This window comes from Nocardia sp. NPDC003183, assembly GCF_053590715.1.
In genome coordinates this window covers 113,052-225,005 of the sequence record NZ_JBSFTG010000004.1, presented here as the reverse complement: position 1 = coordinate 225,005, position 111,954 = coordinate 113,052, and the positions used below count along the sequence as shown (strand labels likewise).

Here is a 111,954-nt window from a genome sequence, read left to right as displayed (position 1 = left end):
AGGCGGCACGGCTGATGGAGTGGGGAGCCAGCACCCTCCAGCGACTGGAAAAGGGTCAGGCCGATCGCATTCGCACCATCGACATCCACGAGCTGTGCCGGATCTACGGCATTCCCGACGATCTCGCCGAAGGCTTCGCCGGTCTGGCGCAGCAGGCCGCCGTCAAGAGCTGGTGGCACGCCTACGGCGACTTGATTCCCGAAAACTTCGATATCTATGTGGGTTTGGAGGCATCGGCGCAACGGTTACGCGCCTACCAGTCCGAGCTGGTTCCCGGTCTGCTGCAGACCGCGGAATACGCTCGCGCGCTGAATCATCTGGGCTTCCCCCAGGATTCGGTCGACGAGCTCGATCGGCGGGTCGCACTGCGGCTGCAACGGCAGGTGTTGATCACCCGCAAGCATTCGCCCGCCGAGATCGACGTGGTTCTGCACGAATCGGTATTGCGTAGCATCGTCGGTGATGCAAAGGTGATGGCTGCGCAGTTGCGACACCTCGCCGACGCGAGTACCCGAAGTAATGTGGCATTGCGCATCCTGCCGTTTGCCGCCGGTGTTCCACTCGGAGTCTCTACCGGACCTTTCACGGTTCTCGAGTTCGGTACCGACAGCAAAGGGCAACCGGTCGAACCACCAGTGGTGTACGCCGAAGGCTTTACCGGTGACCTCTACCTGGAACGACGCGCGGATGTTCGAAGGTACGACCGGGCTCACGAATGCCTCCAGCGTCATGCGCTGGATATCCAACCGAGTAGACACCTGCTGCGGCAGGTCGCGAAGGAGTATGTGGCATGAGTTTCGATCTCGTCGACGCACACTGGTTCAAGAGCACCCGCAGTGGTGCGGGCAAGGATTGCGTCGAAGTTGCTTTCCTGTTCGGCGGGCACGTCGGGGTGCGCGACAGCAAGAATCCCGCCGGTCCCGCCCTGGTCTTCGACGGCGCGAGCTGGGACGCCTTCACCCGCGGCATCGACACCGGCGCGTTCGCGTGAACACCAAGCGCGACATCGACACCTCCGGTGCCACCTGGCTGCGCGCGGGCACCGACGACGGCAGCGTGGAGGTCGCCATGCTGGCAGACGGGTACGTCGCGCTACGCGACAGCAAGAATCCCGGCGGCCCCGTGCTGATCTTCACCCCGAGTGAATGGACCGCCTTCACCGCGGGCGTACACGACGGCGAGTTCGATCGTCCTTGATCACGGTAGATCACGGAACGATAGATTTTCGGCATAGGTCGAGGTTTGGTGCGGCGTCGGGTCGGGTAACCCAGGTATATGGACCGAGGGTTGAAGAAAATGCCACCCCGGTACCGGAGGCTAGCGCCTGAGGACGGTGTGGAACGCCTGATCGTGGTACTGCTGTTCGCGGTATCCGCGATCGGAATCTACGTACTCACCGCCTCTTTGCTGTCGGCGCTGTTCATCGGATTACTGGTCGGATTAGTCGCTGTAGGGACTGTCGCTGTCTTGTAGGCAGCCGTCGCTGCGGGGTTTCGCACCCCGCAGCGACAACAGTTTCCTACCGGCGGAACAATTTATTGCCGAGCCAGACAATCGGGTCATATCGCCTGTCCACGACCCGTTCTTTCAAGGGAATCAACGCGTTGTCGGTGATCTTGATGTGCTCGGGGCACACATCGGTGCAGCACTTGGTGATATTGCAATAGCCCAAACCTGCTTCCTCCTGGGCCATTTCGCGTCGGTCACGGGTGTCGAGCGGGTGCATCTCCAACTCCGTGATACGCATCAGATAACGCGGACCCGCGAAGGAGGTCTTGTTCTCCTCGTGATCACGCACCACATGGCAGGTGTCCTGACACAGGAAGCACTCGATGCACTTGCGGAACTCCTGTGAGCGCTCGACGTCGACCTGCTTCATTCGGTACTCGCCCGGAGCGAGACCGGCCGGTGGCGCGAACGACGGTATCTCCCTTGCCTTCTCGTAGTTGAACGAGACGTCGGTGACCAGATCCTTGATGATCGGGAACGTCCGCATCGGGGTGACGGTGATGACCTCGTCCGGGGTGAACGTCGACATCCGCGTCATGCACAGCAGGCGCGGGCGCCCGTTCACCTCCGCCGAACACGAACCACACTTGCCCGCTTTGCAATTCCAGCGCACAGCGAGGTCGGGGGTCTGGGTGGCCTGGAGCCGGTGGATGATGTCGAGCACCACTTCGCCCTCGTTCACCGCCACCGTGTAGTCCTCGAGGCTCCCGCCGTCGATGTCGCCGCGCCAGACCCGGAACCGGGCGTCGTATCCCATGGTTACGCCTTTCCCTCGGCTGCCGGGTGCGCAGCCAATTCTTGCTCGGTGTAGTACTTTTCGAGCTCGCTCAGTTCGAACAGGGCGAGTAGGTCGTCGCGCATCGGCGTCTGATCGGCCGGGGTGACGGTGACGTCGGGGATCTGCGCGTCCGACGCCGGATCGACGGCGCAGACCAGCAGTGTGTTGCGCCAGTCCGGGTTCATGCCGGGATGATCGTCGCGGGTGTGGCCACCGCGACTCTCGGTACGCAACAGCGCAGCCTGCGCGACACATTCGCTCACGATCAGCATGTTGGCCAGGTCCAGCGCCAGGTGCCAACCGGGATTGAACGGTCGCTTGCCCTCCACCGCCACATCGGCGTAGCGGACACGCAACTCGCCGAGTTTGTCGATCGCCGCGCGCACCTCGTGTTCCTTGCGGATGATGCCGACCAGGTCGTTCATCGTCTGCTGGAGTTCGGAGTGCAGGGTGTACGGGTTCTCGCCGGTGCCCTCCGCACGCGAATCGAACGGCGCCAGCGCGGCTTTCACAGCCGCTTCGATATCGGTTTCGGCGGGCGTCGGCTTGTCGGTGAGTTGCTGCACGTAGGCCGACGCGCCGAGCCCCGCCCGGCGGCCGAACACCAACAGGTCCGACAGCGAGTTGCCGCCGAGCCGGTTCGAGCCGTGCATGCCGCCGGAACACTCACCGGCAGCGAACAATCCGGGCACGACCGCCGCCCCGGAATCGGGGTTCACCTCGATCCCACCCATCACGTAGTGGCAGGTGGGGCCGACTTCCATCGGCTCGGCCGTGATGTCGACATCGGCCAGTTCCTTGAACTGATGGTGCATCGACGGCAGCCTGCGCACGATCTCGTCGGCGGGCATGCGGGAGGCGATGTCGAGATAGACGCCGCCGTGCTCGGTGCCGCGGCCCGCCTTCACCTCCTCGTTGATCGCCCGCGCGACCTCGTCGCGGGGGAGGAGATCAGGAGTGCGGCGCGCGGAATCGTTGTCGCGCAACCACTGATCGGCTTCCTCCTCGGTTTCGGCGTACTGGCCCTTGAAGACCGGCGGGATGTAGTCGAACATGAACCGCTTGCCGTCGGAGTTCTTCAGCACCCCGCCGTCGCCGCGCACGCCCTCGGTGACGAGGATGCCCTTCACACTCGGTGGCCAGACCATGCCGGTGGGGTGGAACTGCAGGAACTCCATATTGATCAGCGTCGCGCCGGAGCGCAGCGCCAGCGCGTGGCCGTCGCCGGTGTACTCCCAGGAGTTCGATGTCACCTTGTAGGACTTGCCGATTCCGCCGGTGGCCAACACGATGGCCGGCGCCTTGAACAGCACGAAGCCGCCGGATTCGCGCCAGTAGCCGAACGCACCCGCGACAGCGCCGGCGTCGGTGAGCAATTCGGTGATCGTGCACTCGGCGAAGACCTTGATCCTGGCCTCGTAGTCGCCCGTGGCCGCGTAGTCCTCCTGCTGCAACGAGACGATCTTCTGCTGCATCGTGCGGATCAGTTCGAGGCCGGTCCGGTCGCCGACATGGGCCAGGCGCGGATAGGTGTGGCCGCCGAAGTTGCGCTGGCTGATCCGGCCGTCGGGCGTCCGATCGAACAGCGCGCCATAGGTTTCCAGCTCCCACACCCGGTCGGCGGCCTCCTGGGCATGCAGTTCGGCCATGCGCCAGTTGTTGAGGAACTTGCCGCCGCGCATGGTGTCCTTGAAGTGCGTCTGCCAGTTGTCCTTCTCGTTGGCATTGCCCATCGAGGCCGCGCAGCCGCCCTCGGCCATCACGGTATGTGCCTTGCCGAACAACGACTTACACACCACCGCCACCGAAAGCCCTTGTTCGCGTGCCTCGATCACGGCTCGCAGACCCGCGCCGCCCGCCCCGATCACCACGACGTCGTAGTCGTGCCGTTCCACGTCTGGCATTGAAATACAAGCTCCTCGCGTTGTCGCAGCTCAGTTGACGAACCGCAGGTCCGAAATGGTGTGGCTCGCAACCAACATCACGTAGAAGTCGGTGAGCACGAGGGTGCCGAGGGTGGTCCAGGCCAGCGCCATGTGGCGGGTGTTGAGCTTGGAGATCTGGGTCCAGTACCAGTACCGCACCGGGTGGGCGGAGAAGTTCTTGAGCCGCCCGCCCGCGATGTGCCTGCACGAATGACACGACAGGGTGTAGGCCCACAGCAGGATCACGTTCACCAGCAGCACGATGTTGCCGAGGCCGAAACCGAAACCGCCACTGCTGCCATGGAACGCGGTGATCGCGTCGTAGGTGTTGACCAGCGAGACCACCAGCGCCACGTAGAAGAAGTAGCGGTGCGCGTTCTGGATGATCAACGGCAGCCGCGACTCTCCGGTGTAGCGCGCGTGCGGCTCGGCCACCGCGCAGGCCGGCGGCGAGAACCACACCGAGCGGTAGTAGGCCTTGCGGTAGTAGTAGCAGGTGAGCCGGAAGCCGAGCAGGAACGGCAGCACCACGAAACCGAGCGGAATCCACATCGGCAGCTCGGGGAACGGGGTGCCGAAGTGCGCCGATCCCGGTGCGCACGAGTCGCTCAGACACGGCGAGTAGAACGGCGTCAGATAGTGGAACTCGGGGACCCAGTAGGCCGTCCGCACAAAGGATCTGATCGTCGCGTAGATGACGAACGCGGCGAGCCCGAGCGCGGTGAACAGCGGTGGTAGCCACCAGCGGTCGGTGCGGAGGGTGCGCGCGGAGATGCGGGCACGCGTTCTGCTGAAGACGCCGGTGCCCGCGGAGTGTGACGCGGGGGAGGCGGTCGGTGCGGCACTCACGGTGGATGCCTCGCTGATCCTCGGGTCTGCGGCAGTGATCATTACCCACCGCGATGGATTGTGATGTGGAGCACCATACGCCTGTGTTCGCGCCGCTCGCGGTGGGTCTCACCCACTCGGTTGTCACACATGCCGGTGATCTCGATCACAGCCGTGACGTCCGTGACGACCCGTCATGCCCGTGCAACAAACCTGTGGTGCCCTGTGACAGGTATTCCCCGCACCGGGGAGAGGAGCGTGACGCGCAATGAGAAGAGCCGCGATCGTGGCACCCGTCCGCACGCCCAGTGGCGTCGAGGGTGGCGCGCTGTCGGGTATGCCCGCCGAGTGGCTGGCGACCACGGTGTTGTCCGCCGTGATCGAACGCTCGGGCATCGACCCGCTACGCATCGACGATGTGGCCATGGCCTGTATCGACGGCGGCCTCTCCGACAAACCCGCGGTGGGCTCGCTCGCCGCTCGTGGTGCCGGATTACCTTTCGCAGTACCCGGTTTCGTGACCGACAAACACGGCGGCAGCGGTCTGCAGGCGGTGATCACCGCGGCGATGATGGTGCAGACCGGCGCCGCCGACGTGGTGGTCGCGGGCGGGGTGGAGTGCGCGGCGACACCGGCCGGGCTGCCCGGCGGGACCGCGGGATTGCACAATGCCGAGCGGTTGGCGCACTACTACGGGATCGACCGCAGTGCCGCCGACGAATTCGCGGTGGCCAGTCATCGCAAGGCGGCCCGCGCCTGGCGCCAGGGTGCGTTCGCGGCCGAGGTCGTCGGGGTGGCCGCCGGTTACGGCGATCACCAGATCACCCGGGACGAGGGTGTGCGCGACGACCTGTCGACCCACACGCTGGCCGGTTTGCGCCCGTTGCTGCGCGAGGGCGTGGTGACGGTGGGGAACATGAGTTCGCATCGGCTCGGGGCGTCGGCGTGCCTGGTCGTGGCCGAGGATCGGCTCGGCGAGCTCGGGCTGACGCCGATGGCGTTTCTCGCGGGCTGGGCCGCGGCCGGTTGTGACAACGCGGGGCCAGGACTCGGGGCGGCACCGGCGGTGTCGAAGCTGCTCGGGCGTACCGGATGCTCGCTGGACGAGATCGATCTGCTCGAAATCAACGAGGGCTACGCGGTGGAGGTGCTCGCGTTGGCCACCGAGTGGGAACTCGACCCCCTCGACCGGCTCAACGTGAACGGCTCCGATATCGCACTCGGGCACCCGGTCGGCGCCACCGGCCTGCGAATCATGACCACGATGCTGCACGAACTGGGCCGCACCGGCGGCCGCTACGGCCTCGAGGCCATCGCCCTCGGCCACGACCACGGCATCGCCGCCCTGTTCGAATCCGCCGAAATCGACGAACCGACCGAAGTCCCCCGAGGCGCCCGCTTCCATGGCTCCCGAACCCGCAAATTGGGCCGACACCGAGCCGGGTAATCCTGAGACACCCGGACCGGGGCCGACAGACAGAGGTCGGCGCGACGACCCTGTCAGCAGGGCCGTCGCGCCGGTGATCAGGTCTTACTTTGTTCTAGGGCGCGAATGAAACCCGAGCCCTTCGTCCTGAGCGCCCATCCATGCCGCTTCGTCGGACTTGCTGTCGGGCACGTAGATCGGCTCCGACCTGCGGGGGACGGCGAGTTCCGGCGGTGGTGCCTGCTCGAAGTCCTCGGCGTCGATGACGAGCCGCTCGAGGTCGTTCTCCAGACGACGGATGGTGGCCGCGTCGCCGTAGTTGGAGCGCAGTGCGCCTATCGATTGCCGGAGTTGGCCGACCGCGTAGCGCAGTTCCGCGATATCGCTGCGTGTCATCGTTACCTCCTGTGTATATGGCGGGCATACCGACTCGCCGGATCACGGGCACGCCCGAAAAGCCTCGGGCCGCACTGCACCGAGCTGTGTGACTCACCACACAACGTGATCTCCACCACAATAACGGATCTTTTCGGTTTACGCCCGATGTTGTCGGGGATCACAGGATTGCCATCCGGTAACTGTTGCGTTCACCCGGCGACGGCGTAGCGCGTACGGGCGTCGATGCTCGCCCGCTCGACCAACGCGATGATCGACCGGGCCACCTCCTCCGCGCGTTCGAGGATGACGCTGTGACCCGCGCCCTCGACCCGCACCAGTTCGGCGCCCGCCAGCTGCGAGGCCAGCACCACCGAGTGCGCGAACGGCACCATGAGGTCGGCCGAGCCCGACAGGACGAGGGCGGGCAGATCGCCGAAGTGGGGCAGGGTGTGGGCCTCGTCGAAGTCGAGCAGCGAGCTCAGGAAGCCGGACATGGTCAGCAGCGCGGTCTCGTTGAGCACCGCCGTGGCGATGGCCGCGACGCGCGGATTCACCCGCCGGGTACCCGTGCTCGCCTCGCGGATCAGGGGCGCGAAGATCCAGCGGGACAAGCGCTTCGACGCCTGCATCACGCGCGGTGCGTGCACGACGGCGCGCTGCAGTGAGGCAACGGCGTGCCGGTTGAGCAGCCTGCCGAGGCCGGCCTCGGTGATGCCGCCCGCGGCGCCCGCGATCAGGCCGATCCCGGCGACCCGGTGACCGATGGCCGCCGGATAGAGGCGGGCGTAGGCGAGTACCACCATCGCGCCCATCGAATGACCGACGAGTACCAAGGGCCCGGTCGGGGCGACCGCGCGCAGCACCGCGTCGAGATCGGTGGCGAGCTGGTCGATCGTGTAGGTGGTGTGGTGAGCGTGCCCGGACTCGCCGTGGCCGCGGTGGTCGTAGAAGATCATGCGGGCGTCGGCGTCCCACTCCCGCAGCAGATGTTCGCGCAGGAACGACCAGGATTCGGTGTGCAGGCAGTGGCCGTGCACGAAAACCACGGTCAGGGCCGCGTCCGTGGCGCCGAAGCTGCGGACCGCGATCGGCACGCCGTCATCGGCGACGACGGTGCAGCGACGGCCGTCGGTGTCGGTGATAGGGAAGGTCTTCGACATTGGAGCCTCCTCCGCCTCCGGCGGGACGCACCTTCAGCGGCGGGTCCTGCTGGTGTTTCGGAGAAGGTTTCCAGCGTGTTAGCTGGTCAACCCTCGCGTTATCCACCCGATGCGCAACCGATTCCGGGCAGGCTCATACCGTTACCCAGGAAATTCTTCGGATATCTAGCCCTTGGACTAGAAAACTGTAGATAGTTGTCGAGGAGTCGTTCGGCAGAACTTTCTCAGACTATCTAGGTGATGCCCTAGAAGCCCGAAGATTTTCATACGCTCCGGAGGTAGCGGCCGAAGTGAGGGACGGTGAAGCCGATGGTGCCGCGTTCGGCCGAGTAGATGAGGCCCTTCTTGATCAGGCCGTCGCGCGCGGGGGACACCGAGGCGGGTTTGCGGCCGAGCTCGGCGGCCACCGCCGACGTGGCGACCGGGGCGTCGTCGCCGGCGAGGTCGGCCATGGCGCGCATGTACTCGCGTTCGGCGGGGGTCGCGCGTTCGTAGCGGGAGCCGAAGAAACCGACCGCGAGTTCCTCCTCGGCGGCGGGGGAGGCCACCGCGACGTCCTCGGCGGTGATCGGGCTCTCGGGTGCCTGATCCCAGGCCGCCTTGCCGTAGGCCTGCACGAAATACGGGTAGCCGTCGGCTCTTTGATAGAGCGAATCGAGTGCGGTTTCGGTGAACTTCACCTCTTCGCGTTCGGCGGGCGCGATGAGCGCGAGGTCGGCTGATTCGCGGTCGAGGCGATCTATGCGGTGGTAGCTGAACAGTCGCTCCGAGTAGCTTTTCGAGGCCGAGAGCACCGCGGGGAGGTGGGGTAGGCCCGCGCCGACGACGATCAGCGGGGCGCCGTCCTGGCTCAGTTCGTGGCAGGCACCGCAGATCGCGGACACGTCGGCGGGTCCGAGGTCTTGCATTTCGTCGATGAAGATGGCAATGCCGACACCGATGTCGGAGGCAAGGGCCGCAGCCTCTTTGAACAGTTCGATCAGATCGATCTCGATATCGCCCGAGTCGGCGCGGCCGGTCACCGCGGGTACATCGATACCGGGCTGCCACCGTTCGCGCATGCCCTTGTCCGCGGTGGCGCGCAACGCGAAGGCCTTGAGAATGCCGAGGAAATCGTCGACCTGTTCGGCGTTGCGGGCCGACATCGCGATCGCGCGCACCGCCATGTGCAGCGCCGAGGACAGCGGTCTGCGCAGATCCTGGTCGGGTCTCGCTTCGATCTTGCCGGTGCCCCAGCCGCGCGAGATGGCGGCCGAGCGAAGCTGGTTGAGCAGCACGGTCTTCCCGACACCGCGCAGGCCGGTGAGCATCACGCTGCGTTCGGGCCGACCGCGGGCAATGCGCTCGAGCACGATGTCGAACGCCGCGAGTTGTTTGTCGCGCCCGGCCAATTCGGGCGGACGCTGGCCGGCGCCGGGTGCATACGGATTGCGCACGGGGTCCATGCCGGACAACCGTAGCGCGTGTGCACGGGAGAATCTCGGTAACTCTGGGCTGTGTCCTAGATACTGCTAGCGAACACGAGACTGTCCTTGGGTCCGAGATGGAGGGTGATGTCCGAGCAACCTGTGTCCGCCGCCGAAATCGTCGCCGCATGGCCGCTGCCGCCGGAAGCGCACCTGGCCGACGCGGTCCGGCGCAACCTGCTGGCGACGCTCGAGGCGACGCTGGAGGGGGGCTACGGCGAAATACCGCCGGAGTCGCTCGCTCACCTGGCGCTCGGACCGATGATGATCGTGCTCGGCAGGCTCGAGGTCGACCTGGCCGACGCCCGAACGCGCATCGACGAACTCGAGCGCGCCCTGCGCGAGCGGCGCACTGGGTAACGCGCCGCGCGGCGCGGACGATGAAATCGTTACTCGCGCCGACACGCCGGTACCGTGGCCTCTGTTCTGGGCTTTTCCGGTCGTAGGAAAACAACTTGCGTGCTTCGCTGGACAGCGCTCATCACAGGCCGTAATCTTCTCGTGACTTAGTGGAGTCTGTCGGTTCGTCAGAGAAGCGGCGCCATTGGGTCACCGCCGAAAAGTCGTTGTCGCCAAGCGATTCGCGACCGAGCGGCGGGAGAGTAGCAAGATCGGAGACTCGTCTCGGTGGGTAAACACAGCTTGCAGCGGGATTCTCGACTGCCGAATTCCGTCAAGGGTGCCCTCGTCATGGGCGCGGTGGCCGCTACAACCGGTGCGATGCCCGCGATTTCGCAGGCCGCCACGATCAACATTCCCGGTCTCGGTAACTTCGATCTGCCGCCAGAGCTCGAGCAGCCGGCACAGCAGGTCGAGAAGCAGCTCCAGGCGATGGTCGCCCCGCAGGGCCAGGCCGCACCGCAGCTCCCGAGTGTCCAGTTCGAAAACCCGTTCCAGCAGCAGCAGACGGCGGGCAATATCGCCCTCGACGCCGCCCGCGGCAAGCTGGGCGCCCAGTACAACTGGGGTGCCGCAGGCCCGCAGAGCTTCGACTGCTCCGGCCTCGTGCAGTGGGCATACCGCCAGGCCGGTGTCGAACTGCCGCGCACCAGCTTCGAGCAGTCGCACGTCGGCGCTCCCGTCTCGTTCGACAACCTGCAGGCCGGTGACATCGTCATCACCAACGGTGGTGGCCACGTCGGTATCTACGCGGGCAACGGTCAGCTCCTCAACGCCGTGCAGTCGGGTACCCCGGTGTCCTACACCCACCTCAGCGCAGACGACGTCGTCACGGCTCGCCGTATCGTCTAAGGGGTGACCCCCCAGCACTCCGATAGCCAGGCCCGCGTCGACGCGTGGACCTGGTCGGTGCGCCTGTTCAAAACACGCTCGGCCGCGGCAGAAGCCTGTCGCGCCGGGCATGTGCGCGTTAATGGGGTTACCGCGAAACCGGCGCTGACCGTCCGCCCCGGTGACGAGATCAGGATCCGCCACGCAGGTCTCGAGCGGATCGTCGTGGTCGAGCGGATCATTCACAAGCGCGTCGGCCCGCCCGTCGCCGCCCAGTGCCTGATCGATCGCAGCCCCCCACCGCCGCCGAAGGAAGTCCTCGCCACCCTGCCGCAGCGCGAGCGTGGTGCCGGTCGGCCTACGAAACGTGAACGGCGCGAAACAGATCGGCTCATGGGTCGCGCCGACTAGCCGCTGGATGTAATCGGGCGTTAGCGATGAACAGCGGCGGCTCGACCGGGTCTGGTGGTCGCGGTGTGGGCGATCGCCTACGGTGGCACGTATGGGTGAGCGCACGACGATGTTATCGACTGTTCTCGCCTGCTGTATCGCTGTCGCCACCACGGGGCCGCGGCTGCTCTGGCCGCGCGGCGCCGATACCGCATTTCTCGACGGACTGGAGTGCGCTCCTGTCCCTCCCGCGCACAACACCGTCGCCCTGACCGCGCTCACCCAGGCGGAGCTGTCCGCGCCGACGACGATCGTCGCCGAGGGCGTGCGGACCCTGCGGTCGACGCCGCTGACCATGTCGACCTTCCTGATCCGCCACCCGGACGCCACCTTCCTGGTCGACCCGGCGATCTGCGCGGGCGTGCACCAGCGGGTGCTGCCCGAGCTGCCCTTCCCCGTGCCGCTGCTGGTCGGGCCCGACAGCCCGGTGCGCGGACTGAGCGAGGTACTGGCCGCCCACGACCTCACCGGCAACGACATCGACTTCGTGCTGCCGACACATCTGCACTGGGACCATGTCGCCGGGCTGTACGAACTACCCGGCCTGGTTCCGATCCGAGTGCCCACCGTCGAATACAGCTGGGCCATGACCGGTTCGCACGCCCCCCTCGGCGTGGCCCGCGGGCCGCTGCGCGGTCGCGCGTTCGATCTCTACGAACTCGACGGCCCGCCGGTGCTGACCTTCGCCCGCAGTCACGACCTGTTCGGCGACGGATCCGTGCTGATCGTCGACCTGGCGGGGCACACCCCCGGCAGCGTCGGGATCCTGCTCGCGGTCGACGACGGCTCCCGCGTCCTGCTCGCGGGCGACGCGGTCTGGAGCACCCTGCAGATCGACCTCCTGCGCGAGAAAGCGCCGCTGCTCGGGGAACTCCTCGACGCCGACCGCAACCGGGCGTTCGAGACCATCCACCGCCTGCACGCGCTTCCCGCCGAGATCGAAGTGATCCCCGGTCACGACCGTGCCGCCGTGACCGCCCGCACCGCACCCTGATCGCCGGATATCGGCGTGGTGCCCGACCGGAGGATCAGTCCGCGAGACCGGCGGCGACATCGGCGTACCTCGGACGCCAACCCAATTCATCGTGGGCGAGCTGACTCGAGATCCGCATCGAGGTGTCGGACATGAGGGCGCCGATATAGGGGACCGCCCATCGGATCATCCAGGCGGGCAGCCGGATCGGGCGTGGGGTCCGCTGAGCTCGGGAGACCTCCGTGAAGAACTCCCGCCAGGTGATCGGATGGTCATCGGCGATGTTGTAGGCGCGACCAGGTGTGCCGCGCTCGAGTGCGGCCACGGTCGCGGCGGCCGCGTCGTCGACATGGACCCAGGTATTCACCCCGCCGGAACCGAGCGGGCCGACCGGGCGGTGCTTGCGCATCATGTCCGCGAACAGGTCACTGAACGCGCCGGGACCGTAGAAGAGCCCGTACCGCAACGCGATGGCGTCGACACCGGGCGCGTCGAAGACCTGGCTCTCGCCGGCCACGCACGCGCGGACCACCTCGTCGGCCACCCCACCGTCGTACACCCCGAACTGATCGCGCTCGGTGACCAGCCGGTCACCGTGGTCGTGGTACCCGTAGCCGAGGATCAGCGACTGGGTGACGAACCGACCGGCGCCCACCACCGCCGCGGCGTCGAGCAGGTGGGCGGTGCCGACCGTGCGCAGCAGCCCGGTCGGATCGTCGGCCGGAATCCGGCGCTGCACCTTCGCGTCGCGCAGGGCGGTGGCCTGATGGATGACGGCCTCGGCGCGCAAACCCTCGACGGCGCGCAACAGGCCGTCGCGGTCGAGCACATCGGCGGTGACCGGGGTGGCGCCGAGCTCGCGCACGAGTGGGTGCGCACCCGGATTCCGGACGAGCGCCCACACTGTATGTCCGTTCGCGGTCAACGCGCGGATCAGAGGGCGGCCGATGGCGCCGGTGGCGCCCGCGAGCAGAACCTGCATGATCGTTCCTTCCGGCTGAGTGAGTGTTTCCCTACTTCCTGGACGGGGTATCGCCAGTGTTCGTGACGGCCTGTGATCGGCTTCACGGCACGCGGGACGGCCGTGCCGATTGAGTGATGTCACGGCGGGTCTGCGGCGTGTCGGTGTGTATCGTGCGGCTCATGCGAGTCGACGGTCGGGAGATCCCGGTCACGGGGAAACTCCTGCAGCCGATGATCCGTCGTACCAGCGATATCGTCCGGGTGGTGCTGGCGGGAATCGGCGTAGCCGTGGTGATCGCGGGCTCGCTGATCACCCGGCCGGAATGGCTGGCGCTGGAACGCTCGGTCGCCAAGATCGTGGACTTCCTCAGCCAGGACCAGGCGACCATGGTCTACCTGATCTACGGAATGCTCATCCTGGCACTGCCGTTCGCCATCTTCATCGAACTCGTGTTGCGCAGGCAATGGAAGCTCCTGTTCGGGTACGGGGCGGCGGGCCTGCTCGCGGTGCTGGCGCTGTCGATCACCGGGGCGGGCATCTTCACGCCGAAATGGCACATGCCGGTCCCGGACCGCTTCGACACCTTCCTCTCCCAATTCCTCGACGATCCACGCTGGATCGCGATGCTCGCGGCGATGCTCACCGTGTCGAGCCCGTGGCTGCCGGTGCGGCCGCGACGCTGGATGTGGTTCCTGCTGTTGATGTTCGCGCCGATCCACCTGGTGGTCAGCTCGGTGGTGCCCGCGCGGGCGATGCTCGGCCTGGTGGTCGGCTGGCTGGTCGGCGCGGTGATCGTCTGGGTGGTCGGCACGCCCGCGCTCGAGGTGCCGCTCGACGGCGCGGTCCGGGTGCTCGCGGGGCGCGGCCACACTGTGAAAGCCTTCCGGGTCGATCGACCGGCCGGGCGCGGACCGCTGTTGCTCGCCACCGAGGTCGACGGGCCCGAAGACGAGATCATGGTCGAGCTGTACGGCAAGAACCAGCGCAGCTTCGGCGCGATCCGGCAGGTGTGGCGCTGGATCACGTTCCGCACCAGTGAGACCGCGCCGCTGCACGGATCGATGCACCGGGCGGTGGAACATCGCGCGCTGCTCGGCATCGCGATCGGTGACCTCGGGATGGCCGACAGCCATCAGGTGGCGGTGGCCGGTCTGAGTCGCGGCTGGATGCTGTACGCGCACACCATGCCTCGCGGTACCCAGATCGCGACGTTGTCCGCGCAGGTGCTGCCCGGGGTGTGGCGGTCGCTGCTGCGGCTGCACGAGAACCAGATCAGCCTCGGCGATCTGCAACCCGACTTCGTGCGAGTCAGCCAGGGCGACACCCTGTTCGGCGGCTTTTCGGCCGCCGAATTCGGCGCGGCCGAGGCGCAACGGCAGACCGATATCGCCCAGCTGCTGGTGACCACCACCTCGCTCTACGGCAAACACGAGGCGGTCTCGGCGGCGATCGAGGTACTCGGCGAGGACAGGGTGGCCTACGCGGCCCGGCGCCTGACGAAATCGGCCATGTCGATCGGCATCCGGAAGTCGGTGCCGCAGTGGACCAAAGTGATGGCCACCGCCCGTGAGGAAGTGCGCAGGCAGACCGGCCACGACCGCATCCAGTCCGAACAGATCACGCGGTTCTCCCGCAACCAGATCATCCAGCTCGTCCTGCTGGTCGCGCTCGTCTATGTGGCGTATCCGTTCTTCAGCCAGGTGCCGACGTTCTTCAGTCAGCTGCGCACGCTCAACTGGTGGTGGGCGCTCGCGGGACTGGCCGTGTCGGGGCTGACCTATGTCGGCGCCGCCGCCGCGCTCGGCGCCTGCGCGGACGGGCTGGTCAAGATGCGCTATCTGCTCGTGGAGCAGCTGGCCAACACCTTCGTGGCGACGACCACCCCCGCCGGTGTCGGCGGGTTGGCGCTGAGTGTGCGGTTCCTGCAGAAGGCGGGCATGACGACCCTGCGCGCGACCGCCGCGGTGGCGATGCAGCAGTCGATGCAGGTGCTCACCCACCTGGTGCTGCTCGTGGTGTTCAGCGTGGTGGCGGGCACGTCGACCAACCTGGCCCACATCGTGCCCGACGCGACCGTGCTGTATCTGATCGCCGGCGTCGGCGTGGGGTTGATCGGCGCGTTCATGTTCGTGCCGACGCTGCGGCGCTGGGTCAATCACTCGGTGCGTCCGCAGGTCAAGGAAGTGCTGGGCGAACTCGCCGACCTCGCCAAGGATCCGATGCGATTCGTGGTCATCGTCGCCGGCTGCGGCGCGATCACGCTCGGCCAGGCGCTGGCCCTGTGGACCAGCGTCGAGGCTTTCGGCGGCGGCACGGACTTCGTGGCCGTCACCATCGTCACCATGATCGGCGGCACCCTGGCCTCGGCCGCGCCGACACCCGGTGGCGTCGGCGCGGTCGAGGCGGCCCTGATCGGTGGTCTCGCGGCGTTCGGCGTCCCGGCCGAGATCGCCGTCCCAGCCGTCCTGCTCTACCGCGTGCTGACCTGCTGGATCCCCGTAGGTTTGGGCTGGCCGGTCATGCGGTGGCTCGACAAGAAAGACATGATCTGAATTCTCGGAGGGCCGGCCCGAAGGCCGGCTCGCGCGGTTCCGCCCAAAATGTTTAGCTGCCCCGTTGCCTGCGTATTCAGTCACGGTGTCGCACAGCGCTGTCTGATCCAGCTCAACGGCACGCCAGAAGGAAAGTTCGCTGATCGGAGACAGGGCGGCGCATCGATAGCGATGTGATCGCTGAAAGTCTCGACTCGAGCGCACCAGCGCTCCAGGCATTCAGCGCCTAAACTGTCTGGGACGTAGCCGGATCATGACCGAGAGGTGTTGTTTCGATGGGATCCCGGACGGTGGTCGCCGACGTCGCCGATGAGTTGGCGCGCCGCGTAGCCACCGGCGAGTACCGGCCCGGCGAGCTGATGCCGTCGGTTCGCCAGGTCGCCGACGAGTTCGGGATGAACCGCGCTACCGCCCAGCTCATCCTCGGACGCCTCGAGTCCTACGGATTCGTCGAGGCAAGGCGAGGTAAGGGCTTCACCATCCGCGATGTCCGCGTCGAGGGCGGTATGGACGTCTACCGGCACCTGTTCCGGTTCTCGATCACCGCGCCCGCGGTCGCCGCCGAGATGTTCACCGACATCGTCGAGGTCGAACGCGGCATCGTGGGTGAGGCGCTGCTCGCCTATACGGCGGGAGAGAAGGTGCTCGATCCGGCCGAGCTCGCCGCCGCCGTCGACGAGCTGGAGGCGATGGCACGTCAGGCCGTGCCCGACCACGCGCGCATCATCGCCGCCGAGATCGCGCTGGTGCGCAAGCTACTCGGCGTGCTCGAGATGAGTATGCAACGCGCGGTACTGAATTCGATCGCCGATATGGTCGTCGAGGTGCCGGAGGCGGTCGCCGCCTATTTCGCCGTCGCGCCCGATCTGCACGTGCTCGTCTGGCGCGCGCTGCTCGCGGTGTGGGATGCCGAATCCGCCCCGAGCGAGGCGCAACTCGCGCTGTTCGGTGACTTGTTCGCGCTGTACCACGAGAAGGTGATCGCCCGCTTCGGGCAACTCGTCGGCGAGACTCCGGTCCACACCGTGCCGCTGAGCTCGGCCGTCTGAACCACCCCGGCTAGCTGTCTGAGTCGGATTTCTTCGTCGTCTCCGCGGTGTGCACCCACGGCAGATGGTGTGGCACCACCGTGTCGATGATGGTGCTCACGCGCGGCGTGTGCGCGGTGGCCAGACCGGAGCCGACCATCACGCCCAGCGCGATCGACATCACCGACAGCAGCGCCGAGACCAGCACCTCCAGCCCGCCGGTCGACACCCCCGACAGCGAATGCGTGACGAGGTCGGAGATCCCGGTGAGGCTGATCCCGCCGGGCACCAGCATCCAGAACGCGGGCAGGAACGCCACCTGGGTCGGTGGCGCGTGCTTGCGGCCCTGGATCAGATACGCGGCGTTCACGGCGACCAGCCCGCCGAGGAACGTGCCGGTCAGCGGACCGGACACATGCTTGCCGAGGACCTGCGCCGCGTAGGTGATGTAGAGGACGAGCAGCAGCCAGCCCACCGTGTTCTGCGGTGCGCTCGACCGCCACGAATGCCCGTACCCGATCAGCAGCACCCCGACTATCGGTGCCCACCACCCCAATTGGGCACTGCTCACCGGCGGATCCGACAGCGGCCCGAGCACACTGACCCCCACGTAGGAACCCAGCGCGAGCAGGAACAGCATGTTGATGCCGTAGACGACCCGGCTGGCACCGGCCACCATCGACCCGGTCGCCAACTCGATCGTGCCGTTGGTGAGCATCGCACCGGGCAGCAGCGTCGCGACCGCGGGAATCAGCAGTTGCTGCGGCTGCCCACCGGCGAGCGCGCCGGGAAAGCCGTACGCGAGCACCGCGACCACCGCCGACGCGACCACCGGCAACGCCATCGACAGCAGCCGCACCCGATCGGCGAGCTGAGTCAGCACACCGACGACCAGCCCGAGCACCACATAGCCGACCAGCGCCCGTGCGCCCGGGTTGAGCATCATGCCGATACCGACGGTCAGCACGACCTGCCCGAGCAGGATCAGCCACGGTGGGCTGCCGGGTTTCTGGGTCAGGATCGTGTCGAGATCCCTCGATGCCCGGCTCGGCGGCGGCGCGTCCTGCTCGATCTGGTCGATCAGCCGGTAGAGGCCGTCGATCTGGTCCAGCGGCAGGGTGCCGACGCGGGCATCGAGCATGTCGATGGCGGAGCTTTCGTCGGTGCGTACCCGGACGAAGACCGCGGTGGGCAGCACCATGAAATGGATATTGGCGGTGCCGTAGCGCCGCGACAGCTTGTCGAGGATGACCTGCACCCGTGCGGAGGTCTCGCCGGCGCCGACCAGCGCCACGCCGATGCGACACAGCAGATTCAGCAGATCGGCGGGTACGGGCGGGTCGACGGGTTCGTGCTCGGTGGGTCGCGGCGCGGCCTTCGCGTATTGCTCGCGGACCTTGGCGATGGCGTGCGTAACCCGGGTTCTGGCCACGTTCCAGGTCTTGCTCGCGTATTCCTCCGAACCCATGTCACCGCCGTCCGCAACCGCTGGGCAATGCTGCGGGACGGTGTCTTAACACCGCCCCGCAGGGTAGATACGCCGAGTGTAGTGCCTCTTCCGCGCAATGAATGGACCCAGCAAACGGATGGAATCGGACCGCATCCCGAGATCTCGCGACTACATGGGTAACTCACCGGGAACGGGCTCACCGGCGAGGCTGGGAGCTCGCCGCGTCGCCGACTACCCCGCACTCGAGTCTGGCTGGAAGTTCCCGGAGAGGCGGACCAGCTAGGAGTCCCCGGCGAGGCGGACCAGCCGGTCGTAGGCGGTGACGTATTCCTCGACGAGGCGGTTGACCACGTCGGCGCTGCGTTCGACCTTGTTCATCATGCCGACCACCTGGCCGACCGGGTTGAAGTTCACGTCCTTGGCGGCTTCGGGGTAGCGGTGGCCGCGCTTGACGCCGTCGAGGGCCACCATCATCTGCAGCGGCATCGGCAGCGGGTCGGGGGTGTCGGTGGACTCCCAGGCGTCGGTCCAGTCGTTCTTCAGCATGCGGCACGGCTTGCCGGTCCAGGAACGCGAGCGGACGGTGTCGTGGCTGGTCGCCTCGAGGTAGGTGTCCATCTGGGCGGGCGGCACATTGGCCTCCTCGACGGTGAGCCACAGCGACCCGGTCCACGCGCCCGCCGCGCCCATCGCCAGCGCCGCCGCGACCTGCGCGCCGTTGCCGATGCCACCGGCGGCCAGCACCGGTACGTCGCCGATCGCGTCGATCACCTGCGGCCACAGCACCAGCGAGGACACCTCGCCGCAGTGCCCGCCGCCCTCGGTGCCCTGGCACACCACGAAGTCGAGGCCTGCCGCCTTGTGGTTCATCGCGTGCTTGACCGAACCGCACAGCGCGCCGATCACCCGGCCGGAGTCCTGGATGCGCTTGACCACGTCGTCGGGCGGGGTGCCCAGCGCGTTGGCGACGAGCTTGGCCTTGGGGTGGTTCAGGATGACGTCGACCTGCGGTCCCGCGGTGGTCGCGGTCCAGCCGAGCAGCTCGTTGTGGTGCTCACCGTCGGGCAGCGCGGGCACGTTGTGGTCGGTGAGGATCTGCTGGGCGAAGTCGCGATGGCCCTGCGGAACCATCTGCGCCAGCTGCTTTTCCAGCTGTTCGGGGGTGAGCCCGTCGACGCCCTTGCCCTCGTACTTCGACGGGATCACCAGGTCGACGCCGTAGATCCCGGTGACGTGTTCGTCGAGCCAGGCCAGCTCCACCTCGAGCTGTTCGGCGGTGAAGCCGACCGCGCCGAGCACCCCCAATCCGCCCGCGTTGCTCACCGCCGCCACGACGTCGCGGCAGTGGGTGAAGGCGAAGATGGGGAACTCGATGCCGAGCTGTTCGCAGAATTCGGTACGCATACCGAACTGTAACACGTTCTAGTTTGGTCGAGAACGGTTAATTTCTACAGCGCGGCATCCTCCAGCGCGGCCAGCGAATCCTCGAGGTGATCGAGCAGTCGATGCAGGTCGGGCAGCGTGCGACGGCAGCCGACCAGACCGAAATCGAGGTTGTCACCGCTGGAGGTGAGCGTGATGTTCACGGCCTGCCCGTCGAGCGGGATCGACAGCGGATAGGTGGCGTCCAGACGCGAACCGTTCCAGTACAGCGACTCGCGCGCTCCGGGCACATTCGAGATGACGATATTGAACGGCGGCGTCGCCACCGAGGCGAACCCGGGCAGCAGCATCGCCGCCATCGGACTCAACATCACCCCGGCCATCGCCAGCGTCTGCGCCGGGGTGAGCGAGTGGTACACCTCCTTGTTGCGACGCGTCGACTCGCTCACCACCCGCAGGCGTTCCAGCGGGTCCGCGATATCGGTGCCCAGATTGCACAGCAGCGCCGCGACTTTCACGCCCTGGCTGTCGACGTCGTCTTCCTCGCGCAACGACATCGGCACCATCGCGATCATCGGCTTGTCCGGCAAGGCGTCGCGCTCGAGCAGGTAGGCCCGCAGCGCGCCCGCCGACATCGCCAGCACCACATCGTTCACGGTGGCCCCGGTCGCCTTCTTCACCTGCTTGACCCGATCCATCGACCAACTGCGCACCGCGCATTTGCGGGCACCGCCGATCGGCACGTTGAACAGCGTGCGCGGCGCCTCGAACGGCAAGGTGAGCTGCTGCTGCACCAGACCGGTGCGGGTGGCCTTCATCAACGCCGTGGTCGACGAACGCGCCGATGTGACGGTATCGATCAGGCTGCCGAGCCGGGATTTGCCGGGGCGCGGCGGGCCGAGCTTGCGCGGCAGGTTCCACGGCCGCCTGAGCTCGGTCGCGAACGGGTCGGTGGTCAGTGTGCGCCGCATGAGGCGCTGGGCCGACACGCCGTCGACCAGTGCGTGATGCATCTTCGAGTAGAGCGCGAAGCGCCCGTCGGCCAGGCCCTCCACGAAGTGCAGCTCCCACATCGGGCGGTGCCGGTCGAGCAGGGCGCTGTGCAAGGTCGACGCGTGGTCGAGCAGCTGGTCGATACGGCCCGGCCCGGGCAGGGCGCTGCGCTGCACGTGATAGTCCAGGTCGACGTCGTCGTCCTGGGTCCACGCCATCTGCGGTGCGCCCAGCCAGGTGGCGGGCCGCTTGCCGAACGTGGGCCGAACGGTCTTGTCGGCCAGCAAGGCCGCGCGGAACTCGCGCAGATAGTCGGGCCCGGCGTCCTCGGGCGGTTCGAATAATTGCAGTGAGCCGACGTGCATCGGGTGCTCACGAGATTCCGCGAGCAGGAACAGCGCATCCAACGGCGCGATGAGATCCATGAAAGATCGCCCCCTGACGAGAGTGGATCGGTGCAAAGTCTTCAGACGATCGACCACGCTGTCGGGTTCGGCACCCCTGCGTGCCGTATATCCAAGTTACCCGTCCGTCCGGGGTCGCGTCAGCTGAACGCCCGGACCATCACGAACTCCATGGTGTTCACCGGATGTTCAGCTCGCGGAAGAGTACTGGATGCTCGAGCTGAGCGAACACGGCGCGCCGCGGATGAGTAGAGCTCTACGAAAACAGGCCGCGACACCACATGTCGCGGCCCGATTTCTTGTTCGGGTCAGACTTTGACGGTCTGCGCTTCGCGCGGGTCGACGGCGTCGCGCGGATCGTCTTCCTGCGACGCCTCATTCGTGAGCTGCGCCTCGATGAGCTGCGGTGCCTCGGTGGGCTGTTGCGGCTCGGTCGACTGCTCGGGCTCGGCCGTCGGCTCGGGCTCGGTGGGCTTTTCGGCGGTGACTTCCTCGAATGCGACTTCTTCCGAACGGGTTTCGGCGACCACCGGCTGCGGCGCCGGAACCGGGTCCGCCCCGCCACCTTTCGAGGCGATCTCGATACCGAGCTCGATGCGCGTCGTCTCGACCAGCGCACGCTCCTGTTCGGCGGCATGGCGCATCGCCTTCTGCCACAGCGACGCCATCTGCTCCAGCTCCTCGACGGTCGCCTCCACGTCGATGTGCAGCTTCAGCCGCTGCATCGTGATGTGCTGGGCGGCGGTGAGGGTGCGCAGCAGGTCTTCGCACTTGTTGGGAATCCGGCGATGCGCCACCACCCGAAGACGAGTCAGCGTGCCGCCCGGGCGATCCCAGATCACCTTGTGGATCTGCGCGCTGACGCTGTCGATCTCGTCGGTGGTGACCAGATCCCATTCACCGCAGGTGGTCAGGTCGGCGCGCACCGAGGCCGACATCTCCAGGATCGAGGCGACCGCGGCGAGCACCGCCTCGCGGCGCCACGCCTCGTGATCGCGCTGGTCACCCACCATGTTCGACAGTTCGACATTGCGCTGCGCTGCGTCGAGTGCCTGCCTGCCGCGCTCGTCGGCGGCCGCGATTCCTTCCCGGTGGGTTCGGTTGTTGGCGATGACGCCGACCAGAACTGCGCCGGCGACGGGGAGCGAGCCGAGGAGTGGGAGCCACTGAGTCACCCAGCGATCATTGCACCGGTGCTCGCAACAGTCACCATGATCGGCGCGTTGGTATCGATGTCGCGTGTCAGCTCGGCGCCGGAACCCGGTGCAGAAAATCGACCAGGGGGGCGAGTTCGGGGATCTGCTCCGCGTCGGCGAGTGCCTTCTCGAGTGCTCGATCGTGGGTCGGTTTCGCCTTTTCGTAGGCGGCCCTGCCGGTTTCGGTGAGTTCGGTGTAGATGCCGCGGCGGTCGTCGGCGCACAGTACGCGCACCAGGAAGCCGCGGTCTTCCAGCCGGTTGACCAGCCGGGTGGTCGCGCTCGCCGACAGTGCGGCCGCGCGGGCCAGCTGGGAGATCCGCATGTGCCAGCCGTCCTGCCGGGCCAGTGCGTCGAGCACGGTGAACTCGACGATCGACAGCTCGTGTTCGCGCACCAGCTCGCGTTCGAGCGCGGTCTCGATGTGCCCGTGCAGCGCGGCCAGGGTGCGCCAGCCGGTCGCCCGTACCTCGACGGCGTCATCAGCAATACCCATGCGACGAGTATAGCTGGCGGTTGCAATATAGCGCGTGTGCAACTATCGTCGATCATCGTTAGTTGCACACGCGGGTAATCGGCCCCTGATGGAAAGAAGCGTTCACATGCCACTCGGTCTCATCGCTCTCGCGCTCGGGGGCTTCGGCATCGGACTCACCGAATTCGTCATCGCGGGGCTGCTCTCCCCGGTGGCGGCCGACCTCGGCGTCTCGGTGCCCACCGCCGGCTACCTCATCTCCGGGTACGCGCTGGCCGTCGTCATCGGCGCGCTCGCGCTGACCCCACTGGTCAACCGGTGGCAGCCCAAGCGGGCATTGCAGCTGCTCATGGTCCTGTTCACCGTCGGCAACGCGGCCTCGGCACTCGCTCCCGGCTACGCCGCGCTGCTCGGCGGGAGGGTGCTCGCGGCCCTCGCCCACGGTGCGTTCTTCGGCATCGGGGCCGTGCTGGCCTCCTCGCTCGTCGCGCCCGAGAAGAAGGCCGGCGCCATCTCGATCATGTTCGGCGGGCTCACCGTCGCCAATGTTCTCGGCGTTCCGCTGGGGACGTTCATCGGCCAGCAGTGGGGCTGGCGGGCCACGTTCGTGGTGATCACCGTGGTCGGGCTGGTCGCGCTGGCCGGCATCACCGCGCTCGTCCCCGACGCGCCCGCCACCCGCGAACGCCCGAACCTGCGGGCCGAGTTGTCGGTCTTCCGCAACACCCAGGTCTGGTACTCGCTGGTCATGACCGTGCTCGTGTTCGGCGGGATGTTCGGTGCCTTCATGTACATCGAACCGCTGCTCACGCGCGTCACCGGCTTCTCCGAAGCGATGGTGCCCTGGCTGCTGGTGCTGTTCGGGGTCGGCCTGTTCTTCGGCAATCTGCTCGGCGGCCGCTGGGCCGACCGCGCACTCACCCGCACTCTGCTCGCGCTCACGCTGGCCCTCGCGCTCTCGCTGGCGGCATTCGCACTGCTCGCCGACTACCGGATCGCAGCACTGCTGTTGCTCCCCGCCATGGGATTCTTCGGCTTCGGCGCCACCCCCGGTCTCCAGATGCGGGTGCTCGACAATGCCGGTGCCGCACCGACTCTCGCCTCGTCGGCCAATATCGCGGCCTTCAACGTGGGCAACTTCCTCGGCGTGTGGCTGTCCGGCCTGGCGATCAGCGCCGGGTTCGGCTGGGTGTCGCCGCTGTGGGTCGGAATGGGATTCGCGGTCACCGGGCTGCTGGTGTTGATCGCCGCGACTCGCGGTGAACGCGCCGTTCGGCCTTCGGTCCCCGAACCCGTCTCGGTCTAGACAGACGAAAATCCCCGGTGCGCAGCGGATAACGCTGCCCACCGGGGATTTCGTGGTTCGTGACTAGTTGGCCGACGGGGTGGTCGTCGGGGCAACGGTGGTGGTCGGCTCGACCGTCGTGGTGGGCGCCACCGTCGTGGTCGGGGCGACCGTCGTGGTGGGGGCCACGGTGGTCGTCGGGGCCGGAGCGGCCGCCTGGTTGGTCGCCGGTTCCGGTGTGGTCGTCGACGGTGTGGTCGTCGACGGGGCCACCGTCGTGGACGGTGCCGTGGTGCTGGTGCCCGTCTTGGACGTGGTGCTCGGCTTGGGGCTGGTCGTCGTCGACTTCGCGGAGGTCTTGGACGTGCTGGTCGGCGCGGTGGTGGTCGTCGCTGGCTTCGTCGGAGCCGCCAGTGCGGCGGTCACCGAGGCATCGTCCGGCGCGGCCTTCGTGTCGATGGTCTCGCCCGCCTGCGCCTGCTTGGCCAGGTGCGTCAGCCAGGCTGCCGCGTACTCCGCCGAGGTCAGCGGCTTGCCGTTCGCGGCGTCGGAATCACGCCAGTAGTCGAAGTGGTGACCGGTGCCGTTCGGGCCGAGAGTCAGCTGGTACGGATCGTTCATCACCACCGGGATCGTGTTCTGGTTCGTCACGATCAGCCCCACGATCTCGTTGAAGATCTTCTGCGGCAGGTACGCCAGCGGCGAGAGCTGCTCACCGGCGATCACGTCGGCCTTCGCGGGCGTGGTGGTCTGTCCCGGCTTGTAGTCCGGGTCCGACACCTTCAGCAGTACGTCGAGGAAGGTTTCGTCGCTGGCCATCCAGTTCGGGTTCGAGCCGATGTCGGAGAACGCGGCCATCGCGATCCGGCCCAGCGTGAACGCCATGTCCTGGCCCATCGCCGGGGTGATCGCGGTGATGCCGTTGCGTTCCAGGTCGGCGCGCTGCAGTTCGTCGATATTGATCTGACGACCCACATTGGCGGCCAGCTGCAGCAGGGAGATGTTGTCCGGTGCTGCGCAGGTGAGGTCGCCCTCGGAGCAGAAGGAGGCGATCTTGCCGTTGAGCGCGCCGAAATCAGCGCCCGTGGTGACGCCCTGACCCGAGATCGGGGTCTTGCCGTCCTGGTACTTCTGGTCGAAGTTGTCGGGGCGCGCGAACGGGTCGTCCGCACCGAGGAAGGTGCCGTCGCCTGCCTTGCGGCCCGGATCGGCGAACATCACCACACCGAGCACGTCGTCCGGGTTCACGGTCGCGTACCCGTCGGCGGGGTCGTCGTTGCCGATGCCCTCGGCCACCCGACGCACCACATCGGCGCCCTCGCTGTAGCCCACGATCGAGAATTTGGTGTCCGGGCAGGCCGCCGAGATCTCGCGCATCACCTGCTGGGTGTTCTCCACACCCCGGTTGACCGCGTCCTCATAGCTCGCCAGATCGGCCGGGTAGGCGATGTACACCGCCGCGTAGTCGCCCTCGGCCACGTCGTCACGCGGGGCGTTCACCACCGGATCCACCCACACACTGCTGTGGTCGCCCGACAGCGCGGCGGGCAGCGGATTCCCGTTGGCATCGAGCAGCATCGCCGTCGTGCCCTCGACCGGGGTGTCGTTGCGTCCGGCCACCGAGATGGTCACCATCTCGCGGCACTCCGTCACCGACGTCGTCAGCTCGTAGCTGGGTGATTTCGGCTGCGACGTCACCGCGAAGGACGCGGCGACAATCGCCGCGACACCCAACGCCGCAGGCGCGGCAACAGCTGAAGCAATGCGATGTTTCGCGAGAAACTCACGCAGATTCATATGTGATCCCGTTCGAATGACCTACAGGTGGGCAGGCCCCCCGACGGGCCGCATGTCACGAACAATGTCGCGCCCACCAGCAAGATCGTTACTGACGCAAACGGGAAGCCCTGCCCCCATTTCCTGGGTCATGCGCGATCGCTCTCACCGAGAAGGTCCGGCGGATGGCGTCGCGGAGCCACTGGTGGGCGCCGTCGGCGGTGTGACGGGGGTGCCAGGCCATGCCGATCGTGAGGGGCGGTAGGGCCAGGGGGATGTCGAGCAGGTGCAGGCCGAGGGCGGTCGCGTCGTCGGTGAGGGGCGACGGTTCGGCGCCGGGGAGCGCGGCGGGAACCAGGCAGACGATGTCGGAGCGGGCGGCGAGGGTCATGGCGGCCAGGTGGCTGGGCAGGACGACGCTGACCCGCCGCCGGAGGTGCTGCTCGGCCAGCGCCGCGTCGAGCGGGCCGGTGAATCGGCCACGGCGGCTGACCGCGACGTGCTGGGCGGCCGCGAGCCGGGCCGGGGTCAAGGATTCTTCGGTCAGGTGGTGGCCCGGTCGGACAGCCGCCACCATGCGCAGCGTCACCAATTCCTCGACCTGGGTTTCGGGATCGACGTGATCGATGGACCCGACCTCCAGATCGATCCGGCCGTCGCGCAGCGCGGATCCCGCCTCCCACTCTTCGGCCAGCAGCCGGAACGAGACCCCCGGCGCCTCCTGTGCGGCCAGCGCCAGCAGCCGGGGCGCCAGCGCCGCGCCGACCAGGTCGGCGGTTTGGAGGGTGAAGGTGCTGCTCAGACCGGCGGGATCGACGCCGGAACCGGGACTGAGCAGTGCTCCGAGACTCCGCACCACCGCGGCGGCTTCTTCGCGCAGGGCCTCGGCACGCGGGGTGGGGACCATGGTCTGTCCGGCCCGGACCAGGAGGGGATCTTGGAGGATGCGGCGCAACCGGGCGAGGGTGCGGCTCATCGCCGCGGGCGAGGTGTGCAGGCGGGCGGCGGCGCGGGTGACGCTGTTCTCGGCCAGCAAGGCGTCCAGCGCGAGGGCGAGATTGGCGTCGACGACCGGATCAGAGCTGTTCACCAGCATTATTCCATTTCAGTCAATAATTCAGTGCTGAAATTCCTATTGTGGCAATACGTGGTTCTCCGCAGGATGACGGGTGTCCCGATTCACCACTACCTGCGAGGCGAACATGATCGTCATCACTGCTCCCACGGGGAACATCGGCCGTCCCCTACTCGCCCAGCTCCTGGATTCGGAGGAGGAATTGCGGGTGATCGTGCGTGATCCCGCACGCCTGCCCGACACCCCACGCGGACGCGTCGAGGTGATCACCGGCTCGCACGCGGACGCCCACGTCCTCGATCGAGCCTTCGACGGCGCAGACGCCGTGTTCTGGCTCGTCCCCCCTGATTCCTCCCGACCCCCGCACGACGGCTGGAGCGGTTTCACCAGCCCCGCCGCACGGGCGCTCGCAGCCCACGGTGTCGGCTGGGTCGTCGCGGTGTCGGCACTGGGCCGCGGCACCCCACTCGCCGACCACGCCGGCTTGGTCACCGCGTCCCTCGCCATGGACGACCTCATCGCCGGGAGCGGCGTCGCCTACCGGGCATTGGCCAATCCGTCCTTCTTCGAGAACCTCCTGGAGGACATCGACTCGATCCGCGACGAGGGCGTGTTCGTCGATGTCGTCGACGCCGACCGCAAGGCCCCGATGGTCGCGGTCGCCGACATCGCGGCCGTCGCCGCCGAGCTGCTGCTCGACCGCTCATGGACCGGTACCGACAGCGTCCCCGTCCTCGGCCCGCAGGACCTGTCACCCAACGACCTGGCCCGCATCATGACCGAACAGCTCGACCGCCCCGTCCGTTACGAACGTCAGTCCCTCGACGAACTACACACCACTCTCGTGGGCTACGGCCTCGACGCGGCGTTCGCCCAGGGAGTCGTCGACATGAAGCGAGCCAAGGACCAGGGCCTCGACGCCGGTGTCACCCGCACTCCGGAAACGGCGTCTCCCACCAGCTTCGAGCAGTGGTGCGCCACCACCCTGAAGCCCGCTGTCTTCTCCTGAACCCACCCTCCGACCCGTACCACCAAGACCTTTGGAGACATTTTCATGCCCGCTGCGCACACCGAACCCCCGGTCACGGCATTCATGCTCGTCAAGACCACACCCGAATGGCTCGCCCTGACCGTCCCGGAACGTGTGGACGCCTTCACCACCCAGGTCCTGCCCGCCATCGAAGCCAAGACCACCGGTGTGCGGTCACGCTTCTACGACACCGAGTTCTACTCCGTCCGCGTCACCGATGTCTGGGTATGGGAAGCGGAAAGTCACCTCGCCTACCAACTGCTCATCGACGCCCTGCGCGAAACCCCTTTCTGGGACCGCTATTTCGAGGTCGTCGACCTCCTCGTGGGCACCGAGAACGGCTACGCGCGCACCTACGGTCTCGATACCGTTGCCACTATCAGCACCTGAAACCGATTGTCCGACTCAGTGTTCGGGTGCGCAATGCCGCCGATGCGGTGCCGCGCCACCCGTCCGGGGTGCTCTGGCGCGGCTCATGGGCTGCTCGCCGGCGCTTTCGCCGCGAGTCGTCCGGCCGCTACCGTCGCCGCCGCGATGGTGCACAGCGCCGCCAGCATGATCGCCGAGCCCTCACCCGGCACGAGCACCCCCAGCTGACTGCCGACGGTCACCGCCGCGACCGGCACCCCGATCTGTGCCGCGGCGAGTGTGCCGTAGGCGACCGGCTGGCCGAGCAGTCGCGCCGCACAGTGCACGCCGACAGCCCCGAGGCCGAGTACCGAGCCGAGCAGGATGAACTGCGGGTGTTCCCCGAACTCGCGCAGATCGAGCCGGGCGCCGAGCCAGACGAAGAACAGCGGAGCGAGCAGCCCATCGCTGATCGCGAACACCTGCTTGGCCACCCGACGTGGTTCGCCGACACCGGCCACCGCCAACCCCGCCGCGAACCCGCCGAGCATGATCGACACGTGCATCGCGCTGGCCACCCCGCACAGCGCGAACACCAGAACCAGACTCACCCGCAGTTCCAGCGTGAATTTCCGGTCCTCGGACACCTCGTGCACCTGACGCTGCGCACCCGATGTCTGGAGATAGCGCAGCACGAAGAACATCACGGTCGCGCAGAGCGCCACGACCACCGCGCCGATCGCGGCTCTGCCGGCGTTCGCCGGATCGATCACCAGCGGCAGCGCGACGATGCAGGCGGTGTCGGCGATGGCCACCTGCGCGGTGAGCGCGAGCACCGGCGGCCCACTCAACCGCATCGAGTCGATGATGGGCAACGCCATCGCCGCGGACGACGACGCCATCAGCACCGCGTAGACCGCCGCGTGCCCGACGTCGAACGCCTGCGCCACCGCCCAGCCCGCCACCGCCGCGACCACGCCGACCAGCACGGCACGCACCACGCCGATACCGAGCGCGGTCCGGACTCGCGGATCACGCACCGGAACATGGGTACCCGCGGCGAACATCACCAGCGCGAAGCCCATGTCGGCGAGGAAGACGAAGATCGGATCGGTGGGGTCGAGGATGCGTAGACCGGTGGTGCCGAAGATGATTCCCGCGACGAGTTCGCCGAGCAGCACCGGCAGATACAGCTGTCTCGGCAGGGCGAGCAGTGGCCCGATCAACCCGAGCGCCACCACCAGCGCCAGGGTTGCGAACGTCATGGCATCGCGGCGATCTTGGCGGGGATCTCGACGTTCTCGTCGGCCCAGTACAGCGCGCACACACGGTGATAACCGTCGGCGATCAGCATCGGCACATTCGCGCGGCAGTCACCCCGCACCAGCAGGATCGGCGAGAGCTTCTTGCCCTCGTTCACCTTGAGCAGGTCTCTGCGCACATGCGGATTGTCCGGCGTGAGGGCTTCGAGCTGGGACGCCCGCAGAATGTCCTTCGCCTTCTTGACCACCACCGGCGCGGCCCTGAGCTCGGCCACGATCGCGTCGACCGTCGCCTTGTCGCCCAGCAGATCGAGATAGTCGGCGGCAGCGGGATAGTCATGATCTTCCGGAGCGGACTTCCACTCCACCTGCAGAATCTGGTCAGCCATCGACCCATCATCCGCCGCACCCGACCGATTCCCCGGGAGGTCGCCGGATGTCGCCGATCGGTTTCGCGATCGGTATCGGCGTCAGCGAACTCGGGCGGGAAGGTCGGCTTCCGCGTTCACCAGAGGTCGACCCAGTGCGGGCGCAGCGACAGATCGAATCCCGCGGCGCGTCCGCGTACCAGCATCGGCAGCGTGGCGCCTTCCGGGAACCGGTGCCGAATCGTCCGCGACTCCCTTGACCTGAACCACTGTTGAGGGTCGAGAGTTTCTCTCATGAGCACGAACATGATTCAGCCCCCGGTCGTCGATGACGACACCGTGGACCACACCGCCGACATCGCCGCGATTCGCCGGATCATCACCGACACGCAGACCGCCTACAACACCAACGACGCCGAACTCATGACCGCACAGTTCACCGCGAACGCGGTGGTCGGCAATGCCGTCGGCATGCTGATCAGCGGACACGACGCGTTGCTCGACGCGAACCGCCGCGGGCTGGCCGGATTCCTGAAGGACGAATACGTCCGATACGACGTCGTCGACGTGACCTTTCTGCGCCCGGATGTGGCCATCGCCCACAAGACCGCACGCGCCACCACCGCCGACGGCACCCTGATCGACACCGAACCGGCGATGGTCGCGCTGTACGTACTGGTCGAGCAGAACGGGCAGTGGTGGACCGCCGCTCGGCAGAACACCCTGGTCCCGTCAGCGGGGTGATCCCACCGTGGCGCGGCGGCTGGTCAGCCGCGGGCCATATCGACGAAACGGCTGAGGTGCAGCTGGTGGGCGACGGTGATCGTGGCGGTCGGACCATTACGGTGTTTGCCGACGATGAGGTCGGCCTCGCCGCCTCGGGGGTCGTCGCGTTCGATGGCATCCGGCCGGTGGAGCAGGATGACCATGTCCGCATCCTGCTCGAGCGATCCAGATTCACGCAGATCGGACACCATTGGCCGCTTGTCGGTTCGCTGTTCCGGACCACGGTTCAGCTGCGAGATCGCGATCACCGGAACCTCGAGTTCCTTGGCGAGCAGTTTGAGGTGTCGCGAGAATTCCGAGACTTCCTGCTGACGTGATTCGACCTTCTTGCCCGAGCTCATCAGCTGCAGGTAGTCCACCACAACGAGTTTCAGGTCATGACGCTGCTTGAGCCGCCGCGCTTTCGCCCGAATCTCCATCATGGTCAAGTTCGGCGAATCATCGACGAACAGCGGCGCCTCACTGATCTCACTCATCCGCCGAGCCAACTTGGTCCAGTCGTCATCGCTCATCCGCCCGGACCGCATATCACCGAGCTTGATCTTCGCCTCGGCCGACAGCAGACGCATGACGATCTCGGTGCGGCTCATTTCCAGCGAGAAAATAACGCTCGCCATGCCGTGCTTGATCGAGCAACTCCGCATGAAATCCATACCGAGCGTGGAATTGTGCGTCGGCACCATCGAGCGACCGGCCAGGTAGAGATGATCGGCATTGTCGACTTCGACGCAGCGCACGGGCACTGACTCGACGCGCCGCACATCGACAATGTAGCGGGAGTTCGATCGAGCCGTGCTCACCGCGGCGCGACGTTCCTTGTGCAGCAGCGCCTTCCGGTACAGACCGAACACCTCGTCATCCGTGGCGAACGTCAGTGTGTAGCACGTCGACGACTGCTCCGAACGGCCGCGCACCCGCTTTGTCGACACACCACAGCGATAGCCGAGGCTGACGACCAGTTCCTGAACATCGCGGAACAGGCGTTCGCTGGTGACCGCGAACTGGGCAGACCCGCCGTGGGTGACGGTCCCGTCGGTGTCGAGCAGACCTGCCAGGAGTGCCCGACGCTGAGATTCGGACGAGCGCAGGTAGGCAGTAGGAATGTGCTTGTCACCGAGTACCCCGAGCGTGCGGAGCCGGGCCTGCACGCTGCCGACCGAATTCCGGCACGACTGGCACAGACGCAAACCGATCGATGGGCCGCCGCACTGCGAGCAGGTCGGCGCGGGAACGGGTTCGGATACGAATCGTGCCTTACCGCCGCAGGAACGGCCGCAGGTACGGACCTCACTGGTGAACGGAGTGAATTCGGTGCCGCACACCACGCAGGGGCGGGCCGCGACGGGTTCATCAGCGGGGAGCGTGAGCTGGAATCGCCACTGCGCCGATCGTGAAGGAACCGCCACGATGCCTTCGGCCTCGATACGCGCGATGATTTCCGGGTCGACACTGGTGATCTGAGCTGCCGCGGAGGTGCCGTCGCCCAACCAGGCGCCCAGTGTGTAGGGCGGGACGAGAAGCTCGCGCTCAGGTAGTTGCAGTGGCTCCGCGTTGGTGACGGAGTGGTTGATCCTCTTGTCCGCGGTATCGCAACGCACGGTGTCGGCAATCTGTGCCGTGGTGCGGACTTCGGCGAACACCTGCGCTGAACGGCGTGACGCGCGCGTCTCGGTCAACCACTGGTGTTGCTCGTCTGCGACGAGCACTGTCCCATCGGAGAACTCGACCTCGTAGCACGGCCGGTCGACCATGACCTCGGTCGCTGCGACGACGCGCGTCGGACGGCCCTGTGCATCGAGCAGCTCCTCACCGACACGAACCTCACCCATGGTGGTCCAACCACCAGGCGTCGGCAGCGGAGTGTCCAGCGCCAGCGCCTTACCCACACCGGGTCGGGCCGCCACGATGATCATCTGCCCGGGATGCAGCCCGTTGGTGAGTTCGTCGAGTTCGGTGAAGCCGGTGGGGACGCCGAGGGAGATGCCGCCACGGGAGGCGATGGAGTCGATTTCGTCCATGGTGGGCTGGAGGAGTTCTTCCAGCGGGGTGAAGTCCTCGGTGGTGCGGCGTTCGGTGACTTCGTAGATTTCGGCCTGGGCGCGGTCGACCACCTCGGCGACGTCTTGGCCGTCGGCGCCGGCGTAGCCGAACTGGACGATGCGGGTGCCCGCTTCGACGAGGCGGCGCAGGATGGCCTTTTCGGCGACGATCTCGGCGTAGAAGCCGGCGTTGGCCGCGGTGGGGACGGTCTGGGTGAGGGTGACCAGGTAGGGCGGGCCACCGATGCGCTTGAGTTCGCCGCGGCGGTCGAGGCCTGCCGAGACGGTGACGGGGTCGGCGGGTTCGCCGCGGCCGTAGAGGTCGAGGATGGTGTCGTAGATCGCCTGGTGCGCGGGGCGGTAGAAGTCGCCGGGGCGCAGCACCTCCACCACATCGGCGATGGCGTCCTTGCTCAGCAGCATGCCGCCGAGGACGGACTGCTCAGCGGCCATATCGTGCGGAGGCTGACGACCGAAGTCCTCGCCGGGGGGTTCAGGCGTGAACTCGGTTTGCGCGCGGTCACCGGTGGTTGTCACCAGGGGAGTCCTCTCTGCCCGCAGAACCGGGGTTTCACATCGATGTTCTCGTTGTACTCCCGGACACCGACACGGATGTCAGCAATCGGTTGCCTGCGTGATTCCCGGGGCCGCGCGCAGGGCAATGCGACGAACCTAGGCGACGTTTTCGGGACTCGCCAACCCGACATGTGCACACAACTGTGGATAACTTGGGGGTAGTTCACCCGTTGTTGTGCAGCGCCTGTGGAAAACATGGGGAAAACCCAGGTCAGTACGGTAAAACGCCCTGCTAGACCCCGGTTTGCCCAACTTCGTCCCTGTGGATGAAAGAAGTTCCGGCGTGTCGGTCGAGGTGAACAGCCGGGCGTGTTGGGTTAACAGCGATGGTGCAGGCTATGACTGGAGTCACAAATCTGCCGGTCGGTTTCCGCAGTCATCCACAGGGTGAATAACCGGAGGTCGAGCGATACCCGACCGTGAGCCGCGCAACACCACCCGTACCGGTCGCGTTATCGGCTACCTACCAGTTATCGCAAAATCGCCCTGAAAAAGGCAAGCAGAAACCACCCCTGCGCACGCACAGGGGTGGTTTCCGGCGAACTCAGTTCGCAGCAACCTCGAGGTTGAACTTCGCGGCCACATCGGGGTGCAGGTGCACCACGATGCCGTGCTTACCGGTCGCCTTGATGTGCGACTTCGGCAGCTCGATGCTGCGCTTGTCGACCACGGGGCCACCGGCCGCCTTGATGGCCGAAGCCACGTCGGTGGTGGTGACCGAACCGAACAGCTTGCCGCTGTCGGCGGTCTTCACGGTCAGCGAAACCGCGGCGAGGCCCTCGATGGCCTGCTTCAGCTCGTTGGCGTGATCCAGGTCGCGCACCTTGCGGGCGTCCTGGGCGCGACGGATACCGTCGACCTGCTTCTGGGCGCCACGGGTGGCCTGAATGGCCAGACCGCGGGGCAGCAGGAAGTTACGGCCGTAGCCGTCCTTGACCTCGACAAGGTCGCCGGGGGCGCCGAGGTTGTCGACATCAGCGGTGAGGATGAGCTTCATCTGTGTGACTCCCTTTCTCAGCGAGCGGTCGACACGTAAGGAAGCAGAGCCACCTCACGCGAGTTCTTGACGGCGACAGCGATGTCACGCTGGTGCTGCACGCAGTTGCCGGTGACGCGGCGAGCGCGGATCTTGCCGCGATCGCTGACGTACTTACGCAGCAGCGTGGTGTCCTTGTAATCGATATTGACGATTCCGGACTTTGCTTCCTTGCAGAAAGCGCAGGCCTTCTTCTTCAGTACCTTTTCGCGCGCGGGCGCTTTAGGCATGGGTTTCTCTCCGTACTATGAGTGCCGTTCGATCAGAACGGCGGTTCGTCATCCATGCGGCCGCCGCCCCCGAAGGAGCCGGCCGCGGGCGCGCTACCCCACGGATCGTCTTCGCCACCGGCATTGCTGCCGCCGGCCGGACGTCCGCCGCCGTTGTTGGCGTTGTAGCCGCCTGCGCTAGATCCACCACCGGCATTACCGGAACCACCACCGCTGAAGCCGCCACCGCCGCCTCCGCCACCGCGACCGGCCTTGGAGACCTTCGCCGTCGCGTAACGCAGCGAGGGACCGACTTCGTCGACCTCGAGCTCGACCACAGTGCGCTTCTCACCCTCGCGGGTTTCGTAGGAGCGCTGCTTGAGCCGGCCACTCACGATGACGCGAGCGCCTCGGGTCAGACTTTCGGCGACGTTCTCCGCTGCTTCACGCCAGATGTTGCAGCGCAGGAACAGAGCCTCGCCGTCTTTCCATTCGTTCGAATTGCGATCGAACACACGGGGAGTCGACGCGACGGTGAAATTTGCCACCGCCGCACCTGCGGGCGTGAAACGAAGCTCCGGGTCTGCCGTCAAGTTTCCGATGACGGTAATGACCGTGTCGCCTGCCATGGGGGTTCCTCCTGCTCGGGGTGCAGTCCGCATCTCGGGGATTTGCGCTCGAGCCTAAAGCCAGGCTCTGACAAATTCGAGGGTGCGGACTACTTGTCGTTGCGCAGAACCTTGGTGCGCAGCACCGTCTCGTTCAGGCCCAGCTGGCGGTCGAGTTCGCTCACGGTGGCCGGGGTCGCGGTCAGGTTGACGATCGCGTAAATGCCTTCGGCCTGCTTGGCGATTTCGTAGGCGAGCCGGCGGCGGCCCCAGATGTCGACCTTGTCGACGTTGCCGCCCTCGGTCTTGACGACCGTGAGCAGGGTATCCAGGGACTGCCCGACGATGCGCTCGTCCAGGCTCGGGTCGAGGATGACCATTACTTCATATTGACGCACGGACCAATCACCTCCTGTGGACTAGGAAACGGCCATGGACTTTCCATGGCAGGAGGGTTCGTTGCGTCAGCAACCCGCCAAGGCTACATGAGCGGGTGGTGACCAGCGAAATCGATGCCTGCCGCGGGTGTACCCGGGTGATCGGGACACCGCCGCATAATGTGGTCGCCATGACCACAGTCGGCCCGCGGCAGCGCGCAGCACGACGCGGCGCGACGTGGGCCGCTGCCTTGAGCATCTTCGTGATGCTGCTGTGTGGCCTCACTCTCGCGCTGGCCTATGCCAACAAGGCCCGGTGTGCGGGCGGCGCGATCGATGAATCCGGTCGCAGTCTGGTATTCGAGGAGCGCAAGGATTCGGATGTCTGCTATTCCGACATCCAATTCCTGTGGCTCGGCCGCGATATCGACAATCACGTCTTCCCGTACGTGGACGGCGCGATCACCGAAGACGGTGCGCTGACGGGCGGCGCGGTGGAATACCCGGTGCTCAGCGGCGTGCTGATGTGGGCGGGCGCCATCGGGGTGGACAACGACGCCGACTTCCTGTGGCACTCGGCGCTGCTGCTCGCGCCGTTCGCCCTGCTCACAGCGTGGATGCTGGCCAGGCTCGCCGGCCCGGCGGCGCTGCTGTGGGCGATCGGCCCGCCGCTGGTGTTCTATGCCTTCCACAACTGGGAACTGCCGGTGGTGTGCACGGCGGTGGCGGCGGTCTATGTGATGACGATGCTGACCGGCCTGTCGGTGCGCACCCGCGGAATCATCGCCGCGGTGCTGCTCGCGCTGGGTTTCTGTCTCAAGCTCTATCCGGGAATCTTCGTGCTGCCGCTCGCGGTGTTCGTGCTCACCGAGGGCGCACCGCGCGGTCGTCGCCCGATCGGTGAGCTGGATGTGGCGGGTGCCGCGCAGACTCTGCTGGCCGCGATGGGCACGGTGGCGGCCGTGAATCTGCCGTTCGTGCTGGCCGGGGTGGAGGGCTGGCGCGCCTCGATCACGTTCCAGCAGCTGCGTCAGGCCGACATCACCACCAACTCGATCTGGTACTGGGGTCACCAGCTGATCTTCGGCCGCTCGGCGGAAACGACGCAGACCTGGCACGACGCGGTCGCGATCGCCTCGCCCGTCTTGATCTTCGGCGGATTCGCGCTGGCCCTGTGGCTGGGCTGGCGGCGCTGGACCCCCACTTCGGCGTATCCGTGGGTCGGTGTCAGCGCGGCGATGCTGGCCGCTTTCATGCTGTTCCACAAGGTGCATTCACCCCAGTACACCCTGTGGATAATCCCGTTCCTGGTGTTGCTGGAGGTGCCGTGGTCGCTGGTCGCGGCCTACCTGGTGGCCGACGCGGCGGTGGGCGTCGGGGTGTTCCGGTACTTCGCCGCGCTGGGCGAGGGCGAGGGCGTGGAGTTGATGGAAGGGATCGTCCAGTTCGGCGTGTGGTTGCGCACCGCGCTGTTGATCACCCTGTTCTTCCTCTTCCTGCGGGCGAGGGTGCGCGGCCCGCGCGTCGAACCGAGCACCGCGCTCGGTCGCCAACTGCAACCCGCGTGAACGACAACGGCGGCGAATCCCCGAGGGGACTCGCCGCCGCTGTTGATCTTCGGCTGTGGATCAGCTGACCGGAGCGGACTCCTTGGCGTCCTCCACGGCGTCCGGCTCCGCCTTGCGGTTGCGCAGGACGCTGGAGACGAGCGCCGCGCCGATGAACGCCACGCCGATCAAGCCCGTGATGAGCTCGTTGACGTGCACGCCGATCGAGACGAGCAGGATCGCCGCCAGCGCACCGATCGCCCAGTGGGCGCCGTGCTCGAGGTACACGTAGTCCGACAGCGTGCCCTGGCGAACCAGGTACACCGTGATCGACCGGACGAACATCGCGCCGATCAGGCCGAGGCCGAGCGCGATGATGATCGGGTCGGAGGTGATGGCGAACGCGCCGATGACACCGTCGAAGGAGAACGACGCGTCGAGCACTTCCAGGTAGAGGAACAGGAAGAACGCGGCCTTACCGGTCGCCTTGACCAGCGTGGACGGGCCACCCTGCGGGCCCTCTTCGAACTCCTCGGTGTGGAACATCGAACCGAGGCCGTCGACCAGGATGTAGACGATCATGCCGAGCAGGCCGGAGACCAGCACGGTGGAGCGATCGTCGGCGTCGGCCAGGAACTCCGCGACCAGCACCAGACCGGTACCGGCGACGACCACCGACAGCATGTCGAGCTTGCCCGCCTTGGCCAGCGGCTTCTCGAGCCAGCTGAGCCAGGTGATGTCACGCTCTTCGAAGATGAAGTTCAGGAACAGCAGCGCCAGGAACATGCCACCGAACGCCGCGATCTGCGGGTGCGCGTCGGTGAGCAGGGTCTCGTAGCTCGGGCTGCCGTCAGGGAAGTAGGCGGCGTCGTCCACCGGCGGGTTCAGCGCCAGGTCGAAAGCCTCGACCGGGTTCAGTCCCGCGGTGACCCACACGATGGCCAACGGGAAGATCAGACGCATACCGAACACGGCGATCAGCACGCCGACAGTCAGGAAGATCCGCTGCCAGAATTCGCTCATCCGTTCCAGGACGGTGGCGTTGATGACGGCGTTGTCGAACGACAGCGACACCTCGAGAATGCCGAGGATGGCGCACAGTGCGAGAGCGGTCAAGCCACCGTAGAGGTAGGCCACGACCAGCGAGAACACCGTGATGACGATGGACAGGCCGAAGATGCGCGTTATCACGCGGAGGGACCTTTCTGTTTCGCACGAACAGGGGGCCCGATGTGTCGAGCCCCCTGTTCGCGAGGGTGACTAGACGTTGACGCCGTAGTCGCGAGCGATGCCGGACAGACCGGAGGCGTAGCCCTGACCGACGGCGCGGAACTTCCATTCGGCACCGTTGCGGTACAGCTCGCCGAAGACCATAGCGGTCTCGGTCGAGGCGTCCTCGGACAGGTCGTAGCGGGCGAGCTCGGTGCCGTTGGCCTTGTTGACCACGCGGATGTAGGCGTTGCGTACCTGACCGAACGACTGTGAGCGAGTCTCGGCATCGTAGATCGATACCGGGAAGAAGATGCTCTCGATGGTCGGCGGGGTGTTGGCGAGGTCGACGTCGATGACCTCGTCGTCGCCTTCGCCCTCACCCGTGGTGTTGTCGCCCTTGTGCTCGATGGCGCCCTCGGGGGACTTCAGGTTGTTGAAGAAGACGAAGTGCTTGTCGGAGACGACCTTCTTGTCGGCGCCGGTCGCGATGGCGCTCGCGTCGAGGTCGAAGTCAGTGCCGGTGGTAGTGCGCACGTCCCAGCCGAGGCCGACCGAGACCGCGGTCAAGCCCGGAGCCTCTTTGCTCAGCGAAACGTTGCCGCCCTTGGACAGACTGACACCCATGCGGGAATCCCTTCGATTAGTCCGGTGTGTCGTTTCCCAGCATGTCCGAATCGCCGGGTACCGCTACGACAGTAATAGGTTTCGTGGATCTTGCGTAGGAACCGTCTGCAGCCCAGGTTAACGGGGTGAATCTCCTACCATCGACGGCAGTGAGTGGGCGAACCGCGGCCGTGGTTCGGAAAGGGGATGTGCCGGTGACACCTCGCAGACGCGGATGGTTCAGATCGGGGGCGGATCATGAGTGGATCAGCGGGGCGCGGGCCGCGGCGTCGGCCGCCTTTCTGGATATGGATCGCAGGCAGACGGCGGCGGAGGCGGGCGTGGTGGCCAGTGAGCAGGTCTTCCCCGACCGCCGGATCGGCGCGGTCTGGGAGCCGGTGCGGGCGCGGTGCTACGCCGCGGCGGGCGCGTATCTGAGCTTCACCGAGGAACTCGACGCTGCCGAGGCCGCGGGCACCCCGATCGCGGACGGTCCGGCCAGGGCGGACGCGTTGGTTCGGCAGCTGAACGAGGCCGCGCGTGGGGTCGACGATTTCTACCACGCGCACCGCGCCGGCCTCGCCGAAGCCGCGACCGTGCGAGCGTCGGTGCCGCAGTTGCTGACACACGTGCGGGCCGAGGCCGAGCAGGTGCTGGCCGCCGCGGCGTCGTCCGGATTCGTGAATTACCCCTCGATCTCCGCGGGTGTAAGGAGGCTGAATGAGGCTCTGATCACAGCCTCTTCCAGCGATCCCGGCACGTCGGTCGCGGCCGCGCGCGAGGCTGCGAATACGGTGCAAGAGGCGACGGCGGAACTATCGAATGCGTTGGCGCAGGCCCCTTCTCGTGCCTCGGCTGCCGCGAACGCGATCGCGTCGGTGACCACCCGCCTTGCTGCCGTCGGCAACCGTGCCGGCGCGCTCGGACCGGCCTACTCCGCGCTGCTGCGTGAGTTCAGTGCTGCGAGTTCGGCGGACTTGACCAACAATGAGCGGGAAAGCCGTCGTGGCATGGACGCCGCCGACGAAGCGCTGGTCGGCGCGCGCGTCGCGGCAGCCGATCGTGATCCGGAGACCGCCCTTGATTTGACCGCCACCGCACGCGCGTACCTCGCCGAGGCCGAGCAGTTGGTCGACGCCGTCACCCGGCGCCTCGAATTGTTACGTGAGGTACGTACCGACCCCGAAGCTCAGGCCCGCACCGTACGATTCCGGCTGCGGGACGCGCAGATGCTGGCGGTCGACCGAGGACTGGTCGCCGAGTGGGGCTCGGTTCTCGATGCACAAGCAGAACGCCTCGATCGCATCACCGCTGGACTTACTGGTCGCCACCCGGACTACTGGGCGTATGTTACCGAGCTGGGTACCGTCGCAGAGTTCATCGCGGGCGTAGTCGAGCGCATCAGAAAACACGCTTCCGAAAAGTAAGAAATGACATGGGTCGACAGATGAGGTGGGGGGAATGACCGCGGGCTACGCCATCGCACCGGAAGTTTGCTTGCGTAAGCAGGTACCGCTGCGCCATTTCCAGCAGTTGCAGGGTCCCCGCCGCCGGGAGTTGTTCCTGGTCGAACCGGAGCCGATTCAAGGCCACGACGACCGGGAGCTGCTGGCGACCGCGCTCGGCGCGACCCTGTATGTGCCCGCGACCCGCCCCGATCTCGCCGCCACGATTCGCCGGCGGGCCGCGCGCGGGGTGTGCTCGATGGTGATCGACCTCGAGGACGCGGTCGCCGATCACCAGGTAGAAGCCGCCAAACAGCACGCGGTGGACACCCTGGATCTGCTCGCACGCGGCGAAGACGCGAACCCGATGCTGTTCATCCGGGTCCGCGACGCGGCCTCGGTCGGCGAACTGGTCGCCGCGCTCGGACCGGGCGCCGACGTGCTCACAGGATTCGTCTTCCCCAAGTTCGACGCCGTCAGCGGGCCCGCCTACCTGGCCGCGCTCGACGACGCCAACCGCAGCCTCGGCCGTCCGGTCTACGCGATGCCGGTGCTCGAATCGTCGAACCTGGTGCACCGCCAGACCCGTGACGAGCAGCTCTCGCGCATCGCCGATCTGCTCGCCGGACACCGTGAGCAGCTGCTGGCGGTGCGGATCGGCGCCACCGACATGTGCTCGACCTTCGGCATCCGCCGCGACCGCGACCTCACGATCTACGACGTGCGGGTGGTCGCCGACGTGATCGCCGACATCGTCAATTACCTCGGCCGCGTCGACGGCACCGGCTTCATCATCACCGGACCGGTGTGGGAGTACTTCGCCGATCACGAGCGGATGTTCCGGCCGCAGCTGCGCAGCGCGCCGTTCGAGGAATCCGACGCGGTGAAGTTCCGCCAGTACCTGGTGAGCCGCGACCTCGACGGCCTGCTGCGCGAGATCACCCTCGACCGCGCCAACGGCATCCAGGGCAAAACGGTGATCCACCCCTCGCACGTGGCCGTGGTGCACGCGCTGTCGGTGGTGACCCACGAGGAGTACGCCGACGCGCTCGACATCATGGCGGCCGATGTCGGTGGCGTCGCGGCCTCGGAATACCGCAACAAGATGAACGAGATGCGCCCGCACCGCAGTTGGGCCCGCCAGACGCTGGTCCGGGCCCGTGCGTTCGGGGTCGCGAACAAGGGAGTGTCTTTCGTGGACTTGCTGACAGCGATGATCGCCGAATGAGTACGTTCGAAACACCGTGGGCGACAGTGAATCTCGGCATCGAGCTGCACCACGGCGAGTCCTTCGCCGCGCGCTCGGCCGAGGACGACGTGCCGGGTGAGGTGCTCGCGGCGAGGTCGGCCGATGGCGTGACCGGTGAGAGCGTCGATGTCGCCGCGACCTCGGCCGAGAGGTTCGTGGCGTTGTCCGCCGAGAGCGTGCTGACGGGCGAGCTCGCGATCGGTGCGCTGGTGCAGCCGGGTCTGCGCCGCAATCCGCGGCGGGCCCATCTGCTGGTTTCCACGGTGCTGGGCAAGCACCTGCCGACCGATCCGCGCATCGTGATCGGTGCGGGTAACCGCTTGGCCGATCTGGTGCGCGAGGTGCTGGGTGATCGTGAAGCCGTGGTGCTCGGATTCGCCGAGACCGCTACCGGTCTCGGTCACTGCGTGGCCGCGCGGATCGACGCGGGCTGCTACCTGCACTCCACCCGCAGGCACGAGTCACGGGCCACCACACTGACCGGCTTCGAAGAGGGTCATTCGCACGCCACCTCGCACCTGCTCCAGCCCGCCCCCGCAGCGATCTTCGCCAACGATCTGCCGCTGGTGCTCGTCGACGACGAGATCTCCACCGGCGACACCGCCATCGACGCGGTCCGCGCACTGCACGCGTTCGCTCCCCGCTCGCATTACGTCCTCGCCTCACTGGTCGACATGCGCACACCTGCCGATCGGATCAAATTCGAAGCCGCCGCAGCCGAACTCGGTGCGCGCATCGACACGGTCTGCCTGGCATCCGGTCGCACCGAGCTACCGGCCGGGCTGATAGACACGGTGACCGCACTGCCCGAACCGCGGCTGAATCCGATCGCCACCGAGCGGGGTTCGTACGGACGCATCGAATTGACCTGGCCCGCCGACGTTCCCGAGGGCGGTCGGCACGGCACCCTTCGCTCGGACAACGCCGCCTTCGACGTCGCGGTGAAATCCATCGCCGACGAGGTGAACTCCCGCCTCGACGCCGAGTTCGCCGGCCGTCCGGTCATCGTCATCGGCCACGAAGAACTCATGTACCTCCCCTTGCGCCTGGCCGCCGACCTGGCCGACGCAGGCATCCCCGCCCGCTTCCAAACCACCACCCGTTCACCGGCATACGTCCTCGACGAACCCGGCTACCCCCTACGCCGCGGCTTCCGGTTCACCGCCCCGGAACCCGACCCCACCGCCCAGCGCTACCTCTACAACGCCCAGTGGCCCGACGCGGACCCGGTCCTGCTGGTCGTCATCGATCCGCCCGCCGATACGCCGGAACTCGTCGCCCCTGGCGGCCTGGTCGACGTCCTCACCGCGTCGGGCGCCGATATCCTGATCGCAGTCGTGCCAGGTGCGGATCCTCGTGCGCTGCACGCGGGCCGGACCGCTGAGCGAGTGGCTGGGACTGCGTCACTGTCGGTGTCGTACAACGATTCCGCCACCAGCGCGAACGCGCCGAGTCGCAAGGAATCGACCGTGGCGACCGATTCTGCGGACCGTGCGGGCCGCGCGGAACACGGTGGCGGCTCGAGCTCTGCCGCGGCCCCGAAGCAGCCGGGTGCGGGGCCGTTCCCCGAAGCCCTGCACGGCCCCGCGTTCGGTTCGTATGCGCCCGAGGATGTTTCGTGGCTGCTGAAAGATCTCTCGGACGCCGATCTGGAAGCCGATGTGACGGAACGCGAACGGCGCATCCAAGCCGGTGTGGCCCATTACGCCGAGTCGTTGCCCGTGGAGTTCCAGCCCGACGCCGAATATCGCGAGCTCTTCGATCGCGTGCTGGCCGACAGCGCCGAGCGACTGGCGCTGGCCGTCGCGACCGTGGCCGAACTCGTTGTCGCCGAACGTGGTGCGAACGTGGTCCTGGTGTCGCTGGCCAGGGCGGGCACGCCCGTCGGCGTGCTCATGCGGCGTTGGCTCGTCAGCGGGATCGGCCGCGAGCCCCTGACCGTGCCGCATTACGCGGTCTCGATCGTTCGTGATCGCGGTATCGACGCCGTGGCGCTGGACTACCTCGCCCGCCATCACGATCCGTCCTCGATCGTCTTCGTCGACGGCTGGACCGGCAAGGGCGCCATCACCCACGAACTCACCGCCGCCCTGGACGACTATCACGCCGCCGGTGGCGCCCGCTTCAACGACGAGCTCGTGGTCCTGGCCGATCCCGCCAACTGTGTGCGCACCTACGGCACCCGCGACGACTTCCTCATCGCCTCGGCCTGCCTCAATTCGACGGTGTCCGGCCTGGTTTCACGGACGGTCCTCAACGACAGCCTGATCGGCCCCGGCGAGTTCCACGGCGCCAAGTTCTACCGCGACCTGATCGACGCCGATGTCTCGAACCAGCTGATCGACACCGTCACAGCGGCTTTCGGCGCGATCAGCGCGAAGGTGCCTGCCGCCGTCGCCGCGATCCGGAATTCCGACCGCACCCCGGACTGGTCCGGGTGGGCGTCGGTGGAGAAGGTCCGCGCCGAATACGGCATCAGCACAGTCAATTACGTGAAGCCCGGCGTCGGCGAGACCACCCGGGTGCTGTTGCGCCGGGTACCGTGGCGAGTGCTGGTCCGTGAGGCAGACGCACCGGAGCACGCCCACATCCGCCTGCTCGCAGCGGCGCGCAATGTCCCGGTGGAAGTGGTCCCCGACCTGGCCTACTCCTGCATGGGCCTGATCAAGGAGCTACCCCGGTGACCGCCGAGTCCCTCTTCGCGACCGATCTGGATCGCACGATGATCTTCTCCCGCAACGGCTTCGGTGGTGCCGAGGCCGTCGCGAAGGAGTGCGTCGAGTACTACGAGGGTGAACCGCTCTCCTACATGACCATCAGCGCCATCGCGGCCCTGCGCGAGCTCGCGGCAGGCGCTCCGGTGATTCCGACGACCACCCGCACCATCGAACAGTTCCAGCGCATCGCCCTCCCCGGTGCCCCGTGGCGGTACGCGATCACCAGCAACGGCGGCAACATCCTGGTCGACGGCATCCCCGACCCCGCGTGGCGCGTGGCCATCGACGACCAGGTCAACGCGTCGGGCGCTACCCTCGCCGACGTGGGCGCCGAATTACGCTCCCGCATCGACGATTCCTGGGTCACCAAGTACCGCGAGGCCGACGAGCTGTTCTGCTACCTGGTGGTCCGCCCCGACCTGGTCCCCGCGGGTTTCCTCGCCGAATGGGACACCTGGTGCCGCGCCAACGGCTGGTCGGCGTCCCAGCAGGGTCGCAAGATCTACACGATGCCCGACGCCGTCTGCAAGAGTCTCGCTGTCGCCGAAGTCCGTCGCAGACTGACCGAATCCGGCGAATTATCCGACGGGGCAACGCTGTTCACCGCGGGCGACGGCGCACTGGACGCCGAGATGCTGAAAGCGGCCGATGCCGCGATCCGTCCCCGCCACGGCGAGCTGGAAGAACTGAACTTCACCGCCCCCAACCTCACGATCACCACGTCCTCGGGAATCCTGGCAGGCGAGGAGATCCTTGGGTGGTTCCACGCGGCGGCTGAGCGCGCCACGGTCCCCGCGTAGGCAACCGAAAACCCGGGCGCCGCAACGGCACCCGGGTTCGACGTGCTCAGTAGTGCTGCTGCTGACCGGCCAGCTGCTGGGCGATCACGCCCTGAATACGCTGGAGACCGCCCACCGTGACGCCGCTCTGGAGCTGGCCCTCGATGGTGCGGACCAGAGCGTTGTCGCTCATGATCTTCTCGGTCGACTGGATCAGCACCGTGCCTGCTCCGGTGAAGTCGAACTGCCGTTCCTCTCCGGAGTTGGCGCCCATCCTGGCCGCACCCGCCGCGAGGAAACTGCCGATCCAGCCCTGGTCGTAGTGGTGACTGGGCGACGGGCAATCGGCCCAGCCCACCAGGGATTCGGGGTCGACGCGCAGGGGCGGTTCGGCGAACATCACCGGCCCGTTCGACGACGCGAGGAACTTGCCGGTGCCGATCAGCGTGAGGAATCCGGGCACGATCGACTGCTTGAGCGCCAGTCCGGGCTCGAAGGCCAGCAGGTTCGCGCCGCGGATGGTGAGGTTGCCTTCTTCGAGGTCATAGGAATTGATGTCGTAACCGCGGTCGCCGATGATCAGCTTGCCGTGCCCCTGCGCCACCACGTAGTCGCCCGCGAACAGCGGCGCGGAGAACTGGCTGCTCACCATGTGCATCAGGCCGCCCTGCAGCCCGTGCGTGAGCATCTGGAACTCGATCTGCCCGTAGTAGGCGATCATCGCGCCCTTGCGCATGAACCAGGGTCCGGTCAGGTCGATGCAGTAGGCGTAGCTGTTGCCCGGAATGTTGTCGCTGGCACCGAGATTCATCGGCGAGAGGATTTCGCTCATCGGTTCACAACTTCTCTTCGGAGGCCTGCACGTACACCACACCCTGTCCGTGGCAATGCAATTGCATCGCCTCGCCCGCGCCGCGACCCACCGCGTCGCGCCAGCTCATCGCGGACTTCAGCTCGGTCTGCACGTTGCCGTACGCGGCGACGAACGCCTGCGGGTCGACAACGATCGGATTCGGTCCGCCCACTTGCAGTTCCAGGAAGCCGCCGTGCGCGAGCAGCACCGCCGAACCCTGTCCGCTGAGCTGGGTGGTGAACATGCCCTGCCCGGTCGCGACGCCCGCCGCGGCGCCGCGCAGCGCGCCCATCAGACCGCCGCCGCCACCACCGCTACCGCCCGAACTGGCGACCGACACCACCGAAGCCTGCAAACCGGCCGACTGCGCGAGCAGGCGTGAAGCCTCGGCCCGCAACACCGCGCCCGGTTGCATCTGCACCACGTGCACCTCGAGCCCGGCGAATCCGTAATGGACCTCACCGTTGCCCTGCGCCAGCATGGTCCGCTCGTGCTCACCGGCCATCATCTGCCCGGCCATCCGCATCAGACCGCCGCCGCCCATGCCCTGACCGGCGCCGGGAATCTGGTGCGGTGCGAACGCGACCTGACCCGTGTAGAACAGCATCGCGCCGGAACGGGCGACGACGCCACCCGCCTGACCGACGTTGACTTTGACTACCTTGCCGTTGACCTTCTCGAACATCGCCTGTCCCTACCGTTCCGCCGGCTGGATCAGCACGACACCCTGGCCGTCGAACCGCAGCGAGAACGCCTCGCCCGCATCCTGTCCGACCATCGACCGCCAGGAAACGTCGGTGATGAACGACTGGTTGAGATTGCCGCGCGAGGCGACGAACGCGTCGGGATCCACGATCAGCGGAAACTGCGGCGACACTTCGAGGTGGATCAGCGGCCCACCGGCCGACAGCAGCGCCACCTGGCCCTGCCCGCTGACCGTGGTGGTGAACAGCCCGCTGCCCGCCGACATCCCGCCGACCCCGGCGAACCGCACATCGGTACGCAGATTGCCCGCGAAGGCCAGCAGTTGCTGTGACTCGACCTGGAGCGTCTCGTTGTTCAGGTTCACCACGGTGACGTTCTGGCCGTTCACCGCCAGGAACACGCGCCCGTTGCCGGTGCACTCCATCAGTGACAGTTTCTCGCCGGTGGCGCGGCGTTTGAGGCCGTTGAGCACGCCCTCGCCGCCGCCGAACCCGGCCGATTTGAACTGGACATTGCCTTCGTAGGCCACCATCGAGCCGGAGATCGCGCGGATACTCGTCCCCGCGAGCTGCGCCTCGATCACCTTCTTCGACTGTTCGAACAATTGCGCCATGACAGGTGTGTGCCCGTCCCCTCTGCGAAGGCGGTTCTACCGCCCGTTCCGACTGCGACGTCACCCTAACCGATCAGGGGAAAGTACGCCCGGGCCACAGAGCACGGACGCGTGCGGCCGGTTTCTCGTAGAGTGGCAAGCACTGCCGTGGAACACCCACCAAACGACAAGCGAAGGGTCTAACTTGTCTGCAACACTCGCCAAGGGCCAGAACGGCCCGTTGGCCGTCAGTGACGTGGTGATCTCGCTCCAGGTCACCGCACCGGCCGACCTGTCCGCGCTGCTCGTGACCGAGCAGGGCAAGGTCCGCACCGACGCTGATTTCGTCTTCTACAACCAGCCGAGTGGGCCGGGTGTCGATCTGCGGCCCGGGCCGACGGGTCAGCCTGCCTCACTTGCTGTTTCGCTGTCCGCGGTGCCCGCCGACATCGATCAGATCCGCGCGGTGATCACCCTCGACGACGCGACCAGCAATTTCGGCCGCTTCGCGCCGCCCACCGCGCTGGTCTCCGATGCTTCGGGAAACCAGCTGTTCAGCTACCAGATCGAAGGCCTGAACGCCGAGTCGATCGTGATCGCGCTCGAGCTGTACCGCCGACAGGGCAGCTGGAAGGTGCGCGCGGTCGGCCAGGGCTACGCCGGTGGTTTCGCCGCGCTGGTCACCGATCACGGTGTGCAGGTGGATGATTCACCCGCCCAGGCCGCCCCGCAGCAGGCCGCGCCCCCGCCGCCTCCGCCGCAGCAGGCCCCGCCCGCCTACCCGCCGCAGTCCGCGCCCAGCTACCCGCAGCAGGCCGCGCCCGCCTACGCGCCGCCCGGCGGTGGCTACCCGCCGCCTCCCGGCCCGGCCCAGCAGCCGCCCGGTGGCGGCTACCCGCCGCCGCCCGGACAGGGTTACCCGCCGCCCGCGCAGGGTGCGCCGCAGCAGCCCACAGGCGAGATCAGTTTGAGCAAGGATCGCCCGGTCAGCTTGCAGAAGGGGCAGCGGGTCACGCTGCGCAAGGAGGGCGGCGCCGCGCTGACCTTCGTGAAGATGGGCCTCGGCTGGGACCCGGTGCGCACGCGCGGGATGTTCGGCAACCGCACCGTCGACATCGACCTCGACGCCTCGGTCTGCCTGTTCGCCGACCAGAACCTCGTCGACGTGGCCTACTACGGCCAGCTGTCGTCGAAGGACGGGTCGGTGCGCCACCAGGGTGACAACCTCACCGGTGAGGGTGACGGCGACGACGAGATGATCCTCGTCGACCTCACCAGGATCCCGGCGCACATCACCACGCTGCTGTTCATCGTCACCTCGTACAAGGGTCACTCCTTCGAACAGGTGCAGAACGCCTTCAGCCGCCTGATCGACGGCGCCACCAACGGCGAGCTGGCCCGCTACACCCTCGCGGGCGGAATGCCGTTCACCGCGATGGCGATGGCGAAGGTGTACCGCGTCGGCGGCGACTGGAAGATGCAGGCGCTCGGCGAGGGCTTCAATGCCAAGCACCCCGGTGAAGCGGTGCCGCAGCTGGGCCGATTCCTCGGCGGTAATTGAACCAAGACAGGGCAGACACCGTGATTCACCTGAAGGCAGGGCAGAACACTGCGCTGACCGCTGATTCCGTGCGCTTCACCGCGCAGACCACCGGCGCCGTCGAACTCGGGGCGCTGGTGGTCGGCGAGGATCTGCGGGTCCGCGACGTGCACGATCACGTGTGCGCGTCGCGGCCCTCGGCCTCCGGCGTGAGCTTCGCGGGGGCGGCGGTGGAGCTGACGCTGTCGCAGATCAGGTCCGACGCGCATGCTGTGCTGCTGTTCGTCACGGGCGGGCACGCGCTCGGTACGGTGACGGCGTCGCTGTACGAAAACGGTAGTCCCGCCGCGGAATTCGTCATCTCGCCGACCGCCGGTGAGAGTGCGCTGATCTGCCTCGAGGTGTATCGGCGCGGTGGTGGCTGGAAGTTGCGTGCGCTCGGTCAGGGGTACGCCGGCGGCTCGGCTCAGCTGCTCACCGCGCACGGCGTAACCCCTCCCGAGCCCGCCCCCGCGCAGGCCTGGCAGGCGGCGCCGCTCGCACCGCCGAGCGCTCCCACGGAGACGGTCGCGAGACCTGTTCCCGCATCGGGCATTCCGCTCGAAGTCGAGCACGGTCTGCAACGCATGTGGATGATCTTCGAAGACGCCGCTCGCTCGGCCGCCGCCCTGGTCTCGGCTCGCGACTACGCGACCAAACGCCTGGATCAGGAACTCTCCGAAGCGGTGTCGAATCCGGCGACCCGCAACACCCCCGCCGCCGACGCGGCCCGCGCGCAAGCGCAACGTCGCCACGACGACCTGGTTGCCCTCGCCGACGCCGATCATCGCCGCGACAGTGACCAACTCGGCCTCGAGATCGCCGAAGCCGACGCCGCCATGCCCGCCGCGCTGGCCTCCTGGCTCGCTCCCGCGTGGACCACCCGCGCCGCCCGCAGCGACGGCATCCGGCTCGGCGAGCTGTACGCGCTCGACCGCGGTGGCCTGCGGGTGCCGTATTGCGTTCCGGTGCCGCTGAACCGGCCGCTGTGGGTCGACACCGAATCCACCGCCGCGGCCGCGCGCGTGATCGGCGCCCTGGTGGCCCGGCTCGTCGCCGCGATCCCCGACAAGCCGACCAAGGTCGACCTGATCGACCTCACCGGCGGCCTGCGCACCTTGGCCGTCCCGCTCGCCCCGCTGTTGGCGGGCCCGGTGATCGCCGATCACGGCGACATCTCCGCCCGCCTCGCCGAGCTCGCCCACGCGGCCGAGCTGGCCGACATCGCCTACAACAGCGGACAAGCCGTACCCCCCACCGAACACCGCATCCTCGTCGCCGCCGACTTCCCCCACGGCTACCAGGGCAGCGACGTGGTGCGCCTGGGCCAACTGATGGTCCGCGGCGACCTGATCGGCCTGTCCCTGGTCATCGTCGGCAGCGGCGGCGGCGAATTCGGCGACGGCCCGGTAGATCTCCTCGCCCAGTCGTGCAGGCACCTCCCGACGATGCCCGGCACTCCCTTGTTCGACCCCTGGACCGGCAACGCCTGGGAGCTAGACCTCGACATGCTCCCCGCCGAACCCGAACTCCAGGCCCGCTACCTGCGGATGTAGACCCGCACCTCCGCCCGCTCGGATCAGTTCAGCACCGATATCGGTCGGGCGCTGATCGTGGCCAGTTTCGGGCGCAGGAATTCCGGGAGCCAGGGGAGTAGGGGGTCGAGGGCTCGGTCGAGGACCCCGCCCGCTGGGTCGTCGACGAAGTCGCGGCGGACCACGTCGTTCTGGGGGCGCAGGATCTCGTAGACGATCAGCGCGCACAGGCCGAGGACTGCCAGGTCGCGCAGGACGACGGTGCCGGTGAACCACTGTTCGGGCAGGCCCTTGTTGTCCTCGCCGAGGTAGTAGTACATGCGCGGCACCCAGACCAGTGCGTCGATCGTCATCCAGGCCAGCAGGATTCGGCGGTGTGGTAGCGCCAGTACGGCCAGCGGCACCAGCCAGAGCGAGTACTGCGGGCTCCACACCTTGTTGGTCAGCAGGAACGCCGCGACCACGAGGAAGCACAGCTGGGTCAGGCGCGGCCGTCGTGGCGCGGTGAGCGCCAGGTAGGCGATGCCCGCGCAGGCGGCGACGAAGGCCAGCAGCGAGACCGTGTTCAGGACGGTCGGGGGTACACCGTGTCCGATCGGCCCGTCGAAGCCGGTCCAGCCGGTGAACGAGGTGATCACGTTGTAGATCGAATCGGGGTCGGCGTGGCGAGTGGTGTTGAGCCGGAAGAACTCTCGCCAACCCTGCGGGTACAGCGCCGCGATCGGCAGATTCACGGCCGCCCAGGTGCCCACCGCGGCGATGACCGTGAGGGTTGCCGCGCCCAGTGGCCGCAATGCGAAAAGATGTGTCCTCGCGGGCGTTTCACGCAGCCAGGTGCGGGCGGAATCGAGACTGTCGACATCGCGCAACCGCAGCCCGGCCCGCGCGGCGGGCTGACGCTGCATCGGATCCACTCGCAGACACAGCACCACGATCGGCCCGAGTAGCAGCAGCGGATACAACTTCGCCGCCCCGCCCAGTCCGAGCAGGATGCCCGCGAGCACCGGCTTACGACGCGCCCACGCCAACAGCCCGGTAGCCGCGAAAGCCGTTGCCAGCGCATCGAAATTCGTGAACATGTGCACGATCACCAACGGCGACACCGCGATCAGCGCGGCATCCCACACCCGTCGCCCGGCTAATCGCGACGACGCCCAGACCGTGATCAGCCAGCCGACCGAAAGGCCGAGTGCGACCACGTTGAAATACACCACCACCGACATCGCGCCGGGCAACGGCAGGTGATCCCAGACGTTGCCGATCTGCATCGCCGCGTACTGGTACAGGCCCGACAGCACCGGATACTCCATGTATCTGGTCTCGGTGCCGCCGTCGGGCGTCGATTCGGTCCAGGACTTCTTGTACGGGAACGCGCCCTCGTTGAGCCGTTCGGCACCGTAGAGCGGAACGGTGTCGGAGTAGCACATGGCCACGTACTGGCGGCCGTTGTTCCAGTCCAGCATCAGACCGCCGTCGCCATCGCTGGTCTGCTGGATGCAGCCGGCCTTCGCCGACCAGCCCAGCGCCAGGAAGATCACCGTGAAGGCGAACATCACCCGCAGCGGCGTCCAGAACCGCACCCGCCCGATCAGCGCGTGATCGCCGACCGGGCCGCCGACCACGGTGGACAGCTGTGCGGTCAGCGAGTCGTTGCGGCTCGGCCGGTCGCGGGCATCGATCGAGCGGAGGTCGGGCGCCAGCCGGGCGGGCGCCACGTACCCCGCCTCGCGGCCCGGCCGGGTACCACTCGACGCCGGCTGGTCCGCGAGTTGCTGATCGGTCACGACATCCGAGGCTACCGGTGGTTACCGGGATCGGGTCGGCGTGGTTCCCGCGCCGCTGCTCTCGTTGTCGTTGCCGTTGGCGCCATTACCCGGTCTGTTCGACCCGCCGTTGCCGTTTCCGGGGGTCGCGGGCGCGCCGTCCGGCCCCGCCGTCGGCTGGCCGGGCAGCGGGCCCGCACCGGTCTCGGGCGTGGACTGCGACTGCGGCACCGCGGGCTGCTGCTGCACCCCGGGCACCGGAATCCGGATGCCGGGCAGGATCTCGACCTGCGAGGGCACGATCACCGGCGGCACGATCGCGGGCGCGGTGGTCGACGGCGCGGTGTAGGGCGCCGACCATTCCGGCACACCGGCCTGGCCCTTGATCGGGGCGGGCTTGGGGAACGACTCGTTCGACGTGCCCGACAGCGCGCCGTCCATCGTCGCCTTCCAGATGTCGGAAGGCAGACCGGAACCGTAGATGCTGCCGCCGCCGTAGTTCTTGAGCGCGTCGCCCTGCTCGGTACCGACCCACACCGCGGTCGACAGCGACGGGGTGTAGCCGACCATCCAGGCGTCCCGGTTGTTGCCGGTGTCGCCGAGCTGGTGGGTGCCGGTCTTGGCGGCGGATTCGCGGCCGCCGGCCAGGTTGTGGTTGCGCGAGTAGGCCGCGATCGGCTTCATCGCCGCGGTGACGTTGTCGGCCACGGCCGCGCTGATCCGCTGCTCACCGGCGGGCTCGCCACGATCGAGCAGCACCTCACCCTTGGCGGTGACGACCTTCTGCACGAAATGCGGTGCGTGGTAGACGCCCGAGGCCGCGAAGGTGGCGTACGCCGAGGCCATGTCGAGCGGGCGCGACTGGTACTGGCCGAGCACGATGCCGTTGTTGGGGCCGACGCCGCCGGGCTCGGTCAGCGTGGCGCCGACGCCGGGCAGTTCCGTCGCGATACCGAGCTTGTGGCCCATATCGGCGATCTTCTGCGGACCGTTCTGCATGTCCAGCTGCATGCGGTAGAAGCTGGTGTTCAGCGAACGCTTGAGCGCCTCGGCGATGGTGCACATGCCACAGCCCTCACCCTCGACGTTGCCGATCTTGATGCCGTTGACGGTGATCGGCGAGCTGTCGTAGAGCTGCGAAAGCGGGACGCCCTGTTCGAGATTCGCGGCCAGACCGATCGCCTTGAACGAGGAGCCCGTCGGCAGACCGGCATTGGCGAAGTCGTAGCCCTGCCCGTCGTTGCCGCCGTAGTAGGCGCGCACCGCACCGGTGCGCGGGTCGACGGAGACCACCGCGGTGCGCAGGTTCTCCGGCTCACCGTCGAGCTTGCCCTGTGCGGCCTTGATCGCGGCGTCCTGCGCCTTCTGATCGATCGTGGTGGTGATCTGCAAGCCCTCGGTGTTCAGCTGCTGCTCGCTGATGCCCGCGGTCGAGAGCTCCTGGAGCACCTGGTTCTTCACCAGACCGTTCGGGCCCTCGTCGTTGTTCTTGTCGCCGAGCGAAGCCAGCGACACCACCTGTGGGTACTGCATCCCCTGACGTTCCGTCGCGGGCAGGTTGTTCTCCGCGACCATGCCGTCGAGCACGTAGCTCCAGCGGGTCTTGGCGCCCTCGGGGTTCTTCTCCGGATCCAGCATCGAGGGCAGCTGGATGGTCGCGGCCAGGACAGCGCCCTCGGCCACGGTCAGCTCCTGCACCGGCTTGCCGAAGTAGGCCTTGGACGCGGCGTCGATGCCGTACGCGCCACGACCGAAGTAGATGGTGTTCAGGTAGGCGGCGAGGATGTCTTCCTTGCTCCACTGCCGCGCCATCTTGGCCGAGATCACCAGCTCGTGCATCTTGCGCGTCATCGACCGCTCGTCACCGACCAGCGCGTTCTTCACGTACTGCTGGGTGATCGTGGAACCACCACCGGCGCTTTCCTTGCCGAGGACGTTGTCGCGGGCGGCGCGGGCGAAGCCCGAGACCGAGAAGCCGGGGTTGGTGTAGAAGTCGCGGTCCTCGGCGGCGATCACGGCATTGCGCACGTGCGGCGGGATCTGATCGATCGAGACCTCGGTGCGGTTGCCCTGCGGCGGGACCACTTTGCTGATCTCGGTGGAGCCGTCGCTGGCGAAGATCGTCGCCACCTGGTTGGTCTCGAGATCGCCCGGCTTGGGCACCGACACCGCCGTGTAGGCGACCAGGAACACCGCGCTCGGCACGACGATGGCCAGGGCCATCAGGACATAGAGTGTCCGGCGCACGATCCGCCACGGCGATTTCTTCACCGCACCATCACTACCGGAGCCGTCGTCGCCCCCGCCACCGTCGCGGCGGTTGCGCGGACCGGTCGGCGGCGGGGTGCCGCCCACGCCGACGGCGCGACGTTCACCGGTGGTGGGACCACCCGGCGTGGTGGCTCGACGTTCACCGGTGGTGGGCCCACCGGGGCGCCGGCCAGCGCCGGCCCGGGTGGCCGCGGCGGCACCGCCCGCGCGAGCCGTCCTGGCTACGTCGTCGTTCGCGCCGCGCACGGTCCGCCCCGGCTGATTCGCCCGCACGGTCGACTCGTCGGGGCTGCCGGGACGCGGCAACTTCTGTGTGGCGCCCGCCGCGGGCGGCGCGGCGCGGCCCGGCTGCGGGGGCCTCCCCTGCGGCGGCCTGCCCTGACCGGGCACACCCTGCGGAGGCGGTCCGCCCTGCGGACCACCGGGACGCTGGGGCGGCTGACCCGGCCGACGCGGCGGCATCCCACCGGGCGGCGGCCCCTGCTGACGGTTCGGCGGCGGTCCCTGCGGACCACGTCCACCAGGCACCGGGCCGCCACCCTGCGGGCGCCCGCCCTGCGCGGGAGCGCCGGGCGCACCCTGCGGGCGCGGACCGGTGGGCGGCATCGGCCGACGCGGCGGGGGACCACCGGGCCGATCACCCGACTGCGGGGGGAGACCTGATTGCGCACCCCGAGCCGGACGGCCGCCGCGCGGATCATCGCCGTGGGGGGAGGACTCGTAGGGCGAACTCACTGACCAGATCTCCATAACTTGTAAGGTTCGGGCACACGACATCCGCGCCGGAGTACCGGCGCGGAGAGGGTGCACCCCGAACAGTGGCGCATCACGCGGTGGCCACCATCACTTGTTCGGGCCGCCCGTCACTGCGCAGCCGCGTCGCTCCACACGCCATCATTCGGCAGCAGAGCGCCGGGCTCGCGAACTCGTCCGTCGCCGGGCGGGGGCGGGCGCCGTGCCGAGCACGTACGACTGCACCAGGTGGTTCCAGCTGCACGAGCGACAGACCTCGACGACATGCACCGAGAATTCTTCGTTCGACTCGGCCATCCGAATCAGTTCCTCGGGCGTCCGCGCCGACCCGGCCGCTTGGCCGAGCCCATCGCCGAACACCCACGAAACCAACGTCAGCTGCTCTTTCCGGCAGATCGGGCAGGTCGCCTCACTACCCCGGCCGTGAAACTTCGCGGCCCGGAGCAGATACGGATTCGCGTCGCACACCTCGGCGACGCCGACCCGCCCCGCGTAGACATCGGCCAGCAGCGACCGGCGCCGGAGCGCATAGTCCACCACCTGCCGCTGAATTCGCACGATCACCAGAGTAGCGGGGTTCGGATACGCGTGCCCACGGCATCGTTTGATCCGATCTCCCGGACTGAACTCCCGATACCGGGGTTCATCCGGGTGTCTTCGCAGGTGAGGTGACCCACGGCCATGGCTGAATCCGGGCGGCGACGGGCAGCCGTCGATTCGGTGCTGCGCGCACGTGACATCGATCGCGCACAGGCGTCGACCGTGCTTGACGCGGCCTACGCCGAGGGGCCACTCGGCGCGCAGGAGACCACGACCGCGTCGCGTCAGGAGCACCGCCCGCACCGTCGGTGACCTCGCCCGCCTCACCGCCGACCTGCAATCACCTGCGGTTTTCGGCGAGAATCCGCCCTCCCGGCGCCCGCGTCGCCGGGCTCGCGCCGAGTACCCGGCCCACACGAGAGCCAGATCGAGCGACCGCACCGCGACGATCGAAGCGCTCGACACCGCCCGCGCCGACGGCCAACTCGACGCCGACGAACACGCCGCAATGGCCGAATTGGCCACAGAAGCACGAACATTGGGTGATTTGTCCACTTTGGTGGCAGAACTCCACCAGCGCCCCGACCTCGGTATCGGGTTCGCGCCGGGCGCGGAGGCGGATGCCGAGCCCCTGATTCCTGTCTCCGCGCTGACCTGCGTCGATGACGCATGCGTCACATTCGACTGTGCGTAGATGTATCGCTCCGATATAGTTGGAAGTCGCATCCACGGTTAGGTCTGTTCGGCCTTTCAGGTCGACATAGTCAGGGAGTGAGGTCGGCAGTGCTCGAATTGGCGATTCTCGGCCTGCTCCTCGACGCGCCCATGCACGGTTACGAGCTGCGCAAGCGGTTGACGGGCCTGCTCGGAGCGTTCCGGGCCTTCTCCTACGGTTCGCTCTACCCGACGCTGCGCAGAATGCAGGCCGACGGGTTGATCGCCGAGGAGCTTCCGGACGGCGCGCTCGCGCGCCGTGCGCGCCGCGTCTACCGGCTCACGCCGGTCGGCCGGGAACGGTTCTCCGAACTCCTTGCCGACACCGGTCCGCAGAACTACACCGATGACGGCTTCGGCGTTCACCTTGCCTTCTTCAGCCGCACTCCCGCCGAGGCGAGAATGCGGATTCTGGAGGGCAGACGTCGTCAGGTCGAGGAGCGCCGAGAGGGTCTGCGGGAAGCGATCAAGAAGGCCAGCGGGTCACTGGATCGCTACACCAAGCAGCTCCACCAGCTCGGATTGGAATCAAGCGAGCGCGAAGTGCGCTGGCTCAACGAGTTGATTGCGGCGGAGCAATCGACGAAGGCGGCACCACAGAAAGAGGGAAAGAGCGGCCATGAGTGATGTCAACAAGGTTGGATCCGGCGAAGTTCGCGTCGCGATCGTCGGTGTGGGCAACTGCGCATCGTCGCTGGTGCAGGGCGTGCAGTACTACAAGGATGCCGACGAGAACCAGGTCGTTCCCGGCCTCATGCACGTCAAGTTCGGTAGCTACCACGTCCGTGACGTGAAGTTCGTGGCCGCGTTCGATGTCGACGCCAAGAAGGTCGGCTTCGACCTGGCCGAGGCCATCTTCGCCAGCGAGAACAACACCATCAAGATCTCCGACGTGCCGCCGACCGACGTGACGGTCCTGCGTGGCCCGACCCTCGACGGCATCGGCAAGTACTACGCGCAGACCATCGAGCAGTCCGAGGCGCCCGCGGTCGACGTGGTCAAGGCGCTCAAAGACGCCGAGGTCGACGTGCTGGTCTCGTACCTGCCCGTCGGCTCCGAAGAGGCCGACAAGTTCTACGCGCAGTGCGCGATCGACGCGAACGTCGCCTTCGTCAACGCACTGCCGGTCTTCATCGCCTCCGACCCGGTCTGGGCGCAGAAGTTCGTCGACGCCGGTGTCCCGATCGTCGGCGACGACATCAAGTCGCAGGTCGGCGCGACCATCACCCACCGCGTGATGGCCAAGCTGTTCGAAGACCGCGGCGTGGTGCTCGATCGCACCTACCAGCTCAATGTCGGCGGCAACATGGACTTCAAGAACATGCTCGAGCGTGAGCGTCTGGAGTCGAAGAAGGTCTCCAAGACCCAGGCCGTCACCTCGAACCTCACCGGGGCGCTCGCGGGCAAGGTCCACGACCGCAACGTCCACATCGGTCCCTCGGACTACGTGGAGTGGCTCGACGACCGCAAGTGGGCCTACGTGCGCCTCGAGGGTCGTGCGTTCGGCGATGCTCCGCTGAACCTGGAGTACAAGCTCGAGGTGTGGGACTCGCCGAACTCGGCGGGCATCATCATCGACGCTGTCCGCGCGGCGAAGATCGCCAAGGACCGCGGCATCGGCGGACCCGTCATCCCGGCCTCGGCCTACCTGATGAAGTCCCCGCCGGTGCAGATCGCCGACGATGTGGCGCGCACTCAGCTCGAGGCGTTCATCATCGGTGCCGATTAGTCACTGAACGACAAGAGCCGGTGCGCACGAACTCTCGTGCACACCGGCTCTTGTCGTCTTCAGTCCAGGGAGACGTACACCTCGACCGAGGTCGGACCGGTGTAGCGCTCCAGCTCGGCCGTGTGCGAGCGGGTGATGGTGCCGGCGTTCTCGGCCTTGATCACCTGCGCCCACGCGGTGCGCAGCAGATCGTAGGGCTTGTCCGCGACCACGAACTTGGCGTAGCGACCCGCGGGAATGCGGGTGAGCACGTCGCCTTCGTCGATGTCGTCCAAGCCGCCGACCTCGTAGCCGAGCACGGCCACCGCATGATCGTTCTGACCGATATAGGCGGCCGCGCGAGGCACCGTCTTCTCCCGCGACAGGTACCGATCCCAGGTGAAGTTCACCAGGTCGAGATCGCGCGCGGTCACTTCACGCCCGGCCAACGGCACGGTGAGACCCGCGATCAAACCGTCGGCGAGGGTGACGATTTCGAAATCCACGGCCATCAGCTGTCCTTCTCCTCGGTCAGCGACACGAAGATCTCGACCGTGCGTTCGTCGGGATACTGCTCGCAATCGCCGGTATAGGCACGCACGAATTCACCTGCGGCCTCCGCGTCCCACACCTGGCGCCAGAGCCCGACGATGGTGTCGCCGAGGTTGTCGCCGCTGGCCACGAATCGCGCGTAGCGGCCGGCCGGAATCCGGCCGAGCACGTCGCCTACCTCCAGGTCGGCGAGAGTCTTGCACTCGTAGCCGACGATGTGGGTGAGGTAGGAATTGATCTCCGGCGCGAAATCGACATACCCCGTCGCGACCGGTCCCGGTAACGTTCTCGCCCGCAGGTTCGCCCACGCCTCGACCACTTTGGCGCGGCGCGGCCCCTCGACGGCGAGCGCCGGACTGCGAAGCACCGTGCCCGCGATCAGCGTCTCGGGACGGTCAACGACATTGAAATCCACCTGCGTAGCCCCTATGTCTAGTGTCGTCGCATGTCGGTACCGACCGCACATCCTCCCGTATCGGTCCGACAGGTTCCGCGCCGGGATCATTCGACCCCTGGTCGGGCGGTTCGCGCTCTGGGCAACGATGTTGCCATGTCCTCAGGGTAGTCGGGTCCGGCTGCGCCAACTCGTGATCTATCGCGGCCCTTCGCCGCCGAGTCCGGGGAACAGCTCACCGGGGACGACGGGCGTCGGTGCGGGCGGGATGATGATCAGCGGCGGCGGCGCGGGGCGCGGTGAGTTCGTCGGCGGACCGAAGATGTCGAAGCCGCCGCCCGGTGTCGGCGCCGGTCCGGTGCCCGGCGATGGCACCAGCGGCGGGCTCGGCACCGGCTGCACTTCGAACTGTTCGACCGGCGTTCCGGCCAGCGCGGCGTCCATCGACTGCTTCCAGATGTCGGCGGGCAGCCCTGAACCCCAGACGGCCCCACCGCGACCGGTGCGCAGCGGCTGGGGGTGCTCGGTGCCCACCCACACCGCGGTGGACAGGGAGGGCGTGTACCCCACCATCCACGCGTCCTTGTTGTCCTTGGTCTCGCCGAGCTGGGTGGTTCCGGTCTTGCTCGCCGACTGTCTGCCGTCGGCGAGGCCGTGGCCGTTGGAGTAGTTGGCGATCGGCAGCATCGCGGCGGTGGTGGCATCGGCGATCGCCGGGGTGATCCGCTGTTCGGGCTCCGAATGTCGCTTGCCTGTCGCGGTTTCCCAGCTGCGGTCGAGCAGCACCCGCCCGTCCCCGGTGCTCACCTTCTGCACGAAGTACGGCTGGTGATAGACCCCCGAGGCAGCCAGCGTCGCGTACGCCGACGCCATGTCGATGGGTCGCACCAGGTACTGGCCGAGCACGATCCCGTTGAGCGGGTATCCGTCCGGCTCCGACAGGCTCATGCCCTCGACGCCGGGAATGTACTCGGGGATGCCGGCCAGGTGCGCGGCCTCGGCGATCGAGCGCGGGCCGTCGGCCATCGTCATGGTGAGCCGGTAGAAGCTGGTGTTCAGCGAGCGTTTGAGCGCCTCGGCGAGCGAGCAGCGTCCGCACGAGTCACCCTCGACGTTGGTGATCTCGGTACCGCGGTCGGTGATGGGCGAGCTGTCCATCGCCCGCGTCACCGGGATGCCTTGCCGCTGGGCGGCGACGAGCGCGAAAACCTTGAACGCGGAACCGGTTTGGAGCGGCGCCTGCGCGAAATCGAACCCGGTCCCGTCCTCGCCGCCGTAGTAGGCCCGCACGGCCCCGCTGCGCGGATCGATCGACACCACGGCCGAGCGCAGCTCCGGTGGTTGCCACGACAGCCGCTCACGCACCGAATCGACCGCGCCTGCCTGGGCCGCGGCGTCGATGGTGGTGGTGATCTGCAGTGCGCCCGTGTTGATGTCGGCGTCGTCGAGGCCCGCGGCCCGCAGTTCGCGCAGCACCTGGGTGCGGATATGGCCTTCCGGTCCGAGCGCAGCCGACTCCGCGGGCACGTCGTCGAGCGGGATGATCGGCGGGAACACCGTCGCGTCCCGGTCGCCGGGCGCGAGCGCTTTCATCTCGACCATCCCGTCGAGCACGTACTGCCAGCGCGCCCGCAGCTGATCGAGATGGTTCTCCGGGTCCAGCACCGAGGGCGAGCGGATCACCGCCGCCAAGACGGCCCCCTCCGCGAGCGTCAGGTCCGGCACCGGCTTGTCGAAATAGGCCTTCGCCGCGGACGCGATCCCGTACGCCCCGCGCCCGAAGTAGATGGTGTTGAGGTAGGCGGACAGGATCTCGTCCTTGCTCCACTGCCGCGCCATCTTGGCCGCGATGATCAACTCCCGCATCTTGCGGGTGACGGTGCGCTCGGAGCTCAGGAAGGCGTTCTTCACGTACTGCTGGGTGATCGTCGAGCCGCCGCCCGCGTTGTCCTGACCCGTCACATTGTCGCGAGCGGCGCGCAGGAAGCCGCTCGTCGAGTAACCGGCGTTCGTATAGAAGGTGCGGTCTTCGGCCGCCAGCACGGCGTCCCGCACCGGGAACGGCACATCGGTGAGCGGGATGGGAATCCGATTGCCCTGTGGCGGAATGAATTTGGTCAGCACGGTGGTGCCGTCGGCAGCGAGGACGGTCGCGGGCTGTTCGACCGCGACCTCCGCCGGTTCGGGGATCTCCGAACTCCAGTACACCGCGACGAACAGCAGCGCGGGCACACACACGAAGATCACGAAGAGCGCGAGCAGCAACCGCCGGATGCGCTGACCCCTGGTGCGTGGCTTGCGTTCCGGGGGCGGGTCGCCGGACCCGTCGGTGGCGGCCAGTCGGGCGGCCTGTGCCCGTCGCGCCGCGCCCTTGGCCGGCTTCTGCTCTTTCGCCAGCGGATCGCGGAACCCGGCAATCGAGGTATACGGAACGTCCCCATCGGAACGCCCGCGCCCGCGCTGGGAGGCCACACCATCTCCTTTCGGAGCGAGCAGAAGAACTCACCTGCACCGACGTCGATATCGGTGCAGGCGACTCTACCCGGCGTGGGCGGCAGAACCCGGCAGGTCAGCTCTTGACGCCGCCCGCGGTGAGACCGGAGATGATGCGACGCTGGAAAATCAGCACCATGATCACCAGCGGCACGGTGACGATCACGCCCGCCGCCATGATGGCCGCATACGGCTGCACCAGCGGGTCGTTGCCCGAGAAGCTCGCGATGGCGACCGTCACCGGCTTGGTGTCGTCGCCCGAGAGCAACCGGGCCAGCAGGTACTCGTTGATCGAGGCGATGAACGCCAGGATCGCGGTGGTGAACACCGCGGGCGCGGCCAGCGGCAGCATGATCAACCGGAAGGCCTGGAACTTGCTCGCGCCGTCGATGCGCGCGGCCTCTTCGAGCTCCCACGGCAGTTCGGCGAAGAACGAGGCCAGGATGTAGACCGTCATCGGCAGCACGAAGGAGATGTTCGGGATGATCATCGCCTGGTACTGGCCGATCCAGCCGATATCGGTGAACAGCTGGAACAGCGGCGTCACCAGCACGACGGCCGGGAACATCGACGCCGACAGGATCAGTCCCGAGACCAGGTACTTGCCCGCGAAGGCCATCCGGGCCAGCGCGTAGGCCGCGAGCACACCGAGGATCAGCGCCACGGCGGTGGTCGCCGATCCGATGATCACACTGTTGAGCAGTGCCTTGCCGAAGTTGTTGCCGCGGCTGGTGTCGAAGGCGTTGCGGAAGTTCTCCAGCGTCACGTGGGTGGGCCACGGGGTGCTGTCGAAGGTGTGGGCCGGGTCGCGGAACGCCACCACGGCCATCCAGTAGAACGGGCCGAGGCCCCACACCAGCACGATGGCGACACCGAGATAGAGCCGCACCGTGCCGATCCGCTTGCGCCACGACACCGGCTGCACCGGCAGCGTCTTCGATTCCGCGACAGGTTCTTTCGTCATCGACATGCTCATCAGTTCGCCTTCCGCTGGTCTTCTTGCGTGCGAACAGCGTTGGCGCCCAGCACCTTCACCAGGATGAACGCGATCGCGAAGACGAGCAGGAAGGTGATCACCGACAGTGCCGCGGCGCTGTTGGGCCCTTGGCGCACCTGCTCGACCACCAGGATCGACAGCGTGTTCGTCGCCGGGTTGCCCAGCGTCATGATCGCGGGCAGGTCGTAGATGCGCAGCGTGTCCATGGTGCGGAACAGGACCGCGACCAGCAGCGCGGGCTTGAGCAACGGCAGCGTGATGTGGACGAACCGCTGCCAGGCAGTCGCGCCGTCGACTTTGGCCGCCTCGTACACGTCGGCCGGAATCACTTGCAGCCCAGCCAGAATCAGCAGGGCCATGAACGGCGTCGTCTTCCACACATCGGCCGCGACCACCGCGAACCGCGACGCCCACATGTCCGAGGTCCACAGGATGTGCGTGCCGAGCACCCGGTTCACCACGCCGTCGTACTGGAACATGAACTCCCACAGTCGCGCTGTGACCGCGGTGGGAATCGCCCACGGGATCAGCACGGCGGCGCGCAACAGCGCCCGGCCGCGGAAGGTCTTGCCCATCACCATGGCCATGCCGAGCCCGAGCAGGGCCTCGATCGACACCATCACCACGGTGAAGAACAGGGTGATCCCGACCGCCGACCAGAACTGCGAGCCGAGCGTGCCGGTGGGGCACGACACCGTGCCGTTCAGCGACCCACACTGCTGCAACAGCCAATGCGTGTAGTTGCTGAATCCGGCGCTGCCGCCCTCGACGAACATCCCGGTGGCCGGGTCGATGCCGGAGTCCTTCGAGAAGGACATCCAGATCGCCTCGACCACCGGATATCCGATGACCACGGCCAGCGCGACAAGCACGGGCGCGACGAACAGCCACGCCTTGCCGGATTGTCGCAGTTGCAGCGCTAGCCCGCGCTGCTTGGCTCCCGAAGGATCCGACACCGTTACTACTCTCCTACGGTCTGGTCGGGTCCGCTGCGCGTACCGCTACGAACCGGCGGTCTCGATGCCCTTTTGCATGCCGGCGACCGCGTCGTCGACGGACTTCGTGCCGTTGAGGGCAGCATAGGCGTTGTCCTGGATGGCCTTCGACACCGCGGGATAGAACGGGGTCACCGGACGCGGCACGGCGCTGGCGATGGATTCCTTCAGCGTGGGCAGGTACGGCATCTTCGCGATCAGGGCCGGGTCGTCGTAGAGCGAGGAGCGCACCGAGGGCAGCGAGCCCGAGGCGATGATCTGCTGCGCCTCTTCGCTGATCAGGTAGCGAACGAAGTCGGCGGCGGTGGCCTTGTTCTTGGAGAACGCGCTGATTGCGGCGTTGTAGCCGCCGAGGGTGGAGGCGCCGACGCCGGTGTTGCCCGGCAGCGGGGCGACGCCGAACTTGTCCTTCACCGCGGAGCCCTCGGCGGAGGCCTGGGCGAAGAGGTAGGGCCAGTTGCGCAGGAACAGCAGCTTGCCCGACTCGAACGCGCTGGCGCTCTCGCCTTCCTTGAAGGTGATGGCTTCCTTGGGGATGTCACCGTTCTTGTAGGCGTCGACGAGGACCTTCAGGCCCGCCTTCGACTCCGGGCTGTTCACGGTGGGGGTCTTGCCGTCGGCGCCGACGAAGCTGCCGCCGAAGGCGTTGATGACCTCGGAGGTGTTCACGGTCAGGCCCTCGTAGGGGGCGAGCTGACCGGCGTAGCAGCCGATGTTGTTGTCGCGGGCCACCTGGCACTGGCCGAGCATCTCGGTCCAGGTCTTGGGCGGGTTGGGCACCAGGTCCTTGCGGTAGTACAGCAGACCGCCGTTGGTGTTCTTCGGCGCCGCGTACAGCTTGCCGTTGTAGGTGGCGCTGGCCACGGTCGGCGCGAGCAGCGGCGCGGTGTCGATCGCGAAGCTGTCCTCGAGCGGCTGGATCCAGCCCTTGGCCGCGAATTCGGCGGTGTTCGGCACGTCGAGGGCGACCACGTCGTAGCCGTCCTGCTTGGCGCGGAAGTGCTCGGCTAGGTCGTCGTGCTGCTGGGTGCCGTCGGCCGACTGCTCCTTGAACGTCACCTGCTCGTTCGGGTGCGCGGCGTTCCAGCGGTCGATGAGCTGCTTGACCACACCGGTTTCGGTGGTGTCCTTGCCCTCGACGTAGGTGATCGGGCCGCGGCCCGTCAGGTTCTGGTCGAGTGCGTTGCCCCCGTCGTCACTGGAACAACCGCTGGCGAACGTCGCGGTGAGCAACGCGATCGAGGCAGCAGCCATCGTCGCTCTGGGGACAAACTTCAAGGCCATCGCAGACACTCCAGGGTCAAGACGTGAGCAGCAGCACACCGTGCGGTGCAACAGGCAACATACAGGATTCTCGGCGGCGCGGGCGCCGCGTGTTCTCGGCCTGGGAGGCCTCGATCTTCCCTTCCTACGGGCACTCCGTCGTCGCACCCTTCGGTCGGTCCGGATCGAGGCTGCCGAGAACGGGCCACAGACTTGCACAGTTTTTCTGTCAGTGTGGTGGCTTAGGGTCATTGCTTGTGACAAGTCCCTCGCCGGCCGCTACGCCCGATCGGATGCTCACCCGCATCGGCGGTTTGCTGCGCAAGGCCGAGTCCACCGACAACGCCCACGAGGCCGAGGCCTTCCTCGCCGCGGCGCAGCGACTGGCGACGAAATCCTCGATCGATCTCGCTGTGGCGCGCTCACATGTGGCCTCGCGCGAGCGCAGGTCGGCGCCGGTGCAGCGGATCATCCCGATCGGCGAACCGGGCCGAAAGGGTCTGCGTACCTATGTCCAGCTGTTCGTGGCGATCGCTACGGCCAACGACGTTCGCTGCGATGTCGCCCGTACTTCCGCCCAGGTCTACGCCTACGGTTTCGCCGCCGACATCGACACCTGCGAAGCGCTCTACGCGAGTCTGCTCATCCAGATGGTCCGCGCGTCGGACCACTACATCAAATCCGGCGCCTACCGCGAGGCGACAGTGGTCAAGGTCGTCACCGAGAAGCGTCTCGGCCGTTCTGTCCGCCGCAAGGTGGAGGCACCGGTCGCGGGCGTTACCGCGCGGCTCAACTTCCAGATGGCCTTCGCCGCCCGCATCGGTGCGCGGTTGGCCGAGGTGAAAGCCGAAGTCGTCGCCGAGGAATCGGTGTCCGAATCGACGGGGACCGCCCTGGCATTGCGGGACAAAGAAGTAGCCCTCACGGACTTCTACACGGCCACCTCCGAGGCGCGCGGAACCTGGCGTGGGCCGCAGACCTCCACCGGGCACTCCGCCGCGGCTCGTCGCGCGGGCGACCGAGCGGGCCGTACCGCCCGCCTCGGCACCTCACCGGAACTGCCTGCCGCACGCGGAAAGCTGTCGGGCCGATGAGCTCGACCGGGCTGTCGGCATTCCGCCGGGCCGTCGGCGGCCCGCTCGGCGGTGCGTTCCCGGTGGGGAGCGGCGGGCAGGGCTGTGGCGCCGGGTAGTTCGCCACGGCCGCCGCGCGACAGCCAGCGTGCCAAGGTCTATGACGGTGAGCAGTTGGTGCGTGGGGTATTCGATCGTGCCGACGAGTTCGGCCACCGGACGGTCGAGGTCTACGGTTCGCAACTGACGTTGCCGGTGGAGCGCCGCTTCGCCTCCGTGGAGTCGGTACAGAGCTACGCGGACAAGGTGCTGGCACTGAATTGGGTTCGCGCGCACTGGGAGCGAGCCGCGGTATCGATCAGGGTCCGGGCCCGGGGTGGTGCCGCGGCCGCTCACTACGAGCCGGAGAGCGCCGTCCTCGCCGTCCCGCTGCACACCGGCTCCACCGCATGGGCGCTTCGCGAACTGGTGGTCCTGCATGAACTCGCCCACCACCTGGCGCCCGATTCGGCGCAGGCACCACACGGACCCGAATTCTGTAGCCGCTATATCGAATTGGTGGACGGTGTGATCGGCCCGGAGGCCGCATTGCTGATCCGGGCCACTTTCGCCGGATGCGGTGTTCGGTTCGGCTAGGGATTTGCTCGCTCAGCGGTCCTCGAGCAAGGCGCTGACTCGCTCGTAGCGTCGCAGCCACCAGTCGGCACGGTCGGGATCGGGGTGTCGGTATTTGTCCAGCAATGTGGGGTCGGGCTCCGGTGGCGAGGCCGGGACCGGCAACCATCCGTCGACCGGCAGCAACGACGCTGTGACGAGATCGCCTTCGAACAGTGCGAGAGTGCCCAATCCACAGGCGAATTCGAGCTCGGGCAGCGCGCCCGCCAACGCCAGCTGTGCCGACAGGCCGACGCTGGTCTCGAGCGCCGACGAGACGACGGTCGGCAGCCCGGCCGCCCCGGCGACCGCCAATGCCCGCCGGACCCCACCCAGCGGCGTGCACTTGAGTACCGCCACGTCAGCGGCGCCGGCCACCGCCACCCGCATCGGGTCCTCGGCCCGGCGAATCGACTCGTCGGCCGCGATCGGCACCGAAACCCGCCGACGCACCTCGGCCAATTCCGCCACGGTTCGGCACGGCTGTTCTACGTATTCCAAACCCCCGGCGGCTTTGTCGATCTCTCCGATATGGCGGACGGCGGTTTCCACGTCCCACACCGCGTTCGCGTCGATCCGAACGGCCCCGGATTCCCCGATCGCTTCGCGCACCGCGGCCACCCGAGCCACATCCTCGCTCAGCGAGTCGGGGTGATCCGCCACTTTCACTTTCGCGGTCGCGCAACCGGATTCCCGAACAATTCGGCGGGCTCGGGTGGGATCCACCGCGGGCACAGTGCAATTCACCGGAATCCGATCACGCACCGGGGCCGGCCACCCCACTGTCACCTGTTCGACGGCCGTAGCCAACCACCCGGCCGCTTCGCGATCGTCGTATTCGGGAAACGGGCAGAACTCGCCCCACCCCAATTCGCCCCGGATCAACATCCCCTCGCGCACAGTGATCCCCCGAAACCGTGTCCGCAACGGAATCGCATAAACAAACAGTTCGGTGCTCACCCGACCGATCGTAGATCTCGCTACGCGGGTCGAGACGAACGGCGGCGCTCACGGTGAGCGCCGCCGTCCGGTGTCACAGGCGTTCGATGATGGTGGCGTTGGCCAGGCCACCCGCTTCGCACATGGTCTGCAGCCCATAGCGCGCTCCACGCTGCTGCATCGCGTGGACCAGCGTGGTCATCAATCGCGCCCCGGAAGCGCCCAGCGGATGCCCGAGCGCGATCGCCCCACCGTGCACGTTGACCCGGCTCATGTCCACCCCGGTCTCTTTCGCCCACGCCAGCACGACCGGCGAGAATGCCTCGTTGATCTCGAACAGGTCGATGTCGCCGATGTCCAGACCAGCCCGGCGCAGCACCTTCTCGGTGGCCGGAATGACCGCGGTGAGCATCAGCAACGGGTCGTCGCCCGCGACCGAGAAGCTGTGCAGGCGGGCCAGCGGCCGCAGGCCGAGCTGCTCGGCGCGTTCGCCGGACATGATCAGAACGGCGGAACTCCCGTCGCTGACCTGGCTGGCGGAGGCGGCGGTGATCTCCCAGCCGATCTGCGGGAACCGCGTCGCCATCGCGGGGTCGTAGTAGGCGGGCTTCAGTTTCGCGAGGGTGTCGATGGTGCTGCCGACCCGGATTCCCTCATCCGTGGTCAGCCCGTTGATCGGTGCGAGTTCCGCGGTGAAGAGTCCGTCTTTGGTTGCCCGAGCGGCCTTTTCATGACTGCCGAGAGCGAATTCGTCGAGCTGGGTTCGCGTCAGACCCCATTTCGCGGCGATGAGTTCGGCGCTGATTCCCTGTGGGACGAGGTCCTCGGGATAACGCTGCGAGAAGGCGATGCCCGACAGGTCGGTGGCGCCGACCAGGTTGGCGCCCATGGGAACTCGCCCCATCGATTCCACGCCGGCGGCGACCACGATGTCGTACGCGCCCGCGATAACCCCCTGTGCGGCAAAGTGAATCGCCTGCTGACTGCTGCCGCACTGCCGGTCCACTGTCGTGGCGGGCACGGATTCCGGATATCCGGCGGTCAGCGCGGCCCGCCGGGTCATATTCGATCCCTGCTCCCCGACCTGGGTGACGATGCCGCCGATCACATCGTCGATGAGCGCCGGATCGATCCCGCTGCGCTCGACCACCGCCCGCAGGCTGTGGGCCAGCAGATCGACCGGATGAACGTCGTGAAGTGCGCCGTTCGGCTTGCCCCGCCCGATCGGGGTGCGTACCGCTTCGACAATGACCGCGTCTCGCATGGAAGTCCTCTTTCGCCAACGCTGGCTCTATCTGACAATAGCCAGCTTAGATCCTAACTATCGTCGACTCAAGTCAGATTGGCTATGATGTCTCTCATGGCAGCCGTGATGGAAGGACCCCTGGCCGATCTCAGTAAATGGGAAACGGCGGGCTGTTCGATCGCCAGAGCCATGGACCTCATCGGCACCCGCTCCGCGATGCTCATCCTGCGCGAGGCCTACTACGGCACCCGCCGCTTCGACGGCTTCGCCCACCGAGTGGGCATCACCGACGCCGCCGCGGCAGCCCAACTCCGCAAACTCACCGCCGCCGGCCTCCTGGAAAAACGCCCCTACCAGGAGGAAGGCAAGCGCACCCGGCACGAATACGCCCTCACCCAGATGGGCCGGGACCTGCTCCCCGCGGTCGTGGCCCTCTGGCAATGGGGCGACGCCTACCTCCAGCCGGGCCCCCCACCCCTGCTGCGGGTCGACGCGGAAACCGGCGAACCGGTCCGCGTCGACCTGCGCACCTCCGACGGCACCGAGATCCCCCTGGAACGCCTGGCGGTCCGAGTCAACGAGGACTACCTCCGCGACCGCGCCGAACGCCGAAGGAAGAACCCGGACAGCTAGGCGCTGAACACGCCGATCGTCACGTCCTCCGTGCCGAGGGTCTGGAACAAGCTGACCCACAGCAGGACGACCGGTTCGGTGCTGCGGGCCGTGTTGAGCGCGCCGAGGTCGATCAGCTGTTCGTCGGCCCAGCCGAAGGAGTTCAGCAGCCGCGCCACCTGCGACTTGGCATCGGCGTCGTCACCGCTGAGAAAGATGGTGTGCTGTCCGGGAATTCGGGCCGGGTCGACCATCACCTGGTTGTTGGTGGTGTTGAGCGTCTTCACCACGCGGGTGGCCGGAAAGGCCCGCTGGATTTCCTCGGCGACGCTGCCCGCCTCGGGGACAACGAGTTTCGGCGGAAAGCCCTGTGAGAAGTCGAGTGCGTTGGAGACGTCGACGATGATCTTGCCCGCGAGATTGTCCGACCCGGCCGCGGTGAGCGCCGCTACCGACACCGTGCCCGATGTCGCATTCACGATCAGTTCGGCCGCTGCCGCCGCCTCGGCGAAAGTGCCGTGCGCCCCGCCGGTTTCGGCTGCCCACGCGGTGGCGTCGGCATTGTCGGCGGTCCGCGACCCCATCGTCACCGTGTGCCCGACCTCGACCAGCTTGCTCGCCAGCCGTCGACCGACCTGGCCGGTGCCGAGTACTGCTATGCGCATGTCACTACCCCATGTCGACAAAACCGCCCGGCGATCACCGGGTCCGAGCATCAGCATAGGGCCGCACCGGAATCGAGCCGAGCGTCTACGCGCACAGCGCAATCGTGCGCGGGCGACTCGAGCCACGAGCCGCCCGCGCATCCGAATCAGCGCAGGCGCTTGCCGTCCACGCTGAAGAAGTACACGTGTTCGGGGTCGGTGGTCAGGCAGAGGCGATCGCCCTTGGACGGCGGGTTGCGCCAATCCACGCGCGCCACAATCGTTTCCCCGGTCTGCCCGCCGGCGCCCGCCGAGAGGGCGCGACCGTAGACGTAGGCGTCGGAGCCCAGCTCCTCCACGACGTCGACCTCCAATTCGAGGCCGCCGTCGCCGACCTCGAGATGTTCGGGGCGGATGCCGAGGACCACGGAGCCCTCTCCCGCGTCGGCCACCGCGCGCGGCACCCGTACCGGGTAGCCACCGATGGTGACGGCCCCGTCGGTGACGGGGAGGGTGAACAGGTTCATCGCGGGCGAACCCATGAACCCGGCGACGAACATGTTCGCCGGATCGCGGTAGAGGTCGCGCGGCGAGGCGCACTGCTGGAGCAGGCCGTCCTTGAGGACCGCCACCCGGTCGCCCATCGTCATCGCCTCGACCTGGTCGTGCGTGACGTAGACGGTGGTGGTGCCGAGCCGGCGCTGCAACTGGGCGATCTGGGTACGGGTCTGCACGCGCAGCTTCGCGTCGAGGTTCGACAGCGGCTCGTCCATCAGGAACACCCGCGGCTGCCGCACGATCGCGCGCCCCATCGCCACGCGCTGCCGCTGTCCGCCTGAGAGTGCCTTCGGCTTACGGTCGAGGTACTGCTCGAGGTCGAGGAGCTTGGCTGCCTCGAGCACCCGCTCGTCGCGCTCGGCCTTGGACACCTTGGCCAGCTTCAGCGCGAAGCCCATGTTCTCCGCGACCGACATGTGTGGGTAGAGCGCGTAGTTCTGGAACACCATCGCGATATCGCGATCCTTGGGTTCGGCGTTGGTCACGTCTTTGTCGCCGATCCGGATGCACCCGGAGTTGACCTCTTCGAGGCCGGCCAGCATGCGCAGCGAGGTCGATTTGCCACACCCGGAGGGTCCGACGAGTACGAGGAATTCGCCGTCGGCGATCTCCAGGTCGAGTGCGTCGACCGCGGGTTTGGTGGCACCGGCGTAGAGCCGGGTAGCGCGGTCGAAAGTGACGGTAGCCATGCGTAGATCAACATCCCATCCCGGCAGGAACGTGCCGGACGATCCGAGTAGTGGGTCGCTGGGATCGTAGCGGCCCACAACGGTGCCGGGTAGCCTCGGTCGCGGTGCCAACCCGAGCCATCGAGGAGCCAGCGAGATGAGTCGTCCGGTCCGTATCGGAGTCCAGCTTCAACCGCAGCACGCGCCCGATTACGGTCTGATCCGCGACGCGGTGTTGCGGGCCGAGGACGCCGGAGTCGACATTGTCTTCAACTGGGATCACTTCTTCCCGCTCACCGGCGACCCGGCGGGCGCGCATTTCGAATGCTGGACGATGCTCGGCGCGTGGGCGGAGCAGACCGAGCGGGTCGAGCTCGGCGCGCTGGTCACCGGCGGCGGCTACCGCAATCCCGACCTGCTCGCGGATATGGCGCGCACGGTGGACAACATCAGCGGCGGCAGGCTGATCCTCGGCATCGGCGCGGGCTGGTTCGAGCGTGACTACGACGAGTACGGCTACGAGTTCGGTACGCCGGGCAGCAGGCTGACCTTGTTGAAGGAGAGCATGGCGCGCATCACCGCCAGGCTCGGGAAGCTGAACCCGCCGCCGGTCCGCGACATCCCGATCCTGATCGGCGGCGGTGGTGAGCGCAAGACGCTGCGCCTGGTCGCCGAGTACGCCGACATCTGGCACTCCTTCGCCGACGTGGCGACTCTCGGCCACAAGAACAAAGTGCTGGCCGAGCACGCGGCCGTCGTCGGTACCGACGAGTCGCGGATCGAGCGTTCGGTGCAGTGGCAGGGTCGCGACGAGGCGAAGGCGCTGCACGATGCGGGCGTCACCCTGTTCACCGTGGGTGTTTCCGGCCCCGGCTACGACCTCACCGAAGTCCGGCGCGCCATCGAATGGCGTGACGAGACGAACCCGGCCGTCCTGGAGGGCCTCGCGTAGTTTCGATCACGCTGCGGCGAACCCGCTTCCGGGCCTCGACCGGCTGTCGCCGTGGATCGACACCGTGAGCCGCAGCGCTGCGTAACCTTCGCTGTGCAAGGTTGCGGCTAGGGTCTATCGGCATGGCAGGTGTACGAACTCGGGCGCGGATCGCTGCCCTCTTGCTCCTCGTGGGCGTCGCGGCGACCGGTTGCGGCGGCTCCGAGAGCAGCTCCGCGCGCGACCTCTGTTCGCCACCGGGACCGAGCGCCGCCGCTGCCGCGCCGACCAATCTGGCCGCGGGCGAAACCGCGGGCGCCGATCGCTACACCACCGCGACAACGGCGCCGGTCGACTCGATCGACACCACGAAGCTCGGCCTGCTCAACCCGGGCACCCTGAGCGTCGGCACCCTGTCCGACGCGCCGCCCAGCATCTGTGTCAACAGCGAGGGCGCCTTCACCGGCTTCGACAACGAACTCCTGACCGCGATCGGCGCGAAACTCGGTCTGCGCGTCGAGTTCTCCGGCACCGAGTTCGCGGGCCTGCTCGCCCAGGTATCGGGCAAGCGTTTCGATGTCGGCTCGTCCAACATCACCACCACCGATGCCCGCCGCGAACTGGTCGGCTTCACCAACGGCTACGACTTCGGCTACTTCTCCCTGGTCGTTCCGCAGGGCAGCGCGGTGAAAGGCTTCGGTGACCTGAACCAGAGCTCGCGCATCGCCGTGGTGCAGGGGACCGTGCAGGACGAGTTCGTGGTGAACCAGCTGAAGCTGGATCCGGTGAAGTTCCCCGACTACAACACCGCCTACGCGAACCTGAAGTCCGGCCAGGTCGACGCCTGGGTCGCACCGTCGGCGCAGGCCGAGGGCGCGATCAAACCGGGCGACGGAATCGTGGTCTCGCAGAACACCTTCAGCCTCGACAACTTCGTCGGCTACGCGGTGGCCAAGAACAACCAGCCGCTGATCGACGCGCTCAACTCCGGCTTGGACGCGGTGATCGCGGACGGCACCTATGCCCGTCTGTACGCCGATTGGGTGCCCCGTGAACTCCCGCCGGGGTGGAAGCCGGGCTCCAAAGCGGCTCCCACACCCCAGCTTCCGGACTTCAAAGCGCTCGCGGCCGAGAACCAGCCGGGCGAGACCGAACAGGTCGCGCAGAAGTCGACGCTGCAACAGTTGAAGGACACGTTCTTCGACTGGTCGTTGTACCGCAAGGCTTTTCCCGATCTGATCAAGACCGGTCTGCCGAATACCCTGATCCTGGCCTTGGTCTCGGGTGTCCTCGGCACCGCGATCGGCATGTTGCTCGCGGTGATGGGCATTTCCCGCACCCGCTGGTTGCGCTGGCCCGCCCGCGTCTACACCGACATCTTCCGTGGCCTGCCCGCCGTGGTGATCATCCTGCTCATCGGTCTCGGCATCGGCCCGGTGGTCCGCAATATCACCGGCGGCAACCCGTACTGGCTCGGCGCGGTGGCGCTGGCGCTGCTCTCGTCGGCCTATATCGGCGAGATCTTCCGCTCCGGTATCCAGTCGGTGGAGCCCGGTCAGCTCGAAGCCGCGCGCGCGATCGGCTTCGGGTACCGCCAGTCGATGACGCTGGTGGTGATCCCGCAGGGTGTGCGCCGGGTGCTGCCCGCGCTGATGAACCAGTTCATCGCGCTGATCAAGGACTCGTCGCTGATCTATTTCCTCGGCCTGCTCGCCTCGCAGCGCGAACTGTTCGCCGTCGGCCGCGACCTCAACGCTCAGACCGGCAACCTGTCCCCGCTGGTCGCGGCGGGCCTGATGTATCTGGTGCTCACCATCCCGCTCACCCACCTGGTCAACTACATCGACCAGCGCATGCGCACCGGCAGACCCACTCCCGCCGACCCGATCGAGCAGGCAGTCATCACAGAAGGGCGAGGCGCATGAGCGAGCGTAGCGAGCGGCAGACCAGCACAGCTGCATATGCAGTCATGGCGGAACCGAGCGCCAGCGAGGTGGAGGCATGAGTGCATCGCTGACCGGCACCGGGCTCAATCTGACGCTCGGCAACAACCACATCCTGCGCGGTGTCGACATCCACGTCGAGGCGGGCCACGCCACCACCGTCATCGGCCCGTCCGGCTCGGGCAAGTCGACGCTGCTGCGTGTGCTCAACCGCCTGCACGAACCCGATTCCGGCGATGTGCTGCTCGACGGCAAGTCGGTGCTGAAGGACAACCCCGACAAGCTGCGCCAGCGCATCGGCATGGTCTTCCAGCAGTTCAACCTGTTCCCCCACAAGACGGTCGCCGACAACATCGTGCTCGGCCCCCGCAAACTGCGCGGCCTGTCCGCCGACGAGGCCCGCGCGCTGGCGATCGAACAGCTCGAGATCGTCGGCCTGGCCGACAAGGCCGACGCCCGGCCCGCTTCGCTGTCGGGCGGCCAGCAGCAGCGCGTCGCCATCGCCCGCGCGCTGGCCATGAAACCGGAGCTGATGTTCTTCGACGAGGCCACCTCGGCGCTGGACCCCGAGCTGGTGAAGGGCGTGCTGGCGCTGATGGCCGACCTCGCCTCGGGCGGCATGTCGATGATCGTGGTGACCCACGAGATGGGGTTCGCCCGTGAGGTCTCCGACAGCGTCGTGTTCATGGATCAGGGCGTCGTCGTGGAGACCGGCACCCCCGACGCTCTGTTCGACGACGCCAAGACCCCACGCCTGCGCCGCTTCCTCGATCAGGTCCTCTGACCAGGTAAGGGGCCTCGCAGCAACGCATGCGCAACTGCTAATGTCGGAAGTGCTTGGAGCTCCATTCGATCAGTACCGGACCGCGTTCCGGGAAACCGGAAAGAGAGAGCCGATGACCACCACGCACGCCGAACACCCGCAGCACACCCATGTCCACGGCCCCACCTGCGGCCACGTCGCCGTTCCGCACGAGGACCACGTCGACTACGTCCACGACGGCCACCTGCACCGCGAACACGACGGCCACTTCGACGAGTGCGAGACCACAGCACACGTCGAGCACACCGCCCACACCCACGAGCACGGCCCCGGCTGTGGTCATGTCGCCGTCCCGCACGGCGACCACGTCGACTACATCCACGACGGCCACCGCCACGCCGCCCACGCGGACCATTACGACGATCACTGACCACCAGGCCGACCCCGCCCCGGTGGGGTCGGCTGCCCGTATTACCTCTGGCTCGACGATCGATCGGTTCCCCGGATAATGTCTGTGCCTGCGGCCTGCGTCATGCCTGCCGATTCACGGATGGGGATTCTCGGTAGATGGGCAGAACAATCAGGCGCACAATGGCTTTCGGTGTCGTCGGCAGCGTGCTGGCCGCGTGCGCGGCCACCTTCGGCGCGGGCAACGGCCTGGCCGACGGGCGCGATCCGATCGTCGAAGCCAAGAAGCTCCTCGCGACGCCGACCACCGCGAACGGCTCGAACATCATCTCGAGCAGGGTCGATGATCGAAATCTGACCATGCTGGTCTTCTCCGCCGCGATGAACAAGGGCATCACCGTGAAGGTGCAGCGTCCGAAAGACGCCTCTGTGCCGCGCCCGGCGCTCTACCTCCTCAACGGCGCCGGGGGCGGCGAGGACCGCGCGACCTGGTGGCAGAACACCGATGTCGGCGATTTCCTCGCCACCAAGGACGTCAACGTGGTGATGCCGATCGGCGGCGCCTGGGCGTACTACACCGACTGGCAGCAAGACGACCCCGCGCTCGGCCGCAACAAATGGCGCACCTTCCTCCTCGACGAACTCCCGCCGCTGGTCGACGCGGCACTGGGCACCAACGGCGTCAACGCCATCGCCGCCAACTCGATGACCGCGACGGCCGTCCTGCAGTTGGCCGAGGCCAAACCGGGTTTCTACCAGTCCGTCGCCGGCTACAGCGGCTGCGCGCAGATCTCGGACCCGATCGGCAAGCAGTTCACCAAGCTGGTCGTGGAGACCTACGGCGGCGGTGACGTCGGCAATATGTACGGTGCCGACGACGACCCGGCCTGGGTCGCCAACGATCCGGTCGTCCACGCCGAGAAGTTGCGCGGCACCAGGCTGTTCGTCTCGGATGCCTCCGGCCTGCCGGGCCCGCACGACCGCATCGACGACCCGTACATGATGAATCCGACGCCGTTCGGCCTGGCGAACCAGCTCGTCGTCGGCGGGATCATCGAGGCCGCGGTCAACTGGTGCACCCGCAACCTCGAGTCCCGGCTGGACGAGTTGGGGATTCCCGCCACCTTCGACCGTTAGGCGAGCGGCACGCACTCCTGGGGCTATTGGCGTGATGCCTTCTATCGGTCGTGGCCGGTGCTGGCCGCGGGTTTGGGACTGCCCGAATAGCCGGTCAGTCGGTGACGGTGGCGAAGGCGGCCCAGAGCAGGGGCGAGTTCTCGGCCGCCGGAGCGTCTCGCCATGCGGACAACTGTGATCGCTGCCAGGTCAGCAGGGTGGGGACGGGTGTGGAGGAATCGTGAGCGGTGTCCACGGCGCAGACCGCGGCTTGCAGCGGGTGGCCCGTGGTGGGGGTGAGAGTGTGGAAGGCATGGTCGGTGGGCAGCGGCCAGCGGGTGGCGGTGACGAGTTCGGCGCCCGCCGAGAGGGCCGCGGTGGTGAGGCCGAGGGCCTCGGTGAAACGCAGATCGCCGCCGCTTTCGCAGGCGATGAGGGCGACGCGGCTCGGCATCGGCCACCGGTCACGTCCGGGGACGGGGGTGGAGTCGAGCGTATGGGTGCCGAGGAGGAGGTCTTTCGCCGAGAGCGGGCGATGGGTGCGGTTCGTCGCCGCGAAGCCCCGGGTGTCGGCGGTGCAGCTGAGGTGGAGCTCGGCGTGTTCGCTGCGTCCCGATTCCGGTGCGGGAGCGGTGACATGGCCGACGTAGACGAGTCGGCTCGCGCCCGCCCGCAGCGCCTCGGACAACCAGTCGCGGTCGGTGTCGGCGCGGCGGAACAGTTCCACCGCGTCGTCGACACGGGGAACCACGCGCTCTCCGTAGCGGCCGAAGTGTTGTGCCACCAGGGTTTCCGCCGACGGCCTGCCGAGTACCGAGCCGAGTTCGGAGTCGGCGCGAAACCCCGGCACGCGCGGATCGAGTACCGCGACCACGGGCAACTCGCGAGTGTCGTTCCAGCGGTGCGCGATTCGATCCGGCGCGTGCACCACCGAGACCGGTGCGAGCAGGCTGATATCGGCGATGTCCAGCAGCCGAATCCCCGCATCGGGGGCGAGGATCTCCCACGGCACCTGCGCCAGCCTGGGTGAAGGCTGGATCCGCAGATGTGGCCGAATCCCACGCTGCGACAGTTCGTACAGCTGCACGGCGAGCCCATAGGGCAGCAGGGTGCGTGACAAAGCCTGCGCCAGAGCACTTTCCGCCTCGGGATCGACCAGTGCCCCCGCGGTCATGACCCGCCGCAGATCGTCGGGTCGCGCGGGGTCGGGTACCGCGTCGGTCAGCAATCGCAGTGTCTCGCGCACGTGGTCTCGGGGCAGTACCGCTACGCCACGCGCCAACGCGTCGTCGGCCCATCGCCACGACACGTACACGTCACCCGCGTCGGCCAGCCTGATGAAAGCTGTCGGCACACTGCTGAGTTCGGCAGCCGAAGGTGTTCCCGTTGCCGGCTCGTTCACAGCGCGATCACCCGGCTGTCGCGGACGGGGCGTCCGTAGCGCTGCTCGGCGTGGGAGATGAAGTCCGCCAGGACGATGCGGCCGCGGTCGGTCAGCCGGGGTGGTGGCGCGACGGGGATGCCCGCGGCGGCGGCGACATCGGCGAGCGCGGCGCCGAGTTGCAGGGCCGGTGTGGTGATCTGCTCGGCGGGCTCGGGATCGAACAGCTGGAACTCGAGGGCAGGCGCCGTGACGTCGGAGTACACGATGGTATCGAGAGTCGTCCCAGCACACTGTGTCTCGATCAGATCGCTCACCAGTTGACCGTTTCCGGCGAGCGCGGCGCATCGGAAGGCAACGCGCATGGCGGGTTCGGCGACGGTGCGGTGCCAGTGTTCACGCTGGTTGCCGTTGGGGAGGGTGTGGCGAACCGCGTCGATGGCGAGGGCGGCCGGGACCGCCAGTGACACCGCGCGGGCCACCAGATCCGGATCCGGTTGTGCCGCTTGTTCGATCGAGGCGTGGAGGAGTTCGGCGTGCCAGTAGTCGAGCTGGGCGCAGTGCATCCCGAGTCCCTGGGCGGCGTAGGCCGCGAACGAGGTGTCCAGTAGCTGCTCGGCGGCAGCGAGATCGCCTTCCGCACAGGCGACGGTGGCCAGGCGCAGCCGCACGTCCGCCGCGTCCACCACCGCGCCGGTGGAGTCGAACCGACCCAGTGCCCGTTCGTAATACGCACGCGCCATGGCGAAGTCATCGCGGCGTTCGGCGAGAAAACCCATCGTCTTCGACCCGATCCCGGACCAGTGGCCCAGTTCACCGGCCTCGAAGAACTCCTGACTGGCCAGCAACGGCTCCTCGGCCTCGTCGAAATGCCCGGCCCGCACCAGCATCGTGGCCAGATTCTGCTGCGACTCCGCGACCGAGGCGGCCTCGCCCGCCGCGGCGAAGGCGGCTACCCCTTGCCGAGCGAAGTCGATAGCCAGTTCCCAGCGACCGGTCTCGAAGGAACAGGCCGCCAGGTTCATCAGCGGGTGACCGGCCAGCTCCGGCGCGAAACGCTCGGTCACACCGAGAGATTCGACCGCCAGCTCACCGGCGCGCGCCCACTGCTGCCGGTGCAGCGCGACCGCCGTCAGCGACAGCAGGCACGCCACCCGCAGCAGCCCCTGATCGGTGCTGTCGGCGAGCAGCACACGCGCCTGCTCGAGCACATCCTGCGCGGCATCGAACTCGCCCAGATGCTGGAAGGCCTGCGACAGATTCACCAATGCCGCAGGTCGCTGATGTGCGGCATCGTCGGGCATTTCCGCCAATGCCGTTCGGAACAGCACCACCGAGCGCCGATGCTCGCCGAGCTCGTCGGCCATACTCGCGGCGTTGATCAGCGCGGCGCTGCGCAATCGCGGCGCCGCACCGTCGGCCGCCCGCTCGAAGATCTCCAGTGCCGCGACCACATCGCCACGCTGATAGGCCGCGTACCCCGCGGTGAGCTGGGCGTCGTCGCGATCGGATGTCCTGCCCGTGGCCGCCATCAGAAGTCCTCGTCTGTTTCGGCGGCCGCTGTTTCGGCGCTCAGGCGCTGGTCGCCGGTGTGTTCGGTGAGCCGGGCGCGGGCGAATCGGCGGATCCGCTCCCGGGCGGCCGACTCGTCTTGCGGCGGATCGGCAGGACCGACACCGGGCACGAAAACGGTGATCTCCGGCAAGCTTTCCGGTGTGCCGGGGATTCGCGCCGAGCCGGTCCAGGCATCGCCCCGCAGGTGCAAGGGCATCTCGACATCGGGTCCCGGTCGGTCGTGCTCGGTGTCGGCGGGCAGCCGCACTCGAACCCGCGCGTGCGGCCGAAGGTGTTCGGGGACGAGTCGCCGGCAATCCGGCGCGGCGACCACGCTGACCCGCACCGTCGATACCCCGGCCGCGCGGGACACCTGCCACGACACGGCGTGCTCGCCCGCGTCGAGAATGCCGGGCGGGCACCGTCGCCAGTCCCAGCCACCACTGCCGCGCGCCACGATCAGCCCATCGGAGGAGTCGGCGCCGCCGGCCGCCAAGGCGTAGTCCTGCGCGCGGCCCCGTGATCCTGTCGACTCGCCCAGCGGCCGTCGCTCGTCGGTGGAGTCGGATAACCCGAAGTCTTCCTGCGTGCCCGACCCGCGATTCCCCGAGCCGGCGTCGCGCTCCGTGCCGTGCTCGCCGTCATCGCCGTCGACCGCCATCTCGCATTGCGCGGTGAGCATTCCGATTTCCTCGACCAGCAGCCGTGGATCCAGGGCGGGAATGCCGTCGATGGTCGACGCGGGCCACCACCGGCTCGCCCAGTGCGCGTAGGCGAGTCGTCGCAGGGCCGCCGCCGGCGCGCGTCGAGCGGGCGCGGCTGTCAGCGCCGCGGGCCGGTTGTCCGCGAGCGCCGAGGCGACCTCTTCGCCGTACACCGCCCACACCCAATCCTGTGCGGCATCGACGTCATCGAGTACCGCGGCGGGCACCGATTCGTCGTCGAACAGGCTCCAGCTCAGATGCCCGCCCACGACCTCGAGAATCAGCACATCGAGCCCTGGCGCGGCATCGGTGACCAGTGGCGTCCGCTCCGGAGCGATCACGAGCAAGCCCGGCTCCGCACGGCGCAGGTGGACGACTGTCATCAGCTGGCCCTCGCTTCCACATCGGCCACGGTGTCGGCGGTCAGCGCCTGTTTCACCCGGGTGCGGTGGTCCAGGATCACCGACCGGGCGACACCGTCGAGCAGATCCCACAGCTCACCGGGATCGAACACCGGCAGCTCGCGCACATCCCGACCGTGCAAACGCACCCACAACCTGCGCGAATACGGCCGCCACGGCGCGTGCAACTCGGCGGCCACCGCCGCGAGCGGTCCCGTCTGCCCGTCGACCGCGTGCACCGCGTACCGACGCGCCTGCAGCACATACCCTTCCCGCCGCCAGCGACCGTTGACCACGTCGTGCGCACGCGACGAAGGAGCCGGGTGGACCGCCGCCGGGGCACCGAACGGGGAGAGACCCAGCGCCAGTTCGGTACCCGCCGCCGCGGCGACCCGCAGCGATTCGTCGAGCAGTCCCCATGGCGAACAACTACGCGAGATCTCCCGCGTGACCAGCTCCGCAATCTCGGGGAGGTCGGTCCGATCGATGCTGCCCTGCAACACCGTGAAGACCCGCTCGTACACGGTCCGGTCGAAGGGCAGACCGAGACTCGCGGTCGACGCGGACGCGCCCAGCTCGGGGCGCTGTGGGCTGGCACAGCTGGTGAGCCCCAGGTCGTCGGCGCCCGCGTCGGGATGCGCGAGCCACAGGGCGATCCCGCGCCGGGTGCCGGCACCGCTGTCGACGATGTCGTCGAACAGCGGCCCCGCATCGGCCGGATCTCCCGAACGGGCGAGCGTGCAGGCTTCGAGCAGCTCGGTCAGTTCGGCTGCCAGATCCCTTGCGCCGTAAGGGGCGAGCGGGCGGCGGGCCCAGGCGATGTCCAGCAGTTGCGCCAGTTCGGCCGCGCGAGCCGGGTCGGTGACATGGTGTTTCAGCGCGGCGGTGGTGCGCCCGCCGGTGCTGTCGTGGACTTCGCGCAGCGTCGCCTCGGCCCTCGCGTGCGCGCGGTCGCCCGCAGGCGCACCGTCTACGGTCGCCAGCTCGAAGCAGCGCTGGAAGTACAGATCCTGGGCGTTGCCCTCGGTGATCCGCAGCCTGCGCCGCACCTGCTTCAGGACGACGAACCACGCCGCACACGCCCGCAGCGCATCGGATTGCGCGTGCAGCAGTGCCGTGAGCAGCGCGATCCCGTCCTCGTCGAGCATGCTCGACGACAGCCCGGGATGCTGCATCGGCCGCAGCACCAGCGGATCGAGAATCAACTTCACCGTCCGCCGCAACGGTCCGCCGTCGGCCCCGCTCAGCGCGTCGACTCCGTCGAGCCCCCGCCACACCTCATCGAGCACCATGGCGCGCGGTCTCCGCATCCGACCAGGTTATAGGTATTTTCGGCGGCTGGTGCGGCGGTTGCCGAGCGCGAAAGTTGGGATCGGTAGGCGGGGAAAGATTTCTACCTTTCTCTCAACGGGTTACCAGCCCGGTCACACCGAGAGAAACGGAAACCACCATGAACACCAAGCTGATCGCCGCCCTCGCCGCTTCCGCCGCCGCCACCGCGCTGTTCGTCACCGGTTGCAGCGACGATGCCGGCACCGCCTCCCCGAGCACCGCCGGATCGGCCGCTCCGGCCCCGGCCGCGGGCAAGTCCACCGCCACTGTCGACGGCAAGGAATTCACCGCGAAATTCGACACCACCTGTGCCAAGCAGGGGGGCACCCTCGCCCTGGCGCTCACCGACACGGCCAACGCCACCTACGGCAGCCTCTCGGTCAGCGCGTCGGTCGAAGGCGACAAGGTCCAGGCGGTCGCCATCGGCGGTAGCCAGGGCGGCGCCAACGGCCTGCCCTACGCCGTCGGCTACGGCAACGGCCAGCCCGGCGGTTCCGCGACCCTGGCCAAGGACGGCAACACCTACCGCATCACCGGCGAGGGCATCAGCGCCGACATGACCAACCCGCTGGCGGGCCCGTCGACGGCGAAGTTCGACATCACCTTCGCCTGCTCCACCATCGTCGGCGCCTGACCCTTCGCGACCCGGTCGCATCCATTCAAGGAGAAATCATGAAATCCAAGCTGCGTGCGGCCGCGGTCGCCTTCGGAATCCTCGCCATCGGCTACTACCTCTTCTACGGCCTCACCTACACCCCCGACGAATACACCGGCGCGATGCTCGGCTGGGTCGGTCCCCAGATGGCCCTGCCGATCATCGCGCTCACCATCGTCCCGATCGTCTTCGCCTTCACCGGCGACGGCATCCTCGAAGCCTTCACCGGCCGCAACAGCAGCGAGTTCCGCGACGGCGCGGTCGGTATCGGCACGATTACCTCGTTCCGGCAGACCGGCGTCTCGGTGAACGACCAACCGCAGGTCAAGATCGCTTTCCGGGTCGAGGGGTCCGACGGAAAGGTCTTCGACTCGCACGCCAAGATGATCGTGCCGCTCACCGAACTGGCCCTGCTGCAGCCGGGCGTCGTCCTGCCGGTCCGGTATCTGCCCGGTCGCACCGACAAGGTCGAGGTCGACCGCTCCGGCGACAACGGCGCCGCCCAGCGCGCGATGAACGAATCACTCATCCGCAAGGGCATCACCACCCGCGGCAAGCTCGACATCGCCGAACGCGGGCTGGCCGCCCAGGCCGTGGTCCGCAGCCTGGACGTCCCCGGCCGCATCCGCGGCGGCTACACCGAGATCGCGCTCGGTCTGGTGGTCACCCGCCCGGACGGCACCACCTTCGAGACCCGCGCCGAGAAGTACCTGCCGCCCACCGCGGTCGGGCACGTGCAGGTGGGCCGGATCGTGCAGGTGCACTATCTTCCGGGCAACGAGCAGGAAGTGGTGATCTCCCTTCCGGTCAACGCCTGATGACAACTCCCGCGCACTCGGCGCGCGCTGTGGCTGATCCATCCGTGATCGGTCACAGCGCGCCGAGTTTTGGTCGTCCGTTCATCTACGCGTTCCCGATGGCTCGCTTGGGCTGCTTACGGTGCCCGGAGTCCGTTCTACTCAGGAGTCACCGTGAGTCCGAAACCGCTCGCCCTGTTCGTCAAGCACGACGGTCAGTCGGCACGCGCCGCCCTGACCTGTGAATACAAGTGCGGCAACGCCTGCTTTCACGAGCCCCCGAACACCTCCGAGGGTGCCTACTTCGGTGACATCGTCAGCGGCCTCAACCGCCGTGGCCTGATCAAGGGCGGCGCGGCCGCGGTGCTGGCTGTCGGCGCCGCGAGCGCGCTGGCCGCCTGTGGTGACGACTCCGAGGCCGCGAAGACCCCGGCCCCGACTCCGGCCGGAACCCCGGGCACCGGAACGGCGTTCACCGCGGTGGCGCCGAACAAGGAAGACGCGCTGACCATTCCGGAGGGCTACGACCAGCAGGTCGTCATCCGCTGGGGTGACCCCCTCTTCGCCGACGCCCCCGCGTTCGACTTCGACAAGCAGACCGCCGCGGCGCAGCTGAAGCAGTTCGGCTACAACAACGACTTCGCCGCGCTGATGCCGATCGAGGGCCAGGCCAACAGCTACCTGCTCGTGGTCAACCACGAGTACACCACCGGTCCGATGATGTTCCGCGGGTACAACAAAGACGCCCCGACCGACGAGCAGATCGCGATCACCAAGGCCGCCCACGGCATGGCCGTGGTCGAGGTCAAGGGCGAAGCGGGCTCGGGCAAGCTCACCCCGGTTTTCGGCAAGTACAACCGCCGCATCACCGCCGACACCGAGTTCCTGCTCACCGGCCCCGCCGCGGGCAGCGCGTTCACCGTCACCGGTGCCGACCCCTCGGGCAAGAAGGTCCTCGGCACCTTCGCCAACTGCGCCGGTGGCGTGACTCCTTGGGGCACAGTGCTTTCCGGCGAGGAGAACTTCAACGGCTACTTCGCCAACGGCGACAAGGCCTCCGACCCGCAGGGGCGCGTCAAGCGCTACGGCTTCCCCAAGGGCGGCACGCCGAACCAGTGGGAGCGCACCGACAAGCGCTTCGATCTGAGCCAGGAACCCAACGAGGCCAACCGTTTCGGCTATGTCGTCGAGGTCAACCCGTGGGACGCCGCCGCCACGCCGATCAAGCACTCCGCGATGGGTCGCCTCAAGCACGAGGGCGCGTCGATCTATGTCACCGACTCCGGTGATGTCGTCTCCTACACCGGCGACGACGAGAAGTTCGACTACATGTACAAGTTCGTGTCCTCGCGCAAGATCCAGTCCGGCACCGGCGCTTCCGCGATGCGGCACAACCTGACCATCCTCGACGCGGGCACCCTCTACGTCGCCAAGCTCACCGGCGACCACGCCGACAAGATCGACGGCAGCGGCGCGGTCCCCTCCGACAAGGGCTTCACCGGCAAGGGCCAGTGGATTCCCCTGCTCGAGACCGGCGACGACGGCAAGGGCAAGTCCCTGGTCGACGGCATGTCCGCCGCCGAGGTGGCGGTGTTCACCCGCCTGGCCGCCGACAAGGTCGGCGCCACCAAGATGGACCGCCCCGAGGACTTCGAGGCCAACCCGTTCACCGGCAAGGTCTACGTGGCGCTGACCAACAACGACAATCGCGCCAAGGACGACAAGCCGGGCGTCGACGAGGCCAACCCGCGCAAGCTGAACAAGAACGGCCAGGTCCTCGAGCTCACCGACAACCACACCGGCACCGACTTCACCTGGTCGCTGCTGCTGGTCTGCGGTGACCCCGCCGCCGCCGACACCTACTTCGCCGGCTTCGACAAGACCAAGGTCAGCCCGATCTCCTGCCCGGACAACCTGGCCTTCGACCCGTACGGCAACCTGTGGATCTCCACCGACGGCAACGCCCTCAAGACCAACGACGGCCTGTTCTCGGTGATCCTCGACGGCCCCAACCGCGGTGAGACCAAGCAGTTCCTCACCGTGCCCAAGGGCGCTGAGACCTGCGGTCCGATCGTCACCGAATCCCACGTCATCGTGTCGGTCCAGCACCCCGGCGAGGCCGACGACGCCACCCCCGACAACCCGCAGTCCCACTGGCCCGACGGCGGCACCTCCCAGCCGCGTCCCGCCGTGGCGGTCGTCTGGAAGAAGAACGGCGGACGAATCGGCGTCTAGCCGGCTCCCGATCCGCTGACGAAACCGCTACTCGGCTGGGCGAGTGGCGGTTTTGTCATGTCTGTCCTCAGCTGCTGCCGAACATTCCCGACATGTTGGCGAAGCGGGCGAGGTCGCCTTGCGCGCCGCTGTAGATGTTGACGTCGGTGCCGCCGTGGATGCCGGGGACCGTGCCGCGGTCGGTGGTTTGCCAGAAGGTCCAGGCGGGCCAGTTGCCGGGGACCTCGGGCTGGTCGTTGCCGCTGTAGTCGGCGATCCAGAGCGGGTATCGGGTGAAGGCGCTGGTGTCGGCCATCGCGGTCTTCCAGAAGTGCGGGTAGGTATAGATGATGGGCGTGCGGCCGGTGAGGGTTTGCAGCGCGTTGAGGTAGCGGTGGGTCCAGTCGATGAGCGCGGCGGAAGCCAGACCGCCCGAGGTTTCCAGGTCGAGCACCGGGGGCAGGTCGAGGGGCCCGTTCTGGCCGAGGACCGTCGCCGCGTACATCGCGGCCTGCGGTTCGGGCGGCAGCTCGGGTCGCGCGAAATGGTACGTCCCGCGCGCCACCCCGGCGGTCCGCATGAGAATGCTGTCCTGCACGAAGAACGGATTGATGTAGTGCAGGCCCTCGGTGGCCTTCACCATCGCGAACTGGTGTCCGGCCGCGCGCACCGCGTGCCAGTCGATCATCCGGCCGTCCACATGCTGCCAGGACGACACATCCGGCCCGCTGGGCTCCGCCTGCGCGGTAGCGGGAAATGCGCAGACCAGGGCGATGAGCGCAACACAACCACGAACCGTCGAACTCCAGCGCTTGGTGTCCATGGCCGTCGACCGTAGTGACTTGTTGCCTGTGTGACCAGTGGTGTTGGTGTGTGTCTGTGAAAAGTTACCGAAAGCCTGTCGGCGCGTGCCCGTATCTTGGTGCGGACATCGGCTGACAGGGAGTGGTGGCATGGCGCGCAAGCGTGAGGTGCGGTTCGAACCGGCGGTGGCGAAGCCAGGGGCGCTGCGACCCGCGGTCTCGCCCGGCGACGATCCGATCGACGAACTGACCGTCACCGACGTCGAATATCGCGACGCGGATTTCGCCGAGCGTCACGTCTCCGGCATGAGCGTCGAGGCCTGCCTGTTCGACAGCGTTCGGTTTCCGAGCACCCTGCGCCACAGCACCATCGCCGAATCCACGCTGCGGGTCTGCGATCTGGCCAACGTTCAGGCCGATGATTCCTCGATGATCGAATCCCTGATCGAGCACGGTCGTCTCACCGGATTGTCGTGGACCGCAGGTGTTCTCCGCGACGTCCTGATCGACTCCACGCGCGCCGACCTGTCCTCCTTCGCCCAATCCCGCCTGCGCACAGTGGTGTTCCGGGACTGCGATCTACGTCAAGCCGACTTCCAGAGCGCCGAGTTCCGCAACGTCCGCTTCGAACGCTGCAACCTCGTCGGAGCCCGTTTCGCCGGTGCCCGCATCCAGCAGAACCTGCGCTTCGAAGACTGCGACCTCACCGGCATCTACGGCATCACCGCCCTGCGCGGCGCCACCATCAACGGCGGCGACCCGGAGGGACTGGCGTCGACTCTCGCGCGCGAACTCGGCATCACCGTCGAATGGCACACCGACATCGCGGAGAACTAGCCGAGCCAATCGAGCACCGAAGCGGCAGTCCAGGATTGCTGCATACTCCCCAGTGGAGCGCCGGTGAACGGCTCGTAGTACTCGGCGAAGCTGCCGTCACTGGCCTGGCGCAGGCCTTCGGCGCGGAGCATGTAGGAGCGCTCCGCCCAGCCACGGCGGGCGAAGGCCCAGGAGAACAGCCAGCTCATCACCGGCCAGACGGGGCCGCGCCAGTATTCGCGGGAGCGGAAGTCCTTGGCGACCGGCGAGGTGGACGGTGGCAGGGCGTAGCGCAGGTCGGGGTGGCCGCAGAAGCGTGGGCCCTCGAAGGTGTTGAGGAGGGCGCGCTCGGCGTGGCGGGGCAGGCCACCCGAGATCAGCGGGGCGAACATGGCGAGGGTCTCGGTACTGATCCAGCGTTGCAGGCGGACGTCGTAGTCCTTTGCGGCGCCGGTCCGTTCGTCGGTGGTGGCGACCACGCCCTTGCGGAAACGGTCGGCCCAGCCGTGCAGTTCGCGGACGTCGGCGTGCGGTTGTTTGTACTCCTCGCCGATATCGGCGAGCACCTCGCAGGCCAGTGCGAAGATCGCCGACACGAACACGTCCTCCACGGCGAAACTCATCACCGAGGTGAGCTGGAAATCGTCGTAGTTCGCGCGCCGCATCTGCTCGACCAGCCACAGGTAGCGGTCGTACTCACGGTCGCTCGGCCGCTGGGTGGGGTCGGAGATGATCGAGGTGTCCGCGCGCCGGTACGGCGGAAGATCCGTCCCCGGAACAACATTGGCGTACGCGCGGTCCCAGCGCGGCGAGTTGTCCATGCCGGATTCCCAGCCGTGATACAGCGTGATCCGCCCGGTTTCCTTCGGGTCGCGGGCATGCGCGAGCCAGCGGTGCCAGCGCACCAGATCAGGCCAGCGGCGGTTCAGGAATTCCTCGGCGACCGCGCGGGTGGAGCGGCCGTGCCTGCGGGAATGATCGAGGATGCGCTGCACGGCGATGGCGTGCACCGGTGGCTGGGTGATGCCGGAGGTGTCGGGGCCGTCGGGGGCGTTGCTGGCCAGCTTGCGACATTCCCACCGCGCGGGCCCGGGAAAGTATCCGTCGACACCGTTGGCGAACACGATGTGCGGGATCATCCCGTTCTTCCACTGCGCCGACAGCAGCGTGTCGAGCTCGACCACCGCCCGCTCCACGCTCAACGGCGCCAGCCCCACCGCCACGAACGCCGCGTCCCAGCTCCACATGTGCGGGTAGAGGCGGGGCGCGGCGCTGGTCATCGTGCCCAGGTCGTTGCCCCGCAGGAGGTAGGCGGCGCGGGCCGCGAGCTGCGTCGAGGTGAAACCTGGGTCGGTCATCTATCTATTCTGCGGTGGAGCAGGCCCGGTGGCATCTCGACGGCACTGTGACGATCAGTACCCGGCTTGACGCGACCCGTTCTGCGCCGCCGACCCGACCGAGCTGAGCATGGTGGTGATGCACAGCCCGACCAGCAGGTTGATCGCCGCGGTCGCGATCTTGGCGTCCAGGTCGGCGACCAGCGTGAACGGCAGAATCACCGCGACGGCCGTCAGGAGCAGGCAGATCCAGGTGAAGAAGGTGAGCGGGCTCGGCATCGCCAGCAACAGCACCATCAACAATGCCGTGGCCAGCAGCGCGGCGCCCGCGGCGGCGATGGCGTAGGAGGTGGTGGAGACGGTGCCGTACGCACCCGCGCCCTCGGGCGAGAGGATCGCGATGCCGAGCACACCGCGGATCAGCATGATCGCGACGACCACCAGCAACGCGGCCACGACGGCCGTGCCGATACCGCCTGCCCACAGCTTGCCCACATTGACCTTGGGCTCCGGCTCGCCCTGCGGATACTGGGGCTGGCCCTGGCCGTACTGGGGCTGGCCCTGGTGCTGGGGGTACTGCGGGTCCGCTGGTCCGTAGTTGTACCGGGGATCGGTCATAGTCCGACGGTACTAGTCGTCGCTGTCATCCGCGCGCGGAAACGGCCAGGGTGTCGAGATCTGCGTGCCCGCTAGCGTGGGATGTATGACGGTGACCAGTACTCCCGCCCAGACCGCTCTCATCACCGGCGCGAGCCGTGGACTCGGTGCCGCGATCGCCCGCGAACTCGCGCCCACCCACGACCTGCTGCTCGGTGCCAGATCCGCCGACGCGCTGAAGCCGATTCTCACCGAGCTGCCCGAGGCGACGGGCTGGCCGGTCGCGCTCACCGACTACCCCGCGGTGGCCGCGGCCGCCGAGCCGATCTCGCGACTCGACGTCCTCGTGCACAACGCGGGTATCGCCGACCTCGGAACGGTCGCCGAGTCCTCGGTCGAGCAGTGGCGCGAAACCCTCGAGGTCAACCTGATCGCGGTTGCCGAGCTGACAAGGGTGTTGCTGCCCGCACTGCGTGCCGCGAACGGGCACGTGGTGCTGATCAATTCGGGCGCGGGACTGCGCGCGCATCCCGGCTGGGGCTCCTATGCGGCCGGCAAGTTCGGGTTGCGGGCCTTCGCCGACGCGCTGCGTCAGGAGGAACCCTCGCTGCGGGTGACCTCGCTGTTCCCCGGTCGCATCGACACCGATATGCAGCGGGCGATCGTCGCCGACGAGGGTCGCGAGTACCGGCCGGAGGAGTTCCTCACCGCCGAAACGGTGGCCGGTGCCGTGCGAACAGCCGTCGACACCCCACGGGACGGGCATCCGACCGAGATCGTGCTGCGGCCGCGCTGACCGCGACGAGGCGATTCGGTATGGTCGCCGATAGCTGCGTCCAGGGGGTCGGCGCTGGAATTCGCACAGAGGTATCCGCTGGTTCAGGCGCTCGATGGATTCGGTGGGTACCGTGCCGCTGATTTGATCGTGCCCTGGCTCGTGGCGAGGTGCACCCGGTTCGAGTAGGGGTTCGGTAAGTGGATAGACGTCGAATGCTGGCGATGTTGGCCGCGGGTACCGCCGTGGCGCTGACCGGCTGCGCGACCGCCGAGGGCGAGACCGTCGCGGCGGGTTCCGGCGGCGAGATCCCCACGCCGCCGCCCGCTCCGACCCCCGTCCAGCCCCTGCTCCCGCCCCCGCCGGGCGGGCCGAAGTCGATCATTCCCCCGAAGCCCATCACCGCGCTGCCCGGCCAGGGGCTCACCATGGCACTGACGGTCGACGACGGCGCGAGTGCCGAAGTCGTCGGCGCGTACGTGAAATGGGCGAAGGACACCGGCGCCCGCTTCACCTTCTTCGTCACCGGCTACTACGACTCCTGGACCATCCACCGCGACGCGCTGCGCCCGCTGGTGGAATCGGGCCAGATCCAGCTCGGCAACCACACCTGGGACCACGCCGCCCTGACCAAGATCAGCACCACCGAGGTGGCCGACCAGCTCGGTCGCACGAAAACGTTCCTGCGCAACAACTTCGGCGTCGACGGTACCCCGTACTATCGACCGCCGTTCGGATACCACAACGCCACCGTCGACAAAGTGGCCGCCGACCTCGGCTACACCGTCCCCGCCATGTGGTACGGCTCCCTGTCCGACTCGGGTCTCATCACCGAGGAATACCTGATCGAGTGCGCGCACAAATACTTCGCCGCCCAGTCGATCGTCATCGGCCACGCCAACTTCCCACCGGTCACCCACTGCTACGGCCAGCTGGTCGACATCATCAGGTCACGCAACCTGGCGCTGGTCACGCTGAACGACGTCCTGGAAGTACGAAGCTGATCTCGCAAGAACATGGGTAACTCACCGGGCACGAGCTGACCCGCCCACCTCACAAAGCTTGCCGCGTCCCCAACTCTCCCCGTACCCGGGTCTGGCCGACAGACCCGGGGAGGCGGCTACGGCACGATGTTGACCATCTTTCCCGGCACCACGATGATCTTGCGGGGCGCCTGACCGTCGAGCAGGGCGATGACCTTCTCGTCGGCCAGGGCGGCGGCCTCGATCGACGCGGGGTCGGCGTCGGCGGGGACCTGGATTCGGCTGCGGACCTTGCCCTTCACCTGGATCGGGTATTCCACCGAGTCCGCCACCAGCAGTGCGGGGTCGGCGGCGGGGAAGGGGCCGTGGGCCAGGGAGGTGGTGTGGCCCAGGCGTTCCCACAGTTCCTCGGCGATGTGGGGAGCCAGCGGAGCGAGCATCAGCACCAGGGGTTCCACGGCGGCGCGGGGGGCGCCGGTGGGGTAGTTCTTGGTGAGATGGTTGGTCAGCTCGATCAGCTTGGCGCCCGCGGTGTTGTCGCGCAGCGCGGCCAGGTCCTCGTCGACGCCGGCGATGGTGCGGTGCACCAGGCGCAGGGTTTCATCCGAGGGTGCGGCGTCGGTGGCCTTCACCGTGCCGGTTTCCTCGTCGACCACCAGGCGCCAGACGCGCTGCAGGAAGCGGTGCGCGCCGACGACGTCCTTGGTCGCCCACGGGCGCGAGGTGTCGAGCGGACCCATCGACATCTCGTAGAAGCGGAAGGTATCGGCGCCGTAGAGGTCGCACATCTCGTCGGGCGAGATGGCGTTCTTCAGCGACTTGCCGATCTTGCCGTACTCCTGGGAGACCTCGATCTCGACGCCATCGGCCCCGGTCCAGAAGAACTTCGCGTCACGTTCGACGACCTCGGCGGCGGGCACATACGCACCGCGCTCGTCGGTGTACGCGTAACCCTGCACGTAACCCTGGTTGTACAGGCGGCGGTAGGGCTCGCTGCCCGACACATCGCCCAGGTCGAAGAGCACTTTCTGCCAGAACCGCGCGTACAGCAGGTGCAGCACCGCGTGCTCCACCCCGCCGACGTACAGGTCGACACCGCCCGGATCGTTCGGGCCGTGCTCGGCCGTGCGCGGGCCCAGCCAGTACTTCTCGTTCTCCTCGGCGCAGAACGTCTCGGCGTTGGTCGGGTCGGCGTAGCGCAGCTGGTACCACGACGATCCGGCCCAGTTGGGCATCACATTGGTGTCGCGTCGGTACTGCTTGGGCCCGTCGCCCAGATCCAGCTCCACGTTCACCCAATCGGTGGCCTTGGCCAGCGGCGGGGACGGCTCGGAGTCGGCGTCGTCGGCGTCGAAGGTGACCGGCGCGAAATCTTCCATCTCCGGAAGTTCCACGGGCAGCATGGATTCCGGCAGCGCGTGAGCCACGCCGTCGGCGTCGTAGACGATCGGGAACGGCTCGCCCCAGTACCGCTGACGCGCGAACAGCCAGTCGCGCAGCTTGTACTGGACGGTGCCGGTGCCGTGACCCTCGGCTTCGAGGTGGCCGATCATCGTCGCCTTGGCCTCGTCGACCGAAAGCCCGTTCAGGAAGCCGGAATTCACCAGCTTGCCCTCGCCGGAGTGGACCGCTTCGGCGACGTTCCCACCGTCGATCACCTCGATGATCGGCAGATTCAGCGCTGTCGCGAAATCCCAGTCACGGCTGTCGTGGCCGGGCACCGCCATGATGGCGCCGGTGCCGTAGCCGCTCAGCACGTAGTCGGCGATGAAGATCGGCACCTGCGAGCCGTCGGCCGGGTTGGTGGCGTAGGAGCCGAGGAAGACGCCGGTCTTCTCCTTGTTCTCCTGACGTTCCAGATCCGACTTCGCCGCGATCGACTTGCGGTATGCGGCAACGGCTTCCGCGGGGGTGGCGCTGTCGTTGGTCCAGCGGGCATCCGTATCGGCGGGCCAGGCGGCGGCCGTCAGTTTGTCGACCAGCTCGTGCTCGGGGGCCAGCACCACGTACGTCGCGCCGAACAGGGTGTCGGGGCGGGTGGTGAACACCTCGATGGTCTCGCCGTCGGCGTCGAACCGCACCTGGGCGCCACGCGAGCGCCCGATCCAGTTGCGCTGCATGGACTTCACATTGTCCGGCCAGTCCAGGGTGTCCAGGTCGTCGACCAGGCGGTCGGAGTAGGCGGTGATGCGCATCATCCACTGCCACATGCGCTTACGGAACACGGGGAAGTTCCCGCGCTCGCTGCGCCCGTCGGCGGTGACCTCTTCGTTCGACAGCACGGTGCCGAGTCCCGGGCACCAGTTGACGATCGAATCCGATTGGTACACCAGGCGGTACGAGTCGATCAGCGCGCCTCGCTCAGCCGCCGACATGGTGTTCCAGTCCCCTTCGGGGACCGGCCGCGCGCCGGTGGCGAACTGCTCTTCCAGCTCCGCGATCGGCCGGGCCCGACCGGCTTCCTGGTCGTACCAGGCGTTGTAGATGCGCAGGAAGATCCACTGCGTCCACCGGTAGTACTCGGGGTCGGTGGTGGCGAACGAACGCCGCGGGTCGTGGCCGAGGCCCAGCCGGTCCAGCTGACGCTGCATGGTCGCGATGTTGGCCTCGGTGGTCACCCGCGGGTGCGCGCCGGTCTGTACCGCGTACTGCTCGGCGGGCAGACCGAAGGCGTCGTAGCCGAGCGCGTGCAGCACGTTGCGCCCACGCATGCGGTGGTAGCGGCCGAAGACGTCGGTGGCGATATAGCCCAGCGGGTGGCCGACGTGCAGGCCCGCGCCCGAAGGGAACGGGAACATGTCCTGGATGAACAGCTTGTCGGCCGGCGTCTCCCCGGCGAGCGGCCCGACCGGGTTGGGCGCGTTGAAGGTGCCGCGCTCGGTCCAGTTCTGCTGCCAGCGGCGTTCGATCCGCCCAGCCAGCTCGGCGTTGTACCGGTGCTGAGGTACGTCAGTCTCGGTTGCACGAGTGTCCTGCACGGTCCTGCCTTCTTGTTCTCGCCGATCCCCGGTAAACATCGTCTAACAGAGTATCGGAGCAGTTATTGTCGGTACGTCCTGGCAGACTCCGGCGAATGGCACGCCACACGACGTTCCGATATCGCCTCGAACCGACGGTCGAGCAGCGATCGGTCCTGTCGCGGCATGCCGGCGCTGCGCGGTTTGCGTACAACCATTGCCTGGCCGGGGTGAAAACAGGCATGGACAAGCGCAGTCGAGATCCGGCTGTGAAAGTCCCGTGGTCAGGATTCGACCAGATCAACGCGTTCAATACGTTCAAGCGGTCTGAGCGGGCCGGACGGATGATCGCAGTGGATACGGCCGGTACAGCCGAGGTTGTAGAAATAGGATTGACCTGGCGAACGGCGGTTTGCCAGCAAGTGTTCGAGGAAGCCGCAGTAGACCTCGGCCATGGCCTGGCCGCATGGGCGACGGCCCAGTCCGGTACCGGCAACAAGGTCGGTTTTCCTCGGTTCAAGAAGAAGTTCGGGAAGCGATCGTTTCGTCTGCGCAACAAGTACACCAGCGCCAATCGGCCTCCGATCCGAGTCGGTGCGGACACCACACCGCGGTCGGTGCGGTTGCCCGGGATCGGGGTAGTGGGGGTATCCGAGGACACCAGGCCGTTGCGGCGAATGCTTGCGAAGAACCGGGCGAAGATCGTGTCCGCGACCGTCGTCGAGAAGGTCGGCCGGTGGTCGGTCTCACTGACTGTCGAAGCCTGCGACCGGCACGTCGCATTCAGGCATCCGGCTCGTGGCCACAACGATGCTGGTGGTTGGGTCGGGGTCGACCGGGGTTTGTCGGCATTGATCGTCGCGGCTACGGCCGACGGCAGCGAGGTGGCGCGGGTTGTCGGCCGGCCCGCTCGCCTTGCAGCCGGGACACGAAAGCAGCGGCAGCTGGCTCGGGATGTGAATCGCCGGGTGAAAGGATCACACCGCCGTCGAAAAGCTGTCGCGTGCCTTGCACAGCATCATCGCCGTGTCCGCAATACGCGCGTCCACGCGCTGCATCAGGTGTCACATGATCTGGTCAAAACCCACGACCGAATTGTGTTGGAGAACCTGAACATCGACGGGATGCGTCGCAACCGCCACCTCGCACGTGCGATCAGTGACGCTGGATGGGGTGAGTTCGCCCGCCAAGTCCAATACAAGCAACAGTGGTACGGCGGGCAGGTATTGATCGCCGACCGGTGGTTTGCCTCCAGTAAGACCTGCTCGGGCTGTGGATCTCGTGTAGCGGCATTGTCGCTGGCCCAGCGGGTTTTTACCTGCACCGATTGCAAGCACAGTCTTGATCGCGATCTCAACGCCGCGGTCAATCTCGCCGCCTGGGGCGAAAGACAACACCAGGCTCGGGAGCCCGAAGCGCGAGCCCCGGTTATCAATGTCCGTGGACGGGAAGGCTCTGGCCGACACTCTGGTGTCGGTGAAACCAGCCCGGAAGAAGCGGAAACCGACACTGACCCGGCATCAGCCGCGTAAGCGAGGACGTCCGAGAAGGACGGTGCCAGGAATCACCACCGTGATTCTCGGACACGCTGGAACAGCGTAGAACGTCGTAAGGATTGTGTGGGCCGTCACCCTGCCGGGGAGCTCTTGATCAGCCATTCGTACGGGTGCGCTAGCCTGCATGAATGGTCGTCGTCGCTCTCCTGTTGTTCGCGCTGGCCGCGGTCGCGATTGTGACCGGCGTGCTCGGACTGCTCGGCAAACTGCCCCGCAACCGCTTCCTCGGTGTCACCACCGAAGCCGCGCTGCACAGTGACGACAATTTCCGCATCGCCAACCGCATCGCCGCCCCCACCTCCGTCGGCGCGGGTGCTCTGCTGTTCGCCGGCGGACTGGTCGTGCTGGTCGCCGGTGGTCTCGCGAGCGTCGGCGTAGCCGCACTCGTCGCGGTCATCGCCATCTTCACCCTCGGCGCAGGCGCCAACGCCGCCGCCCGCACAGTAGAACCCCTCCTCCCGCCCGCCCCCGTCGGCGGCTGCGGCTCCTCCTGCGGCGGCTGCTCCCTCCGCGACACCTGCGCCCCCGCCAACTAACCCTCTAGCGGCAGGGTCCTGCGTTCCGGTACAACAGGAGGCAGGACCTTGATCGGGGGGAATTGTGAAGGTTGTTGGGGCTGGGCTTGTTCTTGCGCTGATCGGGGCGATCACTACCGGCTATTCGGCGACCGCGGGGATCGTGCTGATTGTCGTCGGGGCGGTCGCTGTGGTGGTCGGTGGCGTTCTCGCCTTTCGCGATCCCGGAGGTTCTCGGAAGTCGAAGCGGTGGTGGGCCGCGGGGTCGACCGCGGGCGGGGTCAGCTGGTTCGGTGACGGCGGCGGGCAGTCGCACGGCGGCGGTGGGGGAAACAGCGGCAGCGGCGGGCACGGTGGCGGCGGTTGTAGCGGTGGCTGCGGAGGCGGCGGGTGTGGGGGTGGCGGCGGCGAATGATCGCTGACCGCACCCTCGACAGTGGTTGAACCACAAGGGGATTGCAAGGACGCGCGGTTACGGTCGGCCTCGACATACCGAAGGTAGGGCTCGTGCGTCTCAGCAATGTCGCCGCCACTGTTCTCGCCTTCTTGTCGGAGGGCTCGGCGTGGTGGGAATCGTGGCCTAGGTAATTCGGTGTCGCCGGTCTGCGGCGGCGCTCATCTCGGGGGAGGAACCATGGTCTTTGTCGTGGCGTTCATCGTCGCTGTAGTCGGGCTGTTGCTCGGCGGTGGTATCGGAGCAGTGCTGCTGGCGACCACGATCGTGCTGGTGCTGTTCGGGCTCGTCATGCTCGGTGCCACACCGGAAGCCAGAACCGAACGCGACGCGGCCGCGGTTCGTCGGGCGCGTCGGCGTGCGACGTCGGGGCAGGTGCGGCGTGCGACGAGCCGGAGACGGTCGGCGTGGTCGAGTGGAGGTGGCCGCAGTGATTCGTCGAGCGGTGACTATTCGTCGACCAGTGGTGATTGACGGTCGCAGCTGCGACATCGTTTTGCACGGAAAGCATTCGGGTACAACGTAGTAACAACTGATCTGGGGGGAATCATGAAGGTATTCGGGCTCGGACTGGCACTGTTCTTCGTCGGATTGTTCATCGGCGCATTCGAACCGGTGCTCGGTGTGCTGGTCATCTTGGTCTCGGTGGGCTTCATCGCGACCGGTTGTGTCCAGCTCAACCGCGCGTCCGGACATCGACAGACGCACTCCGGCGGCCGCCGCGATCGGGGTTGGGCCGCGGGCGGAGCCGCTGCTGCGGGCACGTACGGCTCCGGCGACAGCGGTAGTAGCGGAAGCAGTTGCGGCGGCGGAGGCGGCGGCGGTTGTGGTGGGGGCGGCGGCGGGGGCTGCTGACCGAGCGTTCTCACCGCTGGTCGACCGCAAGGGGATTGCAAGAACGCGCGGTTACGGTCGGCCTCGACATACCGATCCAGGTAGGGGGTCCCCATGAACTTCATCGATGTGATCGCCACGTTGCTCGCGATCGTCGTAGTCGCGGTATTTGCCGTTCTGGTCATCGGAGGTCCGGTGGTGATCATCGGGATGATCATTCGGGCGACCGATACCCCGGCCGACAGGACCAGGCGCGCGCAGCGGGCCGCGAATCTACAGCGGGCGCGCACCCACTCGCGGGCACGGCGCTCGGGCTCGAGTGGCTGGAGCTCCACTGACAGCAGCTGGTCCAGCGGCAGCGCCTGGTCGGCGAGCAGCGACTCCGGATCCAGCAGCGGCAGCAGTTGCGGCGGCGGCAGTAGCAGCAGTTGCGGTGGGGGAAGTAGCTGCGGTGGGGGAAGTAGCAGTAGTTGCGGCGGCGGAAGTAGCTGCTGATATCTGAACGGACAATCTTCATGCTCTACGCTGCGGGAATTCTGGTAGCTCTGGTCGGGCTGATCGCCGCCGGCCATTCGCCGCTGGCCGGCCTCGGCCTGCTGGGCTTCGCGGTGACACTGCTGACGATCGGCGGTGTGCTGAGTTTCCGGAATTCGCGCCGCTTGCGGTCGAAATACCAGCGTCTGCGGATCGATACCGGCGGCAAGGCCGGTCGACGAGGGATCGACGACGCGGACTCGCTGAGCGCGACCTACGGCGGCGGCGACTGAGGACTGGTTGCCGCGTCGGGCTGCCTGAAAGCGAATTGCAAGGACCAGCGATTACGGTCGGTCCAGACATACCCGGTCGCACCACGCGATCGACATTCGCAGGAGGTTTCCGATGGCAGCTACGCGTTCTGACTTGCGGGGGAGCAGGGAGTACATGGCCGGGGCGCTGGTGCTGCTGATTGTCGGGCTGATCTCCGCGGCATACGGATGGATGTTCACGGCGGCGATCCTGTTCGGCTCGCTGGTGTTCTTCGTCATGGGCGTCACCCGGATCGTGCTGCGGCCGAAGCGGGGCACCGGTGGCGCTGCGCGCAGGTCGGGATGGCTTGCCGCGGGGAGTGCCGGTGCCGGGTTCGCCGGGACCGGTGATGGTGGCAGCGGGGGTAGTTGTGGTGGCGGGAGTGGGTGCGGCGGCGGGGGCGGCTGTGGTGGCGGCGGCGGGTGCTGAACCGCGGATGACCGGGACCTGGTGGAGGGGGCCGGGTCCCGGTCGTGGTGACCCGGCCGGTGGCCGGGTCGGGTTCCGTTGTCGAAGGGTTACCGCAGGTCGACGAGGGCGGCGTGGACGGCGTGCCCGGCGGCGGGATCGCCGACCGTGATGCGAGCGCTGCCGTCCGGGTAGGCCTTCGCTTTGATACCGGCGCGGCGCAGGGCGGTGGCCACGCCGGGTCCGGGTAGGTAGAGGAAGTTCGCGTGACTGGGCGGTACGTCGATTCCGCAGGCGCGCAGAGTGATTCGCAGGCTGTCGCGTTCGCGGTTGATGCGGTCGACCCGGTCGCGGAGTTCCGTGCCCGCCGCGTAGGCGGCGCGCACCGCGGCGATGGACGCGGTGGGAGTGCCGAAGGGCAACTGCTGGTGGCGGATTCGTTCGATCAGTTTTCCGCGGCCCACGCAGTAGCCGATCCGCAGCCCGGCCAGTCCGTACGCCTTCGAGAAGGTCCGCAGGATCAACAGATTCGGGTGACGGTGCAGCAGGGTGTGGATATCGAGACGGTCCGCCGGATCGAGGAATTCGACGTAGGCCTCGTCGAGGAGCACCGGTACGCGGTGCGGTATCGCGGCGAGGAAGGAGCGCACCGCCGTCGCGTCGAGGACGGTGCCGGTGGGATTGTGCGGGCGGCACAGCACGACCAGGCAGGTGCGCCGGTTCACCGAGCGGCGCATGGCGGTCAGATCCTGATTGCCGCCGGAGTCGAGGGGGATCGGGACAAGGGTCATCCCGGCCATCTCGGCCATGATCGGGTAGCCGTCGAAAGTGGGTGTGCCGGTGAGAAGTTCACCGGTGCCGAGCGCCCGCATCACCTGCATGGCGACACCGGTGGCCCCCGCGCCGACCACCACATCGTCGGGCGAGACCCCGAGGTGGTCGGCGATCACCCGCGGCAGTTCCTCCGGCAGGAACTCCGGATACCGGTTGGCCTGGGTGAGCGCGGCATTCACCGCTGCCAGCACGGAGGGCAGTGGGGGAAAGGGGTTCTCGCTGAGACCGAGGTCGAACAGCGTGGGTGTCGCCGTGGCATGGAACCGACGGGAGGGGATCGTCGGTTCCACCAGCCGCACAGTCATCGCGCCGCGCCCCAGCGAATAGCCGCCGCACCGGCGAAATCACCCGCGTGCGCGAACGCCGACAGCAGAACCACCGACCCGTTGCGCAACCGGCCTGCTCGGTTCTCCGCATCGAGAGTGACGGGAATGCCCGCGGCGAACAGGTTTCCGCACTGGTCGAAGGTATCGGGATGGCGTTCGGCGGGCAGCTCCAGCGCGTCGTGCCAGTTGCGCAGGAACAGCCGGTTCGGCTGATTGGTGACGAAGGTGTCGATATCGCTGCTCTTCACCCCGATCCGTTTGCAGACCTCCAGCGCCACCTCCGGCACCAGCCGATTGCCACGCGCGAACACCTTGGTGATCTTGGATTCGGAGAAGCTCACGCAGCCCTGGCCCTCGCCCGGCTCCCAGTACTTGCGCGGACCATTCGTGGAAAAGTCCATGTCACCGGCGAATTCAGGATAGGTGCGGGTTTCGATATCGAGGATCGGGCCCGAATCATCCTTGCGCAGCAGGCCGATTCCGCACCCGTCGCCCGGCACCGGCGCCTGCGCCAATTTCCGGATATCGGGCTGGGTGAACACCGGGCCCGCACAATTCTGCGCGGCGACGATCAGCGCGGTCTTCGCCTCGCTGGTGGCCATCATCATCCGGGCCATCGCCATCATCTGGACGAACGCGGCGCACCCGCTGTTGTGCACATCGAGTACCTGCGACGGACGAGCGCCGAGCCGGCGAGCCAGTTCGGGGCCCGCGCCGAGCACCGGATTGTCGGGCAGTTGGGTGTGGGTGATGATGATGTCGATCTCGGACGCGAGGTCGGCGCCGTGGCGTTCGCGCAGCTGGGCGAAAGCCTGCTCGGCCATGTCGACGGCGGTTTCGTCGCGGCCGATGTGATGACGGCCGGTCGGCGAACGGAACATCACGTTCTTCGCCATCCGCTCCGAGCGGGAGAACTGGGTGAAGTAGTCGGTCGGGACGGGGTCGCCGGGCAGATAGCTCGCGACGTCGATCAGACTCACCTGCGGCATGTTCACTGCATCCACTCCGGCTTGATCGGCAGCCCGTTGGCCGCGCGGTATTCACAAATGGCTTTGAGGTTGTCCAGCTCGAGCTGGTGTCCGGCGGAGAACATCTCCCAGAAGTCGCCCACCCAGACGGGCCGCTTCGGCGGCGCGGTTTCGGGGTAGCCGTTCTCGTCGTAGAAGGGGTGCTTGCAGTTGATCCACGTCACCACCGAGCCGGGTTTGTTGAACACCACCTGGGCGTCGACCACCCGCATCAGGTAGATCATCCAGAGGTGCTCGGACTGGTCCCACGCGCAGTGATAGTCGACGGTCATCGCGTCGGAATGGGCGACGGTGCGGGTGAAACACTTGGTCGCGTCACCGAGACGGTCGTAGGACAGCCACAGGCCGGGCTCCTCGGTTTCGGTGAATCCGCGCAGGCTGTAGGTCCATTCCTCGAGCGAGCGGGTGTCGGCGAGGTATTCGTAGACCTCACGCGGGGGAGCCGCGATGTAGGTCTGCACGGGGCAGTAGTCGCCGAAGATCTGGTCGTGCGGATACACCGATCTCAGCATGTCCATGATGATCGGCGTTGTGGTCTCGCGGTCGGAGTTCTCGATGCGGAGGACGCCGGGCACCACCTCCTCGGGGATGTCGGACAGGGCAGGCAGGGCGCTGGTGGTCACGGTGTGCTCCTGGATGATTCGAGGGCTGACAGAAAGGGGAGGAAAGGCGGGACTTCGTCGGGGTCGCAGAGGATTTCGAGGAACGACGGCCCGGTGGCGGCGAAGCTGAGATCCAGTGCGCCGGACAATCGGGGGGCGTCGGAGACGGTGCGGGCGGGCAGCCCGGGGAACATGGCGGCGATGCCCGCTCCCAGATGTGACGGCTGAAAACGGTTGAAGCTGTAGCGGTCCCGGTAGTAGAGCTGTTCACGGGTGACGCACATGGCGTGCGCGTTGTTGTTGAACACCACGAAGGTGATGGGCAGGTCGTGTTCGATCGCGGTGTGGATTTCCATGCCGTGCATGAAGAACGAGCCGTCACCGGCGATGACGACGGTGCGGTGCGGGCCGTCGGGCGCGTCGCGGCGGGCGAACGCGGATCCGATACCCGCACCGAACGCGTAGCCCATTCCGCCCATCCCGAGTGCGACCGTGAAACGTCCGCGCTCGGGTACCCGTAGGTAATGCACCACTGAAGCGCCGGTGTTACCCGCGTCGGCGAAAATGTCGGCGCCGTCGGGCAGCGCGCGCTGGATCGCCTCGACGACGGTGCGATAGCGCAGGCCGGGTCCCGCCGCTGCGGGGACGGGCATCGGCGTGAGCTCGGCGGAACCCCGGCTCGTTGTGGCCCCCGCTCCGATGTCGGCCAGCAGCGTCGCGATGGTTTGCGCGAGGTCCGCGCTGGTGGCGTGGGTGGCCGCGAGGTACGGCGCATGTGCGCCGATGCTGAGGACCGGCAGGTCGGCGAGGGCCGCGTCGAGCCCCGCGCGGGCAGTGACCGGGAGGCGGGTGCCGACGAGCAGGCAGGCGCTGGCCGCCGACAGGGCTTCGACCAGCTCGGCATGGCCCATGCTGCCCGCCACACCGCAGTAGCCGGGACCGGTGTTGGAGTACACGTCCTTGGCATCGGGGGCCACACCGATGGCGGCATCGAGTGTGGCGACCAGTTCGGCGAGTTCCGCACGGGCATCGTCGCGGGCGACCTGATCACCGGCGATGATCACCACTTTCCCGGTGCGCTGGGCGTTGGTGAGTTCGGTCGCGATCGTGTGCGGCGACGTCGCTGCCGGCGAAATCGGCGAGGCGCGATCTGGCCGTACTCCGTCGGATGGGGTCACAACGGCGTCGAACTGTCGCGCGACGATGACATCCGGCATCAGTTGCTGCTGAACATCTTTCGGTATCAGCAGCACCGCCGGTCCACCACTCTCCGCGGCTGTGATCGCCGCGGCGAGCTGTGCGGGCAGCTCGAGCGGATCGGTCACCCGAGCGCAGTACTTGCTGATCGTCGCGAACAACGCAGCCGCGTCGATGGATTCGGACAAGCCGCTCGAATCCTGAAACGCGCCGAGACCTTCCAGGCTGGTCGGCGGCTGTCCGATCAACGCCAGCACCGGCACCCGGGATGTGAACGATTCGGCAAGTCCGGCAACGAGATTCACCGCACCACCGCCGGACGTGGCGGCCACGACACCCAGCCCGCCGGTGCTGCGCGCATATCCGTCGGCCATGGTCGCCGCGGAGAACTCGTGCTTGGCGACGATGCCGGCCGGTGCGCCGTCCGCCTCGAAGATCGCGTCGTAGAGGTCCTCGATATTGGCGCCGTCGACGCCGAAGATCTGGGTGATTCCCCGGTCGGCTACCGTTCGTACCAGGTAGTCCACCACTCTGTCCGGCATCGGACCTCCTTCTCCGCGACGAAATGTGACGCTGTGGTGCACCGCGTCTGATGGGGTTACGAGGCGCGCCGAGGGGGAGTTCAGAGGGTGGGTGAAAACCACCCCTTGTGTGTACGTACACATATACGTATAGTGGGTTCATGCCCAACAAGACGATCTACGTAGCCGACGACGATCTCCCCGTGTTCCAGCGGGCGCAGGAGCTCGTCGGCGGAAACCTCTCCAGCACCGTGGTCAGCGCGCTGCGCAGGCTCATCGAACTGGAGGAAGGTCGTGAGGCCGGCTTCGAAGAGGTTGTCCTGCAGGTGGGTCGCGACGGTGTCCGGCAGGTGCGCTTCCAGGGCGTGCTGCTGGGTGAATGGCGCGATGTCGGCGACAAGCGGGTGCTGCACCAGCAGGTCTACCGCAGCCGCAAGGGCAAGCTCGTGCTCCACACGCACTCGGCGCTGTGGTCGGAATACCCGACCGGGGACGCCGCGGGCGACATGAAGGACTGGAAGTACTGGCGCCGTATGTTCGGCATCGGTGACCGGCCGTGGGACTGGGGCGACTACGAGTACGAGATCCTCGACGACCTGAAAGCCCTGAAGGATCGCGTGCCCGACAAGCTCTATCGCAAGGTCGAGGACATCACCGCGCACCCGCAGATCGAGGAACTCGACATCTAGCTCCGTCCTCGGACGAACAACCGCACACCGCACACATCAACCGCAGCCCCTGGGGGCTGTGTCGATAACTCATGCACTTATTCGCAGCAATGAATGTAATCCTGTGGAAAGGGACGATCATGGTCAACTCGGCCATCACCGCACGCGGTCTCCAAAAGGCCTACGGCGACAAAACAGTTCTCGACGGCATCGACATCACCGTCGCCGAGGGCACCGTGTTCTCGTTGCTCGGCCCCAACGGCGCGGGCAAGACCACCACCGTGCAGATCCTCACCACACTGATCGCCGCCGACGGCGGCGAGTGCACCGTGGGCGGCCATGATGTGGCGACCGACCGAGGCGGGGTGCGCGAGCTGATCGGCGTCACGGGGCAGTTCGCCGCGGTCGACGAGCTACTGACCGGCCGGGAGAACCTGCACATGATGGGGGATCTGAACCATCTGCCGCGCCGCGAGACCCGCACGCTCGCCGACGAATTGCTGCGACGTTTCGACCTGGTCGAGGCAGCCGACAAGCCCGCGAGCACCTACTCCGGCGGTATGACCCGCAGGCTCGATCTGGCGATGACGCTGGTCGGCAATCCGCGGGTGATCTTCCTCGACGAACCGACCACCGGCCTCGATCCGCGCAGCCGCCGCTCCATCTGGGAGATCATCCGCGGCCTGGTCGACGATCTCGGCGTTACCGTCTTCCTCACCACCCAGTACCTCGAGGAGGCCGACCAACTGGCCGATCGCATCGCGGTGCTCGACAACGGCCGGATCGTCGCGGAAGGCACTGCGGCAGAACTGAAGCGCCTGATCCCCGGCGGCCATATCCGCATCGACTTCACCGATCAGCCCGATGTGGACGCCGCTCAGCGCGCGTTCGGCTCGACGGCGAAGGTGGTCGAGGGCACCGACGGGCTGACCCTCGCCGTGCCCAGCGACGGCGGCGTGCGTTCCCTGCGTGCCGTCCTCGACCTCCTCGACGCCGAAAACATCGAAGCGGGCGGCATTTCCGTGCACACCCCCAACCTCGACGACGTCTTCCTCACCCTCACCGGCCGCGCCACCATCGAGCAGGAGTCTCTGCGATGACCACTCAGATCAAGTCCAAGTCCTACGCCGTCGCCGACACCATGACGATGCTGCGGCGCAACATGATTCACGTCAAGCGCTATCCCAGCATGACGTTCAGCATCATCATCATGCCGATCGTGCTGATGCTGGTGTTCAAATACGTCTTCGGCGGGGCGCTCGAGAAGTCCTCGGGCGGTAGCTATATCGACTATCTGGCGCCCGGCATGATGCTGCTGTTGCCCGCCTACCTGACGGTGTCGGTAGCGGTCTCGATCGCCACCGACGCGAGCAAGGGCATCGTGAATCGCTTTCGGGTGATGGCGATCTCGCAGTCGTCGGTGCTCACCGGGCATGTGCTCGGAGCGCTCATCCAGGCGATGGCGGGTGTTGTCGCGATGACCGCCGTCGCGATGCTGGTCGGCTTCCGGCCGAACGCGAACGTCGTGGAGTGGGTCGGCGCGTTCGGGCTGCTCGCCCTGGTGACCTTCGCCTTCACCTGGCTCGCCATCGCGCTCGGCCTGCTCTCGCCCACCCCCGAAAGTGCCAGCAACGCACCGTTTCCCATCGTGCTGCTGCCCTTCCTCGGCAGTGGTCTGGTCGCCACCGACACGATGCCGGTCGGCATGCGTCAGTTCGCCGAATACCAGCCCTTCACCCCGATCACCGAGACGCTGCGCGGACTGCTGATGGGTACCGAGATCGGCGCCAACGGCTGGGTCTCGCTGGTCTGGTGCGCGGTCATCGCCGGCGGCGGCTTCCTGTGGTCGAAGTCGATCTTCCGCAAGCAAGCGAAGTAGCCTGTCGCGCACACGGTCCGGTCTCCCCCGCGGAGACCGGACCGTGTCGCGTTCAGACCTGGGCGACCAAGACCGTCCGGCCGGAATCGACGGACGTGATCTCCACTGTGCTGATCGAATCCGGCGGGGCGTCGATGGTGCGATCCACCGTCAGCTCGGTGCCGGGGCCCGCGGGCCACCGGTCGAGTTCGAAGCGCTGCTCACCCGCGGTCACCACCAGCCCGTAGGTGCGGGTGTAGCCGGAGCCGTAGGCGCTCGGCGCGTAGCTGCAGGTCATCACCAGGCGTGTGCGGTCACCGTCGCGCACCAGCTTCACCTGCGCGCTCACCGGCGTCTGCTCCACGGCCTGCATCTGCTGCTCCGCGACGATCTGCTCGGTCGGCGTCTCCGAGCGCGCCACGGTGACGGTCACCGGAATCGCGATCGCCACCGCTGCCGCGGCAGCCGCCACCGCGCTGCCGATACTCGTCCAGCGCCGCCGCCGCCTGCGCCGTTCGGCCGCCGCGGCCAGCGACGGGAGCAGATCGGGGACCTGTGACGGAGCCGGCTCGGGCGAGGCGATCATCGACAGTGCGGTATCGCGGTCGACCAGGGCGAGCATGCCCGGCAGCCCGGACAGCTCGGCGACGGCCTGCTGGCAGGGCGCGCAACCGAGCAGATGCGCCTCGTATTCGCGCCGCTCGGCGGCGCCGAGCGAACCGAGGACATAGGCCGCGTCCCAGGTGCTGTACTCGTCGGCGAGGTCGGTCATCGGTTCGTCACCCCCATCTCCTGTAGCGCGAGTCGCATGGCGCGCATGCCGTAGTGCAAGCGCGATTTCACGGTCCCCGGCGGGATGCCCAGCTCGTCGGCGATCTGGGCCATGCCGAGGCCGCGATAGTAGGCCCGCACGATCACCTCGCGATGATCCGGGCTGAGCGTGCTGAGCGCGTCGGCGACCAGCCAGCCGTCGAGCGCCCGATCCGATTGGTCGGGGCTCACCTGCTCGGGTGGGTTGTCGGTGCCGAACTCGCGGCGGTGCCTGGCACTGCGATGCTCGTCGACCGCGAGATTACGAGCCACGGTGAACAACCAGGCGCGCGGTGAGGTCTCGGTCTGCTCCAGCACGGCCGGGCGTTGCCAGGCGCGCAGCAGAGTCTCCTGCACGATGTCCTCGGCTCGGCCGGGATCGCGTACCAAGCCGAGGGTGAAACGCCACAGCGCGGGTGCGTGCTCGGCATAGAGCGCGCGCATCAGTTCGTCGCGACCATCGTTCATCGGCGGCCCTGGTCACTGCTCGTCGAAATTCATATGTCACTCCTGCTCGTGTGAAGGAGTAACGGGATCAGTTGCGTTCGAGTTCAATCGGGTGTGTCGCCAGCAGGGCCAGCGGCAACGGCTGACGGCGCAAGACCGCGGACCACAGGTCGTGGCGGTCGGTGGCGATCGGATCCGACGGCAGCGCCGAGACCACGATCCAATCGTCGTTGTCGAGTTCGCCGTCGAGCTGGCCCATCGACCAGCCCGCGTAGCCGGCGAAGATCCGGATCCTGTCCAGGAGCGGTCCGATCTCGGCGGGATCGGCGTCCAGATCGACCAGCACCACCCGGCCGTCGACCCGGCGCAGGCCGCGGATGTCGGAGATGTCGACGCCGGCGCGCAGCACCCCCAGGCACAGCGCCGCATCGCGTTTGACCGGGCCGCCGATGTAGAGATCGGTCGGGGTGGCGGCCAGGTCCGCCCAGGCGGGCAGCACATCCACGACCGGGGTCTCACTCGGCCGGTTCAGCACCACGCCGAGGCTGCCCGCGTCGTTGTGCTCGATCACATACACGACGGTGCGCCGGAAAGTAGGTTCCACCAGGTCTGTCGCGGACACCAGCAGATTGCCCGCGCGGACGTTCACCGCCGGCTGACCGCGCCGCCGATCGTCGCCGTGCCCGTCGCGAGTCCGGCGCTCGTCCGGGTCGTCTCCGCCTGCCACCGAGCCATCATCGCATTGGAGCGGCGGTGCGCGCTTCCCGCGCAGCGGATCGGAACCGGAATTTCTTCGTGCGTGGACCCCGCGATCGACCGGTAGGGTCGCGCTATGCACTCGCCCGAAGTCCTGCTCGACGACAACGACGCTGTGTACGACTACTACCTGCGGCATCAGCAGAACAGGTGGAAGGCGCTTGCCTCGTACGCGGTGCTGGCCCGGCGGTTCCGGCCGCGCGTGACGTTCGCCGAAGGCGCGAAACAGCAGTTGAAGGCGCTGATCCGCAGCGGTCGGCCGGTGATCTACGCGATCAACCACCTCTCGACCAGCGACCCGTACACGGTCGCGGCGACGGCGTGGCGCTCACCGCTGCGCTCGAAGATCGGGCGGGTGCGGGTGCTGGCGAAGGACGAGCTCTTCCTCGATCCCGAGCAGCGGCGCAAGGTGGACATGATGGGCGGGATCCCGGTGTTCCGCGGCAAGGACCACGGCATTCGCGCGGTCAATGCCGCAGGTCAGCGGATGATGGATGTGTGCGCGCAGCGGTTGGCCGCCGGTGATCACCTCGCGATCTTCCCCGAGGGGACGTGCAATGAGGTAGATCACACCAAGGTGCAGGCGGTCGGCAGCGGAATCGGGCATATCGCGTTCCGCGCGGCCAAACTGGACGCCGCGCCCGCGCTGGTCGCCATGGGGATGAACTACGGGTCCTATGCGGCCGGTGTCGAACCGACCGCGGCCGAGGTGGTGTCGGGCAGCGCCTACTTCCGGGCGCCGATTCTCGAGTTGCCGCAGCGACCCGCCGACATCGCCAGGCTGGTCAAAGACGAGCTGCAACTGGCTGTCGACGGGGCCGTCGCGCGCTACTGAGGTAGACCGAACAACTCTCTGGCTCGTTGCGGGACGTAGGCGATGTAGTCGGGGCGGGTGGTGATGAAATGCAGGACGACCGGGCACATCGGCAGGACGCTGAAACCTTGGTCTCTGCTGGTGTCCAGCGCGGCTTTGACCAGGGTGTTCGCCAGGCCTCGGCCTTCGAATCGGGGGTAGATCTCGGTGTGCACGAGGGCGCGTTCGTCCCCGGTGTCCTGGTATTCGATGTAGCCGGCGGGTTGACCGTCGGCGGTGAGTTCGAACCGCTCGAGCGCGGTGTTGTTGCGGACCTCGGTCGCCATAGGTCGACGCTACCGTGTTCGGGAGGACAACCCACTGAGCAAATGAGAACATGGGTCACTCCCCGACCACCTCCGAGCCGTTGCGCGCCTGACGAAAGGCCGAGAGCGAACGGTCGAGCTCGGAAACGACACTATGAATACACGGAGAGGCGGAACAGATGGCCGGCGAACCGCTTGTCGTGCTCGCTCCCGACAAGTTCAAGGGGTCGTTGACCGCGCCGGAGGTGGCCAGGTCTCTGGCCAGGGGAATCGCTCGGCGTGCGCCGAAGGCGCAGGTGCGGTGTGTGCCGGTGGCTGACGGTGGTGACGGGATGGTCGACGCCTTCGTGGCGTCGGGGTGGAAGCGGGTGGAGGTAGCCGCGCCCGGGCCCACGGGGGAGCAATCGACGGCGGTGTACGCGGTGCGGGGGGATACCGCGGTGGTGGAGTTGGCGGCTGCCGTGGGGCTGGTGAAGTTGCCCGGTGGGCGGCTGGATCCGCTGCGGGCCGATACGTTCGGGCTGGGGGTTGCCATCGTGCACGCGCTCGACGGCGGGGCGCGGGAGATCGTGCTCGGGCTCGGCGGCAGCGCTTCGACCGACGGTGGGTCGGGGTTGTTGCGGGCGCTCGGGTTGCGGTTGCTCGATCAGGAGGGGCGGGAACTGGCGGGCCGCGGGGACGTGGCCGCGTTGCTCGAGCAGGTCGCCTCGGTGGATCGAGGTGGGTTGCATCCGGCGGTCGCGACGACGCTGTTCACGCTGGCCTGCGATGTGGACAATCCGTTGCTCGGGCCGGCTGGTGCGGTAGCGGTGTACGCGCCACAGAAGGGCGCCAGTGCTCGGCAGATGCTGAAACTCGAAGCGGGGCTTACCAACTGGGCGGCCGTGCTGGGCAGGGGCTATGCGGAGATCGGTGGGGCGGGCGCGGCGGGCGGCACCGGGTTCGGGGCGCTCGCGGTGCTGGGCGCGCAGGTGCGCAGCGGGATCGATGTACTGCTCGAGCTGCTGGAATTCCCGGCCCTCATCGACGGGGCCAGGCTGGTAGTCACCGGTGAGGGCTCACTGGATCACCAGAGCATGCACGGGAAGGCGCCGGTCGGGGTCGCGGCGGCGGCGAAGAAGGCGGGCGTGCCGGTGATCGCGGCGGTAGGGCGAACCCTGTTGTCGCCAGGGGAGATTCGAGCCGCGGGATTCGCCGCGTGTTATCCGCTCAGCGACCTCGAGCCCGATCCCGCGCGCTCGATCATCGCGGCGGCCGACCTACTCGAACGCATCGGCGAACGGATCGCCATGGAGCACTTGTGCCGGATGCGCTGACGGTTACAGCGCGATTCGGGAGGACGAAGGCTGCGGGGCAGTCGGCCGGGTAGTGGTGGCCAGCGCCTCGCGATTCTCGTCGCCCCAGGTCTCGAGCGGTTCCAGCGCGAGGCGAAGGGCCTCGCCGAGCGGGGTGAGCGAGTACTCCACCCGCGGCGGGATCTCGGGGAAGATCTCGCGGTGCACCACGCCGGTGCTCTCCAGGTGCCGCAGGTTCTCGGCGAGCACCTTCTCGCTCACACCCTCGAGCATCCGCCGGATCTGACCGAATCGCTGCGGCCCGGCGCCGAGCACCCACATCAGGTGCAGCTTCCATTTACCGCCGACGACGTCGATGGCCAGGCTCATACCGCACACATCGTGATCTGCGTCACTGCTCAATGTCGCCACACCCTTCTGACCGTATTTCGAACCTCTGGGTAAGCAACCACACCCGAACGTTCGGTCTTCCCGACGATACTCGCGCCGACCACCATGGAAAGCGGCGCCGAACCAACCAGTATCGAGAATCGAAGGGCCACACCATGTCCGAGCAGACCGCTCCCCGTTCCGTTTCCGTTCTCGGCCTCGGCCCGATGGGCCAGGCGATGACCAGGGCCTTCCTCGAAGCGGGCGTCGAGGTGACGGTGTGGAATCGCAGCACCGCCAAGGTCGATGCCATGGTGGCGCTGGGTGCCGAGCGCGCAGGCACCGTCGCCGAGGCGCTCGATGCCAACGAGGTCTCCGTGCTCAGCCTCACCCATTACGACGCCATGTACGACGTGCTCGGCCAGGCGATCGACCACCTGCCCGGCAAGGTGATCGCCAACCTGTCCTCCGACTCACCGGACAAGGCGCGGGCGGGCGCGCGGTGGGTTCGCGAGCGGGGCGCCGAATTCCTCTCCGGCGGCGTGATGTCGGCGGGCGACAACATCGTCCATCCCTCGTCCTACATCTTCTACAGCGGCCCGAAGACGGTCTTCGACGCGCACGCCGAGCTGCTGCGCCCGCTCAGCCCGCAGGAATACCTGGGCGCGGACGACGGCTTGGCCCAGATCTTCTACCAGGCCCTGCTGATCACCTTCCATCCGTGGTTGCTGGCGTTCGACCAGGCGTCGGCGATGATCGCGAACTCCGGCCACAGCATCGACCAGTTCGTACCGTTCGCCGTCCGCTCCGCCGGCGCCTACCCGTTCTTCATCGAACAGTTCGCCGAGGCGAACAAGGCAGGCGGGTTCGCGGAGCTCTCGCACCTGAAGATGATGGACGCGGGCGCCCAGCACATCATCGACGCCAGCGAAGAGGCAGGCGTCGACGCGAGCCTGTCCCACCTCGCCCAGTCGTTCTGGCGCAAGGCCGTCACCGCGTCCGAGGCGACAGGCAGGCAGATCTCGCCGTACGCGTTGTTCCGCGGCCAGGCGTCCTGATGTCGACTTCCGGCCGAGCGGCCGAGGCGGTCACCGTCATCGGCCTCGGCCCGATGGGGCAGCAGATCGTGCGCACCTACCTCGCCGCGGGTTTCACGGTGACGGTCTGGAACCGCACCCCCGGCAAGGCCGACGGTCTGGGTGCCCATCGCGCCGAGACGGTCGCCGACGCGGTGGCGGCGGCGGAGCTCATCGTGCTCAGCCTGACCCACTACGACGCGATGGACGAGATTCTCGGCGGCGCCGATCTGACCGGCAAGGTTGTGGTCAACCTGTCCTCGGATTCGCCGCAGCGGACTCGGCAGGGGGCGGCGTTCGTCCGGGCTCGCGGCGGCGAATTTCTCGTCGGTGGGGTGATGGCTCAGCCGCACGAGCAGGCGCTGGCGATCATCGACCGGTCCGGTTCCGAGATAGCCCGGTTCATGCCCTACGCCCAGCGGTCACTGGGCAGTGTCGGCGCGCTGTACGCCGCGTGGGCGGGAATCGCCGAGGACGGGGGTCCGCCCGATCCGGCGTACCTGCGAATGATGGCGGCCGGCGCGCGACATGTGGTGGCGACCGGTGCCGAGGTCGGCGTGGACACCGTTCTGGCCGAATCGGTTTCGTCATATTGGGAGCGAGCTGCCGGTACGCCCGAATCGACGTTCCAGGTATTTCGCGGATGACACGCTGAAACCGTTCGGCACGGTGGTGCCGAACGGTTTTCGGTGGTCACGCGGTCTCGGCGCCCGATCCCAATCTGGGGAACGGCTCGGTGGAGAACACCACTTCCACCGCTACCTCGAAGTAGGCCGCGAGCCGCAGGGCCAGGTGCAGGCTGGGGCTGTATTCGCCGCGTTCGAGGTAGCCGACGGTCTGGTAGTGCACACCGAGCGCTTCGGCCAGGTCCCGCCGCGAGATGCCGCGCTCGGCGCGCAACATCGCGATGCGGTTGTAGATGACCTCAGAAGGCACGCTGCATCGCTTTCTCGCGGCGCACGGCCACGCTGGATCCCGACTCATGGCGGGCCGCCCGCCGCAGCACGATCGGCGCGAGCAACAACCCGACGA

109 protein-coding genes and 1 pseudogene (2 of these 110 running past the window's edge) are annotated in these 111,954 nt (G+C 67.4%); 52 read left to right on the top strand and 58 right to left on the bottom strand.

Translation table 11 applies throughout. The features are described 5' to 3' along the window. The 3 genes in view from ACWDXS_RS16975 to ACWDXS_RS16965 are tightly spaced (each overlapping or abutting the next) and all read left to right on the top strand, a layout consistent with a single transcriptional unit that may run on beyond the window. Window positions 1–794: the 3' portion of a helix-turn-helix domain-containing protein gene (locus ACWDXS_RS16975; protein ID WP_378989294.1), read on the top strand. The gene continues 121 nt to the left of window position 1, outside the view; 794 of the gene's 915 nt are visible here — the last part of the coding sequence; the start codon falls outside the window, past its left edge; the stop codon is at window positions 792–794. Further along, entirely contained in the window at window positions 791–991 is a 201-nt protein-coding gene (locus tag ACWDXS_RS16970) for a DUF397 domain-containing protein (RefSeq protein ID WP_378634799.1), read from the top strand. Before ACWDXS_RS16975 ends, ACWDXS_RS16970 begins: the two co-directional genes overlap by 4 nt. Continuing rightward, the gene (locus ACWDXS_RS16965; protein ID WP_378634801.1) at window positions 988–1,197 is read left to right on the top strand and encodes a DUF397 domain-containing protein; all 210 of its coding nucleotides are present in this window, start codon (window positions 988–990) and stop codon (window positions 1,195–1,197) included. The genes ACWDXS_RS16970 and ACWDXS_RS16965 overlap by 4 nt, the downstream gene beginning before the upstream one ends. 322 nt (window positions 1,198–1,519) lie before the next feature. On the opposite strand, the gene ACWDXS_RS16960 is transcribed toward ACWDXS_RS16965, so the two are convergent. Genes ACWDXS_RS16960 through ACWDXS_RS16950 form a run of 3 tightly spaced genes read right to left on the bottom strand, consistent with a single transcriptional unit; the run spans window position 1,520 to window position 5,061 of the window. After that, entirely contained in the window at window positions 1,520–2,266 is a 747-nt protein-coding gene (locus ACWDXS_RS16960; RefSeq protein WP_378989293.1) for a succinate dehydrogenase/fumarate reductase iron-sulfur subunit, read from the bottom strand. 2 nt (window positions 2,267–2,268) lie between these two features. Beyond that, window positions 2,269–4,191 carry a fumarate reductase/succinate dehydrogenase flavoprotein subunit gene (locus tag ACWDXS_RS16955; RefSeq protein WP_449966612.1) on the bottom strand — a complete coding sequence of 641 codons (1,923 nt, stop codon included), beginning with the start codon at window positions 4,189–4,191 and terminating at the stop codon, window positions 2,269–2,271. 30 nt (window positions 4,192–4,221) lie between these two features. Then, window positions 4,222–5,061 (bottom strand): hypothetical protein, encoded by an 840-nt coding sequence (locus tag ACWDXS_RS16950; protein ID WP_378634809.1) that lies wholly within the window; start codon window positions 5,059–5,061, stop codon window positions 4,222–4,224. 247 nt (window positions 5,062–5,308) lie between these two features. On the opposite strand from ACWDXS_RS16950, the gene ACWDXS_RS16945 reads away from it, so the two are divergent. Beyond that, entirely contained in the window at window positions 5,309–6,487 is a 1,179-nt protein-coding gene (locus tag ACWDXS_RS16945; protein WP_378989291.1) for a thiolase family protein, read from the top strand. Window positions 6,488–6,571: 84 nt separating this feature from the next. Here ACWDXS_RS16945 and ACWDXS_RS16940 read toward each other — a convergent pair whose 3' ends face one another. The 3 genes from ACWDXS_RS16940 to ACWDXS_RS16930 all read right to left on the bottom strand — a co-directional run bounded on the left by ACWDXS_RS16940 (window position 6,572) and on the right by ACWDXS_RS16930 (window position 9,449). After that, window positions 6,572–6,862, bottom strand: coding sequence for a hypothetical protein (locus ACWDXS_RS16940; protein WP_056824003.1), 291 nt, complete (start codon window positions 6,860–6,862; stop codon window positions 6,572–6,574). Window positions 6,863–7,053: 191 nt separating this feature from the next. Further along, window positions 7,054–8,004 (bottom strand): alpha/beta fold hydrolase, encoded by a 951-nt coding sequence (locus ACWDXS_RS16935; RefSeq protein WP_449966607.1) that lies wholly within the window; start codon window positions 8,002–8,004, stop codon window positions 7,054–7,056. A 263-nt stretch (window positions 8,005–8,267) separates the two neighbouring features. Beyond that, complete coding sequence (locus tag ACWDXS_RS16930; protein ID WP_378989289.1) at window positions 8,268–9,449, bottom strand: AAA family ATPase; 1,182 nt, start codon at window positions 9,447–9,449, stop codon at window positions 8,268–8,270. A 108-nt stretch (window positions 9,450–9,557) separates the two neighbouring features. Here ACWDXS_RS16930 and ACWDXS_RS16925 point away from each other — a divergent pair, with 108 nt between their 5' ends. The 4 genes from ACWDXS_RS16925 to ACWDXS_RS16910 all read left to right on the top strand — a co-directional run bounded on the left by ACWDXS_RS16925 (window position 9,558) and on the right by ACWDXS_RS16910 (window position 12,144). Beyond that, window positions 9,558–9,830, top strand: coding sequence for a hypothetical protein (locus ACWDXS_RS16925; RefSeq protein ID WP_378989288.1), 273 nt, complete (start codon window positions 9,558–9,560; stop codon window positions 9,828–9,830). 330 nt (window positions 9,831–10,160) lie between these two features. After that, window positions 10,161–10,721 (top strand): C40 family peptidase, encoded by a 561-nt coding sequence (locus tag ACWDXS_RS16920; RefSeq protein WP_378989543.1) that lies wholly within the window; start codon window positions 10,161–10,163, stop codon window positions 10,719–10,721. A gap of 3 nt (window positions 10,722–10,724) precedes the next feature. Next, window positions 10,725–11,111 (top strand): RNA-binding S4 domain-containing protein, encoded by a 387-nt coding sequence (locus tag ACWDXS_RS16915; protein ID WP_449966603.1) that lies wholly within the window; start codon window positions 10,725–10,727, stop codon window positions 11,109–11,111. 91 nt (window positions 11,112–11,202) lie between these two features. Then, window positions 11,203–12,144, top strand: coding sequence for an MBL fold metallo-hydrolase (locus ACWDXS_RS16910; RefSeq protein WP_378989286.1), 942 nt, complete (start codon window positions 11,203–11,205; stop codon window positions 12,142–12,144). Window positions 12,145–12,178: 34 nt separating this feature from the next. Here the strand turns inward: ACWDXS_RS16910 and ACWDXS_RS16905 are convergent, their stop codons facing one another. Further along, on the bottom strand, window positions 12,179–13,105 hold the full coding sequence (locus ACWDXS_RS16905; RefSeq protein WP_449966600.1) for an NAD-dependent epimerase/dehydratase family protein: 927 nt from the start codon (window positions 13,103–13,105) through the stop codon (window positions 12,179–12,181). 161 nt (window positions 13,106–13,266) lie between these two features. Here ACWDXS_RS16905 and ACWDXS_RS16900 point away from each other — a divergent pair, with 161 nt between their 5' ends. After that, window positions 13,267–15,639 carry a lysylphosphatidylglycerol synthase domain-containing protein gene (locus ACWDXS_RS16900; RefSeq protein ID WP_449966597.1) on the top strand — a complete coding sequence of 791 codons (2,373 nt, stop codon included), beginning with the start codon at window positions 13,267–13,269 and terminating at the stop codon, window positions 15,637–15,639. Between the two features lie 275 nt (window positions 15,640–15,914). Continuing rightward, complete coding sequence (locus ACWDXS_RS16895; RefSeq protein WP_358185311.1) at window positions 15,915–16,688, top strand: GntR family transcriptional regulator; 774 nt, start codon at window positions 15,915–15,917, stop codon at window positions 16,686–16,688. A 10-nt stretch (window positions 16,689–16,698) separates the two neighbouring features. Here ACWDXS_RS16895 and ACWDXS_RS16890 read toward each other — a convergent pair whose 3' ends face one another. The 5 genes from ACWDXS_RS16890 to ACWDXS_RS16870 all read right to left on the bottom strand — a co-directional run bounded on the left by ACWDXS_RS16890 (window position 16,699) and on the right by ACWDXS_RS16870 (window position 22,589). Beyond that, on the bottom strand, window positions 16,699–18,135 hold the full coding sequence (locus ACWDXS_RS16890) for a threonine/serine ThrE exporter family protein (RefSeq protein ID WP_449966594.1): 1,437 nt from the start codon (window positions 18,133–18,135) through the stop codon (window positions 16,699–16,701). Window positions 18,136–18,396: 261 nt separating this feature from the next. Beyond that, window positions 18,397–19,521, bottom strand: coding sequence for an NAD(P)H-dependent flavin oxidoreductase (locus tag ACWDXS_RS16885; RefSeq protein WP_378989281.1), 1,125 nt, complete (start codon window positions 19,519–19,521; stop codon window positions 18,397–18,399). A gap of 44 nt (window positions 19,522–19,565) precedes the next feature. Beyond that, complete coding sequence (locus ACWDXS_RS16880) at window positions 19,566–20,918, bottom strand: WS/DGAT/MGAT family O-acyltransferase (protein WP_387446084.1); 1,353 nt, start codon at window positions 20,916–20,918, stop codon at window positions 19,566–19,568. A gap of 287 nt (window positions 20,919–21,205) precedes the next feature. Continuing rightward, the gene (locus ACWDXS_RS16875) at window positions 21,206–22,072 is read right to left on the bottom strand and encodes a hypothetical protein (protein WP_449966588.1); all 867 of its coding nucleotides are present in this window, start codon (window positions 22,070–22,072) and stop codon (window positions 21,206–21,208) included. A 67-nt stretch (window positions 22,073–22,139) separates the two neighbouring features. Then, the gene (locus ACWDXS_RS16870) at window positions 22,140–22,589 is read right to left on the bottom strand and encodes a MarR family winged helix-turn-helix transcriptional regulator (RefSeq protein ID WP_449966585.1); all 450 of its coding nucleotides are present in this window, start codon (window positions 22,587–22,589) and stop codon (window positions 22,140–22,142) included. A 106-nt stretch (window positions 22,590–22,695) separates the two neighbouring features. On the opposite strand from ACWDXS_RS16870, the gene ACWDXS_RS16865 reads away from it, so the two are divergent. Then, window positions 22,696–23,874 (top strand): MFS transporter, encoded by a 1,179-nt coding sequence (locus ACWDXS_RS16865; protein WP_449966582.1) that lies wholly within the window; start codon window positions 22,696–22,698, stop codon window positions 23,872–23,874. Between the two features lie 63 nt (window positions 23,875–23,937). Here ACWDXS_RS16865 and ACWDXS_RS16860 read toward each other — a convergent pair whose 3' ends face one another. Together ACWDXS_RS16860 and ACWDXS_RS16855 are read right to left on the bottom strand one after the other, a co-directional pair. Next, window positions 23,938–25,650 carry a cutinase family protein gene (locus ACWDXS_RS16860; protein ID WP_378989277.1) on the bottom strand — a complete coding sequence of 571 codons (1,713 nt, stop codon included), beginning with the start codon at window positions 25,648–25,650 and terminating at the stop codon, window positions 23,938–23,940. An 88-nt stretch (window positions 25,651–25,738) separates the two neighbouring features. Further along, entirely contained in the window at window positions 25,739–26,719 is a 981-nt protein-coding gene (locus ACWDXS_RS16855) for a LysR family transcriptional regulator (RefSeq protein ID WP_449966579.1), read from the bottom strand. A 79-nt stretch (window positions 26,720–26,798) separates the two neighbouring features. Between ACWDXS_RS16855 and ACWDXS_RS16850 the strand changes: the two genes are divergently transcribed. Both ACWDXS_RS16850 and ACWDXS_RS16845 read left to right on the top strand, forming a co-directional pair. Further along, window positions 26,799–27,713: an NAD(P)H-binding protein gene (locus tag ACWDXS_RS16850; RefSeq protein ID WP_449966576.1), complete on the top strand. Its 915-nt coding sequence runs from the start codon at window positions 26,799–26,801 to the stop codon at window positions 27,711–27,713. A 45-nt stretch (window positions 27,714–27,758) separates the two neighbouring features. After that, window positions 27,759–28,124: a darcynin family protein gene (locus tag ACWDXS_RS16845; RefSeq protein ID WP_378989274.1), complete on the top strand. Its 366-nt coding sequence runs from the start codon at window positions 27,759–27,761 to the stop codon at window positions 28,122–28,124. A gap of 83 nt (window positions 28,125–28,207) precedes the next feature. On the opposite strand, the gene ACWDXS_RS16840 is transcribed toward ACWDXS_RS16845, so the two are convergent. Both ACWDXS_RS16840 and ACWDXS_RS16835 read right to left on the bottom strand, forming a co-directional pair. After that, a complete protein-coding gene (locus tag ACWDXS_RS16840; RefSeq protein ID WP_379312112.1) occupies window positions 28,208–29,347 on the bottom strand; it encodes a cation:proton antiporter in 1,140 nt (379 codons plus the stop codon). Then, window positions 29,344–29,721 (bottom strand): hypothetical protein, encoded by a 378-nt coding sequence (locus tag ACWDXS_RS16835; protein WP_378989541.1) that lies wholly within the window; start codon window positions 29,719–29,721, stop codon window positions 29,344–29,346. Before ACWDXS_RS16835 ends, ACWDXS_RS16840 begins: the two co-directional genes overlap by 4 nt. A gap of 285 nt (window positions 29,722–30,006) precedes the next feature. On the opposite strand from ACWDXS_RS16835, the gene ACWDXS_RS16830 reads away from it, so the two are divergent. Further along, window positions 30,007–30,456 (top strand): SgcJ/EcaC family oxidoreductase, encoded by a 450-nt coding sequence (locus ACWDXS_RS16830; RefSeq protein WP_449966571.1) that lies wholly within the window; start codon window positions 30,007–30,009, stop codon window positions 30,454–30,456. Between the two features lie 23 nt (window positions 30,457–30,479). Here the strand turns inward: ACWDXS_RS16830 and dnaB are convergent, their stop codons facing one another. The 5 genes from dnaB to rpsF all read right to left on the bottom strand — a co-directional run bounded on the left by dnaB (window position 30,480) and on the right by rpsF (window position 35,364). Next, entirely contained in the window at window positions 30,480–33,074 is a 2,595-nt protein-coding gene (gene dnaB, locus ACWDXS_RS16825) for a replicative DNA helicase (protein ID WP_449966568.1), read from the bottom strand. 583 nt (window positions 33,075–33,657) lie between these two features. Further along, entirely contained in the window at window positions 33,658–34,110 is a 453-nt protein-coding gene (gene rplI, locus ACWDXS_RS16820; RefSeq protein ID WP_378634861.1) for a 50S ribosomal protein L9, read from the bottom strand. A 17-nt stretch (window positions 34,111–34,127) separates the two neighbouring features. Then, a complete protein-coding gene (gene rpsR / locus ACWDXS_RS16815; RefSeq protein WP_056823934.1) occupies window positions 34,128–34,379 on the bottom strand; it encodes a 30S ribosomal protein S18 in 252 nt (83 codons plus the stop codon). A gap of 32 nt (window positions 34,380–34,411) precedes the next feature. Then, complete coding sequence (locus tag ACWDXS_RS16810; protein WP_056823931.1) at window positions 34,412–34,987, bottom strand: single-stranded DNA-binding protein; 576 nt, start codon at window positions 34,985–34,987, stop codon at window positions 34,412–34,414. An 89-nt stretch (window positions 34,988–35,076) separates the two neighbouring features. Further along, window positions 35,077–35,364: a 30S ribosomal protein S6 gene (gene rpsF, locus ACWDXS_RS16805; RefSeq protein WP_056823926.1), complete on the bottom strand. Its 288-nt coding sequence runs from the start codon at window positions 35,362–35,364 to the stop codon at window positions 35,077–35,079. Window positions 35,365–35,534: 170 nt separating this feature from the next. Between rpsF and ACWDXS_RS16800 the strand changes: the two genes are divergently transcribed. Then, the gene (locus tag ACWDXS_RS16800; RefSeq protein WP_449966561.1) at window positions 35,535–36,911 is read left to right on the top strand and encodes a hypothetical protein; all 1,377 of its coding nucleotides are present in this window, start codon (window positions 35,535–35,537) and stop codon (window positions 36,909–36,911) included. 60 nt (window positions 36,912–36,971) lie between these two features. On the opposite strand, the gene ACWDXS_RS16795 is transcribed toward ACWDXS_RS16800, so the two are convergent. Both ACWDXS_RS16795 and ACWDXS_RS16790 read right to left on the bottom strand, forming a co-directional pair. Next, a complete protein-coding gene (locus ACWDXS_RS16795; RefSeq protein WP_378634866.1) occupies window positions 36,972–38,081 on the bottom strand; it encodes a DUF475 domain-containing protein in 1,110 nt (369 codons plus the stop codon). Between the two features lie 69 nt (window positions 38,082–38,150). Further along, the gene (locus ACWDXS_RS16790) at window positions 38,151–38,726 is read right to left on the bottom strand and encodes a TerD family protein (protein WP_062990541.1); all 576 of its coding nucleotides are present in this window, start codon (window positions 38,724–38,726) and stop codon (window positions 38,151–38,153) included. Window positions 38,727–39,013: 287 nt separating this feature from the next. Between ACWDXS_RS16790 and ACWDXS_RS16785 the strand changes: the two genes are divergently transcribed. From ACWDXS_RS16785 to ACWDXS_RS16770, 4 genes are read left to right on the top strand one after another with little or no spacing between them, the layout of a single operon-like run. Next, the gene (locus tag ACWDXS_RS16785) at window positions 39,014–40,132 is read left to right on the top strand and encodes a hypothetical protein (protein WP_449966556.1); all 1,119 of its coding nucleotides are present in this window, start codon (window positions 39,014–39,016) and stop codon (window positions 40,130–40,132) included. A 34-nt stretch (window positions 40,133–40,166) separates the two neighbouring features. Continuing rightward, window positions 40,167–41,378: an HpcH/HpaI aldolase/citrate lyase family protein gene (locus ACWDXS_RS16780; protein ID WP_378989268.1), complete on the top strand. Its 1,212-nt coding sequence runs from the start codon at window positions 40,167–40,169 to the stop codon at window positions 41,376–41,378. Then, window positions 41,375–44,083 carry a phosphoribosyltransferase gene (locus ACWDXS_RS16775; protein WP_449966552.1) on the top strand — a complete coding sequence of 903 codons (2,709 nt, stop codon included), beginning with the start codon at window positions 41,375–41,377 and terminating at the stop codon, window positions 44,081–44,083. Before ACWDXS_RS16780 ends, ACWDXS_RS16775 begins: the two co-directional genes overlap by 4 nt. Before the next feature lie 38 nt (window positions 44,084–44,121). Further along, the gene (locus ACWDXS_RS16770; RefSeq protein WP_387446178.1) at window positions 44,122–44,916 is read left to right on the top strand and encodes an HAD family hydrolase; all 795 of its coding nucleotides are present in this window, start codon (window positions 44,122–44,124) and stop codon (window positions 44,914–44,916) included. A 46-nt stretch (window positions 44,917–44,962) separates the two neighbouring features. Here the strand turns inward: ACWDXS_RS16770 and ACWDXS_RS16765 are convergent, their stop codons facing one another. From ACWDXS_RS16765 to ACWDXS_RS16755, 3 genes are read right to left on the bottom strand one after another with little or no spacing between them, the layout of a single operon-like run. Further along, complete coding sequence (locus tag ACWDXS_RS16765) at window positions 44,963–45,727, bottom strand: AIM24 family protein (protein ID WP_062990545.1); 765 nt, start codon at window positions 45,725–45,727, stop codon at window positions 44,963–44,965. Between the two features lie 4 nt (window positions 45,728–45,731). Then, window positions 45,732–46,433, bottom strand: coding sequence for an AIM24 family protein (locus ACWDXS_RS16760; protein ID WP_378989266.1), 702 nt, complete (start codon window positions 46,431–46,433; stop codon window positions 45,732–45,734). Between the two features lie 9 nt (window positions 46,434–46,442). Beyond that, on the bottom strand, window positions 46,443–47,066 hold the full coding sequence (locus tag ACWDXS_RS16755) for an AIM24 family protein (protein WP_378989265.1): 624 nt from the start codon (window positions 47,064–47,066) through the stop codon (window positions 46,443–46,445). A 184-nt stretch (window positions 47,067–47,250) separates the two neighbouring features. Here ACWDXS_RS16755 and ACWDXS_RS16750 point away from each other — a divergent pair, with 184 nt between their 5' ends. Next, entirely contained in the window at window positions 47,251–48,606 is a 1,356-nt protein-coding gene (locus tag ACWDXS_RS16750; protein ID WP_449966547.1) for a TerD family protein, read from the top strand. 20 nt (window positions 48,607–48,626) lie between these two features. Next, window positions 48,627–50,180 (top strand): TerD family protein, encoded by a 1,554-nt coding sequence (locus ACWDXS_RS16745; protein ID WP_449966544.1) that lies wholly within the window; start codon window positions 48,627–48,629, stop codon window positions 50,178–50,180. 23 nt (window positions 50,181–50,203) lie between these two features. Here the strand turns inward: ACWDXS_RS16745 and ACWDXS_RS16740 are convergent, their stop codons facing one another. From ACWDXS_RS16740 to ACWDXS_RS16730, 3 genes are all read right to left on the bottom strand, one after another. Then, window positions 50,204–51,943 carry a glycosyltransferase family 87 protein gene (locus ACWDXS_RS16740; protein ID WP_449966541.1) on the bottom strand — a complete coding sequence of 580 codons (1,740 nt, stop codon included), beginning with the start codon at window positions 51,941–51,943 and terminating at the stop codon, window positions 50,204–50,206. A gap of 21 nt (window positions 51,944–51,964) precedes the next feature. Continuing rightward, the gene (locus tag ACWDXS_RS16735) at window positions 51,965–54,145 is read right to left on the bottom strand and encodes a transglycosylase domain-containing protein (RefSeq protein ID WP_449967011.1); all 2,181 of its coding nucleotides are present in this window, start codon (window positions 54,143–54,145) and stop codon (window positions 51,965–51,967) included. A gap of 942 nt (window positions 54,146–55,087) precedes the next feature. Beyond that, entirely contained in the window at window positions 55,088–55,504 is a 417-nt protein-coding gene (locus tag ACWDXS_RS16730) for a DUF5318 domain-containing protein (protein WP_170112103.1), read from the bottom strand. 123 nt (window positions 55,505–55,627) lie between these two features. Between ACWDXS_RS16730 and ACWDXS_RS16725 the strand changes: the two genes are divergently transcribed. The 4 genes from ACWDXS_RS16725 to ACWDXS_RS16710 all read left to right on the top strand — a co-directional run bounded on the left by ACWDXS_RS16725 (window position 55,628) and on the right by ACWDXS_RS16710 (window position 57,929). Continuing rightward, entirely contained in the window at window positions 55,628–55,798 is a 171-nt protein-coding gene (locus tag ACWDXS_RS16725) for a hypothetical protein (protein ID WP_449967035.1), read from the top strand. A 22-nt stretch (window positions 55,799–55,820) separates the two neighbouring features. Continuing rightward, the gene (locus ACWDXS_RS16720) at window positions 55,821–56,180 is read left to right on the top strand and encodes a DUF1707 SHOCT-like domain-containing protein (RefSeq protein WP_449967008.1); all 360 of its coding nucleotides are present in this window, start codon (window positions 55,821–55,823) and stop codon (window positions 56,178–56,180) included. Between the two features lie 89 nt (window positions 56,181–56,269). After that, the gene (locus ACWDXS_RS16715; protein WP_056823890.1) at window positions 56,270–56,827 is read left to right on the top strand and encodes a PadR family transcriptional regulator; all 558 of its coding nucleotides are present in this window, start codon (window positions 56,270–56,272) and stop codon (window positions 56,825–56,827) included. Continuing rightward, window positions 56,820–57,929 (top strand): inositol-3-phosphate synthase, encoded by a 1,110-nt coding sequence (locus ACWDXS_RS16710; RefSeq protein WP_378989260.1) that lies wholly within the window; start codon window positions 56,820–56,822, stop codon window positions 57,927–57,929. Before ACWDXS_RS16715 ends, ACWDXS_RS16710 begins: the two co-directional genes overlap by 8 nt. 59 nt (window positions 57,930–57,988) lie before the next feature. On the opposite strand, the gene ACWDXS_RS16705 is transcribed toward ACWDXS_RS16710, so the two are convergent. The 6 genes from ACWDXS_RS16705 to ACWDXS_RS16680 form a co-directional block, all read right to left on the bottom strand. Next, window positions 57,989–58,420 (bottom strand): GyrI-like domain-containing protein, encoded by a 432-nt coding sequence (locus ACWDXS_RS16705; RefSeq protein ID WP_378989259.1) that lies wholly within the window; start codon window positions 58,418–58,420, stop codon window positions 57,989–57,991. Then, a complete protein-coding gene (locus tag ACWDXS_RS16700) occupies window positions 58,420–58,875 on the bottom strand; it encodes a GyrI-like domain-containing protein (RefSeq protein WP_358066940.1) in 456 nt (151 codons plus the stop codon). The genes ACWDXS_RS16705 and ACWDXS_RS16700 overlap by 1 nt, the downstream gene beginning before the upstream one ends. Window positions 58,876–59,052: 177 nt before the next feature. Beyond that, window positions 59,053–61,326 carry a transglycosylase domain-containing protein gene (locus ACWDXS_RS16695; protein ID WP_378989258.1) on the bottom strand — a complete coding sequence of 758 codons (2,274 nt, stop codon included), beginning with the start codon at window positions 61,324–61,326 and terminating at the stop codon, window positions 59,053–59,055. A gap of 97 nt (window positions 61,327–61,423) precedes the next feature. After that, window positions 61,424–62,311, bottom strand: coding sequence for a carbohydrate ABC transporter permease (locus ACWDXS_RS16690; protein WP_378989257.1), 888 nt, complete (start codon window positions 62,309–62,311; stop codon window positions 61,424–61,426). A gap of 11 nt (window positions 62,312–62,322) precedes the next feature. After that, window positions 62,323–63,300 (bottom strand): carbohydrate ABC transporter permease, encoded by a 978-nt coding sequence (locus tag ACWDXS_RS16685; protein WP_449966534.1) that lies wholly within the window; start codon window positions 63,298–63,300, stop codon window positions 62,323–62,325. 45 nt (window positions 63,301–63,345) lie between these two features. Then, entirely contained in the window at window positions 63,346–64,623 is a 1,278-nt protein-coding gene (locus tag ACWDXS_RS16680; RefSeq protein WP_056823877.1) for an ABC transporter substrate-binding protein, read from the bottom strand. A gap of 272 nt (window positions 64,624–64,895) precedes the next feature. On the opposite strand from ACWDXS_RS16680, the gene ACWDXS_RS16675 reads away from it, so the two are divergent. Both ACWDXS_RS16675 and ACWDXS_RS16670 read left to right on the top strand, forming a co-directional pair. Then, window positions 64,896–65,696 (top strand): DUF2786 domain-containing protein, encoded by an 801-nt coding sequence (locus ACWDXS_RS16675; RefSeq protein WP_378989538.1) that lies wholly within the window; start codon window positions 64,896–64,898, stop codon window positions 65,694–65,696. Between the two features lie 84 nt (window positions 65,697–65,780). Next, entirely contained in the window at window positions 65,781–66,311 is a 531-nt protein-coding gene (locus ACWDXS_RS16670; protein ID WP_449966530.1) for a TIGR04338 family metallohydrolase, read from the top strand. Between the two features lie 12 nt (window positions 66,312–66,323). On the opposite strand, the gene ACWDXS_RS16665 is transcribed toward ACWDXS_RS16670, so the two are convergent. Next, entirely contained in the window at window positions 66,324–67,289 is a 966-nt protein-coding gene (locus tag ACWDXS_RS16665; RefSeq protein WP_378989254.1) for an o-succinylbenzoate synthase, read from the bottom strand. Window positions 67,290–67,362: 73 nt separating this feature from the next. Next, complete coding sequence (locus ACWDXS_RS16660; protein ID WP_449966526.1) at window positions 67,363–68,532, bottom strand: thiolase family protein; 1,170 nt, start codon at window positions 68,530–68,532, stop codon at window positions 67,363–67,365. Between the two features lie 84 nt (window positions 68,533–68,616). Between ACWDXS_RS16660 and ACWDXS_RS16655 the strand changes: the two genes are divergently transcribed. Then, window positions 68,617–69,147, top strand: a complete 531-nt coding sequence (locus ACWDXS_RS16655) for a winged helix-turn-helix transcriptional regulator (RefSeq protein ID WP_378989252.1) — start codon at window positions 68,617–68,619, stop codon at window positions 69,145–69,147. Here the strand turns inward: ACWDXS_RS16655 and ACWDXS_RS16650 are convergent. Both ACWDXS_RS16650 and ACWDXS_RS16645 read right to left on the bottom strand, forming a co-directional pair. Then, entirely contained in the window at window positions 69,144–69,791 is a 648-nt protein-coding gene (locus tag ACWDXS_RS16650; protein WP_449966523.1) for an NADPH-dependent F420 reductase, read from the bottom strand. The two genes, ACWDXS_RS16655 and ACWDXS_RS16650, sit on opposite strands and share 4 nt — an antisense overlap. Window positions 69,792–69,937: 146 nt before the next feature. Next, window positions 69,938–71,017: an ABC transporter ATP-binding protein gene (locus ACWDXS_RS16645; protein WP_449966520.1), complete on the bottom strand. Its 1,080-nt coding sequence runs from the start codon at window positions 71,015–71,017 to the stop codon at window positions 69,938–69,940. A gap of 136 nt (window positions 71,018–71,153) precedes the next feature. Between ACWDXS_RS16645 and ACWDXS_RS16640 the strand changes: the two genes are divergently transcribed. The 5 genes and pseudogenes from ACWDXS_RS16640 to ACWDXS_RS16620 all read left to right on the top strand — a co-directional run bounded on the left by ACWDXS_RS16640 (window position 71,154) and on the right by ACWDXS_RS16620 (window position 76,268). Next, window positions 71,154–71,948, top strand: a complete 795-nt coding sequence (locus tag ACWDXS_RS16640; protein WP_387446101.1) for an LLM class F420-dependent oxidoreductase — start codon at window positions 71,154–71,156, stop codon at window positions 71,946–71,948. A gap of 122 nt (window positions 71,949–72,070) precedes the next feature. Further along, window positions 72,071–73,852: an ABC transporter substrate-binding protein/permease gene (locus ACWDXS_RS16635; RefSeq protein ID WP_378989248.1), complete on the top strand. Its 1,782-nt coding sequence runs from the start codon at window positions 72,071–72,073 to the stop codon at window positions 73,850–73,852. Window positions 73,853–73,928: 76 nt separating this feature from the next. After that, window positions 73,929–74,654: an amino acid ABC transporter ATP-binding protein gene (locus ACWDXS_RS16630; protein ID WP_301904090.1), complete on the top strand. Its 726-nt coding sequence runs from the start codon at window positions 73,929–73,931 to the stop codon at window positions 74,652–74,654. A gap of 112 nt (window positions 74,655–74,766) precedes the next feature. After that, window positions 74,767–75,063 carry a hypothetical protein gene (locus ACWDXS_RS16625; protein ID WP_378989247.1) on the top strand — a complete coding sequence of 99 codons (297 nt, stop codon included), beginning with the start codon at window positions 74,767–74,769 and terminating at the stop codon, window positions 75,061–75,063. 161 nt (window positions 75,064–75,224) lie between these two features. After that, window positions 75,225–76,268: pseudogene (locus tag ACWDXS_RS16620) on the top strand (alpha/beta hydrolase). 4 nt (window positions 76,269–76,272) lie between these two features. On the opposite strand, the gene ACWDXS_RS16615 reads toward ACWDXS_RS16620, so the two are convergent. Genes ACWDXS_RS16615 through ACWDXS_RS16600 form a run of 4 tightly spaced genes read right to left on the bottom strand, consistent with a single transcriptional unit; the run spans window position 76,273 to window position 81,489 of the window. After that, window positions 76,273–77,511 carry a CHAT domain-containing protein gene (locus ACWDXS_RS16615; protein WP_449966514.1) on the bottom strand — a complete coding sequence of 413 codons (1,239 nt, stop codon included), beginning with the start codon at window positions 77,509–77,511 and terminating at the stop codon, window positions 76,273–76,275. Between the two features lie 44 nt (window positions 77,512–77,555). Beyond that, window positions 77,556–79,070: a tetratricopeptide repeat protein gene (locus tag ACWDXS_RS16610; protein ID WP_449966511.1), complete on the bottom strand. Its 1,515-nt coding sequence runs from the start codon at window positions 79,068–79,070 to the stop codon at window positions 77,556–77,558. Continuing rightward, on the bottom strand, window positions 79,070–80,179 hold the full coding sequence (locus ACWDXS_RS16605) for a hypothetical protein (RefSeq protein ID WP_387446106.1): 1,110 nt from the start codon (window positions 80,177–80,179) through the stop codon (window positions 79,070–79,072). The genes ACWDXS_RS16610 and ACWDXS_RS16605 overlap by 1 nt, the downstream gene beginning before the upstream one ends. Beyond that, window positions 80,179–81,489, bottom strand: coding sequence for a hypothetical protein (locus ACWDXS_RS16600; protein WP_449967003.1), 1,311 nt, complete (start codon window positions 81,487–81,489; stop codon window positions 80,179–80,181). Before ACWDXS_RS16600 ends, ACWDXS_RS16605 begins: the two co-directional genes overlap by 1 nt. 158 nt (window positions 81,490–81,647) lie before the next feature. On the opposite strand from ACWDXS_RS16600, the gene ACWDXS_RS16595 reads away from it, so the two are divergent. The 3 genes from ACWDXS_RS16595 to ACWDXS_RS16585 all read left to right on the top strand — a co-directional run bounded on the left by ACWDXS_RS16595 (window position 81,648) and on the right by ACWDXS_RS16585 (window position 85,216). Beyond that, window positions 81,648–82,163, top strand: coding sequence for a lipoprotein LpqH (locus ACWDXS_RS16595; RefSeq protein WP_379315771.1), 516 nt, complete (start codon window positions 81,648–81,650; stop codon window positions 82,161–82,163). 38 nt (window positions 82,164–82,201) lie between these two features. Further along, entirely contained in the window at window positions 82,202–83,002 is an 801-nt protein-coding gene (locus tag ACWDXS_RS16590) for a hypothetical protein (protein WP_378989241.1), read from the top strand. Window positions 83,003–83,155: 153 nt separating this feature from the next. Beyond that, a complete protein-coding gene (locus ACWDXS_RS16585; RefSeq protein ID WP_449966506.1) occupies window positions 83,156–85,216 on the top strand; it encodes a PhoX family protein in 2,061 nt (686 codons plus the stop codon). A 67-nt stretch (window positions 85,217–85,283) separates the two neighbouring features. Here ACWDXS_RS16585 and ACWDXS_RS16580 read toward each other — a convergent pair whose 3' ends face one another. Further along, window positions 85,284–86,018: a glycoside hydrolase family 25 protein gene (locus ACWDXS_RS16580; RefSeq protein WP_378989239.1), complete on the bottom strand. Its 735-nt coding sequence runs from the start codon at window positions 86,016–86,018 to the stop codon at window positions 85,284–85,286. Window positions 86,019–86,148: 130 nt separating this feature from the next. Between ACWDXS_RS16580 and ACWDXS_RS16575 the strand changes: the two genes are divergently transcribed. Further along, entirely contained in the window at window positions 86,149–86,835 is a 687-nt protein-coding gene (locus tag ACWDXS_RS16575; protein ID WP_449966503.1) for a pentapeptide repeat-containing protein, read from the top strand. Here the strand turns inward: ACWDXS_RS16575 and ggh are convergent. Together ggh and ACWDXS_RS16565 are read right to left on the bottom strand one after the other, a co-directional pair. Continuing rightward, a complete protein-coding gene (gene ggh / locus ACWDXS_RS16570; RefSeq protein WP_378989237.1) occupies window positions 86,832–88,172 on the bottom strand; it encodes a glucosylglycerate hydrolase in 1,341 nt (446 codons plus the stop codon). The genes ACWDXS_RS16575 and ggh overlap by 4 nt on opposite strands. A gap of 54 nt (window positions 88,173–88,226) precedes the next feature. Further along, entirely contained in the window at window positions 88,227–88,769 is a 543-nt protein-coding gene (locus tag ACWDXS_RS16565; RefSeq protein WP_379318613.1) for a DUF6069 family protein, read from the bottom strand. An 85-nt stretch (window positions 88,770–88,854) separates the two neighbouring features. Here ACWDXS_RS16565 and ACWDXS_RS16560 point away from each other — a divergent pair, with 85 nt between their 5' ends. Both ACWDXS_RS16560 and ACWDXS_RS16555 read left to right on the top strand, forming a co-directional pair. Then, window positions 88,855–89,544: an SDR family oxidoreductase gene (locus tag ACWDXS_RS16560; protein WP_449966499.1), complete on the top strand. Its 690-nt coding sequence runs from the start codon at window positions 88,855–88,857 to the stop codon at window positions 89,542–89,544. A gap of 194 nt (window positions 89,545–89,738) precedes the next feature. Next, window positions 89,739–90,527 (top strand): polysaccharide deacetylase family protein, encoded by a 789-nt coding sequence (locus ACWDXS_RS16555; RefSeq protein WP_378989536.1) that lies wholly within the window; start codon window positions 89,739–89,741, stop codon window positions 90,525–90,527. A gap of 116 nt (window positions 90,528–90,643) precedes the next feature. Here ACWDXS_RS16555 and leuS read toward each other — a convergent pair whose 3' ends face one another. Beyond that, a complete protein-coding gene (gene leuS, locus ACWDXS_RS16550; RefSeq protein ID WP_449966496.1) occupies window positions 90,644–93,484 on the bottom strand; it encodes a leucine--tRNA ligase in 2,841 nt (946 codons plus the stop codon). A 95-nt stretch (window positions 93,485–93,579) separates the two neighbouring features. Between leuS and ACWDXS_RS16545 the strand changes: the two genes are divergently transcribed. The 6 genes from ACWDXS_RS16545 (at window position 93,580) to ACWDXS_RS16520 (ending at window position 98,037) form a co-directional block, all read left to right on the top strand. Further along, window positions 93,580–94,995 carry an RNA-guided endonuclease InsQ/TnpB family protein gene (locus ACWDXS_RS16545; RefSeq protein WP_449966493.1) on the top strand — a complete coding sequence of 472 codons (1,416 nt, stop codon included), beginning with the start codon at window positions 93,580–93,582 and terminating at the stop codon, window positions 94,993–94,995. A gap of 152 nt (window positions 94,996–95,147) precedes the next feature. After that, entirely contained in the window at window positions 95,148–95,555 is a 408-nt protein-coding gene (locus ACWDXS_RS16540; protein WP_378989233.1) for an SdpI family protein, read from the top strand. 613 nt (window positions 95,556–96,168) lie between these two features. After that, window positions 96,169–96,462 (top strand): hypothetical protein, encoded by a 294-nt coding sequence (locus ACWDXS_RS16535; RefSeq protein WP_378989232.1) that lies wholly within the window; start codon window positions 96,169–96,171, stop codon window positions 96,460–96,462. 75 nt (window positions 96,463–96,537) lie between these two features. Next, window positions 96,538–96,843, top strand: coding sequence for a hypothetical protein (locus tag ACWDXS_RS16530; RefSeq protein ID WP_449966488.1), 306 nt, complete (start codon window positions 96,538–96,540; stop codon window positions 96,841–96,843). 494 nt (window positions 96,844–97,337) lie between these two features. Continuing rightward, window positions 97,338–97,589: a hypothetical protein gene (locus ACWDXS_RS16525; RefSeq protein WP_378989230.1), complete on the top strand. Its 252-nt coding sequence runs from the start codon at window positions 97,338–97,340 to the stop codon at window positions 97,587–97,589. A gap of 112 nt (window positions 97,590–97,701) precedes the next feature. Next, complete coding sequence (locus ACWDXS_RS16520; protein ID WP_378989229.1) at window positions 97,702–98,037, top strand: hypothetical protein; 336 nt, start codon at window positions 97,702–97,704, stop codon at window positions 98,035–98,037. Between the two features lie 89 nt (window positions 98,038–98,126). On the opposite strand, the gene ACWDXS_RS16515 is transcribed toward ACWDXS_RS16520, so the two are convergent. The 4 genes from ACWDXS_RS16515 to ACWDXS_RS16500 are packed head-to-tail and all read right to left on the bottom strand — an operon-like array spanning window position 98,127 to window position 102,545. Then, the gene (locus tag ACWDXS_RS16515) at window positions 98,127–99,155 is read right to left on the bottom strand and encodes an aminotransferase class I/II-fold pyridoxal phosphate-dependent enzyme (protein WP_449966483.1); all 1,029 of its coding nucleotides are present in this window, start codon (window positions 99,153–99,155) and stop codon (window positions 98,127–98,129) included. Then, complete coding sequence (locus ACWDXS_RS16510; protein ID WP_387446181.1) at window positions 99,152–100,165, bottom strand: 3-oxoacyl-ACP synthase III family protein; 1,014 nt, start codon at window positions 100,163–100,165, stop codon at window positions 99,152–99,154. The genes ACWDXS_RS16515 and ACWDXS_RS16510 overlap by 4 nt, the downstream gene beginning before the upstream one ends. A gap of 2 nt (window positions 100,166–100,167) precedes the next feature. Beyond that, window positions 100,168–100,827, bottom strand: coding sequence for an SRPBCC family protein (locus ACWDXS_RS16505; RefSeq protein WP_449966480.1), 660 nt, complete (start codon window positions 100,825–100,827; stop codon window positions 100,168–100,170). After that, the gene (locus tag ACWDXS_RS16500; protein WP_449966477.1) at window positions 100,824–102,545 is read right to left on the bottom strand and encodes a thiamine pyrophosphate-binding protein; all 1,722 of its coding nucleotides are present in this window, start codon (window positions 102,543–102,545) and stop codon (window positions 100,824–100,826) included. Before ACWDXS_RS16500 ends, ACWDXS_RS16505 begins: the two co-directional genes overlap by 4 nt. 140 nt (window positions 102,546–102,685) lie before the next feature. On the opposite strand from ACWDXS_RS16500, the gene ACWDXS_RS16495 reads away from it, so the two are divergent. The 3 genes from ACWDXS_RS16495 to ACWDXS_RS16485 all read left to right on the top strand — a co-directional run bounded on the left by ACWDXS_RS16495 (window position 102,686) and on the right by ACWDXS_RS16485 (window position 105,071). Beyond that, complete coding sequence (locus ACWDXS_RS16495) at window positions 102,686–103,213, top strand: EXLDI protein (RefSeq protein ID WP_378989225.1); 528 nt, start codon at window positions 102,686–102,688, stop codon at window positions 103,211–103,213. A 119-nt stretch (window positions 103,214–103,332) separates the two neighbouring features. Next, on the top strand, window positions 103,333–104,292 hold the full coding sequence (locus ACWDXS_RS16490) for an ATP-binding cassette domain-containing protein (protein WP_378989224.1): 960 nt from the start codon (window positions 103,333–103,335) through the stop codon (window positions 104,290–104,292). Continuing rightward, window positions 104,289–105,071 (top strand): ABC transporter permease, encoded by a 783-nt coding sequence (locus ACWDXS_RS16485; protein ID WP_378989223.1) that lies wholly within the window; start codon window positions 104,289–104,291, stop codon window positions 105,069–105,071. The genes ACWDXS_RS16490 and ACWDXS_RS16485 overlap by 4 nt, the downstream gene beginning before the upstream one ends. A gap of 52 nt (window positions 105,072–105,123) precedes the next feature. Here ACWDXS_RS16485 and ACWDXS_RS16480 read toward each other — a convergent pair whose 3' ends face one another. The 3 genes from ACWDXS_RS16480 to ACWDXS_RS16470 form a co-directional block, all read right to left on the bottom strand. Continuing rightward, window positions 105,124–105,822, bottom strand: coding sequence for an anti-sigma factor family protein (locus ACWDXS_RS16480; protein WP_387446119.1), 699 nt, complete (start codon window positions 105,820–105,822; stop codon window positions 105,124–105,126). After that, the gene (locus ACWDXS_RS16475) at window positions 105,819–106,328 is read right to left on the bottom strand and encodes a sigma-70 family RNA polymerase sigma factor (protein WP_067455024.1); all 510 of its coding nucleotides are present in this window, start codon (window positions 106,326–106,328) and stop codon (window positions 105,819–105,821) included. Before ACWDXS_RS16475 ends, ACWDXS_RS16480 begins: the two co-directional genes overlap by 4 nt. Window positions 106,329–106,395: 67 nt before the next feature. Next, on the bottom strand, window positions 106,396–107,034 hold the full coding sequence (locus ACWDXS_RS16470) for a YqgE/AlgH family protein (RefSeq protein ID WP_449966470.1): 639 nt from the start codon (window positions 107,032–107,034) through the stop codon (window positions 106,396–106,398). A 105-nt stretch (window positions 107,035–107,139) separates the two neighbouring features. Between ACWDXS_RS16470 and ACWDXS_RS16465 the strand changes: the two genes are divergently transcribed. Continuing rightward, window positions 107,140–107,898, top strand: coding sequence for a lysophospholipid acyltransferase family protein (locus ACWDXS_RS16465; RefSeq protein WP_378634992.1), 759 nt, complete (start codon window positions 107,140–107,142; stop codon window positions 107,896–107,898). Here ACWDXS_RS16465 and ACWDXS_RS16460 read toward each other — a convergent pair. After that, window positions 107,892–108,203 carry a GNAT family N-acetyltransferase gene (locus ACWDXS_RS16460; protein WP_378634994.1) on the bottom strand — a complete coding sequence of 104 codons (312 nt, stop codon included), beginning with the start codon at window positions 108,201–108,203 and terminating at the stop codon, window positions 107,892–107,894. The genes ACWDXS_RS16465 and ACWDXS_RS16460 overlap by 7 nt on opposite strands. Before the next feature lie 158 nt (window positions 108,204–108,361). Between ACWDXS_RS16460 and ACWDXS_RS16455 the strand changes: the two genes are divergently transcribed. Next, on the top strand, window positions 108,362–109,498 hold the full coding sequence (locus ACWDXS_RS16455; protein ID WP_449966466.1) for a glycerate kinase: 1,137 nt from the start codon (window positions 108,362–108,364) through the stop codon (window positions 109,496–109,498). A 3-nt stretch (window positions 109,499–109,501) separates the two neighbouring features. Here the strand turns inward: ACWDXS_RS16455 and ACWDXS_RS16450 are convergent, their stop codons facing one another. After that, window positions 109,502–109,846, bottom strand: a complete 345-nt coding sequence (locus ACWDXS_RS16450) for a winged helix-turn-helix transcriptional regulator (RefSeq protein ID WP_378989533.1) — start codon at window positions 109,844–109,846, stop codon at window positions 109,502–109,504. A gap of 176 nt (window positions 109,847–110,022) precedes the next feature. Here ACWDXS_RS16450 and ACWDXS_RS16445 point away from each other — a divergent pair, with 176 nt between their 5' ends. Both ACWDXS_RS16445 and ACWDXS_RS16440 read left to right on the top strand, forming a co-directional pair. After that, window positions 110,023–110,904: an NAD(P)-dependent oxidoreductase gene (locus ACWDXS_RS16445; protein ID WP_449966463.1), complete on the top strand. Its 882-nt coding sequence runs from the start codon at window positions 110,023–110,025 to the stop codon at window positions 110,902–110,904. Next, the gene (locus tag ACWDXS_RS16440) at window positions 110,904–111,569 is read left to right on the top strand and encodes an NAD(P)-binding domain-containing protein (RefSeq protein WP_449966460.1); all 666 of its coding nucleotides are present in this window, start codon (window positions 110,904–110,906) and stop codon (window positions 111,567–111,569) included. Before ACWDXS_RS16445 ends, ACWDXS_RS16440 begins: the two co-directional genes overlap by 1 nt. Window positions 111,570–111,615: 46 nt before the next feature. Here the strand turns inward: ACWDXS_RS16440 and ACWDXS_RS16435 are convergent, their stop codons facing one another. Together ACWDXS_RS16435 and ACWDXS_RS16430 are read right to left on the bottom strand one after the other, a co-directional pair. Next, the gene (locus ACWDXS_RS16435) at window positions 111,616–111,858 is read right to left on the bottom strand and encodes a helix-turn-helix transcriptional regulator (RefSeq protein ID WP_056823747.1); all 243 of its coding nucleotides are present in this window, start codon (window positions 111,856–111,858) and stop codon (window positions 111,616–111,618) included. Then, window positions 111,848–111,954, bottom strand: the end of a protein-coding gene (locus ACWDXS_RS16430) for an ABC transporter permease (RefSeq protein WP_449966456.1). 742 nt of this gene lie beyond the right edge of the window; the window shows 107 of its 849 coding nt (coding positions 743–849); the start codon falls outside the window, past its right edge; its stop codon occupies window positions 111,848–111,850. Before ACWDXS_RS16430 ends, ACWDXS_RS16435 begins: the two co-directional genes overlap by 11 nt.

Bases quoted from the DNA above. Each gene is read 5' to 3' on its own strand.
- ACWDXS_RS16970 (WP_378634799.1), top strand. From the start codon at position 791: ATGAGTTTCGATCTCGTCGACGCACACTGGTTCAAGAGCACCCGCAGT.
- ACWDXS_RS16555 (WP_378989536.1), top strand. From the start codon at position 89,739: ATGCTGGCGATGTTGGCCGCGGGTACCGCCGTGGCGCTGACCGGCTGC.
- ACWDXS_RS16500 (WP_449966477.1), bottom strand. From the start codon at position 102,545: ATGCCGGACAGAGTGGTGGACTACCTGGTACGAACGGTAGCCGACCGG.
- ACWDXS_RS16960 (WP_378989293.1), bottom strand. From the start codon at position 2,266: ATGGGATACGACGCCCGGTTCCGGGTCTGGCGCGGCGACATCGACGGC.
- ACWDXS_RS16755 (WP_378989265.1), bottom strand. From the start codon at position 47,066: ATGGCGCAATTGTTCGAACAGTCGAAGAAGGTGATCGAGGCGCAGCTC.
- ACWDXS_RS16445 (WP_449966463.1), top strand. From the start codon at position 110,023: ATGTCCGAGCAGACCGCTCCCCGTTCCGTTTCCGTTCTCGGCCTCGGC.
- ACWDXS_RS16800 (WP_449966561.1), top strand. From the start codon at position 35,535: ATGACCACAGTCGGCCCGCGGCAGCGCGCAGCACGACGCGGCGCGACG.
- ACWDXS_RS16935 (WP_449966607.1), bottom strand. From the start codon at position 8,004: ATGTCGAAGACCTTCCCTATCACCGACACCGACGGCCGTCGCTGCACC.
- ACWDXS_RS16765 (WP_062990545.1), bottom strand. From the start codon at position 45,727: ATGAGCGAAATCCTCTCGCCGATGAATCTCGGTGCCAGCGACAACATT.
- ACWDXS_RS16655 (WP_378989252.1), top strand. From the start codon at position 68,617: ATGATGTCTCTCATGGCAGCCGTGATGGAAGGACCCCTGGCCGATCTC.
- ACWDXS_RS16725 (WP_449967035.1), top strand. From the start codon at position 55,628: ATGGCTGAATCCGGGCGGCGACGGGCAGCCGTCGATTCGGTGCTGCGC.
- ACWDXS_RS16735 (WP_449967011.1), bottom strand. From the start codon at position 54,145: ATGGCCCTGGCCATCGTCGTGCCGAGCGCGGTGTTCCTGGTCGCCTAC.
- ACWDXS_RS16530 (WP_449966488.1), top strand. From the start codon at position 96,538: ATGAAGGTATTCGGGCTCGGACTGGCACTGTTCTTCGTCGGATTGTTC.
- ggh (WP_378989237.1), bottom strand. From the start codon at position 88,172: ATGACCGACCCAGGTTTCACCTCGACGCAGCTCGCGGCCCGCGCCGCC.
- ACWDXS_RS16525 (WP_378989230.1), top strand. From the start codon at position 97,338: ATGCTCTACGCTGCGGGAATTCTGGTAGCTCTGGTCGGGCTGATCGCC.
- ACWDXS_RS16790 (WP_062990541.1), bottom strand. From the start codon at position 38,726: ATGGGTGTCAGTCTGTCCAAGGGCGGCAACGTTTCGCTGAGCAAAGAG.
- ACWDXS_RS16625 (WP_378989247.1), top strand. From the start codon at position 74,767: ATGACCACCACGCACGCCGAACACCCGCAGCACACCCATGTCCACGGC.
- ACWDXS_RS16475 (WP_067455024.1), bottom strand. From the start codon at position 106,328: ATGAACGATGGTCGCGACGAACTGATGCGCGCGCTCTATGCCGAGCAC.
- ACWDXS_RS16905 (WP_449966600.1), bottom strand. From the start codon at position 13,105: ATGCAGGTTCTGCTCGCGGGCGCCACCGGCGCCATCGGCCGCCCTCTG.
- ACWDXS_RS16650 (WP_449966523.1), bottom strand. From the start codon at position 69,791: ATGCGCATAGCAGTACTCGGCACCGGCCAGGTCGGTCGACGGCTGGCG.
- ACWDXS_RS16885 (WP_378989281.1), bottom strand. From the start codon at position 19,521: ATGCGTACCGAATTCTGCGAACAGCTCGGCATCGAGTTCCCCATCTTC.
- ACWDXS_RS16955 (WP_449966612.1), bottom strand. From the start codon at position 4,191: ATGCCAGACGTGGAACGGCACGACTACGACGTCGTGGTGATCGGGGCG.
- ACWDXS_RS16910 (WP_378989286.1), top strand. From the start codon at position 11,203: ATGGGTGAGCGCACGACGATGTTATCGACTGTTCTCGCCTGCTGTATC.
- ACWDXS_RS16465 (WP_378634992.1), top strand. From the start codon at position 107,140: ATGCACTCGCCCGAAGTCCTGCTCGACGACAACGACGCTGTGTACGAC.
- ACWDXS_RS16590 (WP_378989241.1), top strand. From the start codon at position 82,202: ATGAAATCCAAGCTGCGTGCGGCCGCGGTCGCCTTCGGAATCCTCGCC.
- ACWDXS_RS16460 (WP_378634994.1), bottom strand. From the start codon at position 108,203: ATGGCGACCGAGGTCCGCAACAACACCGCGCTCGAGCGGTTCGAACTC.
- ACWDXS_RS16645 (WP_449966520.1), bottom strand. From the start codon at position 71,017: ATGGCTACCGTCACTTTCGACCGCGCTACCCGGCTCTACGCCGGTGCC.
- ACWDXS_RS16485 (WP_378989223.1), top strand. From the start codon at position 104,289: ATGACCACTCAGATCAAGTCCAAGTCCTACGCCGTCGCCGACACCATG.
- ACWDXS_RS16780 (WP_378989268.1), top strand. From the start codon at position 40,167: ATGACCGCGGGCTACGCCATCGCACCGGAAGTTTGCTTGCGTAAGCAG.
- ACWDXS_RS16605 (WP_387446106.1), bottom strand. From the start codon at position 80,179: ATGACAGTCGTCCACCTGCGCCGTGCGGAGCCGGGCTTGCTCGTGATC.
- ACWDXS_RS16535 (WP_378989232.1), top strand. From the start codon at position 96,169: ATGGTCTTTGTCGTGGCGTTCATCGTCGCTGTAGTCGGGCTGTTGCTC.
- ACWDXS_RS16660 (WP_449966526.1), bottom strand. From the start codon at position 68,532: ATGCGAGACGCGGTCATTGTCGAAGCGGTACGCACCCCGATCGGGCGG.
- ACWDXS_RS16895 (WP_358185311.1), top strand. From the start codon at position 15,915: ATGGGATCCCGGACGGTGGTCGCCGACGTCGCCGATGAGTTGGCGCGC.
- ACWDXS_RS16890 (WP_449966594.1), bottom strand. From the start codon at position 18,135: ATGGGTTCGGAGGAATACGCGAGCAAGACCTGGAACGTGGCCAGAACC.
- ACWDXS_RS16560 (WP_449966499.1), top strand. From the start codon at position 88,855: ATGACGGTGACCAGTACTCCCGCCCAGACCGCTCTCATCACCGGCGCG.
- ACWDXS_RS16575 (WP_449966503.1), top strand. From the start codon at position 86,149: ATGGCGCGCAAGCGTGAGGTGCGGTTCGAACCGGCGGTGGCGAAGCCA.
- ACWDXS_RS16770 (WP_387446178.1), top strand. From the start codon at position 44,122: ATGATCTTCTCCCGCAACGGCTTCGGTGGTGCCGAGGCCGTCGCGAAG.
- rpsR (WP_056823934.1), bottom strand. From the start codon at position 34,379: ATGCCTAAAGCGCCCGCGCGCGAAAAGGTACTGAAGAAGAAGGCCTGC.
- ACWDXS_RS16785 (WP_449966556.1), top strand. From the start codon at position 39,014: ATGGATCGCAGGCAGACGGCGGCGGAGGCGGGCGTGGTGGCCAGTGAG.
- ACWDXS_RS16450 (WP_378989533.1), bottom strand. From the start codon at position 109,846: ATGAGCCTGGCCATCGACGTCGTCGGCGGTAAATGGAAGCTGCACCTG.
- ACWDXS_RS16515 (WP_449966483.1), bottom strand. From the start codon at position 99,155: ATGACTGTGCGGCTGGTGGAACCGACGATCCCCTCCCGTCGGTTCCAT.
- ACWDXS_RS16705 (WP_378989259.1), bottom strand. From the start codon at position 58,420: ATGGCCGTGGATTTCGAAATCGTCACCCTCGCCGACGGTTTGATCGCG.
- ACWDXS_RS16710 (WP_378989260.1), top strand. From the start codon at position 56,820: ATGAGTGATGTCAACAAGGTTGGATCCGGCGAAGTTCGCGTCGCGATC.
- ACWDXS_RS16540 (WP_378989233.1), top strand. From the start codon at position 95,148: ATGGTCGTCGTCGCTCTCCTGTTGTTCGCGCTGGCCGCGGTCGCGATT.
- ACWDXS_RS16680 (WP_056823877.1), bottom strand. From the start codon at position 64,623: ATGGCCTTGAAGTTTGTCCCCAGAGCGACGATGGCTGCTGCCTCGATC.
- ACWDXS_RS16760 (WP_378989266.1), bottom strand. From the start codon at position 46,433: ATGTTCGAGAAGGTCAACGGCAAGGTAGTCAAAGTCAACGTCGGTCAG.
- ACWDXS_RS16455 (WP_449966466.1), top strand. From the start codon at position 108,362: ATGGCCGGCGAACCGCTTGTCGTGCTCGCTCCCGACAAGTTCAAGGGG.
- ACWDXS_RS16870 (WP_449966585.1), bottom strand. From the start codon at position 22,589: ATGGGTATTGCTGATGACGCCGTCGAGGTACGGGCGACCGGCTGGCGC.
- ACWDXS_RS16840 (WP_379312112.1), bottom strand. From the start codon at position 29,347: ATGACGTTCGCAACCCTGGCGCTGGTGGTGGCGCTCGGGTTGATCGGG.
- ACWDXS_RS16845 (WP_378989274.1), top strand. From the start codon at position 27,759: ATGCCCGCTGCGCACACCGAACCCCCGGTCACGGCATTCATGCTCGTC.
- ACWDXS_RS16880 (WP_387446084.1), bottom strand. From the start codon at position 20,918: ATGGATCTCATCGCGCCGTTGGATGCGCTGTTCCTGCTCGCGGAATCT.
- rplI (WP_378634861.1), bottom strand. From the start codon at position 34,110: ATGAAGCTCATCCTCACCGCTGATGTCGACAACCTCGGCGCCCCCGGC.
- ACWDXS_RS16865 (WP_449966582.1), top strand. From the start codon at position 22,696: ATGCCACTCGGTCTCATCGCTCTCGCGCTCGGGGGCTTCGGCATCGGA.
- ACWDXS_RS16860 (WP_378989277.1), bottom strand. From the start codon at position 25,650: ATGAATCTGCGTGAGTTTCTCGCGAAACATCGCATTGCTTCAGCTGTT.
- ACWDXS_RS16810 (WP_056823931.1), bottom strand. From the start codon at position 34,987: ATGGCAGGCGACACGGTCATTACCGTCATCGGAAACTTGACGGCAGAC.
- ACWDXS_RS16920 (WP_378989543.1), top strand. From the start codon at position 10,161: ATGGGCGCGGTGGCCGCTACAACCGGTGCGATGCCCGCGATTTCGCAG.
- ACWDXS_RS16520 (WP_378989229.1), top strand. From the start codon at position 97,702: ATGGCAGCTACGCGTTCTGACTTGCGGGGGAGCAGGGAGTACATGGCC.
- ACWDXS_RS16600 (WP_449967003.1), bottom strand. From the start codon at position 81,489: ATGGTGCTCGATGAGGTGTGGCGGGGGCTCGACGGAGTCGACGCGCTG.
- ACWDXS_RS16490 (WP_378989224.1), top strand. From the start codon at position 103,333: ATGGTCAACTCGGCCATCACCGCACGCGGTCTCCAAAAGGCCTACGGC.
- ACWDXS_RS16630 (WP_301904090.1), top strand. From the start codon at position 73,929: ATGAGTGCATCGCTGACCGGCACCGGGCTCAATCTGACGCTCGGCAAC.
- ACWDXS_RS16690 (WP_378989257.1), bottom strand. From the start codon at position 62,311: ATGACGAAAGAACCTGTCGCGGAATCGAAGACGCTGCCGGTGCAGCCG.
- ACWDXS_RS16830 (WP_449966571.1), top strand. From the start codon at position 30,007: ATGAGCACGAACATGATTCAGCCCCCGGTCGTCGATGACGACACCGTG.
- ACWDXS_RS16595 (WP_379315771.1), top strand. From the start codon at position 81,648: ATGAACACCAAGCTGATCGCCGCCCTCGCCGCTTCCGCCGCCGCCACC.
- ACWDXS_RS16480 (WP_387446119.1), bottom strand. From the start codon at position 105,822: ATGACCGACCTCGCCGACGAGTACAGCACCTGGGACGCGGCCTATGTC.
- ACWDXS_RS16440 (WP_449966460.1), top strand. From the start codon at position 110,904: ATGTCGACTTCCGGCCGAGCGGCCGAGGCGGTCACCGTCATCGGCCTC.
- ACWDXS_RS16580 (WP_378989239.1), bottom strand. From the start codon at position 86,018: ATGGACACCAAGCGCTGGAGTTCGACGGTTCGTGGTTGTGTTGCGCTC.
- ACWDXS_RS16945 (WP_378989291.1), top strand. From the start codon at position 5,309: ATGAGAAGAGCCGCGATCGTGGCACCCGTCCGCACGCCCAGTGGCGTC.
- ACWDXS_RS16635 (WP_378989248.1), top strand. From the start codon at position 72,071: ATGGCAGGTGTACGAACTCGGGCGCGGATCGCTGCCCTCTTGCTCCTC.
- ACWDXS_RS16565 (WP_379318613.1), bottom strand. From the start codon at position 88,769: ATGACCGATCCCCGGTACAACTACGGACCAGCGGACCCGCAGTACCCC.
- ACWDXS_RS16930 (WP_378989289.1), bottom strand. From the start codon at position 9,449: ATGGACCCCGTGCGCAATCCGTATGCACCCGGCGCCGGCCAGCGTCCG.
- ACWDXS_RS16675 (WP_378989538.1), top strand. From the start codon at position 64,896: ATGCTCACCCGCATCGGCGGTTTGCTGCGCAAGGCCGAGTCCACCGAC.
- ACWDXS_RS16545 (WP_449966493.1), top strand. From the start codon at position 93,580: ATGGCACGCCACACGACGTTCCGATATCGCCTCGAACCGACGGTCGAG.
- ACWDXS_RS16640 (WP_387446101.1), top strand. From the start codon at position 71,154: ATGAGTCGTCCGGTCCGTATCGGAGTCCAGCTTCAACCGCAGCACGCG.
- ACWDXS_RS16925 (WP_378989288.1), top strand. From the start codon at position 9,558: ATGTCCGAGCAACCTGTGTCCGCCGCCGAAATCGTCGCCGCATGGCCG.
- ACWDXS_RS16775 (WP_449966552.1), top strand. From the start codon at position 41,375: ATGAGTACGTTCGAAACACCGTGGGCGACAGTGAATCTCGGCATCGAG.
- ACWDXS_RS16940 (WP_056824003.1), bottom strand. From the start codon at position 6,862: ATGACACGCAGCGATATCGCGGAACTGCGCTACGCGGTCGGCCAACTC.
- ACWDXS_RS16610 (WP_449966511.1), bottom strand. From the start codon at position 79,070: ATGGCGGCCACGGGCAGGACATCCGATCGCGACGACGCCCAGCTCACC.
- ACWDXS_RS16900 (WP_449966597.1), top strand. From the start codon at position 13,267: ATGCGAGTCGACGGTCGGGAGATCCCGGTCACGGGGAAACTCCTGCAG.
- ACWDXS_RS16495 (WP_378989225.1), top strand. From the start codon at position 102,686: ATGCCCAACAAGACGATCTACGTAGCCGACGACGATCTCCCCGTGTTC.
- ACWDXS_RS16510 (WP_387446181.1), bottom strand. From the start codon at position 100,165: ATGCCGCAGGTGAGTCTGATCGACGTCGCGAGCTATCTGCCCGGCGAC.